Here is a 111,177-nt window from a genome sequence, read left to right as displayed (position 1 = left end):
TTTTGTTTGTCTGGCGTCAACAGCTGCCACAACTCGGCGCCAGAAGCAGCACAAAAGCCACCGGTAAAGATATTCAATTTGTATCATCGGTAACTGTTTTATAGCGCCGGAGAAATAATGCGCGTGACGCGTTCGGTGGGGCATAAAATCAATCTTTAATCCGACATGCGGCTGCGGTCCGCTGGCCGACAGCCCGCCTCTCTTGACTCGACTCGCGTCCACCATGCCACACGCCCTGATTGTCGAAGACGATCCCAACAGCCTGTCAGGCCTCACCGCACTGCTCGCCGCAGACGGCTTCTCGGTCGACACGGCCACGTCGCTCGCCGAAGCGCGCACGGCGCTCGGCCGCTCGATCCCCGACGTCGTGCTCGTCGACCTGAACCTGCCTGATGGCAGCGGCTTCGACCTGCTCCAGCACCTGCCGCAGCAACAGCCGAACGGCTCGCTGCCCGTGATCGTGCTGACCGGCAACGCGACGGTCGAGAGCGCCATCGAGGGCCTGCGTCACGGCATCTGGGACTACCTGCTGAAGCCGATCAACATCCCGCGCCTGCGCAGCCTGCTCGCGCGGATTCCCCGCCCGTACGAACTGATCGACGAAGTGCAGTCGCTGCGTGCGTCGCTGCGCCATCTCGGCCGCTTCGGCGCGCTCGTCGGCCGCAGCGACGCGATGCAGCACGTGTACGACATGATCGAGCACAACGCCCGCACCGAAACGGCCGTGCTGTTCTCGGGCGAAGCCGGCACCGGCAAGAAGCTGGCCGCGCGCACGCTGCACGAACTGAGCCGGCGCCGCAAGGGGCCGTTCGTCTCGTTCGACTGCCGGATGCTCGCGCAGGCCGGCCGGCACGGCGCGTCGCTCGACAGCGTGCTGTTCGGCCATGAACGCGGCGCGTTCGACGGCGCCGAGCGCCGCGAATCGGGCCTGTTCGAGCAGGCCGGCGGCGGCACGCTGTTCCTCGACGAAATCACCGCACTGCCGCTCGTGCTCCAGGAAGCGCTGCTGCACGCGCTCGATTCGCAGAACTTCATGCGGATCGGCGGCACAAGTTCGATCACCAGCGATTTCCGGCTGATCGCGGCCACGCGCCGCCCGGCCCGCGAAGCGGTGGCGAACGGCACGCTGCGCGAGGATCTGTGGCTGCGTCTCGACGCGGCGTCGATCACGATGCCGCCGCTGCGCGAGCGCGACGGCGATGCGCTCGCGATCGCGGACGCGCAGATCGACGAACTGAACCGCGAAGCGCGCGCGACCGGCCGCAGCACGACCGACAAGCGCGCGGCGCCGGGCTTCGTGCGCGATTGCCTGTCCTACGAATGGCCGGGCAACGTGCGCGAACTGCAGGAACGCGTGCGTTTCGCGTACGACGCATCGGGCGACTTCATCGAGACGCTGCGTGCAGGCGAGGCCAGCTTCTCCGCCGGCGCCGCGCTGAACGGCAGCAGCGTGCAGATCAAGGTCGGCACGCCGCTGTCGGACGTCGAGGATCTGCTGATCCGCGCGACGCTCGACGCGGTCGGCGGGACGCGCCACCGTGCGGCGACCCTGCTCGGCATCAGCCCGAAGACGCTGTACAACAAGCTGCAGCGGATGAAGGTGAACTGAGCGGCGGGCGCCTGAATACGGGCGTCGATCGGATCTGACCGTTAGTTGCGGTCAGATTCGGTCCGGCGACCGTACGATCGGGCCGTCGCAGCCCATAAAAAAGCCGCGCTATTGCGCGGCTTTTCGTTTGGGGCGACCGGAACGGCGCGCTGCGCGCCATCCCTGTCCGCTTACGCCAGCGCGCTGCTCAGCAGCGCCTGCGCCTGCAGATACTCGGGTTGCGTGATCAGCTTGTCCCACTTGGGTGCCTTGCCGCGCGCGCGCATCCGCTTGATGCGCCGCACCGACTCGGCCGAGGCCTGCATCTTCAGGCCGTTCAGCACGACTTCGGCCGCGTCCGGCTGGTTACAGACGAGCACCATGTCGCAACCGGCCGCGAGCGCGGCGTCGGCGGCCTGCGTGAGCGTGCCGCCCTCGCGGGCGGCCTCCATCGACAGGTCGTCGCTGAAAATCGCGCCCGTGAAGCCGAGCTTGCCGCGCAGGATGTCCTGCAGCCACACGCGCGAGAACCCGGCCGGCCGCTTGTCGACCTGCGTGTAGATCACGTGTGCGGGAATCACCGCGGACAGCGACAGCCCGAGCCAGTCGTACGGCGCGACGTCCTGCTCGAGGATCGCGTCGAGCGTGCGGTCGTCGGTTGGCAGCGCGACGTGCGAATCGGCCTCCGCGAAGCCGTGCCCGGGAAAATGCTTGCCGCAGTTCGCCATGCCGGCGAGCGACAGCCCGTGATTCAGGCTCTTCGCGAGCAGCGTGACGACGCGCGGGTCGCGATGGAACGCACGATCGCCGATCACCTTCGAGTGCCCGTAGTCGAGGTCGAGCACGGGCGTGAAGCTCATGTCGATCCCGCACGCGCGCAATTCGGCGGCCAGGATGTAGCCGACGGCGGTCGCGACCTTCGTCGCGAGCAGCACGTCGCGATCCCACAGTTCGCCCAGGCGGCGCATCGCGGGCAGCACCGTGAAGCCGTCGGTGCGGAACCGTTGCACGCGCCCGCCTTCGTGATCGACGGCGATCAGGATGTCTTCGCGCACCGCGCGGATCGCGTCGGTCAGCGCGGTCAGTTGCGCACGATCCTGGAAATGCCGCGCGAACAGGATCACGCCGCCGGTATTCGGATGCGCGAGGCGCCGCGCATCGTCGCGCGACAGGGTCGTGCCGACGACGTCGAGCATGACCGGGCCGGGAGTCGTTTTCATCGAATCGGGAATTCCGTCAGGAGGAGGTTCGGGAAACAGGTGCGGGGGCACGCGCGGCGGCCGTTTCAGCGTCGGTTTCGGCGACCACGAACGACACCGCGTAGTCGCGTTCGTCGCTGACCGTCACGCGCGCCGTGATGCCGCGCGCGGCCAGCCACTCGGCCAGCTCGCCCGATGCGACCACGTACGGCTCGCCGCTCGGATGGTTGAGGGTTTGCAGCGCGCGCCACGTCATCGGCCAGTGCATGCCGAGCCCGATCGCCTTCGAGAATGCTTCCTTCGCGGAGAAACGCGTCGCGAGAAACGCGATGCCGCGCGCCTCGGAGCGTGCGCGCCGCGCGTGAAACACGCGCAGTTCGTCGGGGCCGAGCACCTTCTCGGCAAACCGGCCGCCCGTGCGTTCGAGCACGGCCGCGACGCGGCTCACCTGTGCGATATCGGTACCGATGCCGTAGATCGCCATGTCAGTCTCCGCCGGGGCAACCCGGCGAGACCGGGTCAGGCGCGTCGCACACGGCGTACGTGGCGCAGCCTCGCATCGTCACCGCGCGCCGCCGTGCAGCGCGGCGACGCGTGCGGCGACCATGATCGCCTTCATCTCGCGCACCGCGTTGTCCCAGCCCGCGAAGATCGCATGCGCGACGATCGCGTGACCGATGTTCAGCTCGACGATGCCGTCGATCGCGGCGATCTGCTGCACGTTCGTGTAGTGCAGCCCGTGGCCCGCATTGACCTTCAGGCCCAGCCGCGCGCCGGCCTGCACGCCCGCGACGATACGCTCGTATTCGCGCTGCTGCTCCGCTTCGTCGTGCGCTTCGGCGTAGCGGCCCGTATGCAGCTCGATCACCGGCGCGCCGGCTTCGTGCGCGGCGTGGATCTGCGTATCCTCCGGGTCGATGAACAGCGACACGCGTACGCCCGCGTCGGCAAGCTGCTTGCACGCCGCGCGCACGGCCTCGAAGTGGCCGGCCACGTCGAGACCGCCTTCGGTCGTCAGCTCCGCGCGCTTCTCCGGCACGAGGCACGCGTCGTGCGGACGCACTTCGCACGCGATGTCGAGCATCTCGGCCGTCACCGCGCATTCGAGGTTCATGCGCGTCTTCAGCAGCGGGCGCAGTTCGCGCACGTCGGCGTCGACGATGTGACGACGATCCTCGCGCAGGTGCAGCGTGATCGCATCCGCACCGGCCTCTTCGGCGGCGAGCGCCGCGCGGATCGGATCGGGATAGCGCGTGCCGCGCGCGTTGCGCAGCGTCGCCACGTGGTCGATGTTCACACCAAGGTCGATGGCGGTGGGCGTGGTCAGGAAGAAGCTCATAGGTTTTGCAGGTCGATCAGGATCTGACGCGTGGCGAGCGGCGTGCCGCCGAGATAGGTGTTCAGCAAGAAGCGCATCAGCGTCTTGCTCTGCGCGACCGTCTGGGCTCGATGGTAATCGTCCTGCTCCATGTCGAGCAACGTCTGCCCGGTAATCACCGGCCAGTGCGACGGAACGTCGTCGTCCGCATTGCGCACACCGCGCTCCGGATCGAACACGTAGCGACGCTCGGGTTCGACCGCGCGGCGGGCGACCGTGCGGTTCAGCGCCATCGCATAGCCGGTCTCGCGCAGCAGCACGCGCTCGAACGAGCGCAGCACCTGCACGGCGGGCTCGCCGTGCGCGAGGCGCGTGAGCGTCAGCACGTAATGATTGAACAGCGGCGGCTGCGGATCCTCGCGCGCGCAGAATTTCACGAGCAGCTCGTTCGCGTAGAAACCGCACAACAGCCCGTCGCCGCCGAGCGGCAGCATCCCGCCGACCCACTCGGCGCCCGTCAGCGTGCGCACCTCGGATTTGCCCGACCACGACAGCAGCAGCGGCTGGAAGGTCTGCAATACGCCGCGCAACGCGGAGTGCGGGCGTTTCGCGCCCTTCGCGACGAGCGCGAGCCGGCCATGGTCGCGCGTCAGCACGTCGACGATCAGGCTCGTTTCCCGATACGGATAGCTGTGCAGCACGAACGCCGGCTGCTCGGCGACGCGGAAATCGGACGTGCGAGACGTCGCACGCCGCGCCTTGCGCGGCGGTTCGGGCGGTGCCGGCAGCGGCGCGTCGTTCGCGCCGGCCGTCACCGCGTCCTCGGTCGACGTCAGCGCGTCATTCGTACCCATAGGCACGCAGCCCCGCCTCGTTGTCGGCCCAGCCGCTCTTCACCTTCACGAAGGTCTCGAGGTACACGGGGCCGTCGAACAGCTTCTCCATGTCCATCCGCGCCTCGGTGCTGATCTGCTTGAGCTTCTCGCCCTTCTTGCCGATCACCATCGCCTTGTGCGAATCGCGCTCGACGAGGATCGTCGCGAAGATGCGCTTCAGGCGCCCCTCCTCCTCGAACTTGTCGATCAGCACGGTGCTCGTGTACGGCAGCTCGTCGCCGGTCCAGCGGAATACCTTCTCGCGCAGGATTTCGGCCGCGAGAAAGCGCGAGCTGCGGTCGGTCAGCTCGTCCTCGCCGTAGATCGGCTCGCCTTCCGGCAGGTATGGCTTGATCGTGTCCAGCAGGCGCTTGATGTCCTCCGGCTTCTGCGCCGACAGCGGCACGAGCTCGGTGAACTCGCGCAGCCCGCTCACCTTCTGCATGAACGGGAACAGCGTGGCCTTGTCGCTCACGCGGTCGATCTTGTTCGCGATCAGCAGCGTCGGCATGCCGGGCGGGATCAGGTCGAGCACCTTCTGGTCGTCGGGCCCGAAGCGGCCGGCCTCGATCACGAACAGGATCACGTCGACCGACGTCAGCGTCGACGTGACCGCGCGGTTCAGCGAACGATTCAGCGCGGTGCTGTGACGGGTCTGGAAGCCGGGCGTGTCGACGAACACGAATTGCGCGTCGTCGAACGTGTTGATGCCGGTGATGCGGTGACGGGTCGTCTGCGCCTTGCGCGACGTGATGCTGATCTTCTGGCCGACGAGTGCGTTCATCAACGTCGACTTGCCGACGTTCGGACGGCCCACGATCGCGATCATGCCGCAACGAAAACCGGTAGGAGCGGGAGTGTTCATATCGTTTGGGAGACAGGTTCGGAAACGGCCGCGCGGCGCGCGGCACGATCGATGGGCAATTCAGTGGTCGGCATCGGCCACGCGCGCCTGCGCGGCAGCCAGGCTCGCGCCGCCGGGCGGCGTTTCGGCGTCGGGCGACGCGGCATCGCGTGCGCGCGCCGGCGTGCGCGCGGCGGAATCGGCGCCCGCGGCAGGTTTGTCGGCCGACGACAATGCCGGATCGGCCGCATGGCCGGCCGGCCTGTCGGCTGGGCGCGGCGCGGCCTCGGCGGGCTTTTCCGCGGCCTTGTCGGCCCGCTCGGCCGGTTTGTCGGCAACCTTGTCGGTCGCCGGCTTCACCGCCCGTTCGCCCTTGTCCGTTGCCGGCTCGACATGCGCCGCACGAATCGCGGCCATCGGCGCGACGGCCGGCTCGGCGCCCGCAGCCGCAGCGGTTGCCGCCGGCACCGCGCCGGCCGCCCTGGCCTCGCGCGCCGTCGCACGTTCCTTCCGCTCGGGCGAGCGCAGGTCGAGCGCTTCCTGCACGCCCTTCACGCCCGGCACGATTTCGGGCTCGACATGCTTGGACCCGCGCGCGTTTTTCGAGCGCTTCGGCTTCGCGGTCAGCATCGGCGCGGCCGCCATCACTTCGTCGAGCGCCTTCTTCGCGGCGGCCTGCTCGGCCGCGCGCCGGCTCGCGCCGGAGCCCGCTACCTTCACGTCCAGCTTCGGCACCGTGCACTCGACCTCGAACTGCTGATTGTGCGCCGCACCATGCGTCGCGACGACCGTATAGGTCGGCAGCGCGATCTTGTGCCCCTGCAGGTATTCCTGCAGCAGCGTCTTCGCGTCCTTGCCGAGCGTGCGCGGATCGATGTGGTCGAGAATCGGGATATAGAGGCGCTTGATGACCCCTTGGGCGGCTTCGAAGCCGCCATCGAGGAACACGGCCCCGATGATGGCTTCGAACGCGTCCGCGAGGATCGACGGGCGACGGAACCCGCCGCTGCGCAGTTCGCCCTCGCCCAGCCGCAGGCCGTCCGAGATATTCAGGGCCTGAGCAATTTCATACAGCGACTGCTGTTTGACGAGGTTGGCGCGTACGCGCGACAGGTCGCCTTCATCCAGCTTGCCGAAACGCTGGAACAAAAGGGCGGCCACCGCGCAATTCAGAACGGAATCGCCGAGAAACTCGAGCCGTTCGTTGTGCGTGGCACTGTGACTGCGATGGGTCAAAGCCTGGCGCAACAATTCCGCATTGCGAAATTCGTAGCGCAGCCGGCTTTCCAACTGGGATGAGGGCATGTGCAGGAGTATAACGCGGGCGCCCGGTCGGGCCGAAACGGCACGGCCGGACACGAAAAGGCGTGACGAGGCGGTGTTACCGCCGGTTCTTAAAGTCGTTCGGCAATACGCGACGCGGCCCGTGCGTCGCGTATTGCGGATGAATCGAATGCGGTCAGTTGAAGGAACCGATGCGCTTCAGGTCGCCGAAGTTCATCCAGATGAAGAACGCGCGGCCGACGATGTTCTGGTCCGGCACGAAACCCCAGTAGCGGCTGTCCGCGCTGTTGTCGCGGTTGTCGCCCATCATGAAGTAGTGACCGGGCGGCACCTTGCAGATCACGCCGCGGCTGTTGTACGTGCAGTTGTCGCGATACGGATAGTCGTATGCGCCCATCACGAACGGCGGCACGGCCGGGTTGTTGAGGATCGCGTTCTTCTTGTTGCCGATCGTTTCCTCGAACTGCTTCGCGTAATTCTGGCGCTCGTCGTCGAAGAAATCGGGCAGCGGCGTTTCCGGCACCGGCTGGCCGTTGATCGTCAGCTGCTTGTCCTGGTACGCGACCGTGTCGCCCGGCAGGCCGATCACGCGCTTGATGTAGTCGACCGACTCGTCCTTCGGATAGCGGAACACGACGACGTCGCCGCGCGACAGCGGGCTGCCCTGCGTGATCTTCGTATTGGTGACCGGCAGGCGCAGCCCGTACTCGAACTTGTTGACGAGGATGAAGTCGCCGACGAGCAGCGTCGGCACCATCGAGCCCGACGGAATCTTGAACGGCTCGACGATGAACGAACGCACGACGAACACGGCCAGGATCACCGGGAAGAAGCTCGCCGTGTACTCGAGCCACCACGGCTGGCGCAGCTTTTCGTCACGCAGCTTCGAACGCGTCTGCGCCGCGTTTTCGTCCGCGAAACGCTTGTCGATGCGCGACTGCTGGCGATCGAACTCCTCGATCGCCGAATCGGCCGCCTTGCGACGCCGCGGCAGGAACACCAGTTTGTCCAACACCCACGCTACGCCCGTCACGACGACGAGCACAAAAAGAATCAGCGCAAAATTCATAAAAGGATCAGTCCTGTTATTTGTCTTCGACGCGCAAGATCGCGAGGAACGCCTCCTGCGGGATCTCGACCGAACCCACCTGCTTCATGCGTTTCTTACCTTCTTTCTGCTTCTCGAGCAGTTTCTTCTTCCGCGTGATGTCGCCGCCGTAGCACTTCGCGAGCACGTTCTTGCGGAGCGCCTTGATGTTCTCGCGCGCGACGATGTGCGCGCCGATCGCGGCCTGGATCGCCACGTCGTACATCTGGCGCGGAATGATCTCGCGCATCTTCGCGGCGACTTCGCGGCCGCGGTATTGCGACTGCGACCGGTGCACGATGATCGACAGCGCGTCGACCTTGTCGCCGTTGATCAGCATGTCCACCTTCACGACGTCCGACGAACGGTATTCCTTGAACTCGTAGTCCATCGACGCGTAGCCGCGCGACACCGACTTCAGGCGATCGAAGAAGTCGAGCACGATCTCGGCCATCGGGATCTCGTACGTGAGTTGCACCTGGCGGCCGTGATACTGCATGTTGATCTGCGAGCCGCGCTTCTGCTCGCACAGCGTGATCACCGAGCCGACGTAATCCTGCGGCATGTACAGGTTCACGGTGACGATCGGCTCGCGAACTTCGGCGATGCGGCCGGGCTCCGGCATCTTCGCCGGGTTCTCGACCATGATCGTCGAGCCGTCGCTCTGCACGACCTCGTAGACGACCGTCGGCGCGGTCGTGATGAGATCCATGTCGAATTCGCGCTCGAGCCGCTCCTGCACGATTTCCATGTGCAGCAGCCCGAGGAAGCCGCAGCGGAAACCGAAGCCGAGCGCCTGCGACACTTCCGGCTCGTACTGCAGCGATGCGTCGTTCAGCTTCAGCTTCTCGAGCGATTCGCGCAGCGCGTCGTACTGGTTCGCCTCGACCGGATACAGCCCCGCGAACACCTGCGGCTTCACTTCCTTGAAGCCCGGCAGCGGCTCGGCGGCGGGCTTGGTCGCGTGCGTGACGGTATCGCCGACCTTCGCGGCCGTCAGTTCCTTGATGCCGGCGATGATGAAGCCCACCTGCCCGGCCGACAGCGACTCGAGATTGCGCGACTTCGGCGTGAACACGCCGACGTGCTCGACCGGATACTGCGCGCCGGTCGCCATCATCTTGATCTTGTCCTTCGGACGCAGCGTGCCGTTGACGATACGCACGAGCATCACGACGCCGACGTAGTTGTCGAACCACGAATCGATGATCAGCGCCTGCAGCGGCGCGGCCGGATCGCCCTTCGGCGGCGGCACCTTCGCGATCAGCGACTCGAGCACGTCTTCCACGCCGAGGCCCGTCTTCGCGCTGCAGCGCGTCGCGTCGGTCGCGTCGATGCCGATCACGTCCTCGATCTCCTCGATCGCGTTCTCGGGGTTCGCGGCCGGCAGGTCGATCTTGTTCAGCACGGGCACGACCTCGACGCCGAGCTCGATCGCCGTATAGCAGTTCGCGACCGTCTGCGCCTCGACGCCCTGGCTCGCGTCGACGACCAGCAGCGCGCCTTCGCACGCGGACAGCGAACGGCTGACCTCGTACGAAAAGTCGACGTGCCCCGGCGTGTCGATCAGGTTCAGGTTGTAGACCTTGCCGTCGCGTGCACGATAGGACAACGCGGCCGTCTGCGCCTTGATCGTGATGCCGCGCTCGCGCTCGATATCCATCGAGTCGAGCACCTGCGCTTCCATTTCACGGTCGGCGAGGCCACCGCATACCTGGATGATGCGATCCGCGAGTGTCGACTTGCCATGGTCGATGTGCGCGATGATCGAGAAATTGCGAATATGATCCATTCAGTGCCGATCAAGCGAAAAAGGCGCGCTCGACGACTGCGGAGCACGCCTTGTGTAAGTCGGTGAAAAAACGGCTTATTTTAGCCGAAAAGGCTTACGCCGGGCGGGATTTCGGACGCCCGCCCCGCGGGAGCCGGCACGACGCCCGCCGGATCAAACCCCGTATGAAGCGGCACGGGCCCGCGGCAGGCCAGGCTCAACGCCGGGCCGCCAGCGCGCCGCGCACCCGCGCGTCGTCGAACCGGTGGCGGCACACTTCCGCGCCGTCCAGCAGCAGCACCGGCACATCCTCGTCGTAACGCGCGACGAGCGCCGCATCGGTGTCGATGTCGACGTAGTCGACCGCGACGCCGAATTCGGCCGCCACCGGCGCCAGTGCGTCGCGCATGTCGTCGCACAGGTGGCACCAGCCGCGGCCGTAGAGCGTGAACATCGGCCGCGTTACTTCTGGGTCGCGCGCGGCCGCACGGGCACGAACTGCGTGTTGTCGCCACGCCGCACGAGCACCGCGACCGCCTTCTGCGGATCGAGCTGCGCGGTCACGTCGGCGAACTGCTTCGCGTTCGTGATGTCGGTGTCGCCGACGCGCAGCACGATGTCGCCGCGCTGCAGGCCCGCACGGGCGGCCGGGCCGTCGACGCCATCGATCTGCACGCCGTTCTTCAGTTTCAGCGTCTTCAGCTGCTCCGCCGTCAGGTCGCTGACCGTCAGGCCGAGCGAATTGGTCTGACGCGGCTTCTGCGGCGCGTTCTTGCGCTGCTCGGCCTTCGCCGTCGACTCGGCCGGCGTTTCCGCGATCGTGATCGGCAGATCGCGTGCCTGGCCCTTGCGCCACACGCTGACCGTCGCCTTCGTGCCGGGCTTCGTGTCGCCGACCATGCGCGGCAGGTCCGACGCCGCATCGACCGGACGGCCGTTGAACTTCAGGATAATGTCGCCCGGCTGGATGCCGGCCTTGTCGGCCGGGCCGCCCGGCTCGACGCTGCTGACGAGCGCGCCTTCGGCCTTCGGCAGCCCGATCGAGTCGGCCACGTCCTTCGTCACCTCGCCGATCGCCACCGCGATCCGGCCCCGGGTGACCTTGCCGGTCGCCTTCAACTGGTCGGCCACGCGCATCGCCTCGTCGATCGGAATCGCGAACGAAATGCCCATGAAGCCGCCGGTCCGGCTGTAGATCTGCGAGTTGATGCCGATCACCTCGCCCTGCATGTTGATCAGCGGGCCGCCCGAGTTGCCGGGGTTCACGGCGACGTCGGTCTGGATGAACGGCAGATAGTCGCCCGTGTTGCGGCTCTTCGAGCTGACGATGCCGGCGGTGACCGTATTGTCGAGGCCGAACGGCGAACCGATCGCGACGACCCACTCGCCGACGCGCACCTTGTTCGAATCGCCGATCGCGACGACCGGCAGGTTCGACGCCTGGATCTTGACGACCGCGACGTCCGTGCGGTCGTCGACGCCGATCAGCTTCGCCTTGAATTCGCGCTTGTCGGTCAGCGTCACGTAGATGGTGTCCGCATCGTCGACGACGTGCGCATTGGTCATCACGTAACCGTCGGCCGACACGATGAAGCCAGAGCCGACGCCGCGGTTCTGCTCGGTGTCGGGGCCATTGTCCGGCGCCGGCGCGTTCTTCGGGCTGCCGCCGTTGCCGGGCGCCTGCGGCAGCGGAATGCCGAAGAAGCGCCGGAAGAATTCCGACATGTCGCCGTTGTCGAAGCCTGGCGGGAGCACGCCGCGCGGGCCGGGTACCGGCACGTTCGCGGTGGTCCGGATGTTCACGACCGCGGGGCCGACCTTTTCGACGAGGTCGGCGAAATCGGGCAGGCTGGCAGCGGGAGGCGTGACAGCGACAGCGGTTTGCGGGACGAGCGGCAGGCAGGCACACAGCGCCGCCGCCGCGAGCACTTTGCGCAGCGTGAGTTTCGTCATGTCGGGAGCCGTAGCGTTACTTGGAAGCCTTGTATTCTATGGCAGACGCGAACTGCTGCAACGTTGCCGGCGGCACTTCGCCGAGCACGGTGATCCAGTAGTCGCCGCGGCGCTTCACGAGAACGTGCGTCGCGCCGGTGCTGCCCGCGCCTTCCTTGCGCGTATTTTTCTCGGCCGGCTCGATGAAGACCGAGATCGTCGCGAGGCCGTCGGTGAAGACGGCCTGATCGACCGGGATCGGCGGATCGCCCGCATCGCGCGCGGCCATCGGCCGGCGCACTTCACGAATCTTCTGGAAGCCGGCGACGCTCGGCGCAAGCTGCCAGCCCTGCGCTTCCATGTCGACCGTCGCGACCGGCGGGCGCACGACCGTCCAGCCGCTCAGGTTGCGCATGCCGGCTGCGATCGCGGCCTTGTCGCCGCTTGCGCCGCCCGTCTGCACTTGCGAGAACGCGATCTGTTCGAGCACGCGATCGTTCGCGTCGAGCGTCTGCGAACGCAGCAGCAGCCCGGTGCGCGCATCGGCCCACAGCTTGTACGCGAAACGGTACGCATCCTTCGGCACGAGCTCGACGACCTGCGCGTCGATCCCGGCCACGCGGTCCTTGCCGAGCGACTTCGCATCGTAGACGGACATCACGTGCTCGCCGCTCGCGCCGAGCAGCGCGGGGAACGAGTCGCGCGTCTGACGGCGCTCGACCACGCACAGCTTGCGCTCGGGCACGAACGTGTACAACTCGTCGTTGTGCCGCAGCAGCTTGCGCGGCTTGCCGTCGAGCGTTTCGATCCGCTCGAACTCGCCGTCGCGGGACGAGACGTGCGCGATGCGCGACGACTGCACGTACCCGCCGCGCTGGTAGACGAACGTACCTTCGTAGCTCTGCTGCTGCGCGGCCTGCTGGACGCGGTCGAGCCAGTCCGCGGCACCCTTGCGGGTCGCGACGGGATCGTCCGGTTGCTGGGCGCTGGCGGGAAGGGAGTGAACGGACAACAGGGCGGCTGCGCAAAGCAGGAGGGCCGGCAGCCGCTTCCATCCGGAGATGGCGTGATTCAACTGCAATGTCCGCATCGGGTTTATTGGCCTGGCGTGGTGGTCACGGCAGCGCGGATCAGCGGCATCGAGCCCGTGACGACAGGCTGCTGCGCGAATTGCTGGTGCGCTTCAAGGTATTGGTCGAGGCTGGCGTCGCGAATGATGTTGACGTCCTGCAGGCCCGGCTGGGCCGATGCCTGCGCAACCGTCACGCGCTGCAGGTTGCCGTTCTGCGGCGCGCCTGCCGATGCGACCTGAACGGCGCCCGGCGCCCCGGCCGTCTGCATTTGCGGGACGACGATCCACGTCAGCGTGGCGGCCGCGGCGGCCACCGCGAACGCGGGCACGACGCGGCGGCGCAGCGCCAGCAGCTTGCGCGCGACCGGCGCGGCCGCCGGTGCCAGCAGATGCGGCTCGCTTTCGAGCGCGGCCGACATGCGCGCGGTGAACGCGACGCTCAGCGCGGGCGGCAACGCGAGCTCGTCCGAGCGCAGCGCATCGCCGATCAGGTGGTAATGGGCCCACACGGCGCGATCCGCGCGGTCGAGCTCAGCCAGAAACTGCCCGTGGTCCGGGCCATCGAACATTTCGCCGTCGACCAGCGCGGAAAGGCGCTCGCCGCGCGAGCACGCTTGCGATTGCGTATTGACCGACCCCATGATGCTCCCCATCTTGCACACCCCGTCGTGACTTCACGACTCTATCCGTAACTAGACCCCGACCCGCGTCGTTCCGCCCGCCGCGCTTACCAGCGCTTTCCTTCGGGCGTATCGAGCAGCGGACGCAATTTGGCAGCGATTGCTTCGCGCGCGCGGAAGATCCGCGACCGGACCGTCCCGATCGGACAGCCCATCATTTCCGCGATCTCTTCGTAGCTCAGGCCCTCGATCTCGCGCAGCGTGATTGCCTGGCGCAGTTCTTCGGGCAGCAGAGCCATTGCAGCGTTGACCGTCTCGGCAATCTGCTTGCTCATCAACATCGACTCAGGCGTGTTGATATCCCTTAGTTGGTCTGCGTCGGAGAAAGTTTCCGCTTCCTCCGCATCGGCCTCGGTCGAGGTCGGCGCCCGGCGGCCTTGCGTCGCAAGGTAGTTCTTCGCCGTGTTGACGGCAATTCGGTACAACCACGTATAGAACGCCGATTCGCCGCGGAATTGCGGCAGCGCACGATACGCCTTGATGAACGCGTCCTGGGCCACGTCCTCGACCTCGGCGGGATCCCGCACGAGGCGCGAGATCAGCCGAATGATCTTGCGGTGGTATTTGGAGACCAGGAGTTCGAACGCCGCCTTGTCGCCCTTCTGTACGCGTTCGACCAGAGCCTGATCGATTTCTTTTTCACTCACCTGACAAATCCGTTAACTAGGGATGCAACGCGGAGCGTTATTGTAGCGTTCCGGCGCCGGCCGCTGGTTACGGTCGGTAACCACGCCGCCGTCATGCCCGCGCCGCCGCCCCGGCCGTTCTCGCCAGCACCGACAGCGCGCTGAATGACGCGGCATCGAGCGCGTCGGCCGGAATCAGCAGCGGCCGCGCGCGCCGGGCACCCTGCCCGACCGACAGCACCAGCAGCAGGCTGCTCCAGTGCGCATGGCCCGTCACGCGGCCGCGGGCCAGCAAGCGCCCGGTGCGGCCAAACGCCGCAATCTCCCCGAACGCATCGATTTGCAGCTCGGCCGGCAGCCGGCGGGCGCAAGCCCGCGCCGCGAATACGGCCAGCAGCGCCGCCGTCACGGCCGACACGCCTGCGCCGGCGGCAGCGCCCGCGCGCGGCGCCCAGAACAGGTACGCCGATGCGGCAGCCGACGCGACGAACGCGGCCAGCACGAGATACGACACGGCCGAGGCCCGCAACGCAAAGCGCTGCGGACGCCCGGCCGGAGCATCGAATGGACTCGTCAAGCGATTCGCCGTCAGACGCGCTTGAACACCAGCGTGCCGTTGGTCCCGCCGAAGCCGAAGTTGTTCTTCACGGCCACGTCGATCTTCATGTCACGCGCGGTGTTCGCGCAGTAATCGAGATCGCACTCGGGGTCCTGGTTGAAGATGTTGATGGTCGGCGGCGACACGTTGTTGTGCAGCGCCAGCACCGTGAACACCGATTCGAGGCCGCCCGCGCCGCCCAGCAGGTGGCCCGTCATCGACTTCGTCGAGTTCACGACGAGCTTGTACGCGTGCTCGCCGAACGCCGCCTTCACCGCGTCGGACTCGTTCTTGTCGCCCAGCGGCGTGGACGTGCCATGCGCGTTCAGGTACTGGACCTCGTCGGCGTTCATGCCGGCGTCGCGCAGTGCCGCGACCATGCAGCGGCGCGGACCATCCATGTTCGGCGCGGTCATGTGGTACGCGTCGCCCGTCATGCCGAAGCCGGCGACTTCCGCATAGATCTTCGCGCCGCGCGCCTTCGCCGCCTCGTATTCCTCGAGCACCATCACGCCGGAACCCTCGCCGAGCACGAAGCCGTCGCGGTCCTTGTCCCACGGACGCGACGCGGTAGCCGGATCGTCGTTGCGGGTCGACAGCGCGCGTGCTGCCGCGAAACCGCCGATGCCGAGCGGCGACACCGTCGATTCGGCGCCGCCCGCGACCATCACGTCGGCGTCGCCGGCCTGGATCAGGCGCGCGGCGAGGCCGATGGAGTGCAAGCCGGTCGTGCAGGCGGTGACGGCCGCGAGGTTCGGGCCCTTCAGGCCGAACATGATGCTCAGGTGACCCGAGATCATGTTGATGATCGAACCCGGCACGAAGAACGGCGAAATCCGGCGCGCGCCGCGATCGACGTAGGTCTGGTGCGTATCCTCGATCATCGGCAGGCCGCCGATGCCGGAACCGACCAGCACGCCGATGCGTTCCGCATTGGCTTCGGTCACTTCCAGCCCGCTGTCCCGGATGGCCTGGACGCCGGCGGCGATGCCGTAATGGATGAACGTATCCATGTTCCGGGCTTCCTTCGCCGGGATGTACTCCTCGGCGCTGAAACCCTTCACTTCGCCCGCGAAATGGCAGGCGAGGTTCGACGCATCGAACTTCGTGACGGTGGCGATACCGGACTTGCCGGCGACGAGATTGGCCCAGCCGTCGGCAACATTATTGCCAACAGGCGAAATCAGCCCCAGGCCTGTAACGACAACACGACGGCGGCTCACGGTAACCTCTTTTCCATTATTGGATGACAAAAACAAAAGCCACAGTGGCCACAGGAACCAGCCCTGCGAGCCCTGTGGCTGTTAGTCCGTCCGGCGCGAAGCCGGCAGGATGGCGCGTCAATCGCGATGATCGCGGCGACGTGGCGGACAAGCGCGAAAGGCGCTTACGCCTTGACGTTTGCGCGAGCGTAGTCGATCGCTTGCTGAACGGTCGTGATCTTCTCTGCTTCTTCGTCCGGGATTTCCATGCCGAACTCGTCTTCCAGAGCCATCACCAGTTCGACCGTGTCGAGCGAATCGGCGCCCAGATCGTTCACGAACGAAGCTTCGTTCTTGATCTCGGCTTCTGCGACGCCCAGTTGCTCAGCGACGATCTTCTTGACACGTTGTTCGATGTTGTCCATTACCCCTCCGAGGGAAAGTTCAGATTTACAAGTGCGCGCATTTTATCAGGTTTGCTGACGGCAAAACGCGCGTTGGCTTGATGGTCGATCAAGCGCCGGTCCGCCTGAAAAACGGGATACGGCGCGGATGGTAAACGAAAACCGTTACGACATGTACATGCCGCCGTTCACGTGCAGCGTCGTGCCGGTGATGTAACCGGCTTGCGGCGATGCGAGGAACGCGACGGCATGGGCGATGTCCTCCGGGCTGCCGAGGCGGCCGAGCGGAATCTGGGTCTTGAGCGCGGCCTGCTGTTCTTCCGGCAGCGTCTTCGTCATGTCGGTGTCGATGAAGCCCGGCGCCACGCAGTTCACCGTGATGCCGCGGCTGCCGATCTCGCGCGCGAGCGCCCGCGTCATGCCTGCCACGCCGGCCTTCGCGGCCGCGTAGTTGACCTGACCCGGATTGCCGGCCGAGCCGACCACCGACGTGATGTTGATGATACGGCCGCCGCGCGCCTTCATCATCGGGCGCAGCACCGCGCGCGACAGGCGGAACACCGACTTCAGGTTGGTGTCGATCACCGCGTCCCAGTCCTCGTCCTTCATCCGCATCGCGAGCTGGTCCTGCGTGATGCCCGCGTTGTTGACGAGCACGTTCAGCGCGCCGAATTCCTTCACGGTCGCATCGATCAGCGCCTCGGCGGCGGCCGCGTCGTTGACGTTCAGCACCGCGCCGCGGCCCGTGACGCCCGCTTCCGCGAACGCCGCGGTGATCGCGGCGGCGCCCGATTCGCTCGTCGCCGTGCCGATGACCGTCGCGCCGAGGCGCGCGAGTTCGAGCGCGATCGCCCGGCCGATGCCGCGCGACGCGCCGGTCACGATCGCAACCTGTTTATCGAGAGTCTTGTCCATGAATCGAATATCCGTCTCTTGAGGAAAGGCGCCGCGTCAGGCGGTCACGAGCTTCAGTGCTTCGTCGAGCGAAGCCGGATCGAACACCGACGCGCCGACCAGGTTGCCGTCGATGCGCTTCGTCAGGCCGGCCAGCACCTTGCCCGGCCCGCATTCGATCACGTGCGTGACGCCGGTGCCCGCGATGTGCCGCACGCATTCGACCCAGCGCACCGGACCCGCGGCCTGGCGTACCAGCGCATCCTTGATCGCGGCCGGATCGCCGACCACCGCGACGTCGATGTTGTTGACGACCGGAATCTGCGGCGCCTTCACGTCGACGCTCGCGAGGTAGTCGCGCAGCTGGTCCGACGCCGGCTTGAGCAGCGACGAATGGAACGGCGCCGACACCGGCAGCGGCAGCGCGCGCTTCGCACCCTTCGCCTTCGCGATCTCGCACGCCTTTTCGACCGCGGCCTTGCTGCCGGCGATCACGACCTGCGCGGGCGCATTGAAGTTCACCGCTTCGACGACACCCGCTTCCGCGGCTTCGGCGCATACCGCGCGCACCGTGTCGTCGTCGAGACCCAGGATCGCGGCCATGCCGCCCTGGCCGACCGGCACGGCCGTCTGCATCGCCTGCGCACGGAAGCGCACGAGCGGCACCGCGTCCTTGAACGCGAGCGCGCCGGCCGCGACGAGCGCCGTGTATTCGCCCAGGCTGTGGCCGGCGACGATCGATGGCGCCGGGCCGCCTGCCTGCTGCCACGCGCGGTAGCACGCGTACGCGGCGGTCAGCATCACGGGCTGCGTGTTGGTGGTCAGGTTCAGCTCTTCGGCCGGACCTTCGGCGATCAGCTTGCCGAGATCCTGATTGAGCGCATCGGACGCTTCCTGGAGCGTCTCGCGCACGACGGCCAGATCGGCGAATGCGTTGAGCATGCCGATCGCTTGCGAGCCCTGCCCCGGAAAAACGAATGCAAATTTCATATCGTCCCCAATTGAATCGATTCGGACGGCGCGCACGAACGGCGCGCCGACGGGATCCGCGCGCGGCTTGTCGCGCGCCGCGGATCAGAAGCGGAAGACCGACGCGCCCCAGGTGAAGCCGCCGCCGACGCCTTCGATCAGCACGTGCTGGCCACGCTGGATGCGACCGTCGCGCACCGCGGCGTCGAGCGCCAGCGGAATCGACGCGGCCGACGTGTTGCCGTGCTGGTCGACCGTCACGACCATGCGCTCCTGCGGCAGGCCGAGCTTGCGGCAGGTGCTGGTCATGATGCGGATGTTGGCCTGGTGCGGAATCAGCCAGTCGATTTGCTCGGGCGCGAGATTCGCCTTCGCGAGCGCTTCGATCGCGACCTTTTCGAGCACGTTGACCGCGAGCTTGAACACAGCCTGCCCGTCCATGTGCAGGAACGCGCTGCCGTCGATCACGCCGCGATTGACGTTGCCCGGCGTGCACAGGATGTTCGAGTAGCTGCCGTCCGCGTGCAGCGCGCTGCCGAGCACGCCCGGCTCTTCCGATGCGGACAGGATCACCGCGCCCGCGCCGTCGCCGAACAGCACGCAGGTCGTGCGGTCCTTGAAGTCGAGAATGCGCGAGAACGTCTCCGCGCCGACGATCAGCGCGGTGCGGTGCTGGCCGCTGCGGATGAAGCTGTCGGCCGTGGCCATCGCATACGCGAAGCCCGAGCATACGGCCTGCACGTCGAACGCAGCGCCGCCGTTCTTGATGCCGAGCTTGTTCTGCAGCAGGCACGCGGTGCTCGGGAACACGAAATCGGGGGTCGAAGTCGCGACGATGATCAGGTCGATCGACTGCGGATCGACGCCCGCCGCTTCGATCGCACGACGCGACGCCTCGAGCGCGAGATCGCTCGTCGTGACGTCGGGTGCGGCGAAATGGCGCGCATGGATGCCCGTGCGCGCGACGATCCATTCGTCGCTGGTCTCGATGCCTTCCTTCGCAAGACGATCGGTCAACTGCTGGTTCGTGACGCGGTCGGGCGGCAGGTAGCTGCCCGTGCCGAGCACGCGGGAATAGAGAGTCGATTGGGCCATTTATGCTTTAGAGGATTGCGCAGCGGAAGGTTCGGCGTGATGGCCTGCGGCCGGGCTTGCCTGGCCCGCGCCGCCCGCGTCGTGTCCGCCGTCGCCGAGCGACACTGAATTATCCGCCATCGCGCGTGCGAGGCGCTCCAGCACCCCGTTTTTGACGGCATCATACCCGCGTTTGATCGCCCACTCAAACGCGTAGGCGTCGGCCGAACCGTGGCTCTTGATCACGAGGCTCTTCAGCCCCAGCAGCGCCGCGCCGTTGTACTGGCGGTGATCGACGCGCTTCTTGAAACGCATCAGCACCGGCAGCGCGAGCAGCGCCATCAGCTTCGACATCAGCGAACGGCCGAACTCCTCGCGGATGATGTCCGACAGCATCTGCGCGAGCCCTTCGGACGTCTTCAGCGCGACGTTGCCGACGAAGCCGTCGCAGACGATCACGTCGACGGTGCCCTTGTAGATGTCGTTGCCTTCGACGTTGCCGCGGAAATTGAGCGTGCTGGCGCGCAGCAGCTCGCCTGCGCGCTTGATCGTCTCGTTGCCCTTGATGACCTCTTCGCCGATGTTCAGGAGGCCGATCGTCGGGCGCTCCTTGCCTTCGAGCGCGGCCACGAGCGCGTGCCCCATCTCCGCGAACTGCAGCAGGTGCTGCGGCTCGCAGTCGACGTTCGCGCCGAGGTCCAGCATCATCGTGTAGCCGGTCGGGTTCGGCAGCGCGAACGCGATCGCGGGCCGCTCGATGCCGGGCAGCGTCTTGAGTACGTAACGGGAAACGGCCATCAGCGCGCCGGTATTGCCGGCGGAGATGCAGGCCTGCGCGGCGCCTTCCTTGACGTGGTTGAGCGCGACGCGCATCGAAGAATCCTTCTTCTTGCGCAGCGCCACTTCGACAGGGTCGTCCATCGCCACGACTTCGGTGGCGGGCACGACGGTCAACGCGGGATCGTCGAGAGCTTTCAGCTTCTTCAGCTGAGCGCGAATCGCGCTTTCGATGCCGACGAGCATCAGGTGCGCATCGGGATGCGCGCGGACGAACTTGACTGCCGCGGGAACGGTCACGGACGGGCCGTGGTCGCCTCCCATGCAATCGATTGTGAGCTTTACGGTCATGGAATGCGACGAATTTCAGGCACAAAAAAGCGGCAGTTGAATGCCGCCTTTTTGTTGAGCCAGGAAAGTGTCAAGCGAACCAGTTGTCACGCGAACGGCGAGCGTAGCGCGCAACGCGTGACTTGACGCTTAGTCGTTCTTCGTCTTGACGACTTTCTTGCCGCGATAGTAGCCGTTCGGGCTGACGTGGTGACGCAGGTGCACTTCACCCGTGCTCGGCTCGACTGCCAGCGGCGCTGCCGTCAGGAAATCGTGCGAACGATGCATGCCGCGCTTCGACGGCGACTTCTTGTTTTGCTGGACTGCCATGACTAACTCCTAAATAATTTTCCGGATTCTAACACAGCCCGATCCGGCGCTTAACTACCCTGGCCCAAAGCCCTTACGCCTTCCCGCGCCACAACTGCTTAGTGTTTCTTGGTGCCGTCACCGTCCTTCTTCAGCGCTTGCAGCGCTGCGAACGGATTCGGCCGTTTGCCTTCGTCCCCGGCTTCGTCGGACTCCTCGTCCGTTTCTTCCGCGGGACCGCTCGCGCCCGACACGAGGCTTTCGTGAACTGCCGGGCAAACCTCGTGCTTGGGCACGAGCGGCAACGAAAGCAGCAATTCCTCTTCGATCAAGTCGACGAGATCGAACTGGCGTGAGCCCACGATCACATCGGCTTCATCGTCGTCGAGCGGAAATTCTTCAGCTTCTTCTTCGGTCGCGACGACCCGGTACGTCATGTCGACGTCGAACGTCTGGTCGTACGGCGTCATGCAGCGCTGGCACGTGAGCCACGCATGGCCGTGCACCGCGAGGCGCAGATACGGCTGCTGCCCGTCGGCGCCGTCGTCCTGCAACTCCTTCTGCGTGAACCCTTCCGCCTGCCACGTGAACACCGTGTCGCGATCTGGCGCGTCCGCCGGCACTTCGTTTAACATGCGCGGCAGCTGCGAGAGGCGCACCGCCCCGGCTGCCTGCCGCCCGCTGCGGGCGAACTCGAACAGGTCGACCGCGTGCGGATCGAGGGCCGCCGCAGGTTTGCCAGAAGAAGTGTTCATGTGCGCTCCTGCCTACAGGCTGACTTGCGGATCCGGCTTGGCACCGCTCGCGTACGGCTCATCGAAGGATGACGTACTTTACTTCCGAAGACCCGGCAGGCGCCACCACAACGAAAGCCTGCCGACGAAAAGCGGAAAAGCATACCTGTTTTACCTTTTGCGGTCAATCACTTAAGCTTGCGTCCGCGCAACGCCGCGCCACACCTCACGACTCACCGATCCAACCGACCATGCCGGATACCGTTTGCCGCCCGCCGCGGCTGATTCTTGCCTCCAGCTCCCGCTACCGCCGCGCGCTCCTCGAGCGCCTTGGCGTGCCGTTCGACGTCGTGTCGCCGGACCTCGACGAAACCCCGCTCGCCGGCGAAACGCCGGCCGCGACCGCGCTGCGGCTTGCCGGCGCGAAGGCGCGGGCCGTGGCCGCGACGATCGACGCGCCGGACGGCGTGCTCGTGATCGGGTCGGACCAGGTCGCGACCTTCGACGGGCATCAGATCGGCAAGCCCGGCACCCACGAGCGCGCGCTCGCGCAACTCGTGTCGATGCAGGGCCGCGAAGTCGAATTCCACAGTGCGCTCTGCCTGTACGACAGCCGCACCGACGACGCGCAGGTCGAGGACATCGTCACGCACGTGCGCTTCCGTTCGCTGCCCGAGGCCGAACTCGACGCCTACCTGCGGGCGGAAACGCCGTACGACGTGGCCGGCAGCGCGAAGTCCGAAGGGCTCGGCATCGCGCTGCTCGACGCGATCGACTCGGACGACCCGACCGCGCTCGTCGGCCTGCCGCTGATCGCCCTCACGCGGATGCTGCGCGCCGCCGACTACCCGCTGTTTGCCACCACCCGAGGAGACCGCGCATGACCGCCGGCACGCTTTATCTCGTCCCGAACACGCTCGGCGAAGGCGACGAATCGATGCTCGCCGCCGTACTGCCCGCCGCCGTGCAGGCGCGCGCCGGCACGCTCGGCTATTACATCGGCGAGAATGCGAAAACGACGCGCGCGTTTCTGAAGAAGATCGGTACGACGCGGCCGATCCAGGAAATCGAGATCAGCGAGCTGAACGTCAATACGCCGGCCGGCGCCATCGACCGGTTGCTCGCGCCCGTGCTGGCCGGTGCGGACGCCGGCCTCGTGTCGGAAGCCGGCTGCCCGGCCGTCGCCGACCCCGGCGCGCTGCTGGTGCGCCGCGCGCACGAGCGAGGCGTGAAGGTCGTGCCGCTCGTCGGGCCGAGTTCGATCCTGCTCGCGCTGATGGCGTCGGGCCTGAACGGCCAGAGCTTCGCGTTCAACGGCTATCTGCCGGTCGATGCGGCCGCGCGCGCGAAACGGCTGCGCGAACTCGAGCAACTGTCGCGCAAGGCGCGCCAGACGCAGATCTTTATCGAAACGCCGTACCGGAATCACGCGATGCTCGACACGCTAGTCGCGACCTGCGCGCCGTCGACGCAGATCTGCGTCGCGGCCGACCTGACCCTCGCGACCGAGACGATCGCGAGCCGCACGGTGGCCGACTGGAAAAAGGCGCCTGCACCGAATCTGCACAAGCGCCCCGCGATCTTCCTGCTGCTGGCGAATTGATGCCGCGAACGGCGATCAGCTCACCAGATGAAAGGCGGGCCGTCGCGGCCCGCCGATCGTCGCCAGCCGTCAGCGCAGGCTGACCGACGCGCCGCCGGCCGTCAGCGCCTTCATCGCGGCGCCCCCGACGGCCGCGCCGAACTTGCGCGCGACGCGATTCGTCAGGCTTTCCTTCACCGTATAGTCCACCAGATCCGGCGCTTTCAGCACGTCGCGCGCGACCGTGTCGGTCGTGCCGTAGCCGTCGGCAAGGCCCAGTTCGACGCTCTTTTCACCCGTCCAGAACAGGCCCGAGAACATGTCGGGCGTCTCGTGCAGCCGCTTGCCGCGGCCATCCTTCACCGCCTTGATGAACTGCGCATGCACCTGGTCGAGCAGTTCCTGCGCGTGCGCGTCCATCTTCGGCGTTTCCGGCGAGAACGGATCGTAGAAGCCCTTGTTTTCGCCCGACGTGTGCAGGCGCCGCTCGACGCCGAGCTTGCCCATCAGCCCGGTGAAACCGAACCCGTCCATCAGCACGCCGATCGACCCGACGATGCTCGCCTTGTCGACATAGATCTTGTCGGCGGCGGACGCGATGTAATAGCCGCCCGATGCGCACATATCGGTCACGACGACGTACAGCGGCTTGTCCGGATACTTGCCGCGCAACCGCCGGATCTCGTCGTAGACCATCCCGGCCTGCACCGGGCTGCCGCCCGGGCTGTTGATCCGCAGCACGACGCCGACCGTGCCGTCGTCGTCGAACGCGGCGTCGAGCGCCGTGTTGATGTCGTCGGCGTTGGCGTTGACGCCGGCCGCGATCTCGCCGTCGATCGTCACGAGCGCCGTATGCCGCCCGCTCGCCGAGAACTTCGAATCGCTCGAGAAATCGATCAGCGCGAACGCGAGCAGCACGAACACGCCGAGAAACGCGAAGCGGAAGAAGATTTTCCAGCGCCGTGCCGCACGCTGCTCCTTGACCGCCGCGAGCGCGATCCGCTCGAGCGCCGCGCGCTCCCAGCTCGGTTCACGGCTGTCGGGACGGGAGGAGGAATCCGGGGAATTCGGTTGGTCGGCCATGCAGTAGTGTCGTCAATCGGTCGTGGCGGAAGTGGCGGGATGCAGGTCCGCATCGGGCACCCAGAATACCGCACGGCCGTCGGGCGTGTCGCGCTCGTCGACCTCGACAGGCCGCAGGCGGCCGCCGCGGCACGGACCGCCGACGCACTTGCCGGTATCCGGCGCGTAGATCGCGCCGTGCGTCGCGCACATCAGATAGAGGCCCGACGACTCGAAGAACTGCCCTTCGGCCCAGTCGAGTTCCATCGGCACGTGCGCGCAGCGGTTCAGGTAGCCGTAGGCGCGGCCGTCGTAGCGCACGAAGAACACGACCGCCTGCTCGCCGCGCAGCGTCGCGTCAACACGCACGCCGGCGCCGCCGTCGGTCAGCGCGTCCGACGCGCACACGCGCACGGCGTCCGGCGCCGCACTCATGCGTGCTCCCGCAGCCATGCGGCCAGCGCGCCGACGTCCGGCGCGACGAAGCGCGGCGCGAGCGCCGCCAGCGCATCGGCCGTGTGCGCGCCATACGCGACGCCGACGCCGGCCGCGCCGGCGCTCGCGGCCATCTGCAGGTCGTGCGTGGTGTCGCCGATCATCACGGTGCGCGACAGGTCCTGCCCCAATTCCCGCGACAACTCGTGCAGCATCGCCGGATGCGGTTTCGAGAACGTTTCGTCCGCACAGCGCGTCGCATCGAACAGGCTCGTCAGCTTCGACTGGTCGAGCACGCGGTTCAGCCCGACCCGCCCCTTGCCGGTCGCGACGGCGAGCAGGTAGCCCGTGTCGCGCAGTTCGGCGAGCAACTCGCGCACGCCGGCGAACAGCTCGATGCGCTGGTCGTCGAGCAGATAGTGATAGCGGTAGCGTTCGGCCAGCCGCGCATAGTCGGACGGATCGAGGGTCGGGGCCGTAATCTGCAGCGCGTCGCGCAGCCCGAGGCCGATCACGTAGCGGGAAGCTTCGTCGGACGGCGTGGGCAGGCCGAGATCGCGGCATGCCGCCTGGATGCTGTGCGCGATGTGCGCGGTCGAATCCATCAGCGTGCCGTCCCAGTCGAAGACGATCAGGTCAAATTGCTGTCGAGCCATGCGGTTCAGGCGGTATCGCGCAATGCGCTGAGTTGATCGAGGAAGCGCCGGCATTCGGCCGGCAGCGGCGCATCGAACTGCAGCGCCTCGCCGGTCAGCGGGTGAGCGAGCTTCAGACGGTGCGCATGCAGGAACATCCGTTTCAGCGACGGCTGCGCATTCGCGCGCGCCAGCGCCTTGTTCAGTGCGAAATCGCCATACTTGGCGTCGCCGGCGATCGGCAGGCCGAGATGCGCGAGGTGCACCCGGATCTGATGGGTCCGACCCGTTTTGAGTTCCGCTTCGACGAGCACATAGTCGGACCAGCGGTCGATGAGGTTGAACACCGTATGCGACGGCAGCCCGTCGTCCTGCACGCGCACGCGCCGCTCCCCTTCCGGGGTCGAATACTTGAACAGCGGCGCCTTGACCGCGCGGCGCCGGCCCCAGTCGGGCTGCCATTCGCCGTGCGCGCACGCGAAGTAGCGCTTGTCCATCCGGTTGTCGCGGATCTGCTCGTGCAGGGCGACGAGCGCCGTGCGCTTCTTCGCGAGCATCAGGATGCCGGACGTCTCTCGGTCGAGCCGGTGCACCAGTTCGAGGAATTTCGCGCGCGGGCGCGCCTGGCGCATCTGCTCGATCACGCCGAACGCGACGCCGCTGCCGCCGTGAACCGCGACCCCGGCCGGCTTGTCGATCACGAGCATCGCGTCGTCCTCGTACAGCACGTCGAAATTCGCGGGCGGCACGACCGGCGTATCGGCGCGCGCGAGGTCGGCCGCCGCCACGCGCACCGGCGGCACGCGGACGAGGTCGCCCAGCTCGAGGCGGTACTGCGCGTCGATCCGGCCCTTGTTGACGCGCACTTCGCCGCTGCGGAGGATCCGGTAAATATGGCTTTTCGGCACGCCTTTACAGACGCGCAACAGGAAGTTGTCGATGCGCTGACCGGCCGAGTTTTCGTCGATCTCGATCATCGATACCTGGCCGCTTGCGACCGAATTCTGGGATATTTTGCCTAACTCATTCATACTGAATATAATTTTGCCCAGCCTGACGTTGTGGGTGGCCTGTTCGGCCAGCCCCGGCTGAATCGGGCAAGGCGCAAGCGCAAACTGCTATTTTACTTGCGCCGGGGGTCCGCTGCTCGCCCCTAATCAAAGAGAAGCAGCAAGTTGCACGCACGGCGCCGCCCGTCGGCAAGGATCGCGCCCACAGGCGGATTCGGTCGGCAAGGCGCCGCGGTAACGGAAAGTTGGTTGAAAAGAATTTGATCGGCAGCCCGACGGCGCGCAGTGCGTCCGCAGGCTGCCGGTTGCGAAAATTACGGCGTTGCGCCCGATTTGGCCCCGCGAAGCGTGCGGGGCTTGGCGACGTCAAACCAGGGAAGTACACCCCAAGCGGGAAAGTCGGGCTGGATTCGATACTCCCCGCTGCGGCCCAAGCCGCAGCATCTGCCGCCCGTCGGCGCGCGCGACGCATTGCGCGCGCCCGTGGCGATGCCCGGATCAGGCTTAGCGCGCTTTTGCAGCGTGCGGTGTGTGAACGCCGTGCTTTGAAGCCGTATTCGCAGGTGCCCTATGGCCGCCGGCCCCGTCTTTCGGGCCCAAGCGCCTCTTCAGGCAATTCTCCCCGCCAGCATTCCCGCTCCAGCGTGCTCGTGACAACACAACAAGGTGCGGCCTGCCGTCGTTCCCGCCCTCGCGCCTGACAACCGCGAGGCGCCGGCAGCGGAGCCGCCTGGAGTCGTTCATGAAACGCATGCTGTTCAATGCGACGCAGCAGGAGGAGCTGCGCGTCGCCATCGTCGATGGGCAAAAGCTCATCGACATCGACATCGAAACCGCCGGGCGCGAACAGCGCAAAGGCAATATCTACAAAGGTGTCATCACCCGTATCGAGCCGTCGCTCGAAGCGTGTTTCGTCAACTACGGCGAAGACCGCCACGGCTTCCTGCCGTTCAAGGAAGTCGCCCGCCAGTACTTCAAGGACGGCATCGACATGCGCTCCGCGCGCATTCAGGATGCGCTGCGCGAAGGCCAGGAGCTGATCGTCCAGGTCGAGAAGGAAGAGCGTGGCAACAAGGGCGCCGCCCTCACCACCTTCATCTCGCTCGCCGGCCGTTACCTCGTGCTGATGCCGAACAATCCGCGCGGCGGCGGCGTGTCGCGCCGGATCGAAGGCGACGAGCGCCAGGAACTGCGCGAAACGATGGCGCAACTGCAGATCCCCGACGGCATGAGCATGATCGCCCGTACCGCGGGCATCGGCCGCAGCGCCGAGGAACTGCAGTGGGACCTGAACTACCTGCTGCAGCTGTGGCGCGCGATCGAAGCGGCATCGCAAAGCGGCAACGCCGGCCAGCCGATGCTGATCTATCTGGAATCGAGCCTCGTGATCCGTGCGATCCGGGACTATTTCCAGCCCGATATCGGCGAAATCCTGATCGACACGAACGAAATCCACGATCAGGCCCGTGCGTTCATGGACATCGTGATGCCGGACAACGTCGCGAAGGTGAAGCGCTACCACGACGACGTGCCGCTGTTCTCGCGCTTCCAGATCGAGCACCAGATCGAAACCGCGTACTCGCGCACGGTGCCGCTGCCGTCCGGCGGCGCGATCGTGATCGACCACACCGAAGCGCTCGTCGCGATCGACGTGAACTCGGCCCGCGCGACCAAGGGCGCGGACATCGAGGAAACGGCCACCCGCACGAACCTCGAAGCGGCCGACGAAGTCGCTCGCCAACTGCGCCTGCGCGACCTCGGCGGCCTGATCGTGATCGATTTCATCGACATGGAATCGGCGAAGAGCCAGCGTGAAGTCGAGCAGCGCCTGAAGGACGCGCTCAAGCACGACCGTGCGCGCGTGCAGATGGGCAAGATCTCCCGCTTCGGCCTGATGGAGCTGTCGCGCCAGCGCCTGCGTCCGGCGCTGTCGGAAGGCAGCCATGTGACGTGCCCGCGCTGCAACGGCACCGGCCACATCCGCGACACCGAATCGTCCGCGCTGCAGGTCCTGCGGATCATTCAGGAAGAAGCGATGAAGGAAAACACCGCGGCGATCCACTGCCAGGTGCCGGTCGAGGTGACCGCCTTCCTGCTCAACGAAAAGCGTCAGGAAATCAACAAGATCGAGTCGCGCTTCAAGGTCGGCATCGTGCTGATCCCGAACAAGCACCTCGATACGCCGCATTACAAGCTCGAGCGCCTGCGTCACGACGACGCGCGCCTCGACGATCCGCGCGCATCCTGGAAGATGGCCGAGGAAGCGGCCCGCGAGCTCGAGTCGGAAACCGGCTACAGCAAGCGTGCGGCCGAAGTGAAGCCGAAGCAGGAAGCCGCGGTCAAGGGCATCACGCCCGAGCGTCCGGCCCCGAGCCCGGCGCCGCAGCGTCCGGTCGAACCCGTTGCCACCCCGGCCCCGGCGCCCGTCGCCGCGGCAAGCGGCGGCTTCATCGGCTGGCTGAAGGGCCTGTTCGGCGTGTCGCCGGCACCGGCGCCCGCACCGGTCGCGCCGGCACCGGCGAAGGAGCAGGCCGCCCGTCCGGCTCGCGAGCGCACCGAAAAGACCGAGCAGCGCGGCGGCGATCGCAACCGCAACCGTCGCGGCGGCGCCCAGCAGGCGCAAGGCGGCCGCGACCAGGCAGCCGCAGGCCGTGGCCAGCCGCAACGCCAGGAACGCGAAGGCAAGGAAGTGCGCGAACCGCGTGAAGGCCGTGAGCCGCGCGAGGGTCGTGAGCTGCGTGAAGGTCGCGAGGGCCGCGAAAACCGCGAAGGTCGTGAAAACCGTGAGGGTCGCGAAGGTCGCGAGGGCCGCGGTCCGCGCGAAGGTCGCGAGCCGCGTGAAGGCCGTGAGCCGCGCGAACCGCGCGAAAACCGCGAACCGCGCGAGCGCGTCGAACAGCCGGAAGGCGTCGACGCAGCCGGCCGCGGCGAGCGCCAGGAACGCGGCGAGCGTCGCGAGCGCGGCGAACGCCGCAAGCCGACCCAGCACGCGGCCACGCTCGAGACCGTCACCCGCGGCGAAAACCATCCGGAACCGGAAACCGACAAGGCTGCGGCAGAAGCGCTGCCCGGCGCGGAACTGGCAGCCGATGCGGAAGCCGGCGCACGTGACGGCGAAGAACGCCGCCGTCGCCGTCGCGGCCGCCGCGGCGGTCGTCGCGAGCGCGAGGAAGACGGCGCAATCGACCAGGCCGAGCAAGGCGCCGAAGGCGAAGTCGCCGCGCAAGCCGTGACGCCGGCCGCACCGGTCGCGGCCGAACCGGCCCACACGGCTGCACCGGCAGTCGTCGCGGCCGTGACCACTGCGGCCGCCGTGGAAACCGTCGCCGAGCAGCATGCCGCACCGGCCGCCGTCGAAGCACAGCCGGCATCGGCACACGCCGAAGCGGCCCCGGCCGCCCCGGTCGAGCCCGTCGTCGCCGTGCAGGCAGCAGAACCGGCACCGGTCGCACCGGCGGTCGCGGAAGCGGGCCCGGTGCCGGTCGAGGTGTCGCCGACCGATGCGTTCGACGTGCCGGCGGCCGCTGTCGAGGCGCCGCAAGCCGCACCGGCCGTCGCGATCGAAGCCGCTCCGGTGGTTGCCGAACCGGCACCGGTCGAAGCAGCGCCTGTCGAAGCAGCGCCTGTCGAAGCAGTGCCTGTCGAGGCTGCACCGGCCGAGGCCGAGGCCGTCGCCGCACCGGCTCCCGCGCCCGCACAACCGGCAGCCGCGCCCGCTTCGGCGAGCCTGGATGTCGTGCTGGAGCAGGCCGGTCTCGTCTGGGTGAACACGGACGCCGACAAGTTCGCGGCCGCGCAGGAAGCCGCATCGCGACTCCCGCGCCCGGCCCGCGTGCCGCGCGAACGCAAGGTGCTGCCGCCGGTCGATACGGCCCCGATGCAGCAGGTCGAAACGACGCACCACTGAACGGCGTATCGCCCGACCAGGAAAAGCCCGCCTCCGGCGGGCTTTTTCACGTCCGCGCTGCGGGTTTCCGCCCACCGGCCCCGCCGGCCGGTTGCGGCTAAAATAGCAGTCTGCTTCGCACTTCTTTCAACATGTCCCGACGCATCATTCCCCTCGCCGACGTCAGCGGGATGCCGGACGTCTCCGGCGTCGCGCATGCCCCCGACGGCACGCTGGCCGACACGTTCGCCAGGCCGCTGCGCGACCTGCGCATTTCGGTGACGGATCGCTGCAACTTCCGTTGCGTGTACTGCATGCCGCGCGCGGTCTTCGACAAGGACTATCCGTTCCTGCCGCACAGCGCGCTGCTCACGCACGAGGAAATCGAGCGCGTGGCGCGGCTCTTCGTCGCGCACGGCGTCGAGAAGATCCGCATCACGGGCGGCGAACCGCTGCTGCGCAAGAACCTCGAATTCCTGATCGAGCGCCTCGCGCGGCTGACGACGCACGCCGGCCGCCCGCTCGACCTGACGCTGACGACCAACGGTTCGCTGCTCGCACGCAAGGCGCGCGCGCTGAAGGACGCCGGGCTCACGCGCGTCACGGTCAGCCTCGATGCGCTCGACGATACGCTGTTCAAGCGCATGAACGATGCCGAATTCGCGAGCGCCGACGTGCTCGACGGCATCTTCGCCGCGCAGGCCGCGGGCCTCACGCCGGTCAAGGTCAACATGGTCGTGAAGCGCGGCACCAACGACAGCGAGATCCTGCCGATGGCCGAGCGTTTTCGCGGCACCGGCGTGATCCTGCGCTTCATCGAATACATGGACGTCGGCACGTCGAACGGCTGGAACATGACCGAGGTGCTGCCGTCGGCGGACGTCGTCGCGCGCATCGCCGAACATTTCCCGCTCGTGCCGCTCGATGCGCACACGGCGGCCGAGACCGCGCAGCGCTGGGGTTATGCGGACGGCAGCGGCGAGATCGGCGTGATCTCGAGCGTCACTCAAGCCTTCTGCGGCGACTGCACGCGCGCGCGGCTGTCGACCGAGGGCAAGCTGTACCTGTGCCTGTTCGCGTCGACCGGGCACGACCTGCGTGCGCTCGTGCGCGGCGGTGCGACCGATGCCGAGATCGCGACCGCGATCGCCCGCATCTGGCAGGCGCGCACCGACCGCTATTCGCAACTGCGCGGCAGCCCGCTTGCCGACGCCGCGCCCGAGGGCGCCGGCAAGCGCGTCGAAATGTCGTATATCGGCGGCTGACGCACGCCGCTCTTTCCATCTGCGCACGATGCCCGCCCCCGCCTTCCCGTCGATCGCCGGCCTGCTGCTCGCGGGCGGGCGCGCAACCCGCATGGACGGCGTCGACAAGGGCCTGCAACTGCTCGACGGTACGCCGCTCGCGTTGCATGTACTGCGCCGGCTGTCGCCGCAGGTCGACGAGACGCTGATCAGCGCGAATCGCCATGCCGATCGCTATGCCGAACTCGGTGCGCCGTTCGACGCGCGCATCGTCGCGGATGAAACGCCTGACTTCCCCGGGCCGCTCGCGGGCCTGCTCGCCGGCATGCGCGCGGCGCGCGCGCCGCTGCTCGCGTGCTCGCCGTGCGATACGCCCTACCTGCCCGCCGACCTCGTCGCGCGGCTGCATGCGGCGCTCGACGCGCACCAGGCCGACATCGCGATGGCGGTCACCGTCGACGCGCAGCGGATGCGCTCGCCGCAGCCGACGTTCGCGCTGCTGCGCACGTCGCTGGCGGACGACCTGGCCGCCCGGCTCGCGGCAGGCGACCGGAAGGTACGTGCGTGGTACGCACGCCACACGACGGTCGAAGTCGAGTTTCGCGACGAGCGTGCGTTTTACAATGCCAACTCCTGGCAGGAACTCGCCGCGCTGGCCCGCCGCTGACGGTCCCGCGCCGTTCCCGCCCGACGCCCGCCATACGCGAAACCCGCGTCCAGGCACCCTCCTCGCGCCACCGGCCACGAACCCGATACGCCTTGCGGCGCAGTCCGACTGATGATCACGCAATCCTCGCCCGCCTCCCGAACCGCACCCGACCCCGATGCCCCGCTGTCGCTCGCCGACGCGCAGGCACTCGCGTGCCGCTTCGCGGTGCCCGTCGACGCGTGCGATACGGTGGCGCTGCGCGATGCGCTCGATCGCGTGCTCGCGGCCGACGTGAGCGCGCCGTTCGACATTCCCGCGTACGACAACTCGGCGATGGACGGCTATGCGTTCGACGGCGGCGCCGCGGCACGCGCGTCGGCGCAGGGCGAGGTCGAGATGACGGTCGCCGGCACCGCGTTCGCCGGCCATCCGTTCGACGGGGTCGTGGCGGCCGGTGCATGCGTGCGGATCATGACGGGCGCGCCGATGCCGGCCGGATGCGACACGGTGATTCCACAGGAACGCGTGCGCGTCGACGGAGACACGATTCGCTTCGCCGCGCAGGACGTCGCGCGCGGCGCGAACTGCCGCCGGGCCGGCGAGGATCTCGCGCGCGGCGCCTGTGCGCTCGCCGCGGGCCGCATGCTGCGGCCGTCCGATCTCGGCCTGCTCGCGTCGTTCGGCATCGCCGACGTCACGGTGCGCCGGCGCGTGCGCGTCGCCGTGTTCTCGACCGGCGACGAGTTGCGCGAGCCCGGCGAACCGCTCGGCCGCGGCGCGCTGTACGACAGCAATCGCGGGATGCTGATCGCGATGCTCGAACGGGTGCACGTGGACGCGATCGATCTCGGCATCGTCCGGGACGACCCGGCCGCGCTCGAAACCGCATTGCGCGACGCCCTCGCCGCGCAGGCCGATGCGGTGATCACGTCGGGCGGCGTGTCGGTCGGCGAAGCCGATTTCACGCGCGACGTGATGGCCCGGCTCGGCGACGTGACGTTCGCGAGCGTCGCGCTGCGGCCGGGCCGGCCGCTCGCGTGCGGCTCGCTCGCCCGCGCGGCCGACGGCGCCGGTCGCGCGCTGTTCTTCGGCTTGCCCGGCAATCCGGTTGCGTCCGCCGTGACGTTCCATGCGATCGTGCGCCCCGCGCTGCTGACGCTGGCCGGCGCGCGGACGCCGCCGCCGGCCATGTACACGGCGCTCAGCACCCAGGCGCTGAAGAAGCGCCCCGGTCGCACCGACTACCTGCGCGGCATCGCAACGCGCGCCGCCGATGGCCAATGGCACGTCGCACCGGCCGGATCGCAAAGCTCCGCGTCGCTGAGCGGTCTCGCGGCCGCCAACTGTTTCATCGTCCTGGGCCACGATTCCGCGGCAGTCGACGCGGGCACCCCGGTCGACATCCTGCCGCTCGACGGCCTGATCTGAATTCCAATCGGTATATTTCTACGGGGGCAATCCGCACATGAAGAAACAAATCTCGTCGATCGCCGCGGGACAGACCGCAAAGGCGCTGATCCTCGTCTACCTGACGTTCAGCGTGCCGATCGTGCTGCTCGGCATTCTCGTCGCGTATATCCGTTACGGGATGGTCGAGTTGAGCACGATCCTGAGCGCGCTGCTGCTGAACGCGATCCTCGGTTTCGTGCTGCTGTGGATCGCGTGCCATGCGTACAACTGGGTCGCGTCGCGCTTCGGGGGCATCGAGATCGTGCTGTCCGATCCGCCGGAGGAAGCGTGAGCGTCACGCCGCTGATCCGCGCGGCCGACCCGCGCGACGTCGGCGCGATCCTCGCGCTGATGCGCGAGCTGGCCGAGTTCGAGAAGCTCACGGACCTGTTCGTCGCGACCGAAGCCGATCTCGCGGACGCGCTGTTCGGCGAGCACCCGGCTGCCGAAGCGCTGGTGGCCGAACGCGACGGCGCGATCGTCGCGTACGCGCTGTTCTTCCACAACTATTCGACGTTCCTCGGCCGCCGCGGACTCTATCTCGAGGATCTGTACGTGCAGCCGTCGCAGCGCGGCACGGGCCTGGGCACCGCGATGCTGCGTCATCTCGCGGCCGTCGCCGTCGAGCGCCGTTGCGGGCGCTTCGAATGGTCGGTCCTCGACTGGAACCAGCCGGCGATCGACTTCTACGAGAAGATGGGCGCGACCGTGCTGCCGGAGTGGCGCATCGTGCGCGTGACGGGCGACGCGCTGGACACGCTCGCCGCGCATTGAGCGCGAGCCGGCCGCGCCGGCCATCGCTGCAAATGAAAACGGGCGCCGCGGCGCCCGTTTTTTCGTCCGGCGGTTGCCGGCAACGCGCGTCACGCGTCGTCCGCATCGGCGCCTTCGGCCTCTTCCGCGCCGAGCAACCCGGCCGCCGTGTCGCCCGGCAACGCCTCGACCTGCTTCAGCTTGCGGTTCATCACACGCGTGCGCTGCTCGGCGGACTCGATCGAGCGCGTGACCGTTTCGAGCTGCGCCTTCGTGCGCGCGAGCACGTCGCCGAACTTGCCGAACTCCGTCTTGACCGCGCCGAGCACCTGCCAGACCTCGCTGGAACGCTGCTCGATCGCGAGCGTGCGGAACCCCATCTGCAGGCTGTTGAGCAGTGCGGTGAGCGTGGTCGGCCCCGCGACCGTCACGCGATAGTCGCGCTGCAGCAGGTCGGTCAGTCCCGGGCGGCGCAGGATCTCCGCATAGAGCCCTTCGGTCGGCAGGAACAGCAGCGCGAAGTCGGTCGTGTACGGCGGCGCGACGTACTTCTCGGCGATCGTGCGCGCTTCCATCCGCACCCGCGCCTCCAGCGCACGCGCCGCCTCCTCGACGGCCACCGCGTCGGCGCGTTCCTGCGCGTCGATCAGCCGCTCGTAGTCTTCGCGCGGGAATTTCGCGTCGATCGGCAGCCACACCGGCGACGCGTCGCGCGTGCCGGCGTCGCGACCCGGCAGCCGGATCGCGAATTCGACGCGCTCGGTACGCTTCGGCACCGTCGCGACGTTCTTCGCGTACTGGTCGGGCGTCAGCATCTGCTCGAGCAGCGCCTCGAGCTGCACCTCGCCCCAGGTGCCGCGCGTCTTCACGTTGGTCAGCACCTTCTTCAGATCGCCGACGCCGGCCGCGAGCGTCTGCATCTCGCCGAGCCCGCGATGCACCTGTTCGAGCCGATCCGATACGAGCTTGAACGATTCGCCGAGCCGCTGCTCGAGCGTCGCGTGCAGCTTCTCGTCGACGGTGCGGCGCATCTCCTCGAGCTTCGCCGCGTTATTCGTCTCGATTTCCTTCAGCCGCTGTTCGAGCGTCGCACGCACTTCGCCGATCCGACGGTCGTTCGCCTCGGTCAGTTGCGTGAGCTGCCGGTTCAGCGTGTCGCCGAACAGCCGCAGCGCGCCCGCCTGTTCCTCGCGCGCCTGTTGAGCCTGGCGCTGCACGCTTTCGCGCATCGCATCGAACTGCTGCGCGTTGCCGGCGACGAGCTTGCCGAGCTGCTGCGCGAACCCCTCGATCTGGTTGTTCTGCACGGTCGCCACGCTGGTCAGTTGCGCGGCGAGCGTTTGCTGCAACTGGGCGAAGCTGCCGGCCAGCTCGGTACGCGAGCCGCGTGCGTTCTCGACGATCTCGCCGCGCAATTCGCGTTCGAGCCGCTCGACCGCGCGCGCCTGCGCATGCGCGGCGTCCTCGATCTGGTCGCCGAGCACGGCCGCGTCGTCGTGGCGGCCGCCGCCGCGCACGAGCGCGACGATCGCCACCGCGAGCGCGACGGCCAGCACGACGACCGCCGCAAGCAACAACGTCGTCGTCATGCGCGCGGCTTCCCGATCACGTCAGGGTTGATCGGATTCGGCGGCTGCCCCGCACGCGGCCCCTCGCCCAGCGCGGCGATCAGGTTGTCGGCGGCGAGATTGGCCATCGCGCGGCGCGTCTTTTCGGTCGCGCTCGCGATATGCGGCGTCAGCACGACGTTCGGCACCTCGAGCAGCGCCGGATGCACGCTCGGCTCGCCCTCGTACACGTCGAGGCCGGCCGCGGCGATCGTCCCGTCACGCAGCGCGGCGGCCAGCGCCGCATCGTCGACGATCCCGCCGCGCGCGATGTTGGTCAGCGTCGCCGTGGGTTTCATCTTCGCGAGCTCGGCCGCGCCGATCGTGTGATGGTTCTCCTTCGTGTACGGCAGCACGAGCACGACATGATCGGCTCGCGCGAGCAGCGCGTCCTTCGACACGTATTCGGCATTCAGCTCGGCTTCGATCTCGGGCGCGACCCGCGACCGGTTGTGATAGATCACCTGCATTCCGAAGCCGCGCGCGCGGCGCGCGAGCGCCTGGCCGATACGGCCCATCCCGATCACGCCGAGCGTCGAGCCGTAGATGTCGCTGCCGAGGAAGCCGTCGTACGCCCACTTCCGCCAGTGACCGGCGCGCAGCCAGTGTTCGGATTCGGCGATCCGGCGCGCGGCGGCCATCATCAGCGCCCAGCCGAAATCGGCGGTCGACTCGTTCAGCACGTCGGGCGTGTTGGTGCCGAGCACGTTCGCCGCGTTGAATGCGGCCATGTCGAAGTTGTTGTAGCCGACCGCCATGTTCGCCACCACCCGCAGGCGCGGCGCCGCCGCGAGCGTGGCCGCGCCGATCGGATCGCCGGCCGTCAGCGCGCCGTCCTTGTCGGCCAGACGCGCGGCGAGCGCGTCGGGCGCGAGCGCGTCGCCGTCGTTCCAGTCGACGTCGAAATACTGCTTGAGCCGTTCGATCACGTCCGGAAAGATCGGACGCGCGACCAGGATCTTCTGCATCGCCATCTCCGCATGCCGCGGACGGATCGCGGCGCGCGATGCGCCACCGGAACCGCCCGCTCGGGGTTGAAAAACGTCAGCTTACGCCGGGAAGAAAAGCCAGGACGTCAGCAGGAATACCGGTATCAGCACGACGAGCGCCCAGCCGAGGTACGCGAAGAAGCTCGGCATCTTCACGCCGCGCGATTCGGCGATCGCCTTCACCATGAAGTTCGGCGCGTTGCCGATGTAGCTGTTCGCGCCCATGAATACCGCGCCGGCGGAAATCGCGGCGAGCGTCGACGCGCCGGTCGTCATCAGCGTCTGTGCATCGCCGCCGGCGAGGTTGAAGAACACGAGGTAGGTCGGCGCGTTGTCGAGGAACGACGACAGGATGCCCGTCGCCCAGAAGTACATCGCGTCGATCGGCTTGCCGTCGGGCCCCGTGACGAGATGGACGATCTGCGCGAATGCGCCGTCCGCGCCCGCGCGCAAGATCACGATCACGGGCGCGATCGTCACGAAGATGCCCGCGAACAGCTTCGCGACCTCCTCGATCGGCGCCCAGTTGAACGCGTTGCCCTCGCGCGCGGAACGCGGCGTCAGCGCGAGCGACGCGAGCGTCACGACCACGAGCGCGACGTCGCGCACGAGATTCTGCAGCGCGACGTGCGTGCCCCACACGTCGAACGAGATGCCCGGCTTCCACACGCCGCTCATCAGCACGAGCGCGATCACGACCGCCAGCAGCACGAAGTTGATCTTGCCGTCGATCGACAGCGCCGCGCCGTCGGGCGTCGGATCGAGCGCGGCCGGCCGCTCCTCGCCGCCCTTCCGGTAGAAGTACGTATCGAGCGCGAAGAACAGCGTCAGCAGCACCACGCAGATGAACAGCATCGGCAGCGCGAGATGGGTGGTCGTCCAGAAGAAGCTCACGCCGTTCAGGAAGCCGAGGAACAGCGGCGGATCGCCGAGCGGCGACAGCGAGCCGCCCGCGTTCGCGACGAGGAAGATGAAGAAGATCACGACGTGCACGACATGCTTGCGGTTGTCGTTGGCGCGCAGCAGCGGCCGGATCAGCAGCATCGCGGCGCCCGTCGTGCCCATCACGCTCGCGAGCAGCGTGCCGAGCGCGAGGATCGCGGTATTCAGCTTCGGCGAACCATGCAGGTTGCCGTTTACGCAGATGCCGCCCGCGACCGTATAGAGCGCGGTGAGCAGCACGATGAATGGAATGTATTCCTCGAGCAGCGCATGCACGAGCGTGCCGAACGCGGCGCCCGCGCCGAACGCGACCGCGAACGGCGCGAGGAACACGATCGCCCAGCCGGCCGCGATCTTGCCGAAGTGGTGATGCCAGAACACGGGGGCGACGAGCGGGAACAGCGCGATGGACAGCAGGATCCCGGCGAACGGGATGCCCCAGAGCGCGGACAGCGTGGCGCCGTCGAGCGTGGCGGCCGATGCGAGCGCGGGAACGGCGCCAAGTACGATTCCCGACGCCATGCCCGCCCAGGCGGCATGTCGTTTCATGCGGAACTTCCTTGTTCGAGTAACAGTGAATGCGGTAGGCGCGTCATGCGCCCCGTACGACGATCGCGTGCACGCGGTATGGGCCGTGTGCGCCCAGAATGATCGTTTGCTCGATGTCGCCCGTGCGCGACGGGCCCGACACGAAATTGACCGCGCGCGGCAACTCGCCGCGCTCCGCGCGAATCAGCGCGAACGCGTCTTCATGGCCGGCGACGATGCGCGACGCCGGTACGATCGCGATGTGGGTTTCCGGCAGCAGGCCGGCCGATGCGTAAGTGTCGGGGCCGGACAGCAACACCAGCGACCCCGTTTCGGCGGTCGCGCAAAAGCAGCCGGTCAGGCCGACGAGATCGCCGTCGCGCGGCTTGCGGCACTCGACCGACAGGCCGGCGCCGGCCCAGTCGAGATCGGCCAGCGTGCGCCATGCGACGGCCTGCGTCGGCAGACCACGAGCGGCAAGATAGCGGGCGGCGGCGGCCGGCACGTCGGCCAGCGTCGCGACTTCGTCGGCCGTGGTCGACAGGCGCCCCGCTTCGTCGACGAAAGCGGCGACGAGGTCGGCCGGCGCCGGCGGGCGCGGGCCCGGCGGATGACGGGCGAGATAGTCGGCGACGCCGTCGCGCTCCGCTGCATCGGGTTCGGCCGCGCGCCCCTGCGCCGCGCGAATGCGCGCGAGGATCTGGCGACGGGCGGCGGAAGTGTCCATGAACGGTCCTCGTGACGTTGGCGTGCAATACGTCGGATTATACCGGCCACCCCTGCCGCGACACACCTTCGGCCGAACGGCCAAAGCCTACTTCGACGCGTCTTCCTCGACCGGCTGCGCGATGCCGAACACCTGGCGCAGGTACGCGAGATAGGCCTTGTCGTCGCACATGCTCTTGCCCGGCGAATCCGACAGCTTCGCGACCGGCTGGCCGTTGCAGCGAACCATCTTGATCACGATCTGCAGCGGCACGTAGCCGAGATCGTTGGTGAGGTTGGTGCCGACGCCGAACGCGAGCTTGCAGCGGCCGCGGAACCGTTCGTACAGCTGCATGACCTTCGGGATGTCGAGCGCGTCCGAGAACACGAGCACCTTGGTGCGCGGGTCGCAGCGGTTCGCCTCGTAGTGGCGCAGCATCCGCTCGCCCCAGTCGAACGGATCGCCCGAATCGTGGCGCGCGCCGTCGAACAGCTTGCAGAAATACATGTCGAAGTCGTTCAGGAACGCGTCCATCCCGTAGACGTCCGACAGCGCGATCCCGAGGTCGCCGCGATATTCCTTCGCCCACATCTCGAAGCCGTAGATCTGCGAATCGCGCAGCCGCGGGCCGAGCGCCTGGCACGCCTGCAGGTATTCGTGCGCCATCGTGCCGAGCGGCGTGATGCCGTGCTTCATCGCGTACAGCACGTTGCTCGTGCCCGCGAACTGCGGGCCGAGCCCGTCGCGCAGCGTGAGCGCGACTTCCTCGTGCCAGACCTTCGAGAAGCGCCGGCGCGTGCCGTAGTCGGCGATCTTGCAGTCGGCGAATTCGGGCTTCGCGCCGAGCAGCTTGATCTTCTCGCGCAGCCGCTCGCGCCCTTCGCGATAGTCGGGCTCGCGCTGCGTATTGCGGAAATAGACTTCGTTGACGATCGCGAGCACCGGGATCTCGAACAGGATCGTATGCAGCCACGGCCCCTCGATGACGACGTCGATCTCGCCGTTGCCCTTCGGCGACGGCGTGATCGAGATGTACTTCTCGTTCAGGTGGAACAGCGCGAGGAAGTCGACGAAGTCGCTCTTGATGAAGCGCATCCGCCGCAGGTAGTCGAGTTCGACGTCGGAAAAGCGCAGCGAGCACAGGCCCCGCACCTCGTCGCGAATCTCGTCGATGTACGGCACGAGATCGACGCCGGGCGTGCGGCAGCGGAAACGGTATTCGACGTTTGCAGCGGGAAAGTGATGCAGGACGACCTGCATCATCGTGAACTTGTAGAGATCCGTGTCCAGCAGCGAAGTGATGATCATGATGACGGCACCGCCAATATCGTGGCCGGGCCCCGGCGCACCGCGCGCCGCCCGGCCTGCCGGCCATGTTACCCGAATGCGGGCCGGACCATCGTGAAACCGCGCCGCCGCGTTGCCGCATTGCGCCGGTGCCCGGCGTGCGGGCAGCCGCGCCGCGCATCCCATAAACTAATCACGAAACGATATAAGCCGGATAGCCGACCTCGTCATGCGGGTTTGGCGCTTCAGTTACAATGCCGCTTTTGGCGCAAACGCCACCCCATATATACCGCCAAGCAGGAGCGTTTTAATGACTCACGTTGTGACCGAAGGCTGCATCAAGTGCAAATACACGGATTGCGTGGATGTGTGCCCGGTGGATTGCTTCCGTGAAGGTCCCAACTTTCTCGCCATCGATCCGGACGAGTGCATCGACTGCGCCGTGTGCGTCGCCGAATGCCCGACCAATGCGATCTATGCCGAAGAAGACGTTCCGGGCGACCAGCAGCAGTTCACCGAGCTGAACGCCGAGCTGGCGAAGAACTGGCCGTCGATCACGAAGACCAAGCCGGCGCCGGCCGACGCGGACGAGTGGAAGGACGTGCAGGACAAGCTGCACCTGCTCGAGCGCTGATCGCACGGCGGCGACTGCAAAAAATTTTATGCGGCGCGGCTCCAAAGTATTGACAGGTTAGCGAACACTCCATACAATCTCGTTTCTCTGCTGTTGTTGTTTGTTCCCCGATAGCTCAGTCGGTAGAGCGCCGGACTGTTAATCCGTAGGTCCCTGGTTCGAGCCCAGGTCGGGGAGCCAAAAACGCAAAGGCCCGTTGAAAGTGGACGGGTTTTTTGTTGAACGACGCAACACGCAGATGTACCGATTTATTCCCCGATAGCTCAGTCGGTAGAGCGCCGGACTGTTAATCCGTAGGTCCCTGGTTCGAGCCCAGGTCGGGGAGCCAAATAGCGAAAGGCCCGTCATTCGACGGGCCTTTTGTTTTTCCGGCCGCCGATCCGCCTTCCTGCTTTTCGTGCCCGGTCATGCGCATGCTAGAGTCTCTGTCTCGCATCCGCATCCGGTCCCATCGATGAAGCATCGCCGCCTCCGTTTCGCCCCCGCCGCCCTCCTGCTCTCCGCCGTCGCCGCCGCACCGCTCGCGTACGCGGAGGAAGTCGGCAGCGTCAACACCCACTTCCGCGTCACGGGTTCCGATCGCGTGGTCGTCGAGGACTATGACGATCCGGTCGTGAACGGCGTGACCTGCTACGTGTCGCGCGCGCGCACCGGCGGGATCAAGGGCACGCTCGGCGTCGCCGAGGATCCGAGCGAAGCGTCGATCGCGTGCCGGCAAGTCGGCCCGATCAGCTTCAAGGAACCGCTCAAGCAGCAGACCGACGTATTCAGCGAACGCATGTCGTTCATCTTCAAGACGCTGCACGTCGTGCGCGTGGTCGACAAGAAACGCAACACGATCGTCTACCTGACCTACAGCGACCGCATCGTCAGCGGCAGCCCGAAGAACGCCGTCACCGCGGTACCGATGCCGGCCGGCACGACGATTCCGGTCAAGTAGGCCCGCACCCGCCGGGCGCGCGAGCGATACACTGTCGATTCGACCGCTCCCGCGCCCGATCATGTCCGCCGCCCCCCGCCTCCCCGATTCCGCACGCTACTGGCGCACGCCGCTCGTGCCGGACGCGGACCTGCTCACGGCCACCTATCGCGATCACGCGTTCGCGCCCCACTGGCACGATGCGTACACGATTCCCGTGATTCTCGAAGGCGCGGAACGCTTCACCTATCGCGGCACCGGCTATGTCGCCGAAACGGGCACCGTGCCCGTGATCAATCCCGGCGAAGTGCATACGGGGTCGCGTGCCGCCGACGAGGGCTGGTGCTATCGCGTCAGCTACATGCCGGTGGAATTCATCCGCGAACTCGCGAGTGCCATCGCGGGCCGCCCGCAGGACGCGCCATGGTTCGCGCCCGACGTGATCCGCGACGCCGATCTCGCGGCCCGGCTCACGCTCGCGCACCGGATGCTGGAAGCCGGCAGCGAGCGAGCGCTGTCGTCGCATGCGCATGCGCCCGGGCAGCCGGCCTGCGATCCGGCCGCCGACGCGCCGCGCATCTACGATCCGCTCGCCGCCGAAACCGCGATGCTCGACGCGCTGTCGACGCTGATCGCGCGCCACGCCGACGTGCGGCCGCGGCCGGCGCCGCTCGCCGCCGACGAACCGCGCGTCGACGCGATGCGCGAGCGGCTCGCCGCCGATCTGACCTCCACCGTGACGCTCGACGACGTCGCGCAGGCGGTCGGCCTGTCGCCGTTTCATGCGGCGCGCCTGTTCACGCGTACGACCGGCATGCCGCCGCATGCGTGGCGCAACCAGTTGCGGCTGCAGCGCGCGCTGGCGCCGTTGCGCGCGGGCGTGCCGGTCGCCGACGTCGCGGCGGCCAGCGGCTTCGTCGACCAGAGCCACTTCACGCGGCATTTCAAACGGATGTTCGGCGTGCCGCCCGGGCGCTGGCCGGCAAGCTGACACACGGCTTCCCGCCGCCGGCCGCGCCGCGCGGCGACCCGCGCCGGCCGGCACGCGGGCACCGGCCCCGCGCCCGAGAGCGCAAGAACATACAAGCCGGCCCGCCGCCGGCCCGCTATCCTCCCGCTTATGGAGGAGCGCTTCTTGAACAAGACACCCGCATCGTCCGCGCGCCGCCCGCTCAACGAATGGCTCGACGGCGCGCGCGACACGATTCCGATGATGATCGGCGCCGCACCGTTCGGCGTGATTTTCGGCACGCTCGTCGGCGCCGGTCCGCTCGCCGCCTGGCATGGCGCGCTGATGTCGCTCGCCGTGTTCGCGGGCTCCGCGCAGTTCATCGCGCTCGGCCTGATCGCCGGCAGCGCGGGTTTCGCCGTCGTGCTCGCCACGACGTTGATCGTGAACCTGCGCCATCTGCTGTACAGCGCGACGCTCGCGCCCTATGTCGCGCACCTGCCGCTGCGCTGGCGCGCGACGCTCGGCGCGTTGATGACCGACGAGGTGTTCGCGGTCGCGTACGGGCACTACCGGCACTATCCGCCCGGCACGATCGGCCCCCACTACTTTTTCGGCTCCGGGCTCGCGATGTACCTGAACTGGCAGGTCTGGACGCTCGCGGGCATCGGCTTCGGCACGGCGTTCCCCGGCCTGCAGTCGCTCGGCCTCGATTTCGCGATGGCGGCGACCTTCATCGCGATCGTCGTCCCGCAGCTCGGCACGCTGCGCTACTTCGCGGCGGCCGCGACGGCCGGCACGCTCGCATACTTCTGGCAGGGCTGGCCGTACAAGCTCGGGCTGCTCGGCGCGGTCGCCGCCGGCGTCGCGATCGGCGTCGCGCTCACGCTGCGGCACGATCGCACGCGCGCCCGCTCTCGCCCGGAGGCCGCATCGTGAGCTACGCGCTGTTGATCCTCGGGATGGCCGTCATCACGTACGCGATCCGCTCGACGCTGTTCCTGTTCGGCGAGCGGCTGACGTTCCCGCCGCTCGTGCGGACCGCGCTCGGCTTCGTGCCGGTCACCGTGCTGACCGCGATCATCGTGCCGATGGCCGTCTCGCCGCACGGCGGCACGGCCGAGCTGACCTGGCGGAATCCGCAGCTCGTCGGCGCGCTCGCGGCCGTGCTCGTGTCGGCCGCGACCCGCCGCCCGCTCGTGACGATCGCGGCCGGGCTCGCGGTGTTCTTCCTGTGGCAAGGCATCGTCCTGCCGCACTGGCCGCCCGCCTGAGCGTACGCTCCGTCGCGCACGCTCAAGTTTCCGCCCGCTGCGCCGATATAGGAGAGGAAGACCCGCCACCGGCCCCGGCGCGCATCGGTCAGTCGACGCTGCGCCCGCTCCGGTGCGCCGTGCCGGCGCCGGCTTGCGCGGGGCGCCATCGAGACGATTCATGGGCCAGATCACCCTTTCCCTCAAGGACGACACGCTCGAGTCCCTGCGCAAGGACTACGACGCGTTCGTCCGCGTGTCGCTGAAACTCGACCCGCAATTCGCGACGCCGTCGTTCGAGGATTTCCTGCGCGCCAAGCTGCTCGACAACATGGTGCCGCTGACCGAGCACGCCGTGCAGCGGATGCTGCAGGGCGGCCAGTACGCATGGGCCAAGCGCACGCTCGACAAGGAATTTCCGGACGTCGTCGCGATCCTGATGCGGCAGGCCGGCGAATTCGGCTTCGGCTTCGCGTCGCGCTCCGAATGGACGCCCGACGAACTCGCCAAGGCATGCCGCGACTGGGCGAAGGCGATCGTCGCCGAAGCGCAAGGCGACGCGTCGCTGATCGACCCGCTCGCGTCGCAGATCAAGGCCGCGGCGCAGGACATCCAGACGCTCGAGGAACTGATGCAGACGCCTGCGTGGCGGCTCGCGGAATCGCTGCGGCAGCGAATCTACGAGGCCAAGCTCGCGTGCGAGATGAGCGTCGGCAGCACCGCGCGCGACAAGCTCGGCGAACTGCGCGGGCTGCTGCGGCTCGGGCTCGCGCACGGCTCGTTCCAGAAACAGGAAGCGCAGCAGATCATGGAATACCTGCGGCTGTTGAAGCCGGAGATCTTCGTCGAGGAACCGTACGACGTCTTCGCGCGCCTCGCCGCGTGGCTGCGCAGCGTATTCACGCCGGCTGCCGTACGGCCGGCCCAAGGACAGGGGCAAGGCCAGCGCCGGCCGTAAGGACGCGTCCCGCTGGGCGTATCACCTCATGAAAACGGCCCGATTCGCGCGAAGCGAACCGGGCCGTCGGACGATCGCTCGTCGCGACGCACCGTCCGAAAACGAACGTCGCGACAAGCGCCGGGCACCCTTTACTGCGTCGCGCCCTGGGCCGATGCGCCGCCCTGCGCGCCGACCGATGCGCCGCCTTCGGTCGCGTCGTCGGCCTTTGCCTTGGCCGAGCCCGCATGGCTCTTGGCCGACTTCGCAGCATGCTTCGCGTGCTTCTTGGTCGAATGGACGGCCGACGACGTCGTATCCTTCGCGCCATCGGCTGCCGCGCCGACCGCATCGGTCGCGCCGCCCGTCGCATTGCCCGACGCGTTCGCGCCGGCACCACCCTGCACGCCTGCACCGACACCCGCGGCCGGGGTCTGCGCCTGCACGCCGGCGCCGGCCGCGCCTTGCGCCGTCGTGCCCGTCTGGGCGAATGCGGCCGAAGTAGCGAACGCCGTCAGCGCGGCACCGATCAGCATCGTACGAATCTTGGACATGGCAATTCTCCTCAAGAAGTTGTGCGCCCGGTCCGCAGCGATGCGGTCCGTCGCGTTCCCCGCCGCAACACGCAGCAGGTACGACAGAAGACCCGCAGCCCACGCGACCGGTTCGCGAATCTCTCAGACTGTTACCCACCGTTTCATTTGCTGACGAATCGCTCACAGTCCTTTACAACGTGCGACGGCGGCCCGCGCTCGCGTGCCGGCCCGCGGTGCCGTATGATGCGGAGCGTTTCCTCCCGCGCGCCGCGCACCTTCCTCGTCATGCCCAATCTGGATTTCACGCTGACCGGCGAATACGTCGAGCTGCACAACCTTCTCAAGATCACCGGCCTCGCGGACAGCGGCGGCACCGCGAAGCTGATCGTCGCGTCCGGCGCCGTGAAAGTCGACGGCGCGGTCGAGCTTCGCAAGACGTGCAAGATCCGCGCGGGCCAGGTCGTGCTGCTCGGCGACACGCGCATCGCGGTACGCGAAGCGTAGCGACCGCAGGGGTTCCCCCTGCCCCCGACATGGCCATCGGCGCACGCGTTCGACACGGTACGCATAAAGCCGTAAGCTAGCCGTCTCTCAAAATAACGACATAGCGCGCGGGCCCGCACCCGCGCGAGCGCCCATTCCATGTCGCATTCCGGTCTCACGCGGACGGCCGCCGCGCCGCCGTCCCTGTCCAGTCATGCCGCCGATACCGCGCGCCTCGCCGCCCCGCTCGCGATCGCGCAACTGTCCCAGATGGCGATGAGCGTCACCGACACGGTACTGCTCGGTTCGCTCGGCCCCGATTCGCTCGCGGCGGGCGGGCTCGGCGCGAACTTCTTCTTCGTGATCGTGACGATCCTGCAAGGCGTGCTGTCGTCGGTCAGCGTGAGCGTCGCGCACGCGCGCGGCGCGCAGGCCGAGGATCGCGTGCCGCACATCTACTGGACGGGCTTCGCGCTGTCCGTGCTGCTCGCGGTTCCGGCGATCGTCGCGCTGTCGCTGGCCGAACCGATCCTGCTGATGTTCCACGAGCCGCCGCTGCTCGCGCATCACGTCGGCGAATACACGGGCATCCTGCGCTTCGCGGCGCTCGGCAGCCTGATCGGCGTCGGGCTGATGCGCGCGTTCCTGCCGGCGATCGGCGCCGCGCGACGGCTCTTGTGGGTGTCGATCGGCGGCGTCGGCGTCAACGGCGTGCTGAACTACGGGCTGATCCACGGCGCATTCGGGCTGCCGCGCATCGGCTTTCTCGGGTCGGCCGTCGCGACGACGATCACGATCTGGCTCACCGCGCTCGCGCTGATCTGGCTGCTGCACGGCCGGCAGCGCTTCCGCCATTTCGTGACCGCCGCGCGCCCGAAGCTGCCGGTAATGGGCGAACTGATCGGCATCGGCTGGCCGGTCGCGATCACGTATGGCGTCGAATCGACGCTCTTTCTCGCCACCGGCCTCACCGTCGGCGTGCTGGGCGCGACGTCGCTCGCCGCGCACCAGATCGCGCTGAACGTCGCGTCGGTATCGTTCATGGTGCCGCTCGCGATCGGCCAGGCGGCCAACGTGCGCGTCGGCTACTGGATCGGCGCGGGCTCGCCCGTCGCCGCGCGGCACGCGGGCTTCGTCGCGCTCGCGCTCGGCGTCGGCTTCATGTCGCTGTCGGGCCTCGTGATGATCGTCGCGCCGCATACGATCGTCGGCCTGTACCTGCACCTCGACGACCCGGCCAACGCGGCCACGGTGTCGCTCGCCGCGTCGCTGCTCGGCATTGCCGCCGTGTTCCAGATCGTCGACGGGATGCAGACCGTCGGGTCCGGTGCGCTGCGCGGCCTGAAGGACACGCGCATCCCGATGCTCGCCGCGACCCTCGGCTACTGGGGCATCGGCTTCCCGACCGGCTACTGGTTCGCGTTCCACGCGGGCCTGGGCGCGCGCGGCCTGTGGTGGGGGCTCGCGGCGGGCCTCGCGAGCGTCGCCGTGCTGATGGCATGGCGCTTTCACCGCAAGACCGCGTCGCTCATCGCGGCGGCGCGCTAGCGCCGGTTTGCGCGCGTCACGCGCCGTGGGCGCGACACGACACGAAATCGCGGCCGGCGCTATGCTTGTCGGCTGAGCCCCTCGAGACGCCGCGCAAGCGGCGCGACTGCCTCACGATACGTCTGATTACGCCTGACGCCGCGCGACGACGCGCGGCCTTTCCCCTTTCCAGGAGGAGTGCATCATGAATGAAGCAGTTCGGATGGAACGCGACACGTTCGGCGAGATCGCCGTGCCGGCCGACCGGCTCTGGGGCGCGCAGACCGAGCGCTCGCTGCAGAATTTCCGGATCTCGACGGAGAAGCAGTCGCCCGAGCTGATCCATGCGCTCGCGATCGTCAAGCGCGCCGCGGCGACCGTCAACCAGTCGCTCGGCGTGCTCGCCGACGACAAGGCGCACGCGATCATCGAAGCCGCCGACGAGATCATCGCCGGCAAGCATCCGCGCGAATTCCCGCTCGCGGTGTGGCAGACGGGCTCCGGCACGCAGACCAACATGAACCTCAACGAGGTGATCGCGAACCGCGCGAGCGAGCTGCTGGGCGGCGAGCGCGGCGAAGCGCGCAAGGTTCATCCGAACGACGACGTGAATCGCGGCCAGTCGTCGAACGACGTGTTCCCGACCGCGATGCACATCGCGGCCGCGTACGCGATCGTCAATCACCTGCTGCCGGCGCTGCGCACGCTGCGCGCGACGCTCGACGCGAAGTCGAAGGCGTTCGCCGACATCGTGAAGATCGGCCGCACGCACCTGCAGGACGCCACGCCGCTCACGCTCGGCCAGGAGTTCTCCGGCTATGTCGCGCAACTCGACCAGGGCATCCGTCACGTCGAATCGGCGCTGCCGCACCTGTACGAGCTCGCGCTCGGCGGCACCGCGGTCGGCACCGGGCTGAATGCGCATCCGGAGTTCGCGGTGCGCGTGGCCGACGAGATCGGCCGTCTCGCGAAGCTGCCGTTCGTGACGGCGCCGAGCAAGTTCGAGGTGATGGCGGCGGCCGACGCGCTGGTCTTCGCGCACGGTGCGCTGAAGACGGTCGCGGCGAGCCTGATGAAGATCGCGAACGACGTGCGCTGGCTCGCGAGCGGGCCGCGCTGCGGGCTCGGCGAGCTGTCGATCCCGGAAAACGAGCCGGGCAGCTCGATCATGCCGGGCAAGGTGAACCCGACGCAGTCGGAAGCCGTGACGATGCTGTGCTGCCAGGTGTTCGGCAACGACGTCGCGGTCAACGTCGGCGGCGCGAGTGGCAATTTCGAGCTGAACGTGTTCCGGCCGATGATCGCGCACAACGTGCTGCAGTCGGTGCGGCTGCTCGCCGACGGCGCGCAGAGCTTCAACGATCACTGCGCGGTGGGCATCGAGCCGAACCGCTCACGCATCGACCTGTTGCTGAACGAATCGCTGATGCTCGTGACGGCGCTCAATCCGCACATCGGCTACGACAAGTCCGCGCAGATCGCGAAGAAGGCGCACAAGGAAGGCACGACGCTGAAGGCGGCCGCGCTCGCGCTCGGCTACCTGACCGAGGCGGAATTCGATGCCTGGGTACGCCCCGAGCAGATGATCGGGACGCGATAAAGGCAGTAAAGGCAGGACAGCGGGCGCGGCGCGGCAAGCGCGGCGCCCGCGGCACTCAGACGGTGCCCTTCGCGACCTCTTCCGGCTTCATCTCGACGATCTTGTCGAGCGCGGCCCGCACGTCGGCCGCATATTTGGCGAGCACCTTCTGCTCGTCGGTTTCGGGCACGAACGGCGGCACCGGCACCGGGTTGCCGTTCTCGTCGACCGCGACGAACACGACAAGGCAATCGGTCGTCTGGCGCAGCACGCCGCCCTTCGGATCGCCGGCGTGCACCGACACGTGGATGTGCATGCTGGTACGGCCCGTCGCGACGACACGCGCCTTCAGCTCGACCAGATTGCCGACCAGGATCGGACGCTGGAAACGGATGTTGCCGACGCTGACCGTCACGCAATAGCGGCTCGACCAGACGGCCGCGCACGCATACGCGACTTCGTCGATCCACTTCATCAGCGCGCCGCCATGCACCTTGCCGCCGAAGTTCACGGACGAAGGCTCGGCAAGAAAGCGGAATACGGTTTCGGTGCGGTCGAGAGCGGCCGGCACGGGGGACGGTTGGGGCATTGTTGTGGCTCCAGGCGGCAGGGGCGCTGTAATCGGGCCATTATACGTTGCACTGCGGCAACGCGTCGCGGCAAGCCCCGCGTGGCGGGGCGCCGGCGGCCATGCCGGCTCGCGCGCGGATCGGCGCCCGTCAGCGGCGCACCGTGATGCCCTGGTCGATCGTCCCGTACATCTCGATACTGCCGCCGCGCCCGCCGGTCGTCCCCGCGCCGCCCGACGCACAGGCCGCACACACGAGCGCGGCCGCCAACACACAGAAAATCGTCTTCATCGTTGCATCGCGTCACATGCGGCGGCCCGCTGCCGCCGCGTCCGGCCATTCTACGCGTGCCCTGCAACGGGCCGCAGCCCGGTCCGCGCACGCGCGCCGCCGCTGCATCCGACATTTCATCCGGAAGCGAAACATCGAATGCGCGCACGGACTACACTGCCCTCGACCCGCTCGACGAGACACGACGATGACCGATCAAGACGACCACCATTTTCCGGGCCTGAGCCGCATCGGCGCCCTGATCGCCGATCCCGGCCGCGCCGCGATGCTGTGGGTGCTGATGGACGGCAGCGCGCGGCCGGCCGGCGAACTGACGATGATCGCGGGGCTGTCGCCGTCCGCCGCGAGCGCGCACCTCGCGCGCCTGACCGAGGGCGGGCTGCTGGCCCTCGACGTGCGCGGCCGGCACCGCTACTACCGCATCGCGTCGGCCGACATCGCGGCCTCGCTCGAAGCGCTCGCGAACGTCGCCCGCGCGGCCGCGCCGCATCGCCCGGTTCCGCCGCCGTCGCGCACCGTCCCGGCCGAACTCCGCTATGCACGCACCTGCTACGACCACATGGCCGGGGAGCTCGCGGTGCGCATCTTCGATGGCCTCACCGCGCGCGGCTGGCTGTTCTCGAACGGCGACGCGATCGACACCACCGAGCGCGGCACGCAGGCGCTCGCGCAATGGGGCATCGATGTCGCGCAGCAGCGCGCGCGCCGGCGCCGCTTCGCATGCGGCTGTCTCGACTGGAGCGAGCGGCGTTCGCATCTCGGCGGCGCACTTGGCGCGGCGCTGCTCGACAGCTTCTGCGCACACGGCTGGATCGAGCGCGCCGCCCGGCCGCGCGTGCTGCGCGTCACGGTGCCCGGGCAGCAGGTTTTCGATGCGTGGCTTACGTCCGCTTGACGCCGGCATTGCAGCTGCACGACAACGGCGCGCGACGGAGAGGTTTTGTTACATCGCGTGCCATTCGACTTACAAAACACCGTGCCTTGAAACAGACCAAGCGGATATCGTGAACTGGACGGCACGAATCGACGCGCCGCGATCACAACGATGACGCTCACCATGGCTTCCCTGTTCGCGCTCAAGCACACCGCCCGCTACACGCTGCTCGCCTTCGCCGCACTGGCGGCGCTACCGCCCGTCTTCGCGCAATCGGCCGATGCGCCGCCGGCTGCGGCCGCGGCACGGCAACCCGGCGGCGATCCGCCCGGCCGCGTCGCGCGGCTCAATTACCTGTCGGGCGCCGTGACGACCGAACCGGCCGGCACCGATACCTGGTCGTATGCGGCGGTGAACCGGCCGCTGACGACCGGCGACCAGCTCTGGAACGATGCCGGCGCGCGCTCGGAACTGCACATCGGCTCGACCGCAGTGCGGCTCGGCGAATCGACGAGCCTGTCGCTGCTGAACCTCGACGACACGACGACGCAGTTGAAGGTGGGCCTCGGCACCGTCTCGACGCACGTGCGCGGCCTGCCGGCCGGCGGATCGTACGAAATCGACACGCCGAACCTCGCGCTCGGCATCACGGGCCCCGGCGACTATCGCGTCGACGTCGCGCCGAACGGCGCGAGCACGACGGTGACGATGCGCAGCGGCAGCGCGACCGTCTACGGCAGCAACGGACAGTACCCGCTGTCGCCCGGGCAGCAGGTCGTGTTCACCGGCACCGACCTGCAGGTCGCGCAGCAATCGGCCGCACCGGGTCCCGACGCGCTCGACCAGTGGGCCGCCAGCCGCGACGCGGCCGAAGCGCGCTCGGTGTCGGCCCGCTACGTGTCCCGCGACATTCCCGGCTACCAGGATCTCGACGCGAACGGCACGTGGCGCGAAACCCCGAATTACGGCGCGGTATGGGTACCGAACGACACGCCCGCCGACTGGGCGCCGTATCACGACGGCCACTGGATCTGGCAGGCGCCATGGGGCTGGACCTGGGTCGACGACGCGCCGTGGGGCTTCGCGCCGTATCACTACGGCCGCTGGGCGTACGTGGACGACAGCTGGGCCTGGGTGCCCGGCCCGATGGTCGCCAGCCAGCCGCCCGCCTACGCGCCGGCGCTCGTCGCGTTCGTGGGCGGCGGGGGTGGCGTCGGTTCCGACTGGAGCGTCGCGCTCACGGTCGGCGGCGTTGCCGCGGCCGGCTGCGCGTGGTTCGCGCTCGGTCCGGGCGAACCGTGGCATCCGGGCTGGGGCGGCTGGAGCCCGCACTACTACGACCGCGTCAACCGCAACATCGTGGTGAACAACGTCAACGTGAACAAGACCGTGAACGTGACGAACATCACCAATATCACCAACATCAACAAGACGTACGTGAACTTCCGCGCGCCGCACGCGATCACGGCCGTGCCGGCCTCCGCATTCGTGCACGGCCAGCCGGTCGCGCACTTCTCGCAACACGTCGATCCGCAGCAATGGCGCAACGCGCACGTCACGCCGGGCACGCCCGGCATCGCGCCGGTACGCCAGAGCTTCACCGGCGCGCTGCGCACTGCCAGCTACCGTCCGCCGCCGGCGATCGCGCAACACCCGTATGTCGCGACGCGCAATCCGGCCGTGCCGGCCGCGTATCGCGACCAGGCCGCCGCCCATCTCGCGCAGCAAGGGGGGCGCGTACCGGGCGCCGGCGCGCCGGTCGTGAAGACGAACGTGCCGGCGGACTATACGGCGCGTCCGGTCCGCGTTCCGGGCCAGCCGGGCGGCGGCGCCTGGGCGATGCACAATGTGCAGCTCGTGAATCCGCACGGCCCCGTCGTGCAGCCGGGCCGCGCGCGGCGCGAAGGCCGGCCGGCCGGCGAGCAGGCGGGCCGGCCGGGCGTACCGACGCCCGGCATGCCGAACGTCGCGCGGCCGGTGAACGGCGAAAACCCCACCGCTCCCCGCTTCGCCAATGGCGGGGCGCCGCAGGTGGCCGGCAGCGCGATCCCGCATCAGGCGTTCGCGCCCGGCAACGGCGTTCCGCATCCGCCGGGCGCGAACCACGCGCCGTCGGACATCGGCAATGCACGTGCAGCCGGCGCACCGTCGTCGCCCGCGTGGATGCAGCCGCACACGCCGATGGAGCGTCAGCGCGCCGCGCCGCCCACCGCGCTGCACGCGGCAGGACAGAATGCGCTGCCGCCCGTGCGCAGCGCGGCGGTGCCGCATCCGGACGGCGTACCGACACCGCAGGGTGTGCAACCCGGCGGCCGGAACGAAACGCCTAGCGCGCAGCAACCGCAGCCGCATTCGGACCATATCGCGCAGATTCCGCAACCGCGTCCGCGCCCCGATCTCCCGACGCCGGCCCACCAAACGCAGCCGCAGCCCGAACGGGCCGCCCCCGCGCCGCGACCGCGCCAGGACTTCGCGCAACCGGCGCCCCATCGCGAAGTCGCGCCGCCGCGCGTGAACGAGTACCGCCCGCCGGCGCCCGCCGTGCATGACGTGCCGCGCCCGCAGCCGCAGGCGCCGCGCATGGAGCCGCGGCCGCAACCCCAGCCGGCGCCCCGGATGGAACCGCGCCCGTCGATGCCCGCCCCGCGGATGGAACCACGGCCGCAACCGGCGCCGCACGTCGAGGCGCCGCGTCCCAGCAGTCCGCCGCCGCAGGGCGGCCACGAGGAGCGGCATCGCCAGTAAGTGCAGCAAACATGAAACAAAAAGGCTCGACCGGCTGATACCGGTCGAGCCTTTTTGCAGGGGTGCGGATCGATGAAGCCGCGCGGCCCCGGCCGCGCGATCAGACCGCCATCGGCGCGGTCAGCGGCTCATGGTGCCGATAGCCGACGAGCGAGAAATCGGACGGCTCGACCTGCTCCAGCCATTCGGGCGCATAGACGCCCGTCTTCGCGTACTCGGGCACGCGCTCGGCGATCTCCAGCCGCGGGCTTTCGTACGGCTCACGCGTGAGCTGCTGCTGCAGCATGTCGAGCTGGTTCTCGTAGATGTGCGCGTCGCCGATGAAATACGTGAACCAGCGCGGCGTATAGCCCGTCAGCCGGCCGACGAGCGACAGCAGCGCGGCGCCTTCCGTCAGATTGAACGGCGTGCCGAGGCCGACGTCGTTGCTGCGGATGTACAGGCACAGCGAGATCTCGCGCTTCGTCGCGTTCGGCAGGAACTGGTACAGCAGATGGCACGCGGGCAGCGCGATCTGGTCGAGCACGGCCGGATTCCACGCGTGAAACAGGATGCGGCGATCGGACGGGTTCTCCATGATCGTATCCAGGCACTGGCGCAACTGGTCGATCGCCTTGTACAGCAGCACCTTCGGCGCGCCGTCTTCGTCGAAACGCGTGACGATCCGGAAGCCGCGGCGCGTCGCATCGGCGATCTGCGCGTCGGCGTTCGCGTCGAGCACCTTGTAGCCCGGCCACTGGCGCCATTGCACGCCGTATACGTCGCCGAGATCGTCGACGCCCTGGCGATACGGGTTCGCGAGCCATTGTGCGTTCTCGTTCGCGTTCGCATCCCATACCTTGCAGCCGAGCGCGCGGAAATCGGCCGCGCTGCGCGACGCACGCAGGAACCCGACCAGCTCGCCGATCGCGGACTTGAACGCGAGCTTCTTGGTCGTCACGGCCGGGAAGCCTTGCTGCAGGTCGAAGCGCAGCATCGCGCCCGGCATGCTGATGGTGCGGATTCCCGTGCGGTTCTCCTGCCAGGCGCCGGTATCGAGAATGGTACGAACGAGATCGAGATACTGTTTCATGCGGGTTCCTTCGGCCGCGACGGGCGGCCGTACCCGCCAATTTTAGCAAGCGTGGCGCGGAAGCTCCGGCAACGACGCCGAAAACCCTGCCAGCGTGTCGCCGCGATCGCGCATGCCGTGCGCGCACATCAGCCGGTAGAGCGTGACGCGCGACACGCCGAGCTCACGCGCGGCATCGGCAAAACGGCCGCGATGGCGCAGCAGCGCCTGCTCGATCGCCTGCCGTTCGGCCGCCTCGCGCGCCTCCAGCAGCGACACCGGCGCGAGCGTCGCATAGTCGTTCAGCTCGAGATCGGCCGCGGTGATCATCCGGCCTTCCGACATCACGATCGCGCGCCGCACGCGATTGATCAGCTCGCGCACGTTGCCCGGCCACGAATAGCCGTACAGCGACGCGACCGCGTCCGGGGAAAAGCCGCGCAGGCGGCGATGCGCGTCGCCCTTGAAGCGCTCGAGCATGTGGCGCGCGAGCACCTCGATGTCCTTGCCGCGGGCGCGCAGCGGCGGCTCCTCGATCTTCAGCACGCACAGCCGGTGAAACAGGTCCTCGCGAAAGCGCCCTTCGCGCAACGCCGCTTCCATGTCCACGTGCGTCGCGCAGATCACGCGGACATCGACCGGCATCGACACGTGCGCGCCGAGCCGCTCGATCTTGCCTTCCTGCAGGAAGCGCAGCAGGCTCGCCTGGCTTTCGAGCGGCAGGTCGCCGATCTCGTCGAGAAACAGCGTGCCGCCGTTGGCGGCCTCGACGCGGCCGATCTTGCGCTGGTTCGCGCCGGTGAACGCGCCGCGTTCGTAGCCGAACAGTTCGGCCTGCAGCAGCGTCGACGGTATCGCGCCGCAATTGATCGCGATGAACGGCGCCTGCGCGCGCGACGAACGCTCGTGAATCGCGACCGCCGTCAATTCCTTGCCCGTGCCCGACTCGCCGGAGATGAACACCGGCGCGTCGGTCGCCGCGACCCGGCGAATCGTCCTGAAGAGCCCGAGCATCGCATCGCAGGTGCCGACCATCTCGCCTTCGCTGCGCCCGGCGCCGACGGGCGGCGAAACGGGATCGGTCAATGCGACCATGCCGTGCGCATGGCCGACGGTCTCGACGATCCGCGCCGTCTCGTACGGCATCGTCACGTAGTCGAAGCAATAGTCGCGGATGAGATGCCGCAGCGTCGCGTCCTGCAACTGGCCGCGCCGCGTCGCCGCGATCCAGCCGATGTGCTGGATGCTCAGGCAGGCTTCGAGTTCGCGCAGATCCGACGGCTTGAAGCCCGGCGAAAAATCGAGCAGGCCGGCGGTTGCCACGCCGTGCTGCACGACGCGCCGCACGTCGCGCACGGTCTCGGCCAGATCGACGCGCCAGCCGCGTTCGTCGAAATGGCCGCGCAACGCGTCGTTCGGTTCGCGCGAATAGTAGATCACGTGCCGCTGATCGGCTCCCATATGCTCACCCCGTTCATCAACCGTCTAACGATTGCCGCACACGTCAGATCGCGTGCAAAAGGATCGAATCGGGTCAGCCGGAGGTGGCTCGATTCGCCATGCCGATGCGCGGCGACGACAAAGCCTCGCATGATGGCGCTTATCTCGCGTCCAATAATTTTTGGCAAGACAACTTGGTTATAGGCGCTGAATACGACAAACCCGTTTCAGCGCCGATGGCGATGCGGCCGAATTGCTCAGGAGGTCGATGCAGATCAATCCTCTGCACATAATGGATGCGCAGGAAGGGCTACGTCACCAACACACGCGCCGATTTTCTTCCTTCGAGCGTATTGGTTGAATCAGCAATATTCCCAAGCCCCCTCGTTTCAGGCCTGAAACATTTTCAGGCGTTTTCGGCCGCCATTCGCGACGTTCGATCACGAATCGCAATGGCGGCAACGGTCCCGGTACGGTGGCATGTATTTCGCTGAATACGGAAACGACCGGAGACAGTCGCCATGCGAAAACTTTTTTTACTTTCCTTCGTGCCGATGACGCTCGTGCTGTCGGCCGCCGGCCCGCCTGCACCGGCCTGCGCGGACGAAGGCATGCAGCCGCGTCGCGCGATGCTGCTTGCCGAAAACACGCCGGGCAGGCAACACGGCAACGGGTTCGGTGTCGTGACCGTGTCGGCGCCGCAACCGCTGCCGGCACGCCAGGCCTCCGTGACGCTGTGGGACGAGATTCCACCGCCGCCCCCGTTGCCGATGCCGCTGCCGATGCCGGCGCCGCAACCGGGCGATATCCGACATGCGATGGACGGCAACGCACGAGTCAATACGCATCCCTGATCATTCGACGCGTCGAATCGATCAGGATTGCGTATTGAACCGACGATCCGGTCGAACGGGATGCCATCGGGCGGAGCCGGTATCGCCGATCTCGCGGCACAAAAAGTTTTTGTGCTCCGTCCCCCGGCGGGCACTCTTTTTATTCGAACGGCCGCCGCGGCGCGGGGCATCACGCGTCGCGGCGCACGATGCAAGAAACGCGGATACCCGTGCGGGCACGCGGAATGCGGCGCGCGCCGCCGTTCCGGTAAAATCGGCCCCATTCCGTCTTCCCTCTTCCCCCACCTTCATGACGACGTTGACCCTGATCGTCGCGCGCGCCCGCAACGGCATCATCGGCCGCGACAACCAGTTGCCCTGGAAACTTCCCGAGGATCTCGCGTTCTTCAAGCGCACGACGATGGGCGCGCCGATCGTGATGGGCCGCAAGACCCACGAATCGATCGGCCGGCCGCTGCCCGGCCGCCGCAATATCGTCGTCACGCGCGACGCGACGCGCCGTTTCGAAGGCTGCGACACGGTCACATCGCTCGCCGATGCGCTGGCGCTCGCCGCGCACGACGGCGCGCCCGAGGCATTCCTGATCGGCGGCGCACAACTCTACGCGGAAGGCCTCACGCTCGCCGACAAGCTGATCGTCACCGAGATCGATGCCGATTTCGACGGCGACGCGTCGTTCCCGGCGCCCGACACCGCGCACTGGCAGGAAATCTCGCGCGACGCGCATCAGGCTGCCGCGCCGAACACGTTCGGCTACGCATTCGTCGTCTACACGCGCAAGCGCGGCTGACGTCTTCGGCCGCACGATGAAAAAAGCCCGACCGGCTCGCTCGCGCCGGTCGGGCTTTTCGTTTCCTGGCGGCCTGCGCCGCGCGCGGCTTACTGCCCCGCGATCGTCATCTGCTCGATCAGCACCGAGCCGGTTTCCTTCGTCCCGCGCACGATCGAGTCTGCACCGATCGCGACGATATGGCGGAACATCTCCTGCAACGTGCTGGCGACGGTGATTTCCTCGACCGGATACTGGATCACGCCGTTCTCCACCCAGAAACCCGCCGCGCCGCGCGAATAGTCGCCGGTCACGTAGTTCACGCCCTGCCCCATCAGCTCGGTCAGCAGCAGGCCCGTGCCGAGCTTCTTCAGCATCGCGTCGAAGTCGTCGCCCGCCTGCGTGTTCGAGCTGCGCAGCGCGAGGTTGTGCGAGCCGCCCGCGTTGCCGGTGGTTTGCGTGCCGAGCTTGCGTGCCGAATAGGTCGACAGGAAATAGCCTTCGACGACGCCGTCCTTCACGACGCTGCGTGCACGCGTGCGCACGCCTTCCTCGTCGAACGGCGCGCTGCCCATCGCACGCGGCACGTGCGGATCCTCGACAACCTGGACGTGAGGCGCGAACACCGGCTTGCCGAGGCTGTCGACGAGAAACGACGTCTTGCGATACAGCGCGCCGCCGCTCACCGCCTGCACGAATGCACCGAGCAGGCCGGCCGCGAGCGGCGCCTCGAACAGCACGGGCACCTTGCGCGTGTCAAGACGGCGCGCGCCCATCCGCGCGAGCGCGCGTTCGGCCGCGTAACGGCCCACCGCTTCGGGCGCGGCGAGATCGATCGCGCTGCGCTTCGACGAATACCAGTCGTCGCGCTGCATGTGGCGGCCGCTGCCCGCGATCGGCGCGCATGCGATGTAGTGGCGCGAGTACGGATAGCCGGCCAGGAAGCCGCGCGAGGTCGCGAGCACGAACTGCGAGTGCTGCGCCGACACGCTCGCGCCTTCCGAATTGCGGATCTGCGGGCTGACCGCGAACGCGGCGTCTTCCGCGCGCCGGGCGAGCTCGACGGCTTCGTCGGCGCTCAGCGCCCACGGGTGGTACAGATCGAGGTCGCGCGGATCGGTTTCGAGCAGTTCGGCTTCGGCGAGGCCGGCCGCTTCGTCCTCGGCCGTGAAGCGCGCGATGTTGTAGGCCGCGGCGACGGTATCCTTGATCGCGGCCGGCGAGAAGTCCGACGTGCTCGCGTTGCCGCGCTTCTTGCCGATGAACACGGTGACGCCGACCATCTTGTCGCGGTTGTGCTCGATCGTTTCGACTTCGCCGCGGCGCACCGACACCGACAGGCCGTCGCCCTCGGAGATTTCGGTCGCGGCGTCGGTCGCGCCGAGCGCCTTCGCATGGCGAAGGATGTCCGATGCGATTTCCTTGAGCTGGTCCTGCGTGTGCGGGAAATAGCGCGCTTGTACGTCGAGATTGGCTGCCATCGTCTTGGTATCCGGTGGCGGGCGGGCGCCCGCATGGTCAAAATGTTGCGTATCCCGCGATCATAGCAAGGTCCGGGGCCGCGCACAGACAAGCTTGGGGTGTCCGCGCCGCGATACAATGCGGCCCATGACACGCAAAACCCGAATCCAGCCGATCGAGCCTGTCGCCGAAGAAGACGACAACGGCTACGATCGCCCCAGCAAATCCCAGTTGAAGCGCGAGATGCACGCGCTGCAGGAACTCGGCCAGGCGCTCGTCGACCTGCCGAAAGACGCACTGAAGCGCATGCCGATGCCCGAAGACCTCGCGGACGCCGTGCGCGAGGCGCGCCGGATCACCGATCACGAAGGCAAGCGCCGCCAGCTCCAGTACGTCGGCCGCGTGATGCGCTCGCTGACCGACGACGAAACGGCCGCGCTGCGCACCGCGCTCGACGCGCAACGCGGCGTGAACAAGGCCGCGACGGCTCGCCTGCACTGGATCGAGCGTACGCGCGAACAGTTGCTCGCGAGCGACGACGCGCTGACCGAATTCCTGCGCCAGCACCCCGACGCCGACATCCAGGAAGGCCGCACGCTGATCCGCAACGCGCGCAAGGAAGCGCAGCAAGGCAAGCCGCCGCGCTATTTCCGCGAGCTGTTCCAGTGGATCAAGGCGGCCGGCGGCACGTCCGACGGCGACGACGAGGCGGCCGACGACGCCGGAGACGACCATGACGACGAAGCGTAACCACCCGGACGAGCTCGTGGTCGGCCTCGTGTCGATCAGCGACCGCGCGAGTACGGGGGTCTACGAAGACAAGGGCATTCCGGCGCTGCAGGAATGGCTCGCCGGCACGCTGGTTTCGCCGTGGCGCGCCGAAACGCGCCTGATCCAGGACGACGCGCCGACGATCTCGGCCACGCTGACCGAACTCGTCGACGTCGCCGGCTGCGACCTCGTGCTGACGACGGGCGGCACGGGCCCCGCGCGTCGCGACGTGACGCCGGAAGCCACGCTGGCCGTGGCGACGAAGGAAATGCCGGGATTCGGCGAACAGATGCGGCAGATCAGCCTGAATTTCGTGCCGACCGCGATCCTGTCGCGGCAGGTCGCGGTGATCCGCGAAACGGCCGACCATGCGGCGCTGATCATCAACCTGCCCGGCCAGCCGAAGTCGATCCGGGAAACGCTGGAAGGGCTTCGCGACGCCGACGGCAAGTCGACCGTACCCGGCATCTTCGCCGCGGTGCCCTACTGCATCGACCTGATCGGCGGCCCGTATATCGAGACCGACGCCGCGGTGGTCGCGGCGTTCCGGCCGAAAAGCGCGCGGCGCTGAGCGTTTGCCGAGCGCCCGACGCGTGCCGGCCCGCTCAGGCGGCCGGCACGGAATCGCCTGCCGGCGCCGACGCGGCCGGAATCAGGAAATGCTCGCGGTAGTACTTCAGCTCGTCGATCGACTCGTGGATGTCGGCGAGCGCGGTGTGCATCGCCCGCTTCTGGAAACCCTTGTAGATGGCCGGCTGCCAGCGGCGGCACAGCTCCTTGAGCGTGCTGACGTCGAGGTTGCGGTAGTGAAAGAACCGCTCGAATTCCGGCATCCAGCGCGCCATGAAGCGGCGATCCTGGCAAATCGAGTTGCCGCACATCGGCGACTTGCCCGGCGACACGTACTGCGCGAGGAACGCCTGCAGTTGCGCGGCGGCCTCCGCCTCGGTCACGGTCGATGCGCGCACGCGGTCGATCAGCCCCGAGCGGCCGTGCGTCGACTTGTTCCAGTCGTCCATCTTCGCGAGCGTCTCGTCGCTCTGGTGAATCGCGAACACCGGGCCCTCGACGGCGACGTCGAGCGTGGAATTGGTCACGACGACCGCGATCTCGATGATGCGGTCGTTATCCGGGTCGAGGCCCGTCATCTCCATGTCGAGCCAGACGAGGTTCAACTCGTTGCGCACGAGCGCGGGCTGGCTGGCGGAAGCGGCGGTATCGGTCATGATTCATCCTGGAAAATAGCGAACCGGGCGCGCCGATGCGGCGCCGCCCGGGCAGCCGGCATCGCATCAGCGAGGCCGGTCCGCAAGAACATATAATTCTCGCATAGAACCCTTTGGCGCCTTCGATGTCACCCTTTTCGTTCACCCTGCTGTTCGCGATCGCCGTACTCGCGATGGTCGTCACCAAGCTGTGGCTCGCGTCGCGGCAGATCCGCTTCGTCGCCGCGCACCGCAACGGCGTGCCCGCGCAGTTCAGCGCCACCATCCCGCTGACCGCCCACCAGCGCGCGGCCGATTACACCGTCGAGCGCACCCGGCTGACCATGCTCGAGATCGTCGTCAGCGCGGCCGTGCTGGTCGGCCTCACGCTGCTCGGCGGCGTTGGCGCGCTCGACACGCTGCTGACCGGCTGGCTCGGCCGCGGCTACGGGCAGCAGGTCGCGCTCGTCGCCGCGGTGCTCGCGATCACCGGCGTGATCGACGTGCCGTTCGAGTATTACCGCCAGTTCGGGATCGAGCAGCGCTTCGGCTTCAACCGGATGACGAAGCGGCTGTTCTTCACCGACATGCTGAAAAACACGTTGCTCGGCGCCGTGCTCGGCCTGCCGCTGCTGTTCGTCGTGCTGTGGCTGATGAATCAGGCCGGCAACCTGTGGTGGCTGTGGACCTGGATCGTCTGGGTCGCGTTCCAGATGCTCGTGCTGCTGATCTACCCGACTTTCATCGCGCCGCTGTTCAACAAGTTCGAGCCGCTGAAGGACGACGCGCTGCGCGCGCGCATCGAATCGCTGATGAAGCGCTGCGGCTTCGCGGCCAAGGGGCTGTTCGTGATGGACGGCAGCCGCCGCTCCGCGCACGGCAACGCGTACTTCACGGGCTTCGGCGCATCGAAGCGGATCGTGTTCTTCGACACGCTGCTCGCGCGCCTGTCCGGCCAGGAGATCGAAGCCGTGCTCGCGCACGAGCTCGGCCACTTCAAGCGCCGCCACGTGATGAAGCGGATGCTCGTGTCGTTCGTGCTGAGCCTCGTGCTGCTCGCGCTGCTCGGCTGGCTCGCGCAACGCACGTGGTTCTACACGGGGCTCGGCGTCACGCCGTCGCTCGACACCAGCAACGCGGGCGCCGCGCTCGTCCTGTTCTTCCTCGCGATTCCGGTGTTCCTGTTCTTCGCGACGCCGTTCAGCAGCCTCACGTCGCGCAAGCATGAATTCGAGGCCGACGCGTTCGCGGCCAGCCAGACCGACGCGCAGGATCTCGTCAGCGCGCTCGTGAAGCTCTATGAGGACAACGCGTCGACGCTGACGCCCGACCCCGTCTACACGGCCTTCTACTACTCGCATCCGCCCGCGTCGCAGCGGATCGACCGCCTGCTGCAGCACGCATGAGCCGGCCGACCTCCCGCCAGCCGGCCGCGCGCGCATCGGGCGCGCAGCGGGCCGAAGGCCGCGTGATCGCGGCGCACGGCCGCCACTACATCGTCGCGCCCGACGACGGCGGCCCGATGCTGCAATGCTTCCCGCGCGGCAAGAAAAGCGACATCGCGGTCGGCGACCGCGTCGCATACGAGCTCGCATCGGCCGACCAGGGCGTGATCGTGGAGATCGGCGAACGGCGCAACCTGCTGTACCGCTCGGACCAGTTCAAGTCGAAGCTGTTCGCGGCGAACCTCGACCAGTTGCTGATCGTGCTCGCGACCGAGCCCTATTTCAGCGAGGATCTGCTGGGCCGCGCGCTGATCGCCGCCGAGGCGAACGAGCTGAAGCCGCTCGTCGTGCTCAACAAGATCGACGTCGAGGCCGCGCTGCCGGTCGCGCGCGAGCGTCTCGCGCCGTACCGCGCGCTCGGCTACGACGTGCTCGAACTGTCGGTGAAAGGCGCGCCGGACGACGCGCGCGCGCAGTTGATGCCGCACCTCGCCGGGCATTCGACGATCCTGCTCGGCCAGTCCGGGATGGGCAAGTCGACGCTCGTGAACCTGCTCGTGCCCGACGCCGAGGCCGCGACCCGCGAGATTTCGGCCGCGCTCAACAGCGGCCGTCACACGACCACGTTCACGCGGCTGTACCCGCTGGAAGGCGGCGGTGCGCTGATCGATTCGCCGGGCTTCCAGGAATTCGGTCTCTACCATCTGACCGAAGGCCGCCTCGAGCGCGCGTTTCCGGAATTCCGGCCGCTGCTCGCGGACTGCCGTTTCTATAATTGCCATCATCTGCACGAGCCCGGCTGCGCGATCCTCGAAGCCGTCGCCGACGGCCGCATCGCGCCGTCCCGGCACGCGCTGTATGCCCAGCTCGTGCACGAGGCGAGCCAGATCGTCCGCTGACCGCGCGACGTGTGCGACGGCCGGCCGGCGCCGCGCGAGCCAGCCTTCATCGACAGGAGCCGCGATGCGTTTCAAGGCACCCGACCTCGCGACCGCCCAGCATTGGGCCAACGTGCTCAAAGTGGCCGGCATCGGTTGCGAGCTGCACAACTGCTACGCGACCGGCGCGCTCGGCGGCCTGCCCGCCGACGCGTGCACGCCCGAACTGTGGCTCGACGACGAACGCGACGACGCGCTCGCCCGCCGGCTGCTCGATGCCGCGTCGCACGGCCCTTCGGCCGGCGCGGCGCCCTGGCGCTGTCGGCAGTGCGGCGAGGCGCTGGAAGCGCAATTCACCGCCTGCTGGCAATGCGGCGCCGTGCGCGATCCGCTCGACGACTGAACGCACTGCCCCGACGCACAGCGAAAAGGCCGGCATCGAGCCGGCCTTTTCATTTCGGCGAGCGCCGCGCTGGCGCGTCGCTCACGATACCCAGACGGCCAGCGTCAGCATCAACAGCAGGATCATCCACAGGATCACCGCGCGCCATACGAGGCCGACCGCCGACTGCAGCGTGCGCGGCGTGCAATCGTCACCGACCGTCAACGGACCACTGTCGCCGACCGCCAGCGCATCGAGGCTCGACGGCTCCGCGAGCGGCCCCGCGAGACGCGCGCCGAGCGCGCCGCTGCCCGCGGCCAGCAGGACGCCGTCGTTCGGGTCGGGCCACTGGCGTGTATGGTTGCGCCACGCGTAGATCGCATCCTCGAAATTGCCGACGATCGCGAAGCCGAGCGCCGTCAGTCGGGACGGAATCCAGTCGATCACGAAGAACGCGCGCTGCGCGAACGTCGAGAACGCGACCGTGCGGTCGTCGCCCGGCGTCGACCAGCTGCGCGCGAGGTATTCGGAAATCCGGTACAGCACGGCGCCGGCCGGGCCGATCGGCAGCACGTACCAGAAGAACACGCCGAAGACGTGGCGATGCGACGCGACGACCGCGTGAATCAGCGTATGGCGGACGATTTCGCCGACCGGCATGTCGACCGTGTCGATGCCCGTCCACTCGTGCAGGATTTCGCGCGCACGCGGCACGTCGTCGTTGTTGAGCGCGAGATGGATATCGGTGAAGTAGTGGCTGAACTGGCGGAAGCCGAGCGTGAAATACACGACGGCGACGTTCCACAGGAACGCGAGCACGAAGCTCACCTTGTACAGCAGGAAATAGATCAGCGCGACGATCAGCACCCACGGCAGCACGACCGCGAGCCATGCGAGGAGCCCATGCTTCTGCTTGCCGGCGTCGAGGCCATGCGCGACGGTTTCCGCATGAAACTGGAACAGTGCGAACACCGGATTGCTCGGCGACAACGCGCGGACCTGTTCGATGATGAGAGCGAGGAGAACCGAAAAGAAAGTCATGCGTGGCGCCGTCTTCGGAGTTATGTCATTTTTTGCATAACGATAGCACAGCGCCAGCCGCGCATGGCTGCCGGCGCGGTCGCCGGGCAGCCGGTCGCGCACACCAGCCGGCGCGCCCGCCTAGCCGGCGGCCAAGAAGCGATACAGATTGCGAAACATGGCGGCAGTTGCGCCCCAGATGAAGTAATGCCCGTCCGGTTCGTCGTTCGGGTAAGGCATGGCAAAAAAACGACGCTCGCCGCCTTCCCACCGAAACACGCGGATCTGATGGTTCGCGGGATTCATCACGAACGCGAGCGGCACTTCGAAAATCTCGGCGACTTCAAACGTGTCGGCCTGCACGGTGAACGGCGGATGCACGAGGCCGACCACCGGCGTCACGCAGAAACCCGTGCCGGTCAGGTAGTCGGGCAGCGCGCCGAGAATCTCGACGCGTTCGGCGGCCAGCCCGATCTCTTCCTTCGCCTCGCGCAACGCGGTGGCGGTCGCGTCGCGGTCGAACGGCTCGCGACGGCCGCCGGGAAAACTGATCTGTCCGGCGTGGTCGTTCAGGTGATCGGCGCGCTGCGTCAGCAGGACGGTAAGGCCCGACTCACGGACGACGAGCGGCATGAGGACGGCCGCGCTACGTGGATCGACGCCTTCCTGCAACCTCGCTTCGCCGGGCTCGACGCTCCATTCGAGCGTGCGCGCGAAGCGTTCGCGCAGGCCGGACGGCGTCATCAGCCTGGAATCGATGACAGGCAGGCCGGCGCCGGTGCCTTCGACCGGCAATACTTCGGGATCGATGATGGGGCGGCGATTCAATGGGGCTCTCGGGTTCGTGTCGTATCGAGCATATTGTCGCGCCAGAATGAAAAAAGCACCCGGTTGGGTGCTTTTTCCTTACAGCTCTTACTCTTGGGAAGCTGCTGCGGCGCGATCCTTCGACACCAGCTTTTCCTTGATACGAGCCGACTTGCCCGAACGCTCGCGCAGGTAGTACAGCTTCGCACGACGCACATCGCCGCGACGCTTCACGACGATGCTTGCCAGCAGCGGCGAGTACGTCTGGAACGTACGCTCGACGCCTTCGCCCGACGAGATCTTGCGGACGATGAAGTTCGAGTTCAGACCACGATTGCGAATCGCGATCACGACGCCTTCGTAAGCCTGAACGCGCTTGCGGTTACCTTCAACCACGTTCACGTTCACGATCACCGTGTCGCCCGGGGCGAAATCGGGGATCGTCTTGCCGGCGAGCGCGCGCTCGATTTCTTCCTGCTCAAGTTTTGCGATCAGATTCATTACTGACTCCTTATGCCATCGTGTCGGCGTTCACACCCGCCTGCTTCCAGGCCCGGCCCCGATAGAGGATGGATTCACATCAGGCGCCGCACACGCATGTACGGCACCGCCAATTCCCGCTCGCGCAGCCGCCTCAGGAGGCGTCCTTCGCTTCGCGTGCGAGGTTCGCGAGCCACGCCTCGTCGGCCCGGCTCAGCAACTTCTCGCGGCGCGCCCGGACGATCAGGTCCGGCCGCTTCCGCAACGTATTCCTCAATGCTTCCTGACGCCGCCACTTCTCGATCTCGGCATGATGCCCGCCGAGCAGCACGTCCGGCACGCGCACACCGCCGTATTCCTCGGGACGCGTGTAGTGCGGACAATCGAGCAGGCCGTCCGCGAAGCTGTCCTGCACGGCCGACAGCGAATCGTTCAGCACGCCGGGCAGCAACCGCACGACCGCGTCCATCATCGCCATCGCCGGCAATTCGCCGCCCGACAGCACGAAATCGCCGAGGCTGATTTCCTCGTCGACGCAACGGTCGAGCAGGCGCTGGTCGATCGCTTCGTAGCGACCGCACAGCACGACGACGCCGGGTTCCTGCGCCATCCGCACCGCCCGATCGTGCGTGAGCGGCGCGCCTTGCGGCGACATCATCACGACGCGCGTGCTCGCGATGCCCTGCTCCGCCTGCGCCGCTTTCGCGGCGTCGATCGCAGCTTCGAGCGGCCTGGCCAGCATCACCATGCCCGGACCGCCGCCGTACGGACGGTCGTCGACCGTACGGTAGTTGTCCGTCGTGAAATCACGCGGGTTCCAGGTGCGCAACCCGAAGCGCCCCTGCTTCACGGCCCGGCTGGTGATTCCCCAGTCGGTCAGTGCACGGAACATCTCGGGGAAGAGCGTGATGACGTCGAACTGCACCGCGCTCCCGGTAACCTGGTTCATTTCAGTAATCGGCTTCCCAGTCGACGACGATGCGACGCGCCGCCTGATCCACCGTTTTGACGTAGACACCGACGAACGGAATCAACCGCTCGTCGGTGGTCGGCTGACCGTCTTTGCCGGTTGCCGGATACTCGACACGCATGATCGAATGCACGCCGTTGTCGATCATCCCGCTCACCTTCCCGAGCGCCACCGATTGCTCGTTGACGACCTCGAGACCGATCAGGTCGACCCAATAGAATTCGTCCGCGGCCAATGCCGGGAAATCTTCCCGGCGCACGAACACGCGAAAGCCGCGCATGGACAGCGCAGCATCGCGGTCGCTGACGCCCGCGGGTTGCGCAACGACAGTGTCGCTGTGCGTCTTCGACTGCATGATGCGGACGGAAAGCCGCTCCGCACCGCGTTCCAGCCACCAGCGACGCGCGTTGAGCAGCGCGTCGCCGCCGCGACCGGCATCGGCATGCGTCGCCACCTTGACCCAGCCCTTCAGGCCGTAGGCGTCGACCACCGCCCCGACCTCGACGGCATCGTCGGGCCACGCTTGCGTCGCTTCGGGACCGCCTTGTTCGGCAGCCTGACCGACGTTCGCGACCGCGTCGCGCTCGACCGGCTTGCGGACGAATGCGCCGAATGACGCACGCCCGCGCCTTGCATTACCGGAATCGTGACCCGCCATCAATGCACCTCACAGCCGGCACGACCGGCACACCGTGCCATGTCAGGCAGCCGGTTGCGCCTTTTGCGCTTCCTTCACGAGACGCTGGACGGTCGGCGACAGTTGCGCGCCAACGCCTTGCCAGTACGTCAGGCGATCCTGAGCGATACGCAGCGATTCGCCCTTCGTGGCGACCGGGTTGTAGAAGCCGACGCGCTCGATGAAGCGGCCGTCACGACGGTTGCGCGAATCGGTAGCAACGATGTTGTAGAACGGGCGCTTCTTCGAGCCGCCACGAGCCAGACGGATGATAACCATATGATGTCCTTCGGGAAAACCGGGTTCGAAACTACTGAAACACGCGATTATAGCCGGAAACCAGAGGTACAACAAACACTTACGCGTAAAAATCCGCGGACGGCCCGTCCGCCGGGCATACAATCGTCGTGTCCACGATGCTCCCGACCGTCATGCCGCCCCTTCGCGCCGCCTCGATGCGCCGCGTGCAGCGCCTGTTCGCGGTGCTGCTTGCCGGCCTTGCCTGCCTTGCGTCCGCCCCGGCGTTTGCCGCGCCGCTGCCGGTAAACGAACTCGTCGTGCCGCCCGGCTTCCATGTGGACGTGCTGACCGACGCCGTACCGGCCGCACGGGAAATGGCGTGGTCGCCGCGCGGCATCCTGTATGTCGGCGCGCGGGACGGCCGCGTCCATGCGCTGGCGATGCACGAGGGTCGGATCAGCGCACGCTACGTCATCGCGTCCGGGCTCGACATGCCCGTCGGCGTGGCCTACCGCAACGGCGCCCTTTATATATCCGCCGTCTCGCGCATCCTGCGCCTCGACCATATCGACGACCGGCTCGCGAAACCGCCCGCGCCCGTCGTCGTGACCGACGCACTGCCGACCGACCACCATCACGGCTGGAAATTCATCGCGTTCGGCCCCGATGGCAAGCTGTACGTGCCGATCGGCGCGCCGTGCAACGTCTGCCTCGCCGATCGCAGCCGCTACGCGATCATCGCGCGGATGAACGCCGACGGCAGCGGGCGTGAGGTGTTCGCTCGCGGCATACGCAATACGGTCGGCTTTGCATGGCACCCGGATTCGGGCGAGCTCTGGTTCACCGACAACGGACGCGACCTGATGGGTGACGACGTACCGGACGACAAGCTGAACCGCGCGCCGCGCGCCGGCCTCGACTTCGGCTTTCCATACTGCCACGGCGGCGATACGCCCGACCCCGAATTCGGCAGCGCCGACGCGTGCCGCCGTTATGTGCCGCCGGTCCTGAAACTCGGCGCGCATGTCGCGGCGCTCGGAATGCGCTTCTATACCGGACCGATGTTTCCGGCGTCGTATCGCAATAACGTCTTCATTGCCGAACACGGCTCGTGGAACCGCAGCACGAAGGTCGGCTACCGCGTGATGCGCGTGGTCGTCTCGGCGGACGGCAGCCACGCTCAGCAAACGCCGTTCGTCACCGGCTGGCTGCGGCCCGACGGCACGGCGTGGGGACGCCCGGCCGATGTACTGCCGCTGCCGGACGGCTCGCTGCTCGTCAGCGACGATTACGCAGGCGCGATCTACCGCGTGACTTATGCGGCACCTTGACGCAGGCGAGGGGTGACCGCTCCCGACCGGGCATCGTAGAATGCGTGCCGGGCCGCGCGCCCGCGCCGGCCTGCCGGCCCCGCCCATGCCAACGACGATACGCCGCCATCCATGTCCAGCAGCACCGCATCGCCCCGCCGCTTCCGCTCCAAGACGCTCACCGCCGCCCTCGCGTTCCTGCTCGGATCGCTCGGTGCGCATCGCTTCTATCTGTACGGCTTTCGCGACGTGTACGGCTGGGCCCACCTGCTCGCGACGATCGTCGGCATCCCGGGCTTCCTCCTGCTCGCAGCCACGCAGCGCAGCGCCGGCCTCGGCTGGTGGCTCGCGGTACCCGGCGCGATCTCGCTGCTGGCGGCATTCCTCGCCGCACTCGTCTACGGGCTGCGCCCCGATGAAAAATGGGATGCGCAATTCAACGCGGACACCGGCAAGCACAGCCGGTCGGGCTGGGCCGTGATCTTCGTCGTGATCTTCTCGCTGCTGATCGGCGCGTTCCTGTTGATGACGGCCCTCGCGCTGTCGTTCCAGACGTACTTCGAATCGCAGGTCGAAGCGGCCAAGCAGATTTCGCAGTAAGCACGACCCATACGGTCGATACGGCCCACCGACGGCGGGCCGCTCGCCGGTCAGAACAGGTTCAACTGCACGTCGTCGCGCGACTTCGCGCCGGCTGCACGAACCGCGGCGCGCGGCGCCGGCACCCCAGCGACAGGCGCACCGCGGAACCGCGACAGATCGAGGATGCCGTTCGTACGCTCGTTCAACCCGAGCCGCTTGACAGCCTGACGGAAACGCTGCCGCAACAGGTCGGCCCAGATCCCCTCGCCTTTCATCCGTTTCGAGAAATCCGAGTCGTAATCCTTGCCGCCGCGCATGTCGCGCACGCGATTCATCACGCGCTCCGCACGATCGGGAAAATGCGCGGCAAGCCACTGCTTGAACAGCGGCGCGACCTCCCACGGCAACCGCAGGATGATGTAGCTCGCATGCGTCGCACCGGCTTCCGCGCAGGCTTCCAGCACGCGCTCCATGTCGGGTTCGGTCACGAACGGAATCACCGGGGCGATGCTCACGCCGACCGGCACGCCCGCATCGCGCAACGCGCGGATCGTGCGCAACCGCCGCGCCGGCGTGGCCGCGCGCGGCTCGAGCGTGCGCGCGAGTTCGGCATCGAGCGTCGTGATCGTGACCGCCGCCATCACCTGCCCGCGTTCGGCCATCGGCGCGAGCAGGTCGAGATCGCGCTCGATCAGCGACGATTTCGTGATCGCCGCGAACGGCAGCCCGCGGTCGTGCATCACCTGGATCACGCTGCGCGTGATGCGCAGGTCGCGCTCGACCGGCTGGTACGCATCGGTGTTGACGCCGAGCGCGATCGGCTCCGGCACGTAGCGCTTGCGCGAAATCTCGCGCTCGAGCAGTTCGGCGGCGTTCACCTTCGCGTAGATGCGGCTTTCGAAATCGAGCCCCGGCGACAGCCCGAGGTAGCTGTGCGTCGGCCGCGCGAAGCAGTAGATACAACCGTGCTCGCAGCCGCGATACGGATTGAGCGACACGCTGAACGGTATATCGGGCGACTGGTTGTGCGTCAGGATGCTCTTCGCCCGCTCCTCGAAGACCTGCGTGCGCAGCGGCGCGGGGAAATCGGCATCGTCGGACTCGTGCGTCCAGCCGTCGTCCACCGCTTCGCGCTGCGCGATTTCATACCGCCCCTGCAGGTTGTCGACCGCACCGCGCCCCTTGCGGGGCACGGGCGGCGCTATCGGAAATTCGTTGTCGGACCGATCGTCCATGTGCCCACCCATTCGCCTGCGCCCAATACTGTACATTTATACAGTATTGGGCGCAGCATGCCAAGCACGGGATAAAGGGCCGGACGACGGGCCGCTGGCGCGTCACTCGCCGACGGCGATCGTCAGCGTTTCCTTGATTTCTTCCATCACGACATAGCTCTTCGACTGCACGGCGCCGGGCAACTGCAGCAGGATGTCGCCGAGCAGTTTCCGGTAGTCCGCCATCTCGCCGATCCGCGCCTTGATCAGGTAGTCGAAATCGCCGGAGACGAGGTGGCATTCGAGCACCTCGTCGATCTTCATCACTTCGCGCCGGAATTGCTCGAACATGTTGCCGCCCTTGTGGCCGAGCGTGATCTCGACGAACACCAGCAGCGCGGCATCCAGCTGATGCGGGTCGACCCGCGCGTGATAGCCGGTGATCACGCCATCGCGCTCCATGCGCCGCACGCGCTCGATGCACGGCGTGACGGTCAGTCCGACCTGTTCCGCGAGGTCTTTCATCGCCATCCGGCCGTCGTCCTGGAGCAGTTTCAGGATGCGCCGGTCGAGCTTGTCGAGCGTACGTACGGGCTGACGTTGCGTTCTCATTTGTTTATGCTGAAAACCAGAAAAATACAATAACAAAAACTGCACATTCGACAATACCATAGCGCAAAAAACTAGATCAGCTAGAGGTTACACGGAGCCGCAGGTGCGCCCGGCCTCGACCTGGTTCCTTCCATCTGGAGCAGCTATGCGAGTCGTCATTCTGGGCAGCGGTGTGGTGGGCGTGGCAAGCGCGTATTACCTCGCGCGCGCCGGCCATGAAGTCACGGTGATCGACCGGGAAGCCGGCCCGGCGCTGGAGACCAGCTTCGCGAATGCAGGCCAGATCTCGCCCGGCTATGCGGCGCCGTGGGCCGCGCCCGGCGTGCCGCTGAAGGCCGTCAAGTGGATGTTCGAAAAGCATGCGCCGCTCGCGATCCGCCTCGACGGCACGCGCTTCCAGCTCCAGTGGATGGTTCAGATGCTGCGCAACTGCACGGCCGAGCGCTATGCGGTCAACAAGGGCCGGATGGTCCGTCTCGCCGAATACAGCCGCGACTGCCTGCAGGCGCTGCGCGCCGATACCGGCATCGAATACGAAGGTCGCACGGGTGGTACGCTGCAACTGTTCCGCACCCAGCAGCAACTCGACGGCGCGGCGAAGGACATCGCCGTGCTGCAGGAAGCGAACGTGCCGTTCGAACTGCTGTCGCCGGCCGAACTGAAAAATGCCGAGCCGGCGCTCGCCGCCGTCTCGCACAAGCTGACGGGCGGCCTGCGGCTGCCGGGCGACGAAACGGGCGATTGCCAGCTGTTCACGACGCGCCTTGCCGCGCTCGCCGAATCGCTCGGCGTCAAGTTCCGCTACAACACGCCGATCGATGCGCTCGCGATCGCGGGCGGCAAGATCGCCGGCGTGCAGTGCGGCAGCGAGACCGTGCGTGCCGACGCGTACGTCGTCGCGCTCGGCTCGTACTCGACCCGCTTCATCTCCAACCTGATGAAGATTCCCGTCTATCCGCTCAAGGGCTATTCGATCACCGCGCCGATTGTCAACGAGGCCGCCGCGCCCGTGTCGACCGTGCTCGACGAGACCTACAAGATCGCGATCACGCGCTTCGACCAGCGCATTCGCGTCGGCGGCATGGCGGAAATCGTCGGCTTCGACAAGACGCTGCGCGCAGCGCGCCGCGAAACGCTCGAGATGTGCGTGAACGACCTGTTCCCGGGCGGCGGCGACACGTCGAAGGCCACGTTCTGGACGGGCCTGCGCCCGATGACGCCGGACGGCACGCCGATCGTCGGCCGCACGCCGGTGTCGAACCTGTTCCTGAACACCGGCCACGGTACGCTCGGCTGGACGATGTCCTGCGGCTCGGGCCAACTGCTCGCGGACCTGATCTCGGGCAAGATGCCCGCGATCCAGGCAGACGACCTGTCGGTGCATCGTTACCTGAAGGACGTGCCCGGCCAGACGCGTCCGGCCTACGCGTAAACCGGAACGGCCCGCGGCGATGCGGGCCCGTTGCATCGACGACACAACGAAAAAAGGGGCGCTCTTCGCGCCCCTCTTCTCGTGTGCTTACCGCCGAAGCGTCACGCCGCGTCAGCCGAGCTCGTTCACGAGCTCCGGCACGAGCGAGAACAGATCGCCGACGAGGCCGTAATCGGCCACGCTGAAGATCGGCGCTTCCGGATCCTTGTTGATCGCGACGATCACCTTCGAATCCTTCATGCCGGCCAGATGCTGGATCGCCCCCGAGATGCCGACCGCGATGTACAGCTGCGGCGCAACGATCTTGCCGGTCTGGCCGACCTGGTAGTCGTTCGGCACGTAGCCGGCGTCGACTGCCGCGCGCGATGCGCCCAGCGCCGCCGACAGCTTGTCGGCCAGCGGCTCCAGCACCTTCGTGTAGTTTTCGCCGCTGCCCAAGCCGCGGCCACCCGACACGATGATGCTCGCCGACGTCAATTCCGGACGGTCGAGCTTCGTCACTTCACGGCTCACGAACTGCGACTTGCCGGCGTCCGCCGCCGCTTCGATCTTCTCGATCGCTGCGCTGCCGCCTTCGGCTGCCACCGGATCGAAACCCGTCGCACGCACCGTGATGACCTTGACCGGGTCGCTCGACTGCACCGTCGCGATCGCGTTGCCCGCGTAGATCGGGCGCTCGAACGTGTCGGCCGAATCGACTGCCGTGATGTCCGAGATTTGCGCGACGTCCAGCTTCGCGGCGATACGCGGCGCGATGTTCTTGCCGTAGGCCGTCGCCGGCGCGAGGATGTGCGAGTAGTCCTTCGCGATGTTCAGCGCGGTCGCTTCGACGTTTTCCGCCAGGCCTTCGGCCAGTTGCGGCGCGTCGGCCAACAGCACCTTCGACACACCTGCGATCTTCGCGGCCGCGTCGGCCGCCGCTTGCGCGTTGTGGCCCGCGACCAGCACGTGGATGTCGCCGCCAATCTTCGCGGCCGCCGCCACCGTGTTCAGCGTCGCGGCCTTGATCGACGCGTTGTCGTGTTCTGCAATCACCAGAATCGTCATTTCTTTCCGCTCCCTCTTACAGCACCTTGGCTTCGGTCTTCAGCTTCTCGACCAGCGTCTTCACGTCCGGCACCTTCACGCCGGCCGCGCGCTTCGGCGGCTCGACCACCTTCAGCGTCTTCAGGCGCGGCGCGACGTCCACGCCAAGGTCTTCCGGCTTCACGGTTTCCAGCGGCTTCTTCTTCGCCTTCATGATGTTCGGCAGCGTCACGTAGCGCGGCTCGTTCAGGCGCAGGTCGGTCGTCACGACCGCCGGCAGCGTCAGCGACAGCGTTTCGGCGCCGCCGTCGACTTCGCGTGCAACCGTCGCCTTGCCGTCGGCCACCGTCACCTTCGACGCGAACGTCGCTTGCGGCAGGCCGGCCAGCGCGGCCAGCATCTGGCCCGTCTGGTTCGAATCGTCGTCGATCGCCTGCTTGCCGAGGATCACCAGTTGCGGCTGTTCCTTGTCGACCAGTGCTTTCAGGATCTTCGCGACGGCCAGCGGCTCGACGCTGTCGTTCGACTCGACGAGGATCGCGCGATCCGCGCCGATCGCCAGCGCCGTGCGCAGCGTTTCCTGCGCTTGCGCGACGCCCACCGACACCGCGATCACTTCGGTCGCGACGCCCGCTTCCTTCAGGCGCACCGCTTCTTCCACCGCGATTTCGTCGAACGGGTTCATCGACATCTTCACGTTCGCGATGTCGACACCCGTGTTGTCCGACTTCACGCGGACCTTCACGTTGTAATCGACCACTCTTTTCACTGGCACCAGGATTTTCATGCACACGCTCCAAAGTTACGAATACGACCAGAGGCCATTTTATAGCGAGGCCTCGTGACTGCGCGGCCAGGCGGACCCAACCATGATGGTTGTCGAGGATACCGCTTCTTGGCGACGCGCCAATGATAGCGAACGGTCGTTCTATTTTAAAAGAGAAAAAACCCGGACGCAAAGCCCGGGTTTTCGATCATCGACTCTAATCCCGCCGGGCGTGCGTGCTCCGCCCGTTACCAGGCGGCGATGACCGCGCCGCCGAACTTGCCTTCGATGAACTGCTTCACGTCGGCCGAGTGATAGGCGGCAATCAGCTTGGCGACCCACGGCTTGTTCCGGTCCGCCTCGCGAATCGCGAGGATGTTGGCGTACGGGCCGCTCGGCCCCTCGATCGCGATCGCATCCTGCTTCGGTTTCAACCCCGCTTCCATCGCGTAATTGGTGTTGATCGCGGCCGCGTCGACGTCGCCGAGCGAGCGCGGAATCTGCGCCGCATCGAGCTCGACGATCTTCAGCTTGCGCGGGTTGTCGACGATATCGATCGGCGTCGCCTTCAGCCCCGCATCCGCGCGCAGCTTCAGCAGCCCCTGCTTCTGCAGCAACAGCAGCGCGCGGCCGCCGTTGGTCGGGTCGTTGGGCACCGCGATGCGCGCGCCCGGCTTCAGTTCGGCCAGCGATTTCACGCGCTTCGAATAGATGCCCATCGGGAACGTGACGGTCTCCGCGACCTTGAGCAGCTTGTAGCCGCGATCCTTCACCTGCGCCTGCAGATACGGATCGTGCTGGTAGCTGTTCGCGTCGAGGTCGCCCGACGCGAGCGCCGCGTTCGGCTGCACGTAATCGGAGAATTCGACGATGCGGATCTCGAGCCCCTCCTTCGCCGCGACCTTCTTCACCGCTTCCATGATCTGCGCGTGCGGGCCGCCCGTCACGCCGACCTTGATGGTTTCGGCCTGCGCGTGCGCGCCCGCGAACAGCGCGGCCGCACCCAGCGCCGCCGCGAATTTCAGCATGAAGCGTCGTTGCATCGTGTTTCCCCTTTCGAATCGGTTTGGTCTTATTTGTGGCTCAGCCGGCGCACCAGCCAGTCGCCGAACGATTGCACGATCTGCACGAATACGATCAGGATCGCGACGACCGTCCACATCACTTCCGGCAGATAGCGCTGGTAACCGTAACGGATCCCGAGATCGCCGAGCCCGCCGCCGCCGATCGCGCCCGCCATCGCCGAATAGCCGACCAGCGACACGAACGTGATCGTCAGGCCCGCGACGATGCCCGGCAGCGACTCGGGCAACAGCACCTTGAAGACGATCTGCGACGTGGTCGCGCCCATCGATTGCGCGGCCTCGATCAGCCCGCGGTCGACTTCGCGCAGCGCCGTTTCGACGAGACGCGCGATGAACGGCGCGGACGCGAGCGTCAGCGGCACGACCGCCGCGGCAGTGCCGATCGACGAACCCGTGACGAGCCGCGTGAACGGAATGACCGCGACCAGCAGGATGATGAACGGCGTCGAGCGCACCGCGTTCACGATGCCGCCGAGCACGCGATTCACGCCGAGGTTCTGCAGCACGCCCTGGCGGTCGGTGAGGTACAGCAGCACGCCGAGCGGCAGGCCGACGAGCGCGCCGACCGCCCCGGAGATGCCGACCATGATCAGCGTCTCCCAGAACGACTGCACGAACATATCGAACATCTCACTCAACATACGAAAGCTCCTCTACCACCACACCTTGCTCGCGCAGGAACGCGAGCGCCTGCCCGACCTTGCCGGGCTCGCCGCCCGCGAGCACCGCGAGCGAACCGAATGCCTGCCCCTGGATCTCGTCGATCTGGCCGTGCAGGATGTTGAAATCGAGTTCGTACCGGCGGATCGTCTCCGACAGGATCGGCTGGTCGACCCCCGAGCCCGTGAACGCGAGCCGCAGCAGATGCCCGCTGCCCGTCTTCAGCCGCTCGGCCACGCGCGCCTTCAGCGCGGGCGGCAGTTCCTGCGCGATCACGTCGCCGATCAGCGCGCGCGTCACTTCGTGGTGCGGCTGCAGGAACACGTCGATCACGCGGCCTTCCTCGACCACGCGACCCGCATCGAGCACCGCGACGCGATCGCAGACCTGCTTGATCACTTCCATCTGGTGCGTGATCAGCACGATGGTCAGCCCGAGCTCGCGGTTGATGCGCTTCAGCAGGTCGAGGATCGAACGCGTGGTTTCGGGGTCGAGCGCGGACGTCGCTTCGTCCGACAGCAGCACCTTCGGCTGGCTCGCCAGCGCGCGGGCGATGCCGACGCGCTGCTTCTGCCCGCCGCTGATCTGCGACGGATAGCGGTCCTTCTGCGCGGACAGCCCGACGAGGTCGAGCAGCGGCAGCACGGCGGCTTCGATGTCGGCACGGCTCGCGCCGGCCAGCTCGAGCGGCAGCGCGACGTTGTCGAACACCGTGCGCGACGACAGCAGGTTGAAGTGCTGGAAGATCATGCCGATCTCGCGGCGCGCTTCGCGCAGCGCGCTGGCCGACAGGAGCGTGAGATCGCGCCCGCCGACGACCACATTGCCTTCGGTCGGCCGCGTCAGCAGATTGATGGTGCGCACGAGCGTGCTCTTGCCGGCGCCGCTTCGGCCGATGATGCCGAACACCTCGCCTTGCGGGATCGTCAGGTTGACGTTGTGCAACGCTTCGACCCAGCCGCCCGGGCCGGGGAAACGCTGCGAAAGATTGCGTAATTCGATCATGTAAACAAAACGGCGGCCGGCCGGCGAGTTGGCCCGCCAGTCGGCCGCCGATGCATCTGGAATAGCCGGCGATTTTACCGCAAACCCCTCATTCCCCTTAATAATCGATTTCGATCTTTTCATAACCGGACGAAATTAGAGGGGCGCTGTTTGGCTCTCCCGGGAAGGCCGCGACTATGATCCGGAACACAGACCAATGAACAGAGGAGACGCCCGATGAGCACCACCACCCCGCCGGCCGTCGCACCCGCCACCGCCGGATCGGCGCCTTCGGCGCCCGCGCCGCGGATGGGCCGGCTGCGTACCGCGGACGGGCTCGAACTCGCGTCGTACCGCTGGCCGGCCGGCGACGGCACCGCGCCGCCGCGCGCGACGATCGCACTGGTGCACGGCCTCGCCGAGCACGCGGGCCGCTATGCCGCGCTCGCCGCCCGGCTGAACGCAGCGGGCATCGACGTGCTGGCGATCGATCTGCGCGGGCATGGCCACTCGCCCGGCAAGCGCGTGTGGGTCGAGCGTTTCGACGGGTACCTGAACGATGCGCAGGCGTTGGTTGCCGAAGCCGCGCGCGGCGATGCGCCGCTGTTCCTGATGGGGCACAGCATGGGCGGCGCGGTCGCGGCGCTCTACGCGATCGAACGCGCACCGGCCCGCGGCCACGCGCTGGCGGGTCTCGTGCTGTCGAGCCCGGCGCTTGCGCCCGGGCGTGACGTGCCGCGCTGGATGCTCGCGGTCAGCCGCGTCATCAGCCGCGTGTGGCCCACTTTCCCCGCGATCAGGATCGATGCGGCCCTGCTGTCGCGCGATCCGGCCATCGTCGCGGCCAATCGCGCCGACCCGCTCGTGCATCACGGCCCGGTGCCCGCACGCACCGGCGCGGAGATTCTCGACGCGATGGCGCGCATCGAAACCGGCCGCGGCGCGCTGCGCGTGCCGGTGCTCGTCTATCACGGCACCGACGACAAGCTGACCGAACCCGACGGCAGCCGCGCATTCGGCGCGCGCGTCGGCTCGCCCGATCGTACGCTGACGCTGTACGAGGGCGGCTTCCACGAAACGATGAACGATCTCGAACGCGACCGCGTGATCGACGCGCTGATCGCGTGGATCCACGCGCGCGTGCCGGCGCGCTGAGCGCGCCCGGACCAGCCGGCCGAGCCGGGAATCAGATTCCGGCGAGCACGCGCAGGTGCGCGACGACGCTGCGGCCGAGCGCGGACAGGTTGTAACCGCCCTCGAGGCAGCTGACGATACGGCCCTGCGCATGCCGGCGCGCGACGTCGACGATCCGCGCGGTCAGCCATTCGAAGTCGGCCTCGACGAGGCCGAGATTGCCGATGTCGTCCTCGCGATGCGCATCGAAGCCGGCCGATACGAACAGCATCTGCGGCTTGAACGCGTCGAGGCGCGGCAGCCACAGCATGTCGACGGCTTCGCGGATCGCCATTCCGTTGCTGCGTGCGGGCATCGGCAGGTTGACCATGTTCGGCGCCTGGTGATCGACGCCCGAGAACGGATACAGCGGATGCTGGAAGAAGCTGCACATCAGCACGCGCTCGTCGTTCGCGAACGCCGCCTCGGTGCCGTTGCCGTGGTGCACGTCGAAATCGACGATCGCGACACGCTCGATGCCGTGTACGTCGAGCGCGTGCCGCGCGGCGATCGCGACGTTGTTGAAGAAGCAGAAGCCCATCGCGCGCGCCGGCTCAGCATGATGACCGGGCGGGCGGACGCTGCAGAACGCATTCGCGTAGCGGCCTTCGATCACCGCGTCGGTCGCCGCGACCGCGGCGCCGGCCGCGCGCAATGCCGCGCGCCACGTGTCGCGATTCATCAGCGTATCGGGATCGATCTCGACGTAACCGTCGACCGGCGTCATGCTGCGGATGTAGTCGATGTGCGCCTGCGTATGCACGCGGCCCAGCGCGACTTCGCTCGCGAACGGCGCGGTTTCGTGCACGATCAGGTCGTCGATGCGGCTCGCGATCAGTTGATCCTGGATCGCCGACAGGCGGGCCGGACATTCCGGATGCCATTCCCCCATCTCGTGCAGCATGCAGTCGGGGTGCGTATAGAAAGCGGTTGCCATAAGCTGTCGTCCGCGGCGCACGGTACGCCGCAGGTCTCCCTCAATGATGTCCATCGTCTGCCGCGAATTCGCCGCTAACTTACCACAACGGCGGCCGGCTTCGGCCCGGCGCGCCGGATGCGTCGGGTATACTGCGCCGAACACAATCGCCCTGTCCGCCCGCTTCGACATGAATTCCAGCAAGCCCGCCGCCCTTCTCTCCGCGCTGCTCCGTGTTCGCGCTCCGCTCGTCGTCGCTGCCGTCGCGACGACCCTCGGCACCGCGCCCGCCGTCGCGCAGACGCAGCCGGCGAAGCCCGCCGGCACGCTCGTCGCCCAGGCCCAGCCGCAGCAACCGACGCCACAAGGCCAGACCTTCGAAGAGGAAATCGTTCCGCAGCGTTACGCGAGCAACGCGAAGGTCGACGCGTTCATCGACGAGATGGTGAGCCGCAACGGCTTCGATTCGGCGAGCCTGCATGCGCTGTTCTCGCGCGTCAGCTATTCGGCGACCGCCGTCAAGCTCGTGAGGCCTGCACCGACGCCTTCGGTGAAGAACTGGCGCGTCTATCGTTCGCGCTTCATCGAGCCGATCCGCATCAATGCGGGCGTGAAGTTCTGGAAGGCGAACCAGGCGACGCTGCAGCGCGCGTCCGAGCAGTTCGGCGTGCCGCCCGAGGTGATCGTCGGCATCATCGGCGTCGAGACGATCTATGGCCGCTACATGGGCAATTTCCGCGTGCTCGACGCGCTGACCACACTCACGTTCGACTACCCGGACACGCCGAATCGCGACAGCCGCCAGGCCACGTTCCGCAAGAACCTCGAAGACTTCCTGGTCTGGACTCGCGACAACCAGCTCGACCCCACCACCGTGCTCGGCTCGTACACCGGCGCGATCGGGATTCCGCAGTTCCTGCCGAGCAGCATCCGCGAATATGCGGTCGACTTCGACGGCACCGGCCACGTCGATCTGCGCAGCAGTCCTGTCGATGCGATCGGTAGCGTCGCGAACTACCTGAAACAGCACGGCTGGGAAACCGACCGCCCGGTGGTCTGGCAAATCACGCCCGATACGGGCAGCCTGGGCATCGCCCAGGCCGCCGCCGACGGCCAGCCCGAACCGCACTGGGCGCTGTCGCAACTGCTGCGCGCAGGCATGACGCTGAACGAGCCGGCAGTCAACATCACGACCGAAGCCGGCACGCCGGTGACCGTGGTCGACCTGCCGACGCCGGGGCGCGCGACCGAATACATGCTCGGCCTGAAGAACTTCTACGTGCTGACGCGCTACAACCGCAGTTTCTTCTACGCACTCACCGTGTACCAGCTCGGGGAAGCCGTGAAAGCGCAAATGGAAGCCAGTGGCGCGCTGCAACCCGCCGCCGACGACGCGCAGCCGCAGTAAGCGCTGGCCGCCCAAAGAAAAAGCGCCGCAGTTCACGGAACGCGGCGCTTTTTTTATCGATGCGCGAATCGCGCACCCGTCTCGCTCAGGCGGGAAACACGCCCGTGGACAGGTAGCGATCGCCGCGATCGCAGATGATGAATACGATCGTCGCGTTCTCGACCTGACGCGCGATGCGCATCGCGACTTCGCATGCGCCGCCCGACGAAATGCCCGCGAAGATGCCTTCGACCGCCGCGAGCCGGCGCGTCATCGTTTCCGACGCAGCCTGACTCACGCTCTCGACGCGGTCGACACGGCTGCGATCGAAGATGGTCGGCATGTACGCTTCCGGCCACTTGCGGATGCCCGGGATACGCGAGCCGTCTTCCGGCTGCGCACCGACGATCTCGATCGCCGGATTCTGTTCCTTCAGGTAGCGCGACGTGCCCATGATCGTGCCTGTCGTGCCCATCGCGGACACGAAGTGCGTGATGCGCCCTTCGGTATCGCGCCAGATCTCCGGCCCCGTTCCTTCGTAATGCGCGACGGGATTATCGGGATTGCCGAACTGGTCGAGGATCACGCCCTTGCCTTCGCGCTGCATCTGCTCCGCGAGGTCGCGCGCCAGCTCCATCCCGCCCTTCACCGGCGTCAGGATGATTTCGGCGCCGTAGGCCGCCATGCTCTGGCGGCGCTCGACCGACAGATCCTCGGGCATGATCAGCACCATCTTGTAGCCGCGGATCGCCGCTGCCATCGCGAGCGCGATGCCCGTGTTGCCGCTCGTCGCCTCGATCAGCGTATCGCCCGGCTTGATTCGACCGCGCGCCTCGGCCTTGCTGATCATCGACAGCGCCGGGCGATCCTTCACGGAACCGGCCGGATTGTTGCCCTCGAGCTTCGCGAGCAGCACGTTGTTGCGCGCGCGAATCTCGTCGTCCGGCAGGCGGACCAGTTGCACGAGCGGCGTATTGCCGATCGTGTCTTCGATAGTTTTGTAAGCCATGGATATACCGTGAGTGCGAGGCCGATCAATCGATCGATTGTAAACCAGCACCGGCACGCGCGCCGGCAACCCCATTGCAACGATGGAATACGCGTACCGCGCGGTTCTCGATCGCCGCGCACGCGGTCCCACGCAAAAAACCCGCGGCATGCCGCGGGAAGCCGTCGCAACGACGGCGACTGAAGGAGCCCTTTGTCGGGTATGCGCGACCCGTTATTTCTGCGCGGTGCGGGCCGGTGCGGCGGCAGGCTTCGCTGCCGCCGGCTTGGTTGCGGCCGACGGCGTGGTACCCGTACCGGCCGCCGCACCGACCGTCAATCCTTCCTGCTGAAGCCGCTCGACGGTGTGCCCGCCCATGCCCTTCACGCGTGCGGCGAGATCTTCCGCATTCCTGAACGGACCGCGTGCGCCACGCTCGTCGAGAATCGCCTTCGCCCGCGCCGGACCGATGCCCTTGATGCCGACGAGCGCATCCTCGTTCGCGGTGTTGACGTCGACGGCCGCCCAGGCCGACGCCACTGCGCCGAGCATGACCGCTGCGGCAAACCATTTCCTGATCATGTGCTGGATCTCCGAAGAAAAACGGCCGGCGGCTGCCGACCGTGAGACCCAGTCTATCGATGCAACGCGTCGGTTTAAACCTGGCCGGATAGCCAACGCACGTAGCGGTCGACGCCTTCCTGCACGGTCAGGAACGGTGCGTCGTAGCCGGCCGCGCGCAGTTTCGTCTGATCGGCCTGCGTGAAGCACTGGTACTTGCCGCGCAGCGCATCGGGGAACGGCACGTATTCGATCAACCCCTGCTCGACCTGCTGCGCGAGCGTCAGCGGCAGCTGGTTGTCGAGCGCGCGCAGCGTGTTCACGACCGTCGACGCGATATCGTTGAACGGCTGCGCGCGGCCCGTGCCGAGGTTGAAGATGCCCGACTTCTCCGGATGATCGAAGAAGAACAGGTTCACGTTGGTCACGTCCTCGACCGACACGAAATCGCGCGTCTGCTCGCCCGGCGCATAGCCGTTGTACTCGCCGAACAGCTTCACCTTGCCTTCCGCGCGGAACTGGTTGAAGTTGTGGAACGCGACCGACGCCATGCGGCCCTTGTGCGTCTCGCGCGGGCCGTACACGTTGAAATAGCGGAAGCCCGCGATCTGGCTCTTCGCGCTCGGCAGCACGCGACGGATCACCTGGTCGAACAGGAACTTCGAATAGCCGTACACGTTCAGCGGCGCCTCGACGTCGCGCTCCTCGACGAAGCGCGTCGAGCCGCCGTAGATCGCGGCCGACGAGGCATACAGGAACTGCGTGCCCTGCACGAGGCAGGTATCGAGCACCGCGCGGCTGTAGCGGAAGTTGTTGTCCATCATGTAGCGACCGTCGGTTTCCATCGTGTCCGAACAGGCGCCTTCATGAAATACCGCACGTACCTTGCCGAAATCGCCGCGCGCGAAGCGTTCGACGAATTCGGTCTTGTCGAGATAGTCGTCGATCTCGCAATCGACGAGATTGCGGAACTTGTCCGCGCGCGTCAGATTGTCGACCGCGATGATGCGCGTCTCGCCGCGCGCGTTGAGCGCCTTGACGATGTTCGCGCCGATAAAACCGGCTGCGCCGGTGACGATGAGGGTCATGATCGTCCTGCCTGAAAAGTGCGAGCCATTCGTGCGGCGCGCTCGTCGCGCCGCCGAATGCGCTCAGTGAAACAGTTCGTCGTAGTCCACCGTGGCCGTGCCGAGCTTGCCGACCACGATGCCTGCCGCGCGATTCGCGAGCACCACGGCGTCGACGAGCGGCACACCGGCGCCGAGCATCGTCGCGACCGTCGCGATCACGGTGTCGCCCGCGCCCGACACGTCGAACACTTCGCGTGCGAGCGCCGGCGCATGCAGTTCGCCGCCCGCGGAAAAGAGCGTCATGCCCTCTTCCGAACGCGTGAGCAGCAGCGCGTCGATGCCGAGATCCGCACGCAGGGTCGCGACGCGTGCGCGCAGGTCGTCTTCCGATTTCCACTGCCCGACCACCTCGCGCAGTTCCGCGCGATTCGGCGTGATCAGCGACGCGCCGCGATAGCGTGCCCAGTCGTCGCCCTTCGGGTCGACCAGCACCGCCTTGCCGGCCGCACGCGCCTTCTCGATCATCGTCGTGACGTGCGTGAGGCCGCCTTTGGCGTAATCCGACATCAGCACGACGTCGTGCTGCGGCAGCAGCGCATCGAAGCGCGCGAGCCCCGCGAGCAGCACCTCGTGCGTCGGCATCGCCTCGAAGTCGACGCGCAGCAGTTGCTGCTGGCGCGCGAGCACGCGCAGCTTGATCGTGGTCGGCAACGCCGGATCGCGCTCGAGATGCGGCGTCACGCCGCTGCTGCCGAGCAGCTCGACGATCCGCTCGCCGGGTTCGTCGCAACCGACGACGCACAGCAGCCCGGCCTGGCCGCCAAGCGTCACCGCATTGCGCGCCACGTTGGCCGCGCCGCCGAGCCGCTCCTCCTGACGCTGCACGTGCACGACCGGCACCGGCGCTTCAGGCGAAATGCGATCGACGTTGCCGAACCAGTAGCGGTCGAGCATCACGTCGCCGACGACGAGCACGCGCGAACGCGCGAGTTGCTCGCGCGGCACCGGAACGACTTCGCAAAGAGTATTCATCGTACGTTCAGCCACGGGAAAACGACTGGGGATCGACGTACGGCCGGCCGATCGCGTAGTAGTCGATGCCGAGTTCGGCCATCGCGTCCGGTTCGTACAGGTTGCGCCCGTCGAAGATCACCGGCGCTTTCAGCTCGGCCTTCAGGCGCGTGAAATCGGGGCTGCGGAATTCCTTCCACTCGGTCACGATCACGAGCGCATCCGCGCCCGTGACCGCGACGTCCTGCGTGTCGACGAGATGCAATCGCGCCAGCACGTCCGCATCGTCGCCGAAATCCAGCGCGAACACGCGCCGCGCTTCGTCGACGGCGACCGGATCGTAGGCACGCACGGTCGCGCCGCGCTCGAGCAGCGCGGCGATCAGGCGGCGGCTCGGCGCCTCGCGCATGTCGTCGGTGTTCGGCTTGAACGCCAGGCCCCAGACCGCGAATTCGCGGCCCGTCAGGTCGGCGCCGAAGCGCTGCTCGATCTTGCCGATCAGCACGTCCTTCTGCGCATGGTTGGCAGCCTCCACGGCTTCCAGGATGCGCAGCGGCTGGCCGTTCTCGCCCGCGGTGCGGATCAGCGCCTGCACGTCCTTCGGAAAGCACGAGCCGCCGTAGCCGACGCCGGCGTACAGGAAGTGATAGCCGATGCGCGGATCGGAGCCGATCCCGCGGCGCACGGCCTCGATGTCGGCGCCGACCTTGTCGGCGAGATTCGACATCTCGTTCATGAACGAGATGCGCGTCGCGAGCATCGCGTTCGCCGCATACTTCGCGAATTCGGCCGACCGCACGTCCATGTAGATCGTGCGTTCGTGATTGCGGTTGAACGGCGCGTAGAGTTTCTTCATCTTCTCGCGCGCGATCGTGCCGGTTTCGTCGTCGTCGACGCCGATGATGATCCGGTCCGGGCGCATGAAGTCCTCGACCGCGGCGCCTTCCTTCAGGAATTCCGGGTTCGACACGACCGAAAAGCGATGCGCGACGCTGCCCGCGAGCCCGCGTGCGGCCAGCGCCTCGTCGACCACGCCGCGCACGCGCCGCGCGGTGCCGACCGGCACCGTCGACTTGTCGACGATCACCTTGAAGCCCGTCATGTGGCGGCCGATGTTGCGCGCGGCCTCGAGCACGTATTGCAGGTCGGCCGAGCCGTCCTCGTCGGGCGGCGTGCCGACCGCGATGAACTGGATCTCGCCGTGCGCGACGCTCGCCTCGATGTCCGTCGAGAAGCGCAAGCGTCCCGCCGTGCGATTGCGCGCGATGATGTCCAGCAGCCCCGGTTCGTGAATCGGCATCCCGCCGTTGTTCAGGATGTCGATCTTGCGCGGATCGACGTCGAGACAGAAGACGTCGTGACCGATCTCCGCGAGGCAGGCGCCCGTGACGAGGCCCACGTAGCCGGTGCCGATGATGGTGATTTTCATAGATGTTCCGGTACTTCCCGGTAATTGACTAACTTGGCCGCCGGGCCAGGCCCGGCGGCAACCGCAGCGCGTTCGCTCCGCGTGCCGGGATCAGCCCGGCATCGCAGGTTCGACGCGGCGCGGCGCATAGGTTTCCCAGCCGCTGCATCCGGGGCACTGCCAGTAGAAGAGCCGTGCCCGGAAACCGCAATTCTGGCACGTATACCGTGGCAGATTTTTCGTGCGCTGCTTGATCAGCGCACGCATCATTTCAAGTTCCTTACGACGCGGTTCGTCGGCCGCCGCGATCTGCGCATCGAGCAGGTGCAGCATCCCCGACAGGTTCGGCGACTTTTCCATCTGCGTGCGCGCGAGCGTGTGCGCGGCATCCTGGCCGCGCAACCCGGCGATATGCTGATAGGCGATATCGAGCAGGTCGTTCGACGGATAGCGATCGACGTACCCCATCAGCAGCTCGGCGCCTTCGATGTTCTTGCCGAGCGCGACGTACGCCTTCATCAGCTTGTCGGCGACGAGCGGCAGATACGCCGGGTTCTGCGCTTCGACGCGCTTCCAGTGCTCGATCGCGGCCGCGTGGTCGCCCGCCGCTTGCGCCGCGTCGCCGGACAGGATCGTCGCGCGGACGTTCTGCGGATTCACGGTCAGCGCAAGGCGCAACTGTTCGGCCGCGGCGGCGGCATGCTTGCGCTGCAGCGCGTCCTGCGCGAGTTCGCAGTGAAACTGCGCAATTTCGATGCCGAGCGGCTTGTCGCTCATCGACTCGATGCGTTTCGCCGTATCGATCGACTTGTTCCAGTCCTTCTCGATCTCGTAGATCGTCAGCAGCGCCCGCTGTGCGCCGAGCGCGTAGTCGCCGTCCGCGAGCTGGTGGAACGCCTCTTCGGCGCGATCCAGCAGGCCGGCTTTCAGAAAATCCTGGCCCAGTTCGTACAGCGCGTGATCGCGCTCGTTGACCGGCAGGTCGGTGCGGCTCAGCAGGTTCTGGTGCACGCGGATCGCGCGGTCGGTCTCGCCGCGGCGGCGAAACAGGTTGCCGAGCGCGAAGTGGAGCTCGACCGTCTCGGGATCGAGCTTGGCCACCTCGATGAACGCATCGATCGCCTTGTCGGGTTGTTCGTTCAACAGAAAATTCAGGCCGCGAAAATACGAACGCGGCAGGTTGGCGCTCTCCGACAGGAGATTCTTCAGGTCATAGCGTGACGCCGCCCAACCGAGCGCGAACGCGACCGGAATCGCGAGCAACCACCAGAAATCCAGATCCATGCGAAATATCGAAGCAGAGACGAAAACCGCGCGATGATCGCGCGGCGTCCGGGGGTTAAATGACGGGCGGCATCGGCGGCTGGTCGATGACGGCAGGCGTTTCGCGCGCCGCACGCAGATCGCGCTTCAAACGTCCGTTCTCGAGACGCAGACGGAAGATCGAAGGCAGCGCGGACAGCAGGCCGGCCAGCAGCCCCACGGCGAAGAATGCCAGGCCGATCAGGATCAGCGGCGCTTGCCATGCGTAGCCGGCAACGAAATTCAGCGTCGCGGTTTGTGTATTGGCCAGCGCAAGCACCAGCAGCAGGACGAACACCAATACCCGGATCAGCCAGACGATAAACTTCATGAAGCCCTCTCTTTGTTGAGGTTTGCCGCGGCGCGCGACTCCCCTTCGCCGCACCGAATCGACCCGTATTGTAAAGGAAGCGTTTCCGCGGCTGCGCAGATCCTGTGCGCGGCGTGGCAGGTCGGTTGCCGGACATGCAGCCGGAAATGAAAAAAGCGCCCGCAAGGGGCGCTTTTCTTTTCAGCCTTCGCCGGACGGGTTCCGGGCACACCGAACGACACTCAACGCTCGTCGTCCGAATCGTCAGCCTTCAGCGGTTCACCGGCGCGGCCGTCGACGCGTTCACGCAATTCCTTGCCAGGTTTGAAGTGCGGCACGAACTTCTCGGGCACCTGCACTTTCTCCCCCGACTTCGGGTTGCGTCCGACGCGCGCCGGGCGACGATTGAGGCCGAAGCTGCCGAAACCCCGAATTTCAATGCGATGCCCTTTCGCCAGAGCGTCGGACATCGCATCGAGCATCGTTTTCACCGCGAAATCCGCATCCTTGAGGACAAGTTGCGGAAATCGCGATGCCAGCTGCGCGACCAACTCGGATTTGGTCATACTTCAGCAGACCTCGTAAGGCTTACTGGTTCTGGCCGTCGAGCTTCGCCTTCAGCAGCGCGCCGAGGTTGGTCGTACCGGTCGCAGCAGCGCTGGAATCCGACTGCAGGCCGCGGATCGCTTCCTGTTGTTCAGCCGAATCCTTCGCCTTGATCGACAGGTTGATGCCGCGCGACTTGCGATCGATGTTGATCACCATCGCGTTGACCTTGTCGCCTTCCTTCAGCACGTTGCGTGCATCTTCGACGCGATCCTGCGAGATTTCCGACGCACGCAGGTAGCCTTCGATGTCGCCCGTCAGCGTGACGACCGCACCCTTCGCATCGACCGTCTTCACGACGCCGTCGACGATCGAGCCCTTGTCGTTCATTGCAACGTAGTTGCTGAACGGGTCGCCTTCGAGCTGCTTGATGCCGAGCGAAATGCGCTCCTTCTCGACGTCGATACCGAGCACGATTGCTTCGACTTCGTCGCCCTTCTTGTACTTGCGAACGGCTTCTTCGCCGGCTTCGCTCCACGACAGGTCCGACAGGTGGACCAGGCCGTCGATGCCGCCCGGCAGACCGATGAACACGCCGAAGTCGGTGATCGACTTGATTGCGCCCGTGATCTTGTCGCCCTTCTTGAAGTTGCGGCTGAAGTCATCCCACGGATTCGGCTTGCACTGCTTCATGCCGAGGCTGATACGACGACGGTCTTCGTCGATCTCGAGGACCATGACTTCGACTTCGTCGCCCAGCTGGACAACCTTCGACGGCGCGACGTTCTTGTTGGTCCAGTCCATTTCCGACACGTGGACGAGGCCTTCGATGCCCGATTCCACTTCGACGAATGCGCCGTAGTCGGTGATGTTCGTGACCTTGCCGAACAGGCGCGTGCCCGACGGGTAACGGCGCGAGATGCCTTCCCACGGATCGTCGCCCAGTTGCTTGATGCCCAGCGAGACGCGGTTCTTCTCTTGGTCGAACTTGAGGATCTTCGCGGTGACTTCCTGGCCAACCGACAGGACTTCGCTCGGGTGACGCACACGACGCCATGCGATGTCGGTGATGTGCAGCAGGCCGTCGATGCCGCCGAGGTCGACGAACGCGCCGTAGTCGGTGATGTTCTTGACCACGCCGTTGACGATCGCGCCTTCCTTCAGCGTCTCGAGCAGCTTCGCGCGCTCTTCGCCTTGCGTGGCCTCGATCACTGCACGACGCGACAGCACGACGTTGTTACGCTTGCGATCGAGCTTGATCACGCGGAACTCGAGCGTCTTGCCTTCGTACGGGGTCGTGTCCTTGACCGGACGCGTGTCGACCAGCGAACCCGGCAGGAACGCGCGGATGCCGTTGACCATCACGGTCATGCCGCCCTTCACCTTGCCGGTGATCGTGCCGGTGACGAGTTCGTTGTTGTCGAGGGCCTTTTCCAGCGACAGCCACGATGCAAGGCGCTTCGCCTTGTCGCGCGACAGGATCGTGTCGCCGTAGCCGTTTTCGAGTGCGTCGATCGCGACGGACACGAAATCGCCCGACTGCACCTCAACCTCGCCCTGATCGTTCAGGAATTCCTCGATCGGAATGTAAGCCTCGGACTTCAGGCCTGCATTGACGACCACGAAGTTGTGGTCGACGCGCACGACTTCGGCGGAAATCACTTCGCCGGCGCGCATGTCTTGGCGGGTCAGCGACTCTTCGAACAGAGCCGCAAAGGATTCGGTATTCGGGGTGGAGGTTTGCAGGTCGGACATAAAAATCTGATTGTGCATGGCTCGCTGTGCCACGCCGGCCGGAATGGCAGGCTGAAAGGGCCAGATCGAGGACCACACGGGGTTAAGGGTTCGAAACACGCTCCGCGCTTGCGATGCGGAGCACCTACCGCTGCCCGCCTTGTCAGGCGGGCTGGCCGAGCGCCCGGTACCACTGCAGCACCTGGTCGACGGCTTCATCGACCGAAAGCGCCGACGTATCGAGCAGCTTGGCATCTGCCGCAGGCTTCAGCGGCGCGGCTGCGCGATTGCTGTCGCGCGCGTCACGTTCACGAAGATCCCGGAGCAAGTCATCTATATTAGCAGAAAAACCTTTTTGCATCAATTGCTTATGCCGCCTGGTCGCGCGCGCCTCGGCGCTGGCCGTCAGGAACACCTTCAGCACGGCGTCCGGGAAGATCACGGTGCCCATGTCGCGCCCGTCCGCCACGAGGCCCGGCGTCTTGCGGAACGCGCGCTGGCGCGCGACGAGCGCGGTGCGCACGGGGCCGTGCACGGCAATCGCCGACGCGCGGTTGCCGACCGCTTCGGCACGAATGTCGTTCGACACGTCGACGCCGTCGAGCTGCGCGCACCCTTCACGGAACGTGATGTGCAGGTCGTCGATCAGCTTAACCAGCGCGTCGACGTCTTCCGCGGCGATTCCGTAGCGCACGCTCGCGAGCGCGGCGAGCCGGTACAGCGCGCCGCTGTCGAGCAGGTGGAAGCCGAGGTGCGCGGCGACGAGCGCCGCGACGGTGCCCTTGCCGGAAGCGGTCGGGCCGTCGATCGTGATGACGGGAGTCGGGTGAAAGGGGCGGGTCGATTTCATCGGAACAGTCGGGTCAGGCTTTGGCGAGCGCGGCGAAGCGGTCGAAATAGTCGGGGAACGTCTTGCCGACGCACTTCGGATCGTTGATCCGCACGGGCACGCCGCCCAGGCTGACGAGCGAGAAGCACATCGCCATCCGGTGATCGTCGTACGTATCGATCGCCGCATTCGGCGTGAGCTTTTCCGGCGGCGTGACGACGAGATAGTCGGGGCCTTCCTCGACGATCGCACCGACCTTGCGCAGCTCGGTCGCCATCGCGGCGATGCGGTCCGTTTCCTTCACGCGCCAGCTCGCGATGTTGCGCAGCGTGCTCGTGCCGCTCGCGAACAGTGCCGCGACCGCGATGGTCATCGCCGCGTCGGGAATCAGGTTGAAGTCCATGTCGATCGGCTCGAGCTTGCCGTGATCGTGGCCGATGCCGCGCACGTCGATCCAGTCGTCGCCCATCGTCACGTTCGCGCCCATCTGCATCAGCGCGTTCGCGAAACCGACGTCGCCCTGGATGCTCGCCCGCCCCACGCCCTCGACCCGCAGCGGGCCGCCGCCCAGCGCGCCGGCCGCGAGGAAGTACGACGCGGACGACGCATCGCCCTCGACCATGATCCGTCCCGGCGACTTGTAGCGAACACCGGCCGGCACGACGAAGCGCTGCCAACCTTCGCGCTCGACGGTCACGCCGAAGCGCGCCATCAACCGGATCGTGATGTCGATGTACGGCTTCGAGATCAGCTCGCCGTCGACTTCGACGACGATCCTGCCGTCCTTCGCCTTCACGAGCGGCAGCGTCATCAGCAGCGCGGTGAGGAACTGGCTCGACACGTCGCCGCGCACGCGGATGGGCGCATCGACCGCAATCGTCGCGGGCTTGATCCGCAGCGGCGGGTAGCCTTCGTTCAGCTCGTAGTCGATCTGCGCGCCGATCTGGCGCAAGCCGTCGACGAGATCGCCGATCGGCCGTTCGTGCATGCGCGGCACGCCGTGCACGCGATAGTCGCCGCCGTTCACCGCGAGCGCGGCGGTCAGCGGCCGGACGGCCGTGCCCGCGTTGCCGAGGAACAGGTCGGCCGTCTTCGCGGTGAACGCGCCGCGCGTGCCGGTGACCACGCAGGTGTCGCCGTCGCGCGCGAGCTTCACGCCGAGCTTGCCGAGTGCGTCGAGCATCACGCGCGTGTCGTCGGAGGCGAGCAGGTTGGTGATCGTCGTTTCGCCTTCGGCGAGCGCCGCGAGCAGCAGCACGCGGTTCGAAATGCTCTTCGAGCCGGGCAGGCGCACGGTGCCCGAAGCGCTGGAGTACGGGCCGAGATCGAGGTAGTCCATGGGAATCGTCCTGTTATTTCTTGACCGGTTCGGCAGCGGGCGCGCCGCCGCGCTCCTGCCATGCCTTGCGTGCGGCGCGCGAGCGCGTGAATACGGCTTCGAGCGCCGCGCCGTCGCCGGCGTCGATCGCCGCGCGCAGCCGCGTGAGCACGCGCGTGTAGCCGTCGAGTTCGTCGAGCAGCGCCGCGCGGTTCGCGACGCACACGTCGCGCCACATTTCCGGGTTCGACGCCGCGATGCGCGTGAAATCGCGGAAACCGCCGGCCGCGTACGAGAATTTCAGTTCCGCGTCGGCCTCGCCGAGAATCTGCTCGACGAGCGCGAACGACAGCACGTGCGGCAGATGGCTGATCGACGCGAACACGCGATCGTGCTGTTCGGTGCTCATCGTGCGCACGTCGGCGCCGGTCGCGCGCCACATCGCGTCGATCCGGGCCACGGCTTCGGGCGCGTTCTCCGGCAGCGGGCACAGCACGACGTTGCGGCCGACGTAGAGGTCCGGCAACGCCGCCTCGACGCCGCTCGATTCGCGCCCCGCGATCGGGTGACCGGGCACGAACTGCGCGATCCGCGCGCCGAGCGCGTCGCGCGCGGCCGCGACGACGTCGGACTTGGTGCTGCCGGCATCGGTGACGATCGTCGCGCCGTCGAGCCACGGCGCGATACGCGCGAGCAACGGGCCCGTCTGCGCGACGGGCGCGGCCAGCAGGACGAGATCGGCGCCGGCAAGCGCGTCGCGCAATTGCGCGTCGTCGTCGAGTGCCGCCGCGCGGTCGATCACGCCGAGCGAGCGCGCGCGCTCGACCGACGCGCGCGAACGGCCGACGCCGACGATCTCGCCCGCGCCGCCCGGCGCGCGCTCGCGCAGCGCGCGGGCCAGCGATCCGCCGATCAGGCCGACGCCGAAGATGACCAGTTTGTTGAATGCAAAGCCTGACACGACAAGAGCCAAGTTACGCGCGCGAAACGACGCCCCGCACGCGGAATTCCAGATTCCGGGCAACGGGCCCGCACCCGGCGCAACCTGCGCCGGATACCGCCCGAACCCGCCTTCGGCAGCGCCGACCGGCCTGCCCTGCCCGCCCGGCCGCCCCGCCTGCGCAAGCAGGCGACGGCCGCCGCGCGTCAGCGCGCGCGCGGATACGAACCGAGTATCTTCAGGAACGCGGCCTTCTGACCGAGTTCCGCGAGCGCGGCCGCCACCGCCGCATCGTCACGGTGCCCTTCGATGTCGATATAGAAGTAGTACTCCCACGTGCCGACGCGCGCCGGACGCGACTCGAAGCGCGTCATCGACACGCCGTGCCGCGCGAGCGGCTCGAGCAGCTTGAACACGGCGCCCGGCTCGTTCTTCACGGACACGATCAGCGACGTCTGGTCGTGCCCGCTCTGCCCGGCCGGCTGCTTGCCGACGATCACGAAGCGCGTGCGATTGTGCGGATCGTCCTGGATCAGCGAGAACGCGATCTGCAATCCATAGTGCGCGGCCGCGCGGTCGCCCGCGATCGCGGCGACGCTCGGATCGGCCGCCGCGAGGCGCGCGGCCTCCGCGTTGCTCGCCACGGCCTGCCGCTCGAGCTGCGGCGCATTCGCCGCGAGCCACTGCTGGCATTGCGCGAGCGCCTGCGCGTGCGCGCAGACGCGCGTCACGCCGTCGAGCGTGCCGCTCTGCGTGAGCAGGTTGTGATGGATCGGCAGCGCGAGTTCGCCGCTGATCACCAGCTGGGTCTGCAGCAGCAGGTCGAGCGTGCGCGACACGGCGCCTTCGGTCGAATTCTCGACCGGCGCGATGCCGAACGCGGACGCACCGGCCTCGACCGAGCGGAACACCTCGTCGATCGACGGGCACGGCAGTCCTTCGATCGACTGGCCGAAATACTCGAGCATCGCCTGCTCGCTATACGTGCCGACCGGCCCGAGGAACGCGACGTGGATCGTCTGCTCGAGCGCACGGCTCGCCGCCATGATCTCGCGCCAGATGGCGCTGATGTGCTCGCTCGCGAGCGGCCCGGCGCTCATGTCCTGCAGCCGCGCGATCACCTGCAGCTCGCGCTCGGGCCGGAACACCGGCGCGTTGAAATGCTTCTTGACCTCGCCCACCTCGAGCGCCACCGCGGCGCGCTGGTTCAGGAGCGCGATCAGCTGCGCGTCGATCGCGTCGATGCGGTCGCGCAGCGGTTTCAGGCGGGAATTCAGTTCGTCGTCCATGCGTTTTGCCGTGCTGTTTGAACAGCGCCGCCGTCAGGCGCCGCGCTGCTCGAAGTCCTTCATGTACTCGACGAGCGCCTTCACGCCCTCGAGCGGCACCGCGTTGTAGATCGACGCCCGCATGCCGCCGACGGACTTGTGGCCCTTCAGCTGCAGCAGCCCGCGCGCCTTTGCGCCGGCAAGGAAGTCTTCGTTGCGCGTTTCGTCGGCCAGGAAAAACGGCACGTTCATCCGCGAACGCGCTGCCGGCTCGACCTTGTTCAGATAGAAGCTGCTCGCGTCGATCGTGTCGTAGAGCAGCTTCGATTTTTCGATATTGCGTGCCTCGATCGCTTCGAGGCCACCCTGCCGCTTCAGCCACTGGAACACGAGGCCCGCGATGTAGATCGCGTAGGTGGGCGGCGTGTTGTACAGCGAGTTGTTCGCGGCGATGGTCTTCCATTCGAACGCGGACGGGCAGATCGACAGCGCGCGATCGAGCAGATCCTCGCGCACGATCACGACCGTCACGCCGGCCATCCCGATGTTCTTCTGCGCGCCGCCGAACAGCACGCCGTATTTCGCGACGTCCATCGGGCGTGACAGGATGTGCGACGAGACATCCGCGACCAGCGGCACGTCGCCGAGATCGGGGATCTCGAACGTCTCGACACCGTCGATCGTCTCGTTGGTGCACAGATGCACGTAGGCCGGATCGTCCGACAGCTGCCATTCCGCGCGCGCGGGCGCACGCGTGAAGCCGTCTTCCGTCTTGCCGCTCGCGGCCAGATGCGGCGTGCAGAACTTCTTCGCCTCGCCGAACGATTTCTGCGACCACGAACCGGTCACGACGAAGTCGGCCGTCGTGCGCGCGCCCAGCAGGTTCATCGGCACGATCGCGTTTTCCGCAATGCCGCCGCCCTGCAGAAACAGGATCCGGTGGCTCGCCGGCACGCCGAGCAGGTCGCGCAGGTCGGTCAGCGCGGCCTCGTGGATCGACATGAACTCCTTGCCGCGATGGCTCATCTCCATCACGCTCATGCCGCTGCCGTGCCAGTCGAGCATTTCGTCGGCGGCTTGCCGCAGCACTTCCTCGGGCATCGCCGCAGGGCCGGCGGAGAAATTAAAGACGCGCATCGTGAAAACCTCGGGAGGGACGCGACCGGCTTGCCGCCGGCAAAACGCGCCAGAAAAGAAATGGCCGCTTGCGCTCGCGCGCAAACGGCCATTATCGCACTGTCGTCAGGCTCCCGCCAAACCCGGCCGAACGGCCGGGGGCGCGGCCGGACAGCTTACTTGCCCGGCTTGACTGCTGCGACTTCCTTGTCAGCCTGCGTACGCGTTGCCTGGATCGCTTGCGGCATGTACTTCTGCATCAGGCCGTTGACCACGTCGCGACCGACCTGATCCTGAACCTGGATGAACTTGCGGCCCGTCGGGCTCTTGTAGAACGTCGTCAGATCCTTGATCTCCGACGTGCTGTAGTACTTCGCGTACGCGTCGTACTGAGCCGACATCGCGTCGCTCTGGAACTGTTGCGTGCCGAACACCTTGCCCGCGCCGTCGACCAGCTTCGGCACCGCGTTCTTCTGCAGCGTCGGAACGGCAGCCTGCTTCTGCTTGTCGTTCAGCGTCTTGTTTTCCGACAGCGCGTCCGACAGGATGGCCGGCACGAGCTGCTTCGCCTGCATTTCGGCGCTGTTGCCGATTGCCGACACGAGCTTCGGCGCGTCGATCGCGTCGAGCAGATCCTTGATCGCCGCCTTCTTGTCGGCGTCGATCGGCGCAGCTGCCGCCGGAGCAGCCGGTGCGGAATTCGACAGCGCCTGCGCCATCGCGAAAGTCGGCACCAGTGCAGCCAGCAGAACCAGTTGCTTGAATTGCTTTTGCATCATCACTCCCTTTTGGAAATATGAATGGTTGCTCGCCGGCCGCGGCGCTTTTCGCCCGCGGCGGCCAGAGTCTCATCCGTTCTTCAGGCTTCGCCGTCCGACGCCTCGTCGGCTTCGCCCTCTCCCTCTTCGGCCTCGGCGATCTGCTGGAGGCCAGAGAGCTTCGTACCCTCATCGAGACTGATGAGTGTAACACCTTGCGTGGCGCGCCCCATCTCGCGAATCTCGGACACGCGGGTGCGAATCAACACGCCGGCCGTCGTGATCAGCATGATCTGATCCTCGGCGTCGACGAGCGTGGCAGCCACGACCTTGCCGTTGCGCTCGGACGTCTGGATCGCGATCATACCCTTCGTGCCGCGGCCATGGCGCGTGTACTCGGTGATCGGCGTGCGCTTGCCGTAGCCGTTTTCGGTCGCGGTGAGCACGGTCTGCTCCTCGCTGCCCGCGACCAGCATCGCGATGACCTGCTGCCCGTCCTCGAGCTGCATGCCGCGCACGCCGCGCGCCTCGCGCCCCATCGGACGCACGTCGTTCTCGTCGAAACGCACGGCCTTGCCGGAGTCCGAGAACAGCATCACGTCGTGCGCGCCGTCGGTGATCGACGCACCGATCAGGTAGTCGCCGTCGTCGAGGCCGACCGCGATGATGCCCTTCTTCATCGGGCGGCTGAACGCTTCGAGCGGCGTCTTCTTCACGGTGCCGAGCGACGTCGCCATGAAGATGAACTTGTCGGCCGAGAATTCCTTGACCGGCAGCACGACGTTGATCTTCTCGCCTTCCTGCAGCGGGAACATGTTGACGATCGGCCGGCCACGCGAGTTGCGCGAACCCTGCGGCACTTCATAGACCTTGACCCAGTACACACGGCCGCGATTCGAGAAGCACAGGATGTAGTCGTGCGTGTTCGCGATGAAGAGCGTCTCGATCCAGTCGTCTTCCTTCATCTGCGTCGCCTGCTTGCCGCGACCGCCGCGCTTCTGCGCGCGGTACTCGGACAACGGCTGCGACTTCACGTAGCCCGCGTGCGACATCGTGACGACCATGTCCTGCGGCGTGATCAGATCCTCGGTGTTCAGCTCGGTCGCGTTCAGCTCGATCTTCGAGCGGCGCGCGTCGCCGAATTCGGCCTTCACCGAGGTCAGCTCCTCGCCGATCATCGTCGTGATCCGCTCGGGGCGTGCGAGGATGTCCAGCAGGTCGGCGATCTGGGCCATCACGTCGCGGTACTCGCCGATGATCTTGTCCTGCTCGAGGCCGGTCAGGCGCTGCAGACGCATCTGCAGGATTTCCTGCGCCTGCGTGTCGGACAGGCGGTACAGCCCGTCGGTCTGCATCCCGAACGCCGGGTTCAGGCCTTCCGGACGGTACGCGGAACGGCCGCCGGCCGCGGCGTTCTCGCTCTCGGCGCGCGTCAGCATCTCGCGCACGAGCGACGAATCCCACGGCTTCGCCATCAGTTCCTGCTTCGCGATCGGCGGCGTCGGCGCGGCCTTGATGATCGCGATGAACTCGTCGATGTTCGCGAGCGCGACCGCGAGACCTTCGAGCACGTGGCCGCGTTCGCGGGCCTTGCGCAGTTCGTAGATCGTGCGGCGCGTCAGCACTTCGCGTCGGTGTGACAGGAAGCACTGCAGGATTTCCTTCAGGTTCAGCAGCTTCGGCTGGCCGTCGACGAGCGCGACCATGTTCATGCCGAACGTATCCTGCAGCTGCGTCGCCTTGTACAGGTTGTTCAGCACCACTTCCGGCACTTCGCCGCGCTTGAGCTCGATCACGACGCGCATGCCGCTCTTGTCGGATTCGTCGCGGATGTCGGAAATGCCTTCGAGCTTCTTCTCGTTGACGAGCTCGGCGATCCGCTCGAGCAGCGAGCGCTTGTTCACCTGGTACGGCAGCTCGTCGACGATGATCGCCATCCGCTGGCCGCGGTCGATCTCCTCGAAGTGCGTGGCCGCACGCATCACGACGCGGCCGCGCCCGGTGCGGTAGCCGTCGCGCACGCCGGCGACGCCGTAGATGATGCCGGCCGTCGGGAAGTCCGGCGCCGGGATGATCTCGATCAGCTCGTCGATCGTCGCTTCCGGGTTGCCGAGCAGATGCTGGCACGCGTCGACGACTTCGTTCAGGTTGTGCGGCGGGATGTTGGTCGCCATGCCGACCGCGATGCCCGACGAGCCATTGATCAGCAGGTTCGGAATGCGCGACGGCAGGACCGACGGCTGCATTTCGTTGCCGTCGTAGTTCGGCTCGAAATCGACCGTTTCCTTGTCGATGTCGGCGAGCAGCTCGTGACCGATCTTCGCCATGCGAATTTCGGTGTAACGCATCGCCGCGGCATTGTCGCCGTCGATCGAGCCGAAGTTGCCCTGCCCGTCGATCAGCATGTAGCGCAGCGAGAAATCCTGCGCCATCCGCACAATCGTGTCGTAGACCGCGGTATCGCCGTGAGGGTGGTATTTACCGATCACGTCACCGACGATACGCGCCGACTTCTTGTACGCGCGGTTCCAGTCGTTGTTCAGTTCGTGCATCGCGAACAACACGCGCCGGTGCACGGGCTTGAGGCCATCGCGGACATCCGGGAGGGCACGTCCGACGATCACGCTCATCGCGTAATCGAGATACGAACGGCGCATTTCCTCCTCTAGGGAGGTGGGCAGGGTCTCTTTGGCGAATTGATCCATGTATCCGTATCGTTTCGGAGCGAAGACGGCGAACGCCTTTCGCGTGGGCGCTGCATGCGCAACGCAACGCGAGATTCTAACATGCGCCCATCGGCCGCCAATCCGCCTCCCCCTCTATATGTAAACAGCAAAAATCGCGGCCGCGGCGAATCGGCCGAAATCATCGGTCGAAACCGGCCCGGCGAAAGGGTGCGCGACGCGACGTCGCAGGCGATCGCATCCGCCGCGTTTCCTGCGCGCGAGTAAACAACTGCATGCAATCGCGCAATTTCGCCGCCCCACTCTTGACAATCTCTAAAAGTTACGGCAGGGCGGTGTTGCGCATGCACCACAAAGTTGAAGCGATCTTGGGGTGGGGAGGATTTTTTTTCGTAGGAAGGGAACGATATGGCAAAATGCCAACGCACTGAAAGTTAGACGCTGCTCGAAGTCTACACAGAGCGGTGCCGCGTTTTTTGTGCCGCACCAATGTTATACTTCGAGCAATGTATGACTTGTCACCGTCAACAGGCTCGCAGTAAACCTGCGGTAATCTCAATTTCGAGAGGAGAAATATGAATAAACTTTCAAAGCTCGCGTTCATTGCAGCTACCGCAGTTATGGCTGCATCCGCTTCGGCACAGTCGGTGCCGGCGTCGCGTCAAGCCGTCAATGACAACTGGGTGAACGGCACGGGCGAATGGGTGTGGATGAACGGCACGAACGAGCTCTGCTGGCGCGATGCATTCTGGACGCCGGCCACCGCCAACGCGAAGTGCGATGGCGCACTGGTCGCCCAGGCACCGCAGCCGCCGGTCGCTCCGGTCGCTCCGGCCATCACGAGCCAGAAGATCACGTATCAAGCTGACGCGCTGTTCGACTTCGACAAGGCAACGCTCAAGCCGCTGGGCAAGCAAAAGCTGGACGAACTGTCGTCGAAGATCCAGGGCATGAACACGGAAGTGGTCGTCGCAACGGGCTACACGGACCGCATCGGTTCGGACAAGTACAACGACCGTCTGTCGCTGCGCCGTGCGCAAGCCGTGAAGTCGTACCTGGTCAGCAAGGGTGTGCCGGCCAACAAGATCTACACGGAAGGCAAGGGCAAGCGCAACCCGGTTACGACCGGCTGCAACCAGAAGAACCGCAAGCAACTCATCGCCTGCCTCGCACCGGACCGCCGCGTGGAAGTCGAAGTGGTCGGTACGCAAGAAGTCCAGAAGACGACCGTTCCGGCAAACTAAGCCGCGGTTTTCGACTGCTTCAAAGCCCCGCTCCGGCGGGGCTTTTTCATTGACGCCCGTCCAGGCGCTTGCTGGCCTCGCCGTCCGCCCGCTTATATACTCGGGGCTGACGCACTGCCCTCCTCTCGTAGCCCGTTTGCCGACATGACCAACGCCGATCCGCACGAACTCCAGAAATTCAGCGACCTCGCCCATCGGTGGTGGGACCCGAATGCCGAATTCAAACCGCTGCACGACCTGAACCCGGTACGGCTCGGCTGGATCGACGCGCATGCGCACCTGGCCGGCAAGCGCGTGCTCGACATCGGCTGCGGCGGCGGCATCCTGTCCGAGTCGATGGCCGGACTCGGTGCGCAGGTGAAAGGCATCGACCTGTCGACCGAAGCGCTCGGCGTGGCCGACCTGCACAGTCTCGAAAGCGGCATTTCGGTCGATTACGAGGCGATCGCCGCCGAAGCGATCGCCGCGCGCGAACCGGGCAGCTACGACGTCGTCACGTGCATGGAGATGCTCGAGCACGTGCCGTCGCCCGGCGATATCGTGGCCGCGTGCGCGACCCTCGTGAAGCCGGGCGGCTGGGTGTTCTTCTCGACGCTGAACCGCAACCTGAAGTCCTACCTGTTCGCGGTGATCGGCGCGGAATACATCGCACAAATGCTGCCGAAGGGCACGCACGATTACGCGCGCTTCATCCGCCCGTCGGAACTGGCCGGCTTCGTCCGCGCGACGGATCTGCACATCGTCGAGATCAAGGGCATCACGTATCACCCGCTCGGCAAGCGCTTCGCGCTGTCGAACGATACCGACATCAACTACCTCGTCGCATGCCGACGCGGCGCATGACCTGTTGACCGGCATGACGACTCCCCTTTCGACCGCGCGGATCGCAGACGAACCGCGCCTGCTGCACTGCGATGCGGTCCTGTTCGATCTGGACGGCACGCTCGCCGACACGGCGCCCGATCTCGCGGCAGCCGTCAACAAGATGCAGCGCGAGCGCGGCCTGCCCGAAACGTCGCTCGACGTGCTGCGGCCGCTGGCCTCGGCGGGCGCGCGCGGCCTGCTCGGCGGCGCGTTCGGCATCGACCCGCACACGCCCGGCTACGAAGCGATGCGCGACGAGTTCCTGGCCAACTACGCAGCCGACCTCTGCGTGCATACGACGCTGTTTCCCGGCATCGGCGACGTGCTCGACGAACTCGATGCGCGCGGCGTACGCTGGGGCATCGTCACGAACAAGGCGATGCGGCTCACGGCACCGCTCGTCGAGCTGCTGGGCCTCGCGCCGCGCGCGGCCTGCGTCGTCGGGGGCGACACAACGCCGCACCCGAAGCCGCATCCGGCCCCGTTGCTGCATGCGGCCGACCAGTTGACGCTCGAGCCCGCACGTATCGTCTACGTCGGCGACGACCTACGGGACATTCAGGCCGGCAGCGCCGCCGGCATGGCCACCGTCGCAGCTGCGTACGGCTATTGCGGCGACGGCGTCGCGCCGGCCAACTGGCAGGCGCAGCACCTCGTCGACACGACGCAGGAACTGCGGGACCTGCTGCGCGATGTTGGGCTATAATGGTTGATCTTATCCGCGGGGGCGACCTGGTTTCGACAGGGGTTGTGAAGCGGCTAGGGCATGTCGAGGACCCGTCACCTCGTTAATCAATGGGAAAATCGTAACTGCAAACGACGATACGTTCGCACTGGCAGCCTAAGGGCCGCCGTCCTCTGCCTAGTTCACTGACGGGCTAGTGTCGCAAGACCGGTAGCAATACCGCCAGAGGTCATTTACGTCAGTTAAGCCCTGTCGGCGTCGCGACGCCAGGGTCGAAAATCTAGCGAATCGCCGTAGTGCAGCGTGTTCGTCCGCGTCGCTGCGGTTAAATCAAAAGACTGGACTAAACATGTAGAACTAGTCGTGGAGCGCTTCTGGACGCGGGTTCGATTCCCGCCGCCTCCACCAAATTCCGCGCTCGTCGCACGAACCCCGCATGACGCAAGTCTGCGGGGTTTTTTGTTGCCGGCGAAACGCGCACGCCCCACTCCTTCCGAAAAAGCGCCCAGCCACGGGCGGGCCGGGCGGAATGCCGCCGGTGTTCGGCGGCCGGAGGTGACGGATGTTCTGCCGCGCCCGCGCCATCATCGATTGCGCCGGGCGGCGGCCAGCCCGGTGGTCAGGCTTCGGGCAGCGCGCGATGCATCGCCGCGCCGGGGCCCGCGCCGCCGATACCGGGCGATGTGCAGCTTAGCTGCCGCGGTACAGCGACTTCATTTCTTCCGCGCTGGCCGGGCGCACGCCCATTGCGCGCGAACCCGACGCCGATGCGCCCTGTGCCTGCGCACCGTAGCCGCTGGCGTCGGCGCCGCGAGCTTGAGCGAGCGCACTGCGCTGCTGCTCCGCGACACGCGCCGTGGCTGCCTGGATCGCTTCCGGATAATGCGGATCCTCGCCGCGGGCGGTGTTGTAACCGGCCTGCTGGAGTTGAACCAGTTCGGCACGGACCTGCGCACGGGTGATCGTCGAACCCGACTGGGCGAACGACGCGACCGGAGCAACGAGAGCGGCAGCAACGACAACGGCTTGAACGAGCGACTTCATGATGACCTACCTCCAGGTTTGTCTGATTCGGCGGTGAACACCTTGATCAGCGCCGACAAACCGAAGTTTATGTAGGTGGATGCTTAAGAATAAGGCAGGTTTCAGGAAGACATCCTTCCTGATTTACGGGTTAACCCTGAATCGCTGTCGGCACGGCCACGTGGGCGGACGGCCGCTTCGCCCGTCCCGCGTTACATGAACGCTCGCCGAAAAGCACGAGCCCCGCGAAGCGACGGGCTTCGCGGGGCTCGAATCACGCGGGATCGGAGCGCAGCGTACGCAGCGTCCGCCAGTTGACCAGGCCGCGGCGTAGAAGAGACGCCCCGCTCTCTGGCGCCGATACGCTGCCCGCCCGTTACCGGGTATCCATCGGGCACTTCAGGTTGCAGCCGTTCGGATCGCCCAAGTCACCCTTGCGCCGCAATGCCGACTTCTTGCCGATCTGGTATTTCTCCGACGGCGCCGACGCCGCGAACGGCATCTGCGGATGTTCGTTCAAGCGGAACTGTTCGCTCAGGATGCCGCCGGGCACACCCGGGGAATTCTGCGCGAACGCAAACGGCGAAGCGACGACCAGCAGCCCTGCGGTCAACGCTGCCGCGGCAAGGGGAACGGAAAATTTCATGTCGGGATGACGCCTGAACGGCGTGCTTGTTGGAACGTTGATCGAGCGGCAAGCGTAGCGCAAATCCCCCGCTGCTGCAGCGCGCTTCGATCGCCGTCTCGTTACCGGGAATTGCCGTCCGGCGCGCGCGCGCCGTCGCCGCCGGCCAGCCCGGTCGCGACGGGTTCCAGCGCGCCGCACGCGGCCGGATCGTAGCCGTCGAGACGCGCGACGCGCTCGACGAAGCGGGCGTCGCGCAACAGCGCCAGCACGTCGGCCAGCGGCCGCACATCGAGCCGCGCGCGTTCGCATGCGAAGTAATAGTCTTCATCGACGACCGGGATGAAGTCGAGCCCGAAATGACGGGCGGCCGGCTCGACGCCGAAACCGAGATCGGCCATGCCGCTCGCGACGAACGCCGCGATCGCCGAATGCGTGAGCTCAGCGGACGCATAGCCGTCGATGCGCTCCGGATCGATGCCGATCGCGCGCAACGCGAGATCGAGCAGCATCCGCGTGCCCGACCCCGGCTGGCGGTTGACGAAGCGGATGTCGTTGCGTGCCAGATCCGCCAGCCCGCGGACCTGCTTCGGGTTGCCGCGCGGGACGAACAGCCCCTGCTGGCGGCGCGTCAGGTGGATCAGTACGTGGCGCGTGTCGTCGAGCCAGGGCCGGTAGATTTGCGCGCACTGCGCGCGAAACGCGCCGCGCGGCAAATGGAAGCCGGCGAGGTCGCATTCGCCGCGCGCGAGCGCCTGCACGGCCTCGACGCTCTCGCGGTATTTGATGTCGACGGCCGCCTGCGCATCGACGAGTGCGGAGACGAGCGTCGCCACCGCATACCCGTGCGACGCATGAATGCGCACGGCGCCGTCGCGCTGCGCGAGCCGCCGGTTCAACTCGCTGGCCACCTCGGCCGCCAGCGTGCGCAGGTTTCCGTCGAGGCGGCTGCGCGCAAGGCGCTGCGCATCGACGACCGCCTGCCCGAGCGCCGACAACGTCGAACCCTTGCCACGCGCGGTCTCGATCAACTCGCCGCCGATGCACGACTCCAGCGCGCGGAGCATGCCCCACGCGTGCCGGTACGACAGCCCCTTGGCTTGCGCGGCCTGCGCGATGCTGCCCGTCTCGGCCACGAGCTCCAGCAGCGGTGCGACGTCGGAGAGGCTGGCCGACCGGCCTTCGGTGTCGCGTACGGTCAGATACGCGTCGCATTCGATCCGAATCAATTATGCACTCCGATTTCCTATTGCGACCGCGGAATCTTCCGCTTATCGTTGGCTAAAATCAATCAGAACGAAGTCCCGCTGCGCACTATATGAATTCCGAGCGCATATGAGACTTTGGAGGAGCATAACCGATGTCCCCGAATTCCCCTGCGCCCGACGCGCTCGTCGAGCGCCATGCGCGCGCCGGCCGGTCGCTCGTCGCGATCCTGCATGCGATCCAGGACGACGCGGGCTACGTGCCGCCGGGCTGCGTTGCGCCGCTCGCCAAAGCGCTGAACCTGTCGCGCGCGGAAGTGCACGGCGTCCTGACCTACTACCACCATTTCCGCACCGCGCCGCCCGCGCGCGTGACGATCCAGATGTGTCGCGCCGAAGCGTGCCGCAGCATGGGCTGCGAAACGCTCGCCGCCCACGCGGAAGCCCGCACGGGCTGCCGGTTCGACGCCGCGCACGGCGACGGGGCCGCAGGCCACACGCCGGACGACGTCGCGCTCGAATCGGTCTACTGCCTCGGACTGTGCGCGCAATCGCCGTCGATGACGGTCAACGGCGTGCTCCATGCGAAGGTCACGCCGGAGAAGTTCGACGTGCTGCTGGCCGACGCGGTCGCCCACACGCCGGAGGCCGCATGACGACCCGCATCTACGTTCCGCGCGATTCGTCCGCGCTGGCGCTCGGCGCCGACGCGCTCGCCGCCGCGATCGCGGCCGAAGCCGAACGACGCGGCGTCGCGATCGAACTGGTCCGCAACGGTTCGCGCGGGCTGCTGTGGCTCGAGCCGCTCGTCGAGGTCGGGACGGCCGCGGGCCGCGTCGGCTATGCGAACCTGTCGGCCGCCGACGTGCCGGCCCTGTTCGACGCCAACTGGCTCGACGGCGGCGCGCATCCGAGCGGCGTCGGCCTCGTCGACGCGCTGCCCTATCTGGCGCGCCAGCAGCGGCTCACGTTCGCGCGGATCGGCCTGACCGATCCGCTGTCGATCGACGACTACCTGCAACACGACGGCCTCGCCGGCCTGAAGAACGCCCTGGCGCTCGACGGCGACGCCGCATGCGAAGCGCTGATCGAGTCGGGGCTGCGCGGCCGCGGCGGCGCGGCGTTCCCGGCCGGCATCAAGTGGCGTACCGTGCGGCAAGCCCGCGCCGCGCAGAAATACATCGTCTGCAACGCGGACGAAGGCGACTCGGGCACGTTCTCCGACCGCCTGCTGATGGAATGCGATCCGTATTGCCTGATCGAAGGGATGATCATCGCGGGTGTCGCCACCGGCGCGACGGTCGGCTACATCTACGTGCGCAGCGAATACCCGCACGCGATCGCCATGCTCGAAGCCGCGATCGTCCGCGCGCGCGAAGCCGGCTGGCTCGGCGAGCACGTGCTCGGCTCCGCGCACGCGTTCGAGCTGCACGTCGCGAAAGGCGCGGGCTCGTACGTATGCGGCGAGGAAACGGCGCTGCTCGAATCGCTCGAGGGCAAGCGCGGCGTCGTGCGCGCGAAGCCGCCGCTGCCCGCGCTCGCGGGCCTGTTCGGCCAGCCGACCGTCATCAACAACGTGATCACGCTCGCGACGGCGCCCGTGATCTTCGCGCGCGGCGCCGCGTTCTATCGCGACTACGGGATGGGCCGCTCGCGCGGCACGCTGCCGTTCCAGCTTGCCGGCAACATCCGTCACGGCGGCCTCGTCGAGCTCGCGTTCGGCGTCACGCTGCGCGAGCTGCTGTTCGACTTCGGCGGCGGCACGGCCAGCGGCCGGCCGGCCCGCGCCGCGCAGGTCGGCGGCCCGCTCGGCACCTACCTGCCCGACCACCAGTGGGACGTGCCGCTCGACTACGAAGCGTACACGGCGATCGGCGCGGTGGTCGGCCACGGCGGCATCGTGCTGCACGACGACACGTCGAATCTCGCCGAGCTGGCCGAATACGCGATGAAGTTCTGCGCAATCGAATCGTGCGGCAAGTGCACGCCGTGCCGGATCGGTTCGACGCGCGGCGTCGAGACGATCGCGCGGATTCGCCGCGGCGACACGTCGGAGCGGCAGGTCACGCTGTTGCGCGACCTGTGCGACACGATGCTGGCCGGTTCGCTGTGCGCGATGGGCGGCATGACGCCGTACCCGGTGCTGTCCGCGCTCGACCATTTCCCCGAAGATTTCGGGCTCGCTGCCGGCAAGGATGCCGCGTCGGGCCCGGTCAAGGCCGCGGCCTGACCCAGAAGGAGCCCTGCATGTCCCTCGACACGAACAACGTCCGCCAAGGCGGCTGCGGCTCGGGCCAATGCGCGTGCAAGAGCGCCGCCCAGGCGCGCGCACGCGATCCGCACGACGATACCGACTACGGCACGCCGCAACGGTACGCCGATACCGACGTCACGCTCGAAATCGACGGCCAGCCGGTCACGGTGCCGGCCGGCACGTCGGTGATGCGCGCGGCGATCGAAGCCGGCGTCAACGTCCCGAAGCTGTGCGCGACCGATTCGCTCGAACCGTTCGGCTCGTGCCGGCTGTGCCTCGTCGAGATCGAAGGCCGGCGCGGTTATCCGGCATCGTGCACGACGCCCGCCGAAGCCGGCATGAAGGTGCGCACGCAGTCGGACCGGCTGCAGTCGCTGCGCCGCAACGTGATGGAGCTGTACATCTCCGATCACCCGCTCGACTGCCTCACCTGCCCGGCCAACGGCGACTGCGAGTTGCAGGACATGGCCGGCGTGGTCGGGCTGCGCGAAGTGCGCTACGGCAACGACTGCGCCAATCACCTGAAGGACACGAAGGACGAATCGAATCCGTACTTCACGTACGATCCGTCGAAGTGCATCGTCTGCAACCGCTGCGTGCGCGCGTGCGAGGAAACGCAAGGCACGTTCGCGCTGACGATCGCCGCGCGCGGCTTCGAATCGCGTGTCGCCGCCGGCGAAAGCGAATCGTTCATGGCGTCGGAATGCGTGTCGTGCGGCGCATGCGTCGCAGCATGCCCGACGGCCACGCTGCAGGAAAAATCCGTCGTGCAGCTCGGGCAGGCCGAGCACTCGGTCGTCACGACCTGCGCGTACTGCGGCGTCGGCTGCTCGTTCAAGGCCGAGATGAAGGGCACGCAGGTCGTGCGCATGACGCCGTACAAGAACGGTCTCGCGAACGAAGGCCACGCGTGCGTGAAAGGGCGCTTCGCGTGGGGCTATGCGACACACAAGGACCGCATCACGAAGCCGATGATCCGCGAGAAGATCACCGACCCGTGGCGCGAAGTGAGCTGGGACGAAGCCCTCACCTACGCGGCGACGCAATTCCGCAAGCTGCAGCAGAAGTACGGCCGCGATTCGATCGGCGGGATCACGTCGTCGCGCTGCACGAACGAGGAAACCTATCTCGTGCAGAAGCTCGTGCGCGCCGCGTTCGGCAACAACAACGTCGATACCTGCGCACGCGTGTGCCACTCGCCGACCGGCTATGGCCTCAAGACGACGCTCGGCGAATCGGCCGGCACGCAGACGTTCGCATCGGTCGGCCAGGCCGACGTGATCGTCGTGATGGGCGCGAACCCGACCGACGGTCATCCGGTGTTCGGCTCGCGGCTGAAGCGGCGCGTGCGCGAAGGCGCGAAGCTGATCGTGATCGACCCGCGCCGCATCGACGTCGTCGACGGCCCGCACGTGAAGGCCACGCATCATCTGCAGTTGCGCCCGGGCACCAACGTCGCGATCGTCAACGCACTGGCGCACGTGATCGTCACCGAAGGGCTGGTGGCCAACGCATTCGTCGCCGAGCGCTGCGACACGCGCGCGTTCGAGCAATGGCGCGACTTCGTCGCGCAGGCGGACAATTCGCCCGAGGCGACCGCGGACGTGACGGGCGTGCCGGCCGGGTTGGTGCGCGAGGCCGCGCGCCTGTACGCGACGGGCGGCAACGCCGCGATCTACTACGGCCTGGGCGTCACCGAACACGCGCAAGGCTCGACGACGGTGATGGGCATCGCGAACCTCGCGATGGCGACCGGCAACGTCGGCCGCGAAGGCGTCGGCGTCAATCCGCTGCGCGGTCAGAACAACGTGCAGGGTTCGTGCGACATGGGCTCGTTCCCGCACGAACTGCCCGGCTACCGACACATCGGCGACGAGGTCGTGCGCACGCAGTTCGAACAGGCCTGGTCGGCCACGCTGCAGCCGGAGCCGGGGCTGCGCATCCCGAACATGTTCGACGCGGCGCTCGACGGCAGCTTCAAGGGGCTTTACTGCCAGGGCGAGGACATCGTCCAGTCGGACCCGAACACGCAGCACGTCGCGGCCGCGCTGTCGGCAATGGAATGCATCGTCGTGCAGGACATCTTCCTGAACGAAACCGCGAAATACGCGCACGTGCTGCTGCCGGGCTCGACGTTCCTCGAAAAGGACGGCACGTTCACGAACGCGGAGCGCCGGATCTCGCGCGTGCGCAAGGTGATGCCGCCGCTCGCGGGCTACGCGGACTGGGAAGTCACGCTGCTGCTGTCGCAGGCGCTCGGCTACGACATGCACTACGCGCATCCGTCGGAAATCATGGACGAGATCGCACGGCTCACGCCGACCTTCTCGGGCGTGTCGTACGAGAAGCTCGACGCGCTCGGCAGCATCCAGTGGCCGTGCAACGAACACGCGCCGGAAGGCACGCCGACCATGCACATCGACACGTTCGTGCGCGGCAAGGGCCGGTTCGTGATCACCAAGTTCATTCCGACGCCGGAGAAAGTCACGCAGCGCTATCCGCTGATCCTGACGACGGGCCGCATCCTGTCGCAATACAACGTCGGCGCGCAGACGCGCCGAACCGAAAACGTCCGATGGCATGAAGAGGATCGGCTCGAGATCCATCCGCACGACGCGCAGGATCGCGGGATCCGCACCGGCGACTGGGTCGGCATCGAATCGCGCGCGGGGCAGACGGTGCTGCGCGCGCTCGTGACGGAGCGCATGCAGCCGGGCGTCGTGTACACCACGTTCCACTTCCCTGAATCGGGCGCGAACGTGATCACGACGGACAGCTCCGACTGGGCGACCAACTGCCCCGAATACAAGGTCACGGCCGTGCAGGTGATGCCGGTTGCGCAGCCGTCCGACTGGCAGCGCGCGTACGCGCGCTTCAACTCGGAGCAGCTCGACCTGCTCGAGCGCCGCGCGGCCGCGCCGGCCGCCGTGACGACAGGCAAGTGAGGCAATCATGGACCACGACCACCTGATCGACATGGCCAACCAGATCGGCGCGTTCTTCGAATCGATGCCCGATCGCGACGAAGCGCTGGCCGGCATCGCCGAGCATATCCGGCGCTTCTGGGAGCCGCGGATGCGTCGGGCGTTGCTCGCCGCGCTCGACGACCCGTCGAGCGAAGCCGGACAACGCGCGGCGCCGATCGTGCGCGACGCGATCGCCACGCATCGCGCGTCGCTCGCCCCTGCCGCGGCGCCCGCCTGAGCGCGCGGCTACGCGGATACCGGCATGCCCGCGAACCAGCTTTCGCAGTGGCGCAGCAACGCGTTCGCGTCGGTCGTCGTGCGCCCGCGCGCGGCGACATAGCCGTCGGGCCGCAGCAGATAGAACGACGGCCGCGAGCGGCCGTATTCCTGCGCGAGCCCCGCCGCACCGTCGCCTTCGGCATCGGCGACGCGCCACGCGCGCACCGCTTCCGGCATGATCCGTTCGAGCCCCTGCACGAGCGCTTGCGCATCGGCCGGGATCGGCGGCACCTCGCCGGCGTCGGTATTCGCCGGCTCTTCCAGCAGCAACAGCGTGAAACTCGCCGGATCGTGAAGATCGTATAGCCGCGCCGTGCCGGGCGCGCGACCGAGCGGCCCGTCGAGCACGTGCACGAGTGCATCGGGTGCGCGCTCGCCCGCGCGCGGGCCGCCGTCGAGCACGCGCTCGAGCGTGAGCGGACTCTTCCGGTACTGCACGCCGAGTTCGCTCACCGTGCGCCTGACCGCGTCGCGCATCGGCCCGAACGACGCGAGCAGCGGCACGACGTGATCGCGCAACAGCTTCATCGCACCGCGCTCGGCTTCGACGACCTGCGTGACGAAACCGGTCTGCCGCAACACGTCGCGCTCGATCGGATGGCGCTCCGCGTGATACGTGTCGAGCAACCGCTCGGGCGCGCCTGCGCGGAGGACGCGTGCAAGCTTCCAGCCGAGGTTGAACGCCTCCTGGATGCCGGTATTCATGCCCTGCGCGCCGGCCGGACTGTGGACGTGCGCGGCGTCGCCCGCGAAAAACACGCGGCCGTGACGCAGCCGGTCGACCATCCGGCTGTGCAGATGGAAATAGGACGACCACGCGAGATCGCTCGGCGAGATCGATGCGCCGACGCGCGCGCGGACGATTGCGTCGCATTCGTCGAGCGACGGCGGCGCCGCGTCGGGCGATGCGCCGCTGCCGGGCGGCCGGTCCGCGACGAGCCGATAACGGCCGCCGCCCATCGGAAA

111 protein-coding genes, 2 tRNA genes and 1 other RNA gene (1 of these 114 cut by a window edge) are annotated in these 111,177 nt (G+C 67.1%); 42 read left to right on the top strand and 72 right to left on the bottom strand.

Annotated elements, in window-relative coordinates; translation table 11 throughout:
- The first annotated feature begins 223 nt into the window (after window positions 1-223).
- Entirely contained in the window at window positions 224-1,609 is a 1,386-nt protein-coding gene (locus CFB81_RS05315; protein WP_050011458.1) for a sigma-54 dependent transcriptional regulator, read from the top strand.
- Window positions 1,610-1,779: 170 nt separating this feature from the next.
- Here CFB81_RS05315 and nagZ read toward each other — a convergent pair whose 3' ends face one another.
- The 22 genes from nagZ to CFB81_RS05205 all read right to left on the bottom strand — a co-directional run bounded on the left by nagZ (window position 1,780) and on the right by CFB81_RS05205 (window position 21,588).
- Window positions 1,780-2,808, bottom strand: a complete 1,029-nt coding sequence (gene nagZ / locus CFB81_RS05310) for a beta-N-acetylhexosaminidase (protein WP_069620544.1) — start codon at window positions 2,806-2,808, stop codon at window positions 1,780-1,782.
- A 16-nt stretch (window positions 2,809-2,824) separates the two neighbouring features.
- On the bottom strand, window positions 2,825-3,271 hold the full coding sequence (gene acpS, locus CFB81_RS05305) for a holo-ACP synthase (RefSeq protein WP_089434739.1): 447 nt from the start codon (window positions 3,269-3,271) through the stop codon (window positions 2,825-2,827).
- A gap of 78 nt (window positions 3,272-3,349) precedes the next feature.
- A complete protein-coding gene (pdxJ, locus tag CFB81_RS05300; protein ID WP_089434738.1) occupies window positions 3,350-4,126 on the bottom strand; it encodes a pyridoxine 5'-phosphate synthase in 777 nt (258 codons plus the stop codon).
- Window positions 4,123-4,959, bottom strand: a complete 837-nt coding sequence (gene recO / locus CFB81_RS05295) for a DNA repair protein RecO (RefSeq protein WP_006476492.1) — start codon at window positions 4,957-4,959, stop codon at window positions 4,123-4,125. Before recO ends, pdxJ begins: the two co-directional genes overlap by 4 nt.
- Window positions 4,946-5,845, bottom strand: a complete 900-nt coding sequence (gene era / locus CFB81_RS05290) for a GTPase Era (protein ID WP_069620547.1) — start codon at window positions 5,843-5,845, stop codon at window positions 4,946-4,948. Before era ends, recO begins: the two co-directional genes overlap by 14 nt.
- Before the next feature lie 60 nt (window positions 5,846-5,905).
- Window positions 5,906-7,129 (bottom strand): ribonuclease III, encoded by a 1,224-nt coding sequence (gene rnc / locus CFB81_RS05285; RefSeq protein ID WP_089434737.1) that lies wholly within the window; start codon window positions 7,127-7,129, stop codon window positions 5,906-5,908.
- Between the two features lie 154 nt (window positions 7,130-7,283).
- Window positions 7,284-8,177: a signal peptidase I gene (gene lepB, locus CFB81_RS05280; RefSeq protein WP_069620549.1), complete on the bottom strand. Its 894-nt coding sequence runs from the start codon at window positions 8,175-8,177 to the stop codon at window positions 7,284-7,286.
- Window positions 8,178-8,193: 16 nt separating this feature from the next.
- Window positions 8,194-9,987, bottom strand: a complete 1,794-nt coding sequence (gene lepA / locus CFB81_RS05275) for a translation elongation factor 4 (protein ID WP_069620550.1) — start codon at window positions 9,985-9,987, stop codon at window positions 8,194-8,196.
- A 196-nt stretch (window positions 9,988-10,183) separates the two neighbouring features.
- Window positions 10,184-10,420 carry a glutaredoxin family protein gene (locus CFB81_RS05270; protein WP_069620551.1) on the bottom strand — a complete coding sequence of 79 codons (237 nt, stop codon included), beginning with the start codon at window positions 10,418-10,420 and terminating at the stop codon, window positions 10,184-10,186.
- A gap of 8 nt (window positions 10,421-10,428) precedes the next feature.
- Window positions 10,429-11,919 carry a DegQ family serine endoprotease gene (locus CFB81_RS05265; protein ID WP_069620552.1) on the bottom strand — a complete coding sequence of 497 codons (1,491 nt, stop codon included), beginning with the start codon at window positions 11,917-11,919 and terminating at the stop codon, window positions 10,429-10,431.
- Between the two features lie 16 nt (window positions 11,920-11,935).
- Window positions 11,936-12,988: a MucB/RseB C-terminal domain-containing protein gene (locus CFB81_RS05260; RefSeq protein ID WP_069620553.1), complete on the bottom strand. Its 1,053-nt coding sequence runs from the start codon at window positions 12,986-12,988 to the stop codon at window positions 11,936-11,938.
- A 5-nt stretch (window positions 12,989-12,993) separates the two neighbouring features.
- Entirely contained in the window at window positions 12,994-13,611 is a 618-nt protein-coding gene (locus CFB81_RS05255; RefSeq protein WP_069620569.1) for a sigma-E factor negative regulatory protein, read from the bottom strand.
- A gap of 86 nt (window positions 13,612-13,697) precedes the next feature.
- The gene (gene rpoE, locus CFB81_RS05250) at window positions 13,698-14,297 is read right to left on the bottom strand and encodes an RNA polymerase sigma factor RpoE (RefSeq protein WP_006490873.1); all 600 of its coding nucleotides are present in this window, start codon (window positions 14,295-14,297) and stop codon (window positions 13,698-13,700) included.
- A gap of 91 nt (window positions 14,298-14,388) precedes the next feature.
- Complete coding sequence (locus CFB81_RS05245) at window positions 14,389-14,853, bottom strand: hypothetical protein (RefSeq protein ID WP_089434736.1); 465 nt, start codon at window positions 14,851-14,853, stop codon at window positions 14,389-14,391.
- An 11-nt stretch (window positions 14,854-14,864) separates the two neighbouring features.
- Complete coding sequence (fabF, locus tag CFB81_RS05240; RefSeq protein ID WP_050011474.1) at window positions 14,865-16,097, bottom strand: beta-ketoacyl-ACP synthase II; 1,233 nt, start codon at window positions 16,095-16,097, stop codon at window positions 14,865-14,867.
- Between the two features lie 164 nt (window positions 16,098-16,261).
- A complete protein-coding gene (gene acpP, locus CFB81_RS05235; protein ID WP_004197638.1) occupies window positions 16,262-16,501 on the bottom strand; it encodes an acyl carrier protein in 240 nt (79 codons plus the stop codon).
- 144 nt (window positions 16,502-16,645) lie between these two features.
- Window positions 16,646-17,395 carry a 3-oxoacyl-ACP reductase FabG gene (gene fabG / locus CFB81_RS05230; protein WP_059574010.1) on the bottom strand — a complete coding sequence of 250 codons (750 nt, stop codon included), beginning with the start codon at window positions 17,393-17,395 and terminating at the stop codon, window positions 16,646-16,648.
- A 36-nt stretch (window positions 17,396-17,431) separates the two neighbouring features.
- Complete coding sequence (fabD, locus tag CFB81_RS05225) at window positions 17,432-18,364, bottom strand: ACP S-malonyltransferase (protein WP_089434735.1); 933 nt, start codon at window positions 18,362-18,364, stop codon at window positions 17,432-17,434.
- Window positions 18,365-18,448: 84 nt separating this feature from the next.
- A complete protein-coding gene (locus CFB81_RS05220; RefSeq protein WP_006476506.1) occupies window positions 18,449-19,438 on the bottom strand; it encodes a beta-ketoacyl-ACP synthase III in 990 nt (329 codons plus the stop codon).
- A complete protein-coding gene (plsX, locus tag CFB81_RS05215) occupies window positions 19,439-20,545 on the bottom strand; it encodes a phosphate acyltransferase PlsX (protein WP_069620557.1) in 1,107 nt (368 codons plus the stop codon).
- 129 nt (window positions 20,546-20,674) lie between these two features.
- Complete coding sequence (rpmF, locus tag CFB81_RS05210; protein ID WP_006051932.1) at window positions 20,675-20,854, bottom strand: 50S ribosomal protein L32; 180 nt, start codon at window positions 20,852-20,854, stop codon at window positions 20,675-20,677.
- 98 nt (window positions 20,855-20,952) lie between these two features.
- Window positions 20,953-21,588: a DUF177 domain-containing protein gene (locus CFB81_RS05205; protein ID WP_069620558.1), complete on the bottom strand. Its 636-nt coding sequence runs from the start codon at window positions 21,586-21,588 to the stop codon at window positions 20,953-20,955.
- 230 nt (window positions 21,589-21,818) lie between these two features.
- Here CFB81_RS05205 and CFB81_RS05200 point away from each other — a divergent pair, with 230 nt between their 5' ends.
- Complete coding sequence (locus CFB81_RS05200) at window positions 21,819-22,451, top strand: Maf-like protein (protein WP_012328148.1); 633 nt, start codon at window positions 21,819-21,821, stop codon at window positions 22,449-22,451.
- Window positions 22,448-23,170, top strand: a complete 723-nt coding sequence (locus tag CFB81_RS05195) for an SAM-dependent methyltransferase (RefSeq protein WP_011544932.1) — start codon at window positions 22,448-22,450, stop codon at window positions 23,168-23,170. The genes CFB81_RS05200 and CFB81_RS05195 overlap by 4 nt, the downstream gene beginning before the upstream one ends.
- 69 nt (window positions 23,171-23,239) lie before the next feature.
- Here CFB81_RS05195 and CFB81_RS05190 read toward each other — a convergent pair whose 3' ends face one another.
- Genes CFB81_RS05190 through CFB81_RS05175 form a run of 4 tightly spaced genes read right to left on the bottom strand, consistent with a single transcriptional unit; the run spans window position 23,240 to window position 26,312 of the window.
- Window positions 23,240-24,232: a S49 family peptidase gene (locus tag CFB81_RS05190; RefSeq protein ID WP_069620559.1), complete on the bottom strand. Its 993-nt coding sequence runs from the start codon at window positions 24,230-24,232 to the stop codon at window positions 23,240-23,242.
- A 12-nt stretch (window positions 24,233-24,244) separates the two neighbouring features.
- The gene (locus tag CFB81_RS05185; protein WP_069620560.1) at window positions 24,245-24,646 is read right to left on the bottom strand and encodes a Rieske 2Fe-2S domain-containing protein; all 402 of its coding nucleotides are present in this window, start codon (window positions 24,644-24,646) and stop codon (window positions 24,245-24,247) included.
- A complete protein-coding gene (locus tag CFB81_RS05180) occupies window positions 24,643-25,302 on the bottom strand; it encodes an HAD-IA family hydrolase (RefSeq protein WP_069620561.1) in 660 nt (219 codons plus the stop codon). The genes CFB81_RS05185 and CFB81_RS05180 overlap by 4 nt, the downstream gene beginning before the upstream one ends.
- 5 nt (window positions 25,303-25,307) lie before the next feature.
- Complete coding sequence (locus CFB81_RS05175) at window positions 25,308-26,312, bottom strand: RluA family pseudouridine synthase (protein ID WP_089434734.1); 1,005 nt, start codon at window positions 26,310-26,312, stop codon at window positions 25,308-25,310.
- Window positions 26,313-27,033: 721 nt separating this feature from the next.
- Here CFB81_RS05175 and CFB81_RS05165 point away from each other — a divergent pair.
- The 6 genes from CFB81_RS05165 (at window position 27,034) to CFB81_RS05140 (ending at window position 34,293) form a co-directional block, all read left to right on the top strand.
- A complete protein-coding gene (locus CFB81_RS05165; protein WP_089434733.1) occupies window positions 27,034-30,198 on the top strand; it encodes an Rne/Rng family ribonuclease in 3,165 nt (1,054 codons plus the stop codon).
- Between the two features lie 131 nt (window positions 30,199-30,329).
- Window positions 30,330-31,442 carry a GTP 3',8-cyclase MoaA gene (gene moaA / locus CFB81_RS05160; protein ID WP_089434732.1) on the top strand — a complete coding sequence of 371 codons (1,113 nt, stop codon included), beginning with the start codon at window positions 30,330-30,332 and terminating at the stop codon, window positions 31,440-31,442.
- 28 nt (window positions 31,443-31,470) lie between these two features.
- The gene (mobA, locus tag CFB81_RS05155) at window positions 31,471-32,088 is read left to right on the top strand and encodes a molybdenum cofactor guanylyltransferase MobA (protein WP_089434731.1); all 618 of its coding nucleotides are present in this window, start codon (window positions 31,471-31,473) and stop codon (window positions 32,086-32,088) included.
- A gap of 111 nt (window positions 32,089-32,199) precedes the next feature.
- Window positions 32,200-33,498 (top strand): gephyrin-like molybdotransferase Glp, encoded by a 1,299-nt coding sequence (gene glp / locus CFB81_RS05150; protein WP_089434730.1) that lies wholly within the window; start codon window positions 32,200-32,202, stop codon window positions 33,496-33,498.
- Window positions 33,499-33,535: 37 nt separating this feature from the next.
- Window positions 33,536-33,811 carry a hypothetical protein gene (locus CFB81_RS05145; RefSeq protein WP_006476519.1) on the top strand — a complete coding sequence of 92 codons (276 nt, stop codon included), beginning with the start codon at window positions 33,536-33,538 and terminating at the stop codon, window positions 33,809-33,811.
- On the top strand, window positions 33,808-34,293 hold the full coding sequence (locus tag CFB81_RS05140) for a GNAT family N-acetyltransferase (RefSeq protein WP_089434729.1): 486 nt from the start codon (window positions 33,808-33,810) through the stop codon (window positions 34,291-34,293). Before CFB81_RS05145 ends, CFB81_RS05140 begins: the two co-directional genes overlap by 4 nt.
- An 89-nt stretch (window positions 34,294-34,382) precedes the next feature.
- On the opposite strand, the gene rmuC is transcribed toward CFB81_RS05140, so the two are convergent.
- From rmuC to pncB, 5 genes are all read right to left on the bottom strand, one after another.
- A complete protein-coding gene (rmuC, locus tag CFB81_RS05135) occupies window positions 34,383-35,861 on the bottom strand; it encodes a DNA recombination protein RmuC (protein ID WP_089434728.1) in 1,479 nt (492 codons plus the stop codon).
- Window positions 35,858-36,847 carry a D-glycerate dehydrogenase gene (locus tag CFB81_RS05130; RefSeq protein WP_089435327.1) on the bottom strand — a complete coding sequence of 330 codons (990 nt, stop codon included), beginning with the start codon at window positions 36,845-36,847 and terminating at the stop codon, window positions 35,858-35,860. The genes rmuC and CFB81_RS05130 overlap by 4 nt, the downstream gene beginning before the upstream one ends.
- An 81-nt stretch (window positions 36,848-36,928) precedes the next feature.
- A complete protein-coding gene (locus CFB81_RS05125) occupies window positions 36,929-38,359 on the bottom strand; it encodes a sodium:proton antiporter (protein WP_089434727.1) in 1,431 nt (476 codons plus the stop codon).
- 43 nt (window positions 38,360-38,402) lie between these two features.
- Window positions 38,403-39,065: a lactate utilization protein C gene (locus tag CFB81_RS05120; RefSeq protein WP_069621037.1), complete on the bottom strand. Its 663-nt coding sequence runs from the start codon at window positions 39,063-39,065 to the stop codon at window positions 38,403-38,405.
- Between the two features lie 87 nt (window positions 39,066-39,152).
- Window positions 39,153-40,352 carry a nicotinate phosphoribosyltransferase gene (gene pncB / locus CFB81_RS05115; RefSeq protein ID WP_069621038.1) on the bottom strand — a complete coding sequence of 400 codons (1,200 nt, stop codon included), beginning with the start codon at window positions 40,350-40,352 and terminating at the stop codon, window positions 39,153-39,155.
- Window positions 40,353-40,641: 289 nt separating this feature from the next.
- On the opposite strand from pncB, the gene fdxA reads away from it, so the two are divergent.
- The 8 genes from fdxA to CFB81_RS05070 all read left to right on the top strand — a co-directional run bounded on the left by fdxA (window position 40,642) and on the right by CFB81_RS05070 (window position 45,044).
- The gene (fdxA, locus tag CFB81_RS05105) at window positions 40,642-40,965 is read left to right on the top strand and encodes a ferredoxin FdxA (RefSeq protein ID WP_011544919.1); all 324 of its coding nucleotides are present in this window, start codon (window positions 40,642-40,644) and stop codon (window positions 40,963-40,965) included.
- 104 nt (window positions 40,966-41,069) lie between these two features.
- Window positions 41,070-41,145: transfer RNA gene (locus tag CFB81_RS05100), tRNA-Asn, on the top strand.
- A gap of 72 nt (window positions 41,146-41,217) precedes the next feature.
- A tRNA-Asn gene (locus CFB81_RS05095) sits at window positions 41,218-41,293 on the top strand.
- Between the two features lie 126 nt (window positions 41,294-41,419).
- Entirely contained in the window at window positions 41,420-41,905 is a 486-nt protein-coding gene (locus tag CFB81_RS05090; protein ID WP_089434726.1) for a CreA family protein, read from the top strand.
- 61 nt (window positions 41,906-41,966) lie between these two features.
- Entirely contained in the window at window positions 41,967-42,875 is a 909-nt protein-coding gene (locus CFB81_RS05085) for an AraC family transcriptional regulator (RefSeq protein ID WP_089434725.1), read from the top strand.
- 129 nt (window positions 42,876-43,004) lie between these two features.
- The gene (locus CFB81_RS05080; RefSeq protein ID WP_089434724.1) at window positions 43,005-43,772 is read left to right on the top strand and encodes an AzlC family ABC transporter permease; all 768 of its coding nucleotides are present in this window, start codon (window positions 43,005-43,007) and stop codon (window positions 43,770-43,772) included.
- Window positions 43,769-44,107, top strand: a complete 339-nt coding sequence (locus tag CFB81_RS05075) for an AzlD domain-containing protein (protein WP_089434723.1) — start codon at window positions 43,769-43,771, stop codon at window positions 44,105-44,107. The genes CFB81_RS05080 and CFB81_RS05075 overlap by 4 nt, the downstream gene beginning before the upstream one ends.
- A gap of 160 nt (window positions 44,108-44,267) precedes the next feature.
- Window positions 44,268-45,044: a DUF4088 family protein gene (locus CFB81_RS05070; protein ID WP_050011497.1), complete on the top strand. Its 777-nt coding sequence runs from the start codon at window positions 44,268-44,270 to the stop codon at window positions 45,042-45,044.
- Between the two features lie 131 nt (window positions 45,045-45,175).
- On the opposite strand, the gene CFB81_RS05065 is transcribed toward CFB81_RS05070, so the two are convergent.
- Entirely contained in the window at window positions 45,176-45,577 is a 402-nt protein-coding gene (locus CFB81_RS05065) for a hypothetical protein (RefSeq protein ID WP_069621043.1), read from the bottom strand.
- Between the two features lie 267 nt (window positions 45,578-45,844).
- Between CFB81_RS05065 and CFB81_RS05060 the strand changes: the two genes are divergently transcribed.
- From CFB81_RS05060 to fumC, 3 genes are all read left to right on the top strand, one after another.
- Window positions 45,845-46,063 carry an RNA-binding S4 domain-containing protein gene (locus CFB81_RS05060; protein ID WP_006486208.1) on the top strand — a complete coding sequence of 73 codons (219 nt, stop codon included), beginning with the start codon at window positions 45,845-45,847 and terminating at the stop codon, window positions 46,061-46,063.
- Between the two features lie 138 nt (window positions 46,064-46,201).
- A complete protein-coding gene (gene norM / locus CFB81_RS05055; RefSeq protein WP_089434722.1) occupies window positions 46,202-47,590 on the top strand; it encodes a multidrug efflux MATE transporter NorM in 1,389 nt (462 codons plus the stop codon).
- A gap of 184 nt (window positions 47,591-47,774) precedes the next feature.
- Window positions 47,775-49,169: a class II fumarate hydratase gene (gene fumC, locus CFB81_RS05050; protein ID WP_069621045.1), complete on the top strand. Its 1,395-nt coding sequence runs from the start codon at window positions 47,775-47,777 to the stop codon at window positions 49,167-49,169.
- A 55-nt stretch (window positions 49,170-49,224) separates the two neighbouring features.
- Here fumC and CFB81_RS05045 read toward each other — a convergent pair whose 3' ends face one another.
- Window positions 49,225-49,737: an acyl-CoA thioesterase gene (locus CFB81_RS05045; RefSeq protein ID WP_027811985.1), complete on the bottom strand. Its 513-nt coding sequence runs from the start codon at window positions 49,735-49,737 to the stop codon at window positions 49,225-49,227.
- A 130-nt stretch (window positions 49,738-49,867) separates the two neighbouring features.
- Window positions 49,868-50,008 (bottom strand): hypothetical protein, encoded by a 141-nt coding sequence (locus CFB81_RS36025; RefSeq protein WP_176730261.1) that lies wholly within the window; start codon window positions 50,006-50,008, stop codon window positions 49,868-49,870.
- Between the two features lie 187 nt (window positions 50,009-50,195).
- On the opposite strand from CFB81_RS36025, the gene CFB81_RS05040 reads away from it, so the two are divergent.
- Window positions 50,196-50,903, top strand: a complete 708-nt coding sequence (locus CFB81_RS05040; protein ID WP_089434721.1) for a helix-turn-helix transcriptional regulator — start codon at window positions 50,196-50,198, stop codon at window positions 50,901-50,903.
- Between the two features lie 162 nt (window positions 50,904-51,065).
- Window positions 51,066-53,627: a DUF6600 domain-containing protein gene (locus tag CFB81_RS05035; protein WP_089435326.1), complete on the top strand. Its 2,562-nt coding sequence runs from the start codon at window positions 51,066-51,068 to the stop codon at window positions 53,625-53,627.
- A gap of 100 nt (window positions 53,628-53,727) precedes the next feature.
- Here CFB81_RS05035 and CFB81_RS05030 read toward each other — a convergent pair whose 3' ends face one another.
- On the bottom strand, window positions 53,728-54,699 hold the full coding sequence (locus CFB81_RS05030) for a thymidylate synthase (protein ID WP_089434720.1): 972 nt from the start codon (window positions 54,697-54,699) through the stop codon (window positions 53,728-53,730).
- A gap of 42 nt (window positions 54,700-54,741) precedes the next feature.
- Complete coding sequence (locus CFB81_RS05025; protein ID WP_069621049.1) at window positions 54,742-56,139, bottom strand: sigma-54 dependent transcriptional regulator; 1,398 nt, start codon at window positions 56,137-56,139, stop codon at window positions 54,742-54,744.
- 500 nt (window positions 56,140-56,639) lie between these two features.
- On the opposite strand from CFB81_RS05025, the gene CFB81_RS05020 reads away from it, so the two are divergent.
- Together CFB81_RS05020 and CFB81_RS05015 are read left to right on the top strand one after the other, a co-directional pair.
- The gene (locus CFB81_RS05020) at window positions 56,640-56,972 is read left to right on the top strand and encodes a hypothetical protein (protein WP_089434719.1); all 333 of its coding nucleotides are present in this window, start codon (window positions 56,640-56,642) and stop codon (window positions 56,970-56,972) included.
- Between the two features lie 289 nt (window positions 56,973-57,261).
- Window positions 57,262-57,762, top strand: coding sequence for a dihydrofolate reductase (locus tag CFB81_RS05015; protein ID WP_089434718.1), 501 nt, complete (start codon window positions 57,262-57,264; stop codon window positions 57,760-57,762).
- Between the two features lie 89 nt (window positions 57,763-57,851).
- Here the strand turns inward: CFB81_RS05015 and pmbA are convergent, their stop codons facing one another.
- A complete protein-coding gene (pmbA, locus tag CFB81_RS05010; protein ID WP_048984630.1) occupies window positions 57,852-59,222 on the bottom strand; it encodes a metalloprotease PmbA in 1,371 nt (456 codons plus the stop codon).
- Between the two features lie 127 nt (window positions 59,223-59,349).
- Between pmbA and yjgA the strand changes: the two genes are divergently transcribed.
- Window positions 59,350-59,952: a ribosome biogenesis factor YjgA gene (gene yjgA, locus CFB81_RS05005; RefSeq protein ID WP_282983214.1), complete on the top strand. Its 603-nt coding sequence runs from the start codon at window positions 59,350-59,352 to the stop codon at window positions 59,950-59,952.
- Entirely contained in the window at window positions 59,936-60,544 is a 609-nt protein-coding gene (gene mog, locus CFB81_RS05000) for a molybdopterin adenylyltransferase (RefSeq protein ID WP_011544905.1), read from the top strand. The genes yjgA and mog overlap by 17 nt, the downstream gene beginning before the upstream one ends.
- A 34-nt stretch (window positions 60,545-60,578) precedes the next feature.
- Here the strand turns inward: mog and orn are convergent, their stop codons facing one another.
- Entirely contained in the window at window positions 60,579-61,199 is a 621-nt protein-coding gene (gene orn / locus CFB81_RS04995) for an oligoribonuclease (protein WP_050011510.1), read from the bottom strand.
- Window positions 61,200-61,324: 125 nt separating this feature from the next.
- Between orn and CFB81_RS04990 the strand changes: the two genes are divergently transcribed.
- From CFB81_RS04990 to CFB81_RS04980, 3 genes are all read left to right on the top strand, one after another.
- Window positions 61,325-62,584 carry a M48 family metallopeptidase gene (locus tag CFB81_RS04990; RefSeq protein ID WP_069621220.1) on the top strand — a complete coding sequence of 420 codons (1,260 nt, stop codon included), beginning with the start codon at window positions 61,325-61,327 and terminating at the stop codon, window positions 62,582-62,584.
- Window positions 62,581-63,522, top strand: coding sequence for a ribosome small subunit-dependent GTPase A (gene rsgA, locus CFB81_RS04985; protein WP_069621054.1), 942 nt, complete (start codon window positions 62,581-62,583; stop codon window positions 63,520-63,522). Before CFB81_RS04990 ends, rsgA begins: the two co-directional genes overlap by 4 nt.
- A gap of 64 nt (window positions 63,523-63,586) precedes the next feature.
- Window positions 63,587-63,904 carry a hypothetical protein gene (locus CFB81_RS04980; RefSeq protein WP_069621055.1) on the top strand — a complete coding sequence of 106 codons (318 nt, stop codon included), beginning with the start codon at window positions 63,587-63,589 and terminating at the stop codon, window positions 63,902-63,904.
- 81 nt (window positions 63,905-63,985) lie between these two features.
- On the opposite strand, the gene CFB81_RS04975 is transcribed toward CFB81_RS04980, so the two are convergent.
- The 6 genes from CFB81_RS04975 to rpsP all read right to left on the bottom strand — a co-directional run bounded on the left by CFB81_RS04975 (window position 63,986) and on the right by rpsP (window position 68,115).
- Window positions 63,986-64,924 carry a CobD/CbiB family protein gene (locus tag CFB81_RS04975; RefSeq protein WP_069621056.1) on the bottom strand — a complete coding sequence of 313 codons (939 nt, stop codon included), beginning with the start codon at window positions 64,922-64,924 and terminating at the stop codon, window positions 63,986-63,988.
- A gap of 120 nt (window positions 64,925-65,044) precedes the next feature.
- Window positions 65,045-65,731, bottom strand: a complete 687-nt coding sequence (locus tag CFB81_RS04970) for a CoA pyrophosphatase (protein ID WP_069621057.1) — start codon at window positions 65,729-65,731, stop codon at window positions 65,045-65,047.
- Between the two features lie 87 nt (window positions 65,732-65,818).
- The gene (gene rplS, locus CFB81_RS04965) at window positions 65,819-66,211 is read right to left on the bottom strand and encodes a 50S ribosomal protein L19 (protein WP_006486838.1); all 393 of its coding nucleotides are present in this window, start codon (window positions 66,209-66,211) and stop codon (window positions 65,819-65,821) included.
- A 133-nt stretch (window positions 66,212-66,344) separates the two neighbouring features.
- Window positions 66,345-67,139, bottom strand: a complete 795-nt coding sequence (gene trmD / locus CFB81_RS04960) for a tRNA (guanosine(37)-N1)-methyltransferase TrmD (RefSeq protein WP_089434717.1) — start codon at window positions 67,137-67,139, stop codon at window positions 66,345-66,347.
- A gap of 1 nt (window position 67,140) precedes the next feature.
- Window positions 67,141-67,818, bottom strand: a complete 678-nt coding sequence (gene rimM, locus CFB81_RS04955) for a ribosome maturation factor RimM (protein ID WP_089434716.1) — start codon at window positions 67,816-67,818, stop codon at window positions 67,141-67,143.
- Window positions 67,819-67,860: 42 nt separating this feature from the next.
- Window positions 67,861-68,115, bottom strand: coding sequence for a 30S ribosomal protein S16 (gene rpsP, locus CFB81_RS04950; protein WP_006476550.1), 255 nt, complete (start codon window positions 68,113-68,115; stop codon window positions 67,861-67,863).
- 152 nt (window positions 68,116-68,267) lie between these two features.
- Between rpsP and CFB81_RS04945 the strand changes: the two genes are divergently transcribed.
- Entirely contained in the window at window positions 68,268-69,407 is a 1,140-nt protein-coding gene (locus CFB81_RS04945; RefSeq protein ID WP_089435325.1) for a sorbosone dehydrogenase family protein, read from the top strand.
- Window positions 69,408-69,518: 111 nt separating this feature from the next.
- Window positions 69,519-69,986, top strand: coding sequence for an NINE protein (locus CFB81_RS04940; RefSeq protein WP_069621061.1), 468 nt, complete (start codon window positions 69,519-69,521; stop codon window positions 69,984-69,986).
- 50 nt (window positions 69,987-70,036) lie between these two features.
- Here the strand turns inward: CFB81_RS04940 and CFB81_RS04935 are convergent, their stop codons facing one another.
- Window positions 70,037-71,215, bottom strand: coding sequence for a PA0069 family radical SAM protein (locus CFB81_RS04935; RefSeq protein WP_089434715.1), 1,179 nt, complete (start codon window positions 71,213-71,215; stop codon window positions 70,037-70,039).
- 90 nt (window positions 71,216-71,305) lie between these two features.
- Window positions 71,306-71,794, bottom strand: a complete 489-nt coding sequence (locus CFB81_RS04930) for an Lrp/AsnC ligand binding domain-containing protein (RefSeq protein WP_050011526.1) — start codon at window positions 71,792-71,794, stop codon at window positions 71,306-71,308.
- A 145-nt stretch (window positions 71,795-71,939) separates the two neighbouring features.
- Between CFB81_RS04930 and CFB81_RS04925 the strand changes: the two genes are divergently transcribed.
- Window positions 71,940-73,226 (top strand): D-amino acid dehydrogenase, encoded by a 1,287-nt coding sequence (locus CFB81_RS04925; RefSeq protein ID WP_069621063.1) that lies wholly within the window; start codon window positions 71,940-71,942, stop codon window positions 73,224-73,226.
- Window positions 73,227-73,337: 111 nt separating this feature from the next.
- Here the strand turns inward: CFB81_RS04925 and CFB81_RS04920 are convergent, their stop codons facing one another.
- The 5 genes from CFB81_RS04920 to CFB81_RS04900 all read right to left on the bottom strand — a co-directional run bounded on the left by CFB81_RS04920 (window position 73,338) and on the right by CFB81_RS04900 (window position 77,768).
- Entirely contained in the window at window positions 73,338-74,273 is a 936-nt protein-coding gene (locus tag CFB81_RS04920) for an electron transfer flavoprotein subunit alpha/FixB family protein (protein ID WP_089434714.1), read from the bottom strand.
- A gap of 16 nt (window positions 74,274-74,289) precedes the next feature.
- Complete coding sequence (locus CFB81_RS04915; protein ID WP_069621065.1) at window positions 74,290-75,039, bottom strand: electron transfer flavoprotein subunit beta/FixA family protein; 750 nt, start codon at window positions 75,037-75,039, stop codon at window positions 74,290-74,292.
- Between the two features lie 227 nt (window positions 75,040-75,266).
- Window positions 75,267-76,061 (bottom strand): MetQ/NlpA family ABC transporter substrate-binding protein, encoded by a 795-nt coding sequence (locus CFB81_RS04910; RefSeq protein ID WP_069621066.1) that lies wholly within the window; start codon window positions 76,059-76,061, stop codon window positions 75,267-75,269.
- A 29-nt stretch (window positions 76,062-76,090) separates the two neighbouring features.
- On the bottom strand, window positions 76,091-76,744 hold the full coding sequence (locus CFB81_RS04905; protein WP_089434713.1) for a methionine ABC transporter permease: 654 nt from the start codon (window positions 76,742-76,744) through the stop codon (window positions 76,091-76,093).
- Window positions 76,734-77,768: a methionine ABC transporter ATP-binding protein gene (locus tag CFB81_RS04900; RefSeq protein ID WP_069621068.1), complete on the bottom strand. Its 1,035-nt coding sequence runs from the start codon at window positions 77,766-77,768 to the stop codon at window positions 76,734-76,736. The genes CFB81_RS04905 and CFB81_RS04900 overlap by 11 nt, the downstream gene beginning before the upstream one ends.
- A gap of 216 nt (window positions 77,769-77,984) precedes the next feature.
- On the opposite strand from CFB81_RS04900, the gene CFB81_RS04895 reads away from it, so the two are divergent.
- Window positions 77,985-78,902, top strand: coding sequence for an alpha/beta hydrolase (locus CFB81_RS04895; protein ID WP_089434712.1), 918 nt, complete (start codon window positions 77,985-77,987; stop codon window positions 78,900-78,902).
- A gap of 31 nt (window positions 78,903-78,933) precedes the next feature.
- Here the strand turns inward: CFB81_RS04895 and CFB81_RS04890 are convergent, their stop codons facing one another.
- Window positions 78,934-79,857: a histone deacetylase family protein gene (locus CFB81_RS04890; RefSeq protein ID WP_069621070.1), complete on the bottom strand. Its 924-nt coding sequence runs from the start codon at window positions 79,855-79,857 to the stop codon at window positions 78,934-78,936.
- Window positions 79,858-79,900: 43 nt separating this feature from the next.
- On the opposite strand from CFB81_RS04890, the gene mltB reads away from it, so the two are divergent.
- The gene (gene mltB / locus CFB81_RS04885) at window positions 79,901-81,244 is read left to right on the top strand and encodes a lytic murein transglycosylase B (protein WP_084044484.1); all 1,344 of its coding nucleotides are present in this window, start codon (window positions 79,901-79,903) and stop codon (window positions 81,242-81,244) included.
- 85 nt (window positions 81,245-81,329) lie between these two features.
- Here the strand turns inward: mltB and cysM are convergent, their stop codons facing one another.
- From cysM to gyrA, 16 genes are all read right to left on the bottom strand, one after another.
- The gene (gene cysM, locus CFB81_RS04880) at window positions 81,330-82,232 is read right to left on the bottom strand and encodes a cysteine synthase CysM (protein WP_050011535.1); all 903 of its coding nucleotides are present in this window, start codon (window positions 82,230-82,232) and stop codon (window positions 81,330-81,332) included.
- A gap of 213 nt (window positions 82,233-82,445) precedes the next feature.
- Window positions 82,446-82,793, bottom strand: coding sequence for a helix-hairpin-helix domain-containing protein (locus CFB81_RS04875; protein WP_069621072.1), 348 nt, complete (start codon window positions 82,791-82,793; stop codon window positions 82,446-82,448).
- Between the two features lie 74 nt (window positions 82,794-82,867).
- Window positions 82,868-83,860: an ADP-glyceromanno-heptose 6-epimerase gene (gene rfaD / locus CFB81_RS04870; RefSeq protein WP_089434711.1), complete on the bottom strand. Its 993-nt coding sequence runs from the start codon at window positions 83,858-83,860 to the stop codon at window positions 82,868-82,870.
- 63 nt (window positions 83,861-83,923) lie between these two features.
- The gene (rfaE1, locus tag CFB81_RS04865) at window positions 83,924-84,874 is read right to left on the bottom strand and encodes a D-glycero-beta-D-manno-heptose-7-phosphate kinase (RefSeq protein ID WP_084044486.1); all 951 of its coding nucleotides are present in this window, start codon (window positions 84,872-84,874) and stop codon (window positions 83,924-83,926) included.
- A gap of 7 nt (window positions 84,875-84,881) precedes the next feature.
- On the bottom strand, window positions 84,882-86,282 hold the full coding sequence (locus CFB81_RS04860) for a UDP-glucose/GDP-mannose dehydrogenase family protein (protein WP_069621075.1): 1,401 nt from the start codon (window positions 86,280-86,282) through the stop codon (window positions 84,882-84,884).
- Between the two features lie 90 nt (window positions 86,283-86,372).
- Window positions 86,373-87,545 (bottom strand): lipopolysaccharide assembly protein LapB, encoded by a 1,173-nt coding sequence (lapB, locus tag CFB81_RS04855; protein WP_089434710.1) that lies wholly within the window; start codon window positions 87,543-87,545, stop codon window positions 86,373-86,375.
- Between the two features lie 55 nt (window positions 87,546-87,600).
- Entirely contained in the window at window positions 87,601-87,894 is a 294-nt protein-coding gene (locus CFB81_RS04850; RefSeq protein WP_012328123.1) for a lipopolysaccharide assembly protein LapA domain-containing protein, read from the bottom strand.
- A gap of 221 nt (window positions 87,895-88,115) precedes the next feature.
- Entirely contained in the window at window positions 88,116-88,439 is a 324-nt protein-coding gene (locus tag CFB81_RS04845; RefSeq protein ID WP_089434709.1) for an integration host factor subunit beta, read from the bottom strand.
- 22 nt (window positions 88,440-88,461) lie between these two features.
- A complete protein-coding gene (gene rpsA / locus CFB81_RS04840) occupies window positions 88,462-90,174 on the bottom strand; it encodes a 30S ribosomal protein S1 (protein WP_011544885.1) in 1,713 nt (570 codons plus the stop codon).
- Window positions 90,175-90,316: 142 nt separating this feature from the next.
- The gene (cmk, locus tag CFB81_RS04835) at window positions 90,317-91,003 is read right to left on the bottom strand and encodes a (d)CMP kinase (protein ID WP_059574065.1); all 687 of its coding nucleotides are present in this window, start codon (window positions 91,001-91,003) and stop codon (window positions 90,317-90,319) included.
- Between the two features lie 13 nt (window positions 91,004-91,016).
- Window positions 91,017-92,321 (bottom strand): 3-phosphoshikimate 1-carboxyvinyltransferase, encoded by a 1,305-nt coding sequence (aroA, locus tag CFB81_RS04830; protein WP_089434708.1) that lies wholly within the window; start codon window positions 92,319-92,321, stop codon window positions 91,017-91,019.
- 13 nt (window positions 92,322-92,334) lie between these two features.
- Complete coding sequence (locus CFB81_RS04825; RefSeq protein WP_089434707.1) at window positions 92,335-93,261, bottom strand: prephenate dehydrogenase/arogenate dehydrogenase family protein; 927 nt, start codon at window positions 93,259-93,261, stop codon at window positions 92,335-92,337.
- Window positions 93,262-93,446: 185 nt separating this feature from the next.
- Window positions 93,447-94,529, bottom strand: coding sequence for a prephenate dehydratase (gene pheA / locus CFB81_RS04820; protein WP_089434706.1), 1,083 nt, complete (start codon window positions 94,527-94,529; stop codon window positions 93,447-93,449).
- Between the two features lie 33 nt (window positions 94,530-94,562).
- A complete protein-coding gene (serC, locus tag CFB81_RS04815) occupies window positions 94,563-95,645 on the bottom strand; it encodes a 3-phosphoserine/phosphohydroxythreonine transaminase (RefSeq protein WP_069621080.1) in 1,083 nt (360 codons plus the stop codon).
- A 155-nt stretch (window positions 95,646-95,800) separates the two neighbouring features.
- The gene (locus CFB81_RS04810) at window positions 95,801-96,400 is read right to left on the bottom strand and encodes a DUF2059 domain-containing protein (RefSeq protein ID WP_006486966.1); all 600 of its coding nucleotides are present in this window, start codon (window positions 96,398-96,400) and stop codon (window positions 95,801-95,803) included.
- A gap of 83 nt (window positions 96,401-96,483) precedes the next feature.
- Window positions 96,484-99,087: a DNA gyrase subunit A gene (gyrA, locus tag CFB81_RS04805; protein WP_050011545.1), complete on the bottom strand. Its 2,604-nt coding sequence runs from the start codon at window positions 99,085-99,087 to the stop codon at window positions 96,484-96,486.
- Between the two features lie 554 nt (window positions 99,088-99,641).
- Between gyrA and ompA the strand changes: the two genes are divergently transcribed.
- The 4 genes from ompA to ssrA all read left to right on the top strand — a co-directional run bounded on the left by ompA (window position 99,642) and on the right by ssrA (window position 102,267).
- Entirely contained in the window at window positions 99,642-100,310 is a 669-nt protein-coding gene (ompA, locus tag CFB81_RS04800) for an outer membrane protein OmpA (RefSeq protein WP_050011546.1), read from the top strand.
- A 144-nt stretch (window positions 100,311-100,454) separates the two neighbouring features.
- Window positions 100,455-101,153: a bifunctional 2-polyprenyl-6-hydroxyphenol methylase/3-demethylubiquinol 3-O-methyltransferase UbiG gene (gene ubiG, locus CFB81_RS04795; RefSeq protein WP_069621081.1), complete on the top strand. Its 699-nt coding sequence runs from the start codon at window positions 100,455-100,457 to the stop codon at window positions 101,151-101,153.
- A gap of 13 nt (window positions 101,154-101,166) precedes the next feature.
- Window positions 101,167-101,880: a phosphoglycolate phosphatase gene (gph, locus tag CFB81_RS04790; RefSeq protein ID WP_069621082.1), complete on the top strand. Its 714-nt coding sequence runs from the start codon at window positions 101,167-101,169 to the stop codon at window positions 101,878-101,880.
- A gap of 17 nt (window positions 101,881-101,897) precedes the next feature.
- Window positions 101,898-102,267, top strand: a transfer-messenger RNA (tmRNA) gene (gene ssrA, locus CFB81_RS04785).
- A 282-nt stretch (window positions 102,268-102,549) separates the two neighbouring features.
- On the opposite strand, the gene CFB81_RS04780 is transcribed toward ssrA, so the two are convergent.
- The 3 genes from CFB81_RS04780 to CFB81_RS04770 all read right to left on the bottom strand — a co-directional run bounded on the left by CFB81_RS04780 (window position 102,550) and on the right by CFB81_RS04770 (window position 104,736).
- Window positions 102,550-102,903: a DUF4148 domain-containing protein gene (locus CFB81_RS04780; protein WP_069621083.1), complete on the bottom strand. Its 354-nt coding sequence runs from the start codon at window positions 102,901-102,903 to the stop codon at window positions 102,550-102,552.
- Between the two features lie 355 nt (window positions 102,904-103,258).
- Window positions 103,259-103,528 (bottom strand): hypothetical protein, encoded by a 270-nt coding sequence (locus tag CFB81_RS04775; RefSeq protein ID WP_089434705.1) that lies wholly within the window; start codon window positions 103,526-103,528, stop codon window positions 103,259-103,261.
- A 101-nt stretch (window positions 103,529-103,629) separates the two neighbouring features.
- Window positions 103,630-104,736, bottom strand: coding sequence for a substrate-binding domain-containing protein (locus CFB81_RS04770; protein ID WP_089434704.1), 1,107 nt, complete (start codon window positions 104,734-104,736; stop codon window positions 103,630-103,632).
- Window positions 104,737-104,867: 131 nt separating this feature from the next.
- Here CFB81_RS04770 and CFB81_RS04765 point away from each other — a divergent pair, with 131 nt between their 5' ends.
- The 4 genes from CFB81_RS04765 to CFB81_RS04750 are packed head-to-tail and all read left to right on the top strand — an operon-like array spanning window position 104,868 to window position 110,170.
- The gene (locus tag CFB81_RS04765) at window positions 104,868-105,368 is read left to right on the top strand and encodes an NAD(P)H-dependent oxidoreductase subunit E (protein WP_069621085.1); all 501 of its coding nucleotides are present in this window, start codon (window positions 104,868-104,870) and stop codon (window positions 105,366-105,368) included.
- Complete coding sequence (locus CFB81_RS04760; protein ID WP_089434703.1) at window positions 105,365-106,942, top strand: NADH-quinone oxidoreductase subunit NuoF; 1,578 nt, start codon at window positions 105,365-105,367, stop codon at window positions 106,940-106,942. Before CFB81_RS04765 ends, CFB81_RS04760 begins: the two co-directional genes overlap by 4 nt.
- 17 nt (window positions 106,943-106,959) lie before the next feature.
- Window positions 106,960-109,911 (top strand): formate dehydrogenase subunit alpha, encoded by a 2,952-nt coding sequence (gene fdhF / locus CFB81_RS04755; RefSeq protein WP_089434702.1) that lies wholly within the window; start codon window positions 106,960-106,962, stop codon window positions 109,909-109,911.
- Between the two features lie 7 nt (window positions 109,912-109,918).
- A complete protein-coding gene (locus tag CFB81_RS04750; RefSeq protein ID WP_089434701.1) occupies window positions 109,919-110,170 on the top strand; it encodes a formate dehydrogenase subunit delta in 252 nt (83 codons plus the stop codon).
- Between the two features lie 8 nt (window positions 110,171-110,178).
- Here CFB81_RS04750 and CFB81_RS04745 read toward each other — a convergent pair whose 3' ends face one another.
- On the bottom strand, window positions 110,179-111,177 hold the 3' portion of the coding sequence (locus tag CFB81_RS04745; protein WP_089434700.1) for an FAD-dependent monooxygenase. The gene runs 648 nt beyond the window's last position; only the last 999 of its 1,647 coding nucleotides appear in the window; its start codon lies beyond the right edge, outside the window; the stop codon is at window positions 110,179-110,181.

The organism is Burkholderia sp. AU28863, assembly GCF_002223195.1.
Lineage (GTDB): Bacteria > Pseudomonadota > Gammaproteobacteria > Burkholderiales > Burkholderiaceae > Burkholderia > Burkholderia sola.
The sequence above is the reverse complement of the archived record's forward strand: the minus strand, read 5'-3'. Positions and strand labels throughout refer to the sequence as shown.

Excerpts from the sequence above, each read along its gene's own strand:
- CFB81_RS05315 (WP_050011458.1), top strand. The coding sequence starts at position 224 with ATGCCACACGCCCTGATTGTCGAAGACGATCCCAACAGCCTGTCAGGC.
- nagZ (WP_069620544.1), bottom strand. The coding sequence starts at position 2,808 with ATGAAAACGACTCCCGGCCCGGTCATGCTCGACGTCGTCGGCACGACC.
- acpS (WP_089434739.1), bottom strand. The coding sequence starts at position 3,271 with ATGGCGATCTACGGCATCGGTACCGATATCGCACAGGTGAGCCGCGTC.
- pdxJ (WP_089434738.1), bottom strand. The coding sequence starts at position 4,126 with ATGAGCTTCTTCCTGACCACGCCCACCGCCATCGACCTTGGTGTGAAC.
- recO (WP_006476492.1), bottom strand. The coding sequence starts at position 4,959 with ATGGGTACGAATGACGCGCTGACGTCGACCGAGGACGCGGTGACGGCC.
- era (WP_069620547.1), bottom strand. The coding sequence starts at position 5,845 with ATGAACACTCCCGCTCCTACCGGTTTTCGTTGCGGCATGATCGCGATC.
- rnc (WP_089434737.1), bottom strand. The coding sequence starts at position 7,129 with ATGCCCTCATCCCAGTTGGAAAGCCGGCTGCGCTACGAATTTCGCAAT.
- lepB (WP_069620549.1), bottom strand. The coding sequence starts at position 8,177 with ATGAATTTTGCGCTGATTCTTTTTGTGCTCGTCGTCGTGACGGGCGTA.
- lepA (WP_069620550.1), bottom strand. The coding sequence starts at position 9,987 with ATGGATCATATTCGCAATTTCTCGATCATCGCGCACATCGACCATGGC.
- CFB81_RS05270 (WP_069620551.1), bottom strand. The coding sequence starts at position 10,420 with ATGTTCACGCTCTACGGCCGCGGCTGGTGCCACCTGTGCGACGACATG.
- CFB81_RS05265 (WP_069620552.1), bottom strand. The coding sequence starts at position 11,919 with ATGACGAAACTCACGCTGCGCAAAGTGCTCGCGGCGGCGGCGCTGTGT.
- CFB81_RS05260 (WP_069620553.1), bottom strand. The coding sequence starts at position 12,988 with ATGCGGACATTGCAGTTGAATCACGCCATCTCCGGATGGAAGCGGCTG.
- CFB81_RS05255 (WP_069620569.1), bottom strand. The coding sequence starts at position 13,611 with ATGGGGTCGGTCAATACGCAATCGCAAGCGTGCTCGCGCGGCGAGCGC.
- acpP (WP_004197638.1), bottom strand. The coding sequence starts at position 16,501 with ATGGACAACATCGAACAACGTGTCAAGAAGATCGTCGCTGAGCAACTG.
- fabG (WP_059574010.1), bottom strand. The coding sequence starts at position 17,395 with ATGGACAAGACTCTCGATAAACAGGTTGCGATCGTGACCGGCGCGTCG.
- fabD (WP_089434735.1), bottom strand. The coding sequence starts at position 18,364 with ATGAAATTTGCATTCGTTTTTCCGGGGCAGGGCTCGCAAGCGATCGGC.
- CFB81_RS05220 (WP_006476506.1), bottom strand. The coding sequence starts at position 19,438 with ATGGCCCAATCGACTCTCTATTCCCGCGTGCTCGGCACGGGCAGCTAC.
- plsX (WP_069620557.1), bottom strand. The coding sequence starts at position 20,545 with ATGACCGTAAAGCTCACAATCGATTGCATGGGAGGCGACCACGGCCCG.
- rpmF (WP_006051932.1), bottom strand. The coding sequence starts at position 20,854 with ATGGCAGTCCAGCAAAACAAGAAGTCGCCGTCGAAGCGCGGCATGCAT.
- CFB81_RS05205 (WP_069620558.1), bottom strand. The coding sequence starts at position 21,588 with ATGAACACTTCTTCTGGCAAACCTGCGGCGGCCCTCGATCCGCACGCG.
- CFB81_RS05200 (WP_012328148.1), top strand. The coding sequence starts at position 21,819 with ATGCCGGATACCGTTTGCCGCCCGCCGCGGCTGATTCTTGCCTCCAGC.
- CFB81_RS05195 (WP_011544932.1), top strand. The coding sequence starts at position 22,448 with ATGACCGCCGGCACGCTTTATCTCGTCCCGAACACGCTCGGCGAAGGC.
- CFB81_RS05190 (WP_069620559.1), bottom strand. The coding sequence starts at position 24,232 with ATGGCCGACCAACCGAATTCCCCGGATTCCTCCTCCCGTCCCGACAGC.
- CFB81_RS05185 (WP_069620560.1), bottom strand. The coding sequence starts at position 24,646 with ATGAGTGCGGCGCCGGACGCCGTGCGCGTGTGCGCGTCGGACGCGCTG.
- CFB81_RS05180 (WP_069620561.1), bottom strand. The coding sequence starts at position 25,302 with ATGGCTCGACAGCAATTTGACCTGATCGTCTTCGACTGGGACGGCACG.
- CFB81_RS05175 (WP_089434734.1), bottom strand. The coding sequence starts at position 26,312 with ATGAATGAGTTAGGCAAAATATCCCAGAATTCGGTCGCAAGCGGCCAG.
- CFB81_RS05165 (WP_089434733.1), top strand. The coding sequence starts at position 27,034 with ATGAAACGCATGCTGTTCAATGCGACGCAGCAGGAGGAGCTGCGCGTC.
- moaA (WP_089434732.1), top strand. The coding sequence starts at position 30,330 with ATGTCCCGACGCATCATTCCCCTCGCCGACGTCAGCGGGATGCCGGAC.
- mobA (WP_089434731.1), top strand. The coding sequence starts at position 31,471 with ATGCCCGCCCCCGCCTTCCCGTCGATCGCCGGCCTGCTGCTCGCGGGC.
- glp (WP_089434730.1), top strand. The coding sequence starts at position 32,200 with ATGATCACGCAATCCTCGCCCGCCTCCCGAACCGCACCCGACCCCGAT.
- CFB81_RS05145 (WP_006476519.1), top strand. The coding sequence starts at position 33,536 with ATGAAGAAACAAATCTCGTCGATCGCCGCGGGACAGACCGCAAAGGCG.
- rmuC (WP_089434728.1), bottom strand. The coding sequence starts at position 35,861 with ATGACGACGACGTTGTTGCTTGCGGCGGTCGTCGTGCTGGCCGTCGCG.
- CFB81_RS05130 (WP_089435327.1), bottom strand. The coding sequence starts at position 36,847 with ATGCAGAAGATCCTGGTCGCGCGTCCGATCTTTCCGGACGTGATCGAA.
- CFB81_RS05125 (WP_089434727.1), bottom strand. The coding sequence starts at position 38,359 with ATGAAACGACATGCCGCCTGGGCGGGCATGGCGTCGGGAATCGTACTT.
- CFB81_RS05120 (WP_069621037.1), bottom strand. The coding sequence starts at position 39,065 with ATGGACACTTCCGCCGCCCGTCGCCAGATCCTCGCGCGCATTCGCGCG.
- pncB (WP_069621038.1), bottom strand. The coding sequence starts at position 40,352 with ATGATCATCACTTCGCTGCTGGACACGGATCTCTACAAGTTCACGATG.
- fdxA (WP_011544919.1), top strand. The coding sequence starts at position 40,642 with ATGACTCACGTTGTGACCGAAGGCTGCATCAAGTGCAAATACACGGAT.
- CFB81_RS05090 (WP_089434726.1), top strand. The coding sequence starts at position 41,420 with ATGAAGCATCGCCGCCTCCGTTTCGCCCCCGCCGCCCTCCTGCTCTCC.
- CFB81_RS05085 (WP_089434725.1), top strand. The coding sequence starts at position 41,967 with ATGTCCGCCGCCCCCCGCCTCCCCGATTCCGCACGCTACTGGCGCACG.
- CFB81_RS05080 (WP_089434724.1), top strand. The coding sequence starts at position 43,005 with ATGGAGGAGCGCTTCTTGAACAAGACACCCGCATCGTCCGCGCGCCGC.
- CFB81_RS05070 (WP_050011497.1), top strand. The coding sequence starts at position 44,268 with ATGGGCCAGATCACCCTTTCCCTCAAGGACGACACGCTCGAGTCCCTG.
- CFB81_RS05065 (WP_069621043.1), bottom strand. The coding sequence starts at position 45,577 with ATGTCCAAGATTCGTACGATGCTGATCGGTGCCGCGCTGACGGCGTTC.
- CFB81_RS05060 (WP_006486208.1), top strand. The coding sequence starts at position 45,845 with ATGCCCAATCTGGATTTCACGCTGACCGGCGAATACGTCGAGCTGCAC.
- norM (WP_089434722.1), top strand. The coding sequence starts at position 46,202 with ATGTCGCATTCCGGTCTCACGCGGACGGCCGCCGCGCCGCCGTCCCTG.
- fumC (WP_069621045.1), top strand. The coding sequence starts at position 47,775 with ATGAATGAAGCAGTTCGGATGGAACGCGACACGTTCGGCGAGATCGCC.
- CFB81_RS05045 (WP_027811985.1), bottom strand. The coding sequence starts at position 49,737 with ATGCCCCAACCGTCCCCCGTGCCGGCCGCTCTCGACCGCACCGAAACC.
- CFB81_RS36025 (WP_176730261.1), bottom strand. The coding sequence starts at position 50,008 with ATGAAGACGATTTTCTGTGTGTTGGCGGCCGCGCTCGTGTGTGCGGCC.
- CFB81_RS05040 (WP_089434721.1), top strand. The coding sequence starts at position 50,196 with ATGACCGATCAAGACGACCACCATTTTCCGGGCCTGAGCCGCATCGGC.
- CFB81_RS05035 (WP_089435326.1), top strand. The coding sequence starts at position 51,066 with ATGGCTTCCCTGTTCGCGCTCAAGCACACCGCCCGCTACACGCTGCTC.
- CFB81_RS05030 (WP_089434720.1), bottom strand. The coding sequence starts at position 54,699 with ATGAAACAGTATCTCGATCTCGTTCGTACCATTCTCGATACCGGCGCC.
- CFB81_RS05025 (WP_069621049.1), bottom strand. The coding sequence starts at position 56,139 with ATGGGAGCCGATCAGCGGCACGTGATCTACTATTCGCGCGAACCGAAC.
- CFB81_RS05020 (WP_089434719.1), top strand. The coding sequence starts at position 56,640 with ATGCGAAAACTTTTTTTACTTTCCTTCGTGCCGATGACGCTCGTGCTG.
- CFB81_RS05015 (WP_089434718.1), top strand. The coding sequence starts at position 57,262 with ATGACGACGTTGACCCTGATCGTCGCGCGCGCCCGCAACGGCATCATC.
- pmbA (WP_048984630.1), bottom strand. The coding sequence starts at position 59,222 with ATGGCAGCCAATCTCGACGTACAAGCGCGCTATTTCCCGCACACGCAG.
- yjgA (WP_282983214.1), top strand. The coding sequence starts at position 59,350 with ATGACACGCAAAACCCGAATCCAGCCGATCGAGCCTGTCGCCGAAGAA.
- mog (WP_011544905.1), top strand. The coding sequence starts at position 59,936 with ATGACGACGAAGCGTAACCACCCGGACGAGCTCGTGGTCGGCCTCGTG.
- orn (WP_050011510.1), bottom strand. The coding sequence starts at position 61,199 with ATGACCGATACCGCCGCTTCCGCCAGCCAGCCCGCGCTCGTGCGCAAC.
- CFB81_RS04990 (WP_069621220.1), top strand. The coding sequence starts at position 61,325 with ATGTCACCCTTTTCGTTCACCCTGCTGTTCGCGATCGCCGTACTCGCG.
- rsgA (WP_069621054.1), top strand. The coding sequence starts at position 62,581 with ATGAGCCGGCCGACCTCCCGCCAGCCGGCCGCGCGCGCATCGGGCGCG.
- CFB81_RS04980 (WP_069621055.1), top strand. The coding sequence starts at position 63,587 with ATGCGTTTCAAGGCACCCGACCTCGCGACCGCCCAGCATTGGGCCAAC.
- CFB81_RS04975 (WP_069621056.1), bottom strand. The coding sequence starts at position 64,924 with ATGACTTTCTTTTCGGTTCTCCTCGCTCTCATCATCGAACAGGTCCGC.
- rplS (WP_006486838.1), bottom strand. The coding sequence starts at position 66,211 with ATGAATCTGATCGCAAAACTTGAGCAGGAAGAAATCGAGCGCGCGCTC.
- trmD (WP_089434717.1), bottom strand. The coding sequence starts at position 67,139 with ATGAACCAGGTTACCGGGAGCGCGGTGCAGTTCGACGTCATCACGCTC.
- rimM (WP_089434716.1), bottom strand. The coding sequence starts at position 67,818 with ATGGCGGGTCACGATTCCGGTAATGCAAGGCGCGGGCGTGCGTCATTC.
- rpsP (WP_006476550.1), bottom strand. The coding sequence starts at position 68,115 with ATGGTTATCATCCGTCTGGCTCGTGGCGGCTCGAAGAAGCGCCCGTTC.
- CFB81_RS04945 (WP_089435325.1), top strand. The coding sequence starts at position 68,268 with ATGCCGCCCCTTCGCGCCGCCTCGATGCGCCGCGTGCAGCGCCTGTTC.
- CFB81_RS04940 (WP_069621061.1), top strand. The coding sequence starts at position 69,519 with ATGTCCAGCAGCACCGCATCGCCCCGCCGCTTCCGCTCCAAGACGCTC.
- CFB81_RS04935 (WP_089434715.1), bottom strand. The coding sequence starts at position 71,215 with ATGGGTGGGCACATGGACGATCGGTCCGACAACGAATTTCCGATAGCG.
- CFB81_RS04930 (WP_050011526.1), bottom strand. The coding sequence starts at position 71,794 with ATGAGAACGCAACGTCAGCCCGTACGTACGCTCGACAAGCTCGACCGG.
- CFB81_RS04925 (WP_069621063.1), top strand. The coding sequence starts at position 71,940 with ATGCGAGTCGTCATTCTGGGCAGCGGTGTGGTGGGCGTGGCAAGCGCG.
- CFB81_RS04920 (WP_089434714.1), bottom strand. The coding sequence starts at position 74,273 with ATGACGATTCTGGTGATTGCAGAACACGACAACGCGTCGATCAAGGCC.
- CFB81_RS04915 (WP_069621065.1), bottom strand. The coding sequence starts at position 75,039 with ATGAAAATCCTGGTGCCAGTGAAAAGAGTGGTCGATTACAACGTGAAG.
- CFB81_RS04910 (WP_069621066.1), bottom strand. The coding sequence starts at position 76,061 with ATGCAACGACGCTTCATGCTGAAATTCGCGGCGGCGCTGGGTGCGGCC.
- CFB81_RS04905 (WP_089434713.1), bottom strand. The coding sequence starts at position 76,744 with ATGTTGAGTGAGATGTTCGATATGTTCGTGCAGTCGTTCTGGGAGACG.
- CFB81_RS04900 (WP_069621068.1), bottom strand. The coding sequence starts at position 77,768 with ATGATCGAATTACGCAATCTTTCGCAGCGTTTCCCCGGCCCGGGCGGC.
- CFB81_RS04895 (WP_089434712.1), top strand. The coding sequence starts at position 77,985 with ATGAGCACCACCACCCCGCCGGCCGTCGCACCCGCCACCGCCGGATCG.
- CFB81_RS04890 (WP_069621070.1), bottom strand. The coding sequence starts at position 79,857 with ATGGCAACCGCTTTCTATACGCACCCCGACTGCATGCTGCACGAGATG.
- mltB (WP_084044484.1), top strand. The coding sequence starts at position 79,901 with ATGATGTCCATCGTCTGCCGCGAATTCGCCGCTAACTTACCACAACGG.
- cysM (WP_050011535.1), bottom strand. The coding sequence starts at position 82,232 with ATGGCTTACAAAACTATCGAAGACACGATCGGCAATACGCCGCTCGTG.
- CFB81_RS04875 (WP_069621072.1), bottom strand. The coding sequence starts at position 82,793 with ATGATCAGGAAATGGTTTGCCGCAGCGGTCATGCTCGGCGCAGTGGCG.
- rfaD (WP_089434711.1), bottom strand. The coding sequence starts at position 83,860 with ATGACCCTCATCGTCACCGGCGCAGCCGGTTTTATCGGCGCGAACATC.
- rfaE1 (WP_084044486.1), bottom strand. The coding sequence starts at position 84,874 with ATGAATACTCTTTGCGAAGTCGTTCCGGTGCCGCGCGAGCAACTCGCG.
- CFB81_RS04860 (WP_069621075.1), bottom strand. The coding sequence starts at position 86,282 with ATGAAAATCACCATCATCGGCACCGGCTACGTGGGCCTCGTCACGGGC.
- lapB (WP_089434710.1), bottom strand. The coding sequence starts at position 87,545 with ATGGATCTGGATTTCTGGTGGTTGCTCGCGATTCCGGTCGCGTTCGCG.
- CFB81_RS04850 (WP_012328123.1), bottom strand. The coding sequence starts at position 87,894 with ATGAAGTTTATCGTCTGGCTGATCCGGGTATTGGTGTTCGTCCTGCTG.
- CFB81_RS04845 (WP_089434709.1), bottom strand. The coding sequence starts at position 88,439 with ATGACCAAATCCGAGTTGGTCGCGCAGCTGGCATCGCGATTTCCGCAA.
- rpsA (WP_011544885.1), bottom strand. The coding sequence starts at position 90,174 with ATGTCCGACCTGCAAACCTCCACCCCGAATACCGAATCCTTTGCGGCT.
- cmk (WP_059574065.1), bottom strand. The coding sequence starts at position 91,003 with ATGAAATCGACCCGCCCCTTTCACCCGACTCCCGTCATCACGATCGAC.
- aroA (WP_089434708.1), bottom strand. The coding sequence starts at position 92,321 with ATGGACTACCTCGATCTCGGCCCGTACTCCAGCGCTTCGGGCACCGTG.
- pheA (WP_089434706.1), bottom strand. The coding sequence starts at position 94,529 with ATGGACGACGAACTGAATTCCCGCCTGAAACCGCTGCGCGACCGCATC.
- serC (WP_069621080.1), bottom strand. The coding sequence starts at position 95,645 with ATGCGCGTCTTTAATTTCTCCGCCGGCCCTGCGGCGATGCCCGAGGAA.
- CFB81_RS04810 (WP_006486966.1), bottom strand. The coding sequence starts at position 96,400 with ATGCAAAAGCAATTCAAGCAACTGGTTCTGCTGGCTGCACTGGTGCCG.
- gyrA (WP_050011545.1), bottom strand. The coding sequence starts at position 99,087 with ATGGATCAATTCGCCAAAGAGACCCTGCCCACCTCCCTAGAGGAGGAA.
- ompA (WP_050011546.1), top strand. The coding sequence starts at position 99,642 with ATGAATAAACTTTCAAAGCTCGCGTTCATTGCAGCTACCGCAGTTATG.
- ubiG (WP_069621081.1), top strand. The coding sequence starts at position 100,455 with ATGACCAACGCCGATCCGCACGAACTCCAGAAATTCAGCGACCTCGCC.
- gph (WP_069621082.1), top strand. The coding sequence starts at position 101,167 with ATGACGACTCCCCTTTCGACCGCGCGGATCGCAGACGAACCGCGCCTG.
- CFB81_RS04780 (WP_069621083.1), bottom strand. The coding sequence starts at position 102,903 with ATGAAGTCGCTCGTTCAAGCCGTTGTCGTTGCTGCCGCTCTCGTTGCT.
- CFB81_RS04775 (WP_089434705.1), bottom strand. The coding sequence starts at position 103,528 with ATGAAATTTTCCGTTCCCCTTGCCGCGGCAGCGTTGACCGCAGGGCTG.
- CFB81_RS04765 (WP_069621085.1), top strand. The coding sequence starts at position 104,868 with ATGTCCCCGAATTCCCCTGCGCCCGACGCGCTCGTCGAGCGCCATGCG.
- CFB81_RS04760 (WP_089434703.1), top strand. The coding sequence starts at position 105,365 with ATGACGACCCGCATCTACGTTCCGCGCGATTCGTCCGCGCTGGCGCTC.
- fdhF (WP_089434702.1), top strand. The coding sequence starts at position 106,960 with ATGTCCCTCGACACGAACAACGTCCGCCAAGGCGGCTGCGGCTCGGGC.
- CFB81_RS04750 (WP_089434701.1), top strand. The coding sequence starts at position 109,919 with ATGGACCACGACCACCTGATCGACATGGCCAACCAGATCGGCGCGTTC.